The sequence below is a fragment of the Pseudomonas sp. 10-1B genome, from assembly GCF_000935045.1.
In the GTDB taxonomy this organism is placed as follows: domain Bacteria; phylum Pseudomonadota; class Gammaproteobacteria; order Pseudomonadales; family Pseudomonadaceae; genus Aquipseudomonas.
The window spans coordinates 1-112,507 of sequence record NZ_JYKS01000031.1; the positions used below are offsets into that span (position 1 = coordinate 1).

The following is a 112,507-nucleotide window of genomic DNA, read 5'->3' on the forward strand; positions in this document are numbered from 1 at the left end:
GCGGCGCTCGATTTGCGCACCACCATCAATCCCAAGACACACACACGGACCCAACCGAAATCTCAACCCTTCTCAGCCGGTGCCGAACTCAGCTCGAACGGGCTGCTGCTACGCCGCTGGTTACGGTCTTCACGTGGCGTTGCGCCAAAGAAGTTGCGGTAGGCACTGGAAAAATGCGGCCCCGACGAGAAGCCGCAGGACAGCCCGATCTGGATGATCGACTTGCTGGTCTGCATCAGCATCTGCCGCGCCTTGTTCAGCCGCAGCTCCAGGTAATACTGGCTCGGCACGCGGTTCAGGTACTGCTTGAAGATACGCTCCAGCTGCCGGCGCGACACGCACACATGCTGGGCGATTTCGTCGGTGGTCAGCGGCTCTTCGATGTTGGCCTCCATCAGCAGCACCGCCTGGGTCAGCTTGGGATGGCTCGAGCCCAGGCGGTTCTGCAGCGGAATGCGCTGGCGCTCGCCACCTTCACGAATGCGCTCGACCACCAGCTCTTCCGACACTGCCCCGGCCAGCTCAGCACCGTGGTCACGGGCCAGCACCGCCAGCAGCAGGTCGGTCACGGCCATGCCGCCGCAGGCGGTCAGGCGGTCGCGATCCCAATCGAACAGGTGGCTGGTGGCGATGACCTTGGGGAAGCGCTCGGCAAAATCATCCTGCCAGCGCCAATGCACCGCAGCGCGGTAACCGTCGAGCAGGCCCAGCATCGCCAGTGGATAAACCCCGGCAGACAGGCCGCCGATCATGCAGCCACTGCGCGCCAGCTGCTTGAGTGCCGTCGACAATGCCGCACCCACCGCAGGCGGCTGTTCATCGGCCACCAGGAACAGCTTGTGGCAACCGTCTAGGCGGCCGTTCCATGGCTCGCCCGGCAGGCGCCAACTGCCGTCTTGCGCCGGCTCTGCCTGCAGGAAGGCCAGCTCGTAGACCACGTCCGGGTGCACCCGCTGCGCCACCTGCAACACTTCCTCGGCCAATGCCAGGGTCAAGGGCCTGGTGCTGGGCCAGATGAGAAAACCGATTCGCTGGGTGGTCATAGGGCGTGGTCCGAAACCTGAGGTCGTTCGAGTCTGTGCGCCGGGTCAGGCTGCGCTCGCCGCGCAGCATGCCCTATTCTGGTGCAAAAATGCAGCTTTTACTTCAGGCTGCCGGAGAGGAACTGCTTCAGGCGCTCCGACTGCGGGTTGGCCAGCACTTCGCGCGGGCAGCCGGTTTCTTCCACCAGGCCCTTGTGCAGGAACACCAGCTGGTTGGACACCTCGCGGGCAAAGCCCATCTCGTGAGTCACCACCACCATGGTCCGGCCTTCCTGGGCCAGCGCCTGCATGACCTTGAGCACATCGCCCACCAGTTCCGGGTCCAGCGCCGAGGTCGGTTCGTCGAACAGCATCACCTCGGGCTCCATGGCCAGCGCTCGGGCAATCGCTACACGCTGCTGCTCGCCACCGGACATATGCCCCGGGAAGGCATCCTTGCGATGGGCGACACCGACCTTGGCCAGGTAGTGCTCGGCCTTTTCCAGGGCCTCCTTCTTGTTCACGCCCAGCACATGCACCGGTGCTTCGATGATGTTTTCCAGCGCAGTCATGTGCGACCACAGGTTGAAGTGCTGGAACACCATCGACAGGCGCGAACGCATGCGCTGCAGCTGGCGCGGGTCGGCAGCCTTCAGCGCACCGTCCTTGCCGGCGACCAGCTTCAGCTCTTCGTTGTTGAGCAGGATCTTGCCGGCATGCGGCTGCTCCAGCAGGTTGATGCAGCGCAGGAAGGTCGACTTGCCCGAACCGCTGGAGCCGATGATGCTGATGACGTCGCCGGCCTTGGCCGCCAGGGACACGCCCTTGAGCACTTCATGGCTGCCGTAGCGCTTGTGCAGGTCTTGGACTTCGAGTTTGTACATGCTGTCGATTCTCACAAAGCGGTCAGTGCTTGCGCGGCGCCAGGTAGCCGAGCCAGCGGCGTTCGGCCATCTTGAACAGGCGCACCAGGATGAAGGTCAGGCACAGGTAGAACACGCCCGCCGTGATGTAGGCCTCGAAAGGCAGGTAGTACTGGGCATTGACCGTGCGCGCGGCACCGGTGATGTCGATCAGGGTGACGATCGACGCCAGGCTGGTGGTCTGCAGCATCATGATCACTTCGTTGCTGTACTGCGGCAGCGCCCGGCGCAGGGCCGACGGCAGCAGGATGCGCCGGTACATCTTCATGCGCGACATGCCCATGGCCTTGGCCGCCTCGATCTCGCCATGCGGCGTGGCCTTGAGGCTGCCGGCGATGATTTCGGCGGTGTAGGCACTGGTGTTGATGCCGAACGCCAGGCAGGCACAGAAGGTGGCGCTGGACAGCAGCGGCCAGAACACGCTTTCGCGCACCGCCTCGAACTGGGCCAGGCCGTAGTAGATCAGGAACAGCTGCACCAGCATCGGCGTGCCGCGGATCACGTAGGTGTACAGCCATGCGCTCATGTTGACCAGCGGCTGCTTGGACACCCGCATCAGGCCCAGCGGAATGGCCGCCAGCAGGCCGAAGAACAGCGAAATCGCCAGCAGTTTGAGGGTGGTCAGCAGGCCGCCCAAGTACAGCGGCATGGCCTCCCAGACGACGTTGTAGTCGAAGATCATAGTTCAGCCACCTTGACGCCCACCGAGTAGCGGCGCTCGAGATACTTCAGGGCCAGCAGCGAGACGCTGGTCAGCACCAGGTACAGCGCCGCCACTGCCAGGAAGAAGGTGAACGGCTCGCGCGTGGCATCGGCCGCCTGCTTGGCCTTGAACATCATGTCCTGCAGGCCGACCACCGAGATCAGCGCAGTGGCCTTGGTCAGCACCAGCCAGTTGTTGGTGAAGCCGGGGATCGCCAGGCGAATCATTTGCGGCACCTGGATGCGGAAGAACACTTGGCGGGGGCTCATGCCATAGGCCACGCCCGCCTCGGCCTGGCCCTTGGGGATGCCCAGGAAAGCGCCGCGGAAGGTTTCCGACAGGTAGGCACCAAAGATGAAGCCCAGGGTACCGATACCCGCGGCCAGCGGGTTCAGGTCGATATAGTCGTCATAGCCGAGCAGCGGCGCCACCCGGTTGATGATGTCTTGCCCGCCGTAGAAGATCAGCAGGATCAGGACCAGGTCCGGAATGCCACGGATCACCGTGGAATACAGATCGCCCAGCCAGGCCAGCCAGCGCACTGGCGACAAGCGCAGCGCCACACCGATCAGGCCGAGCACGATGGCCAGGGCCATCGACGACAGGGCGAGCTGCAGCGTCAGCCACGCCCCGTCGAGGATGACTGCCCCGTAGCCTTTCAACATGATGAGGTCCTCGACCTAGAGAATGAAAAATGGTGCAAACCTCAGAGCCTCTGCTGTTTGCACCATTGCACAGGTGAAACCCGACGTCTTAGTTCGAGTCTGGACCGTAGATATCGAAGTTGAAGTACTTCTTCTCGATCTCTTTGTACTTGCCGTTGGCACGGATGGCATCGATGGCCGCGTTGATACGGTCGGCATTGGCCTTGTCGCCCTTGCGCACGGCAATGCCGACGCCATCACCGAAGTACTTCACGTCGGTGAACGACGGGCCGACGAAGGCGAAGCCCTTGCCAGCGTCGGTTTTCAGGAAGCCGTCTTCCAGCAGGGTGGCGTCGGCCACGGTGCCGTCGAGGCGGCCGGCAGCCACGTCGAGGTAGATTTCGTTCTGGGTGCCGTAAGGGACCACGGTGGCGCCTTTGGGGGCCAGCACTTCCTTGGCGAAGCGGTCGTGGATCGAGCCGCGCTGCACGCCGATCTTCTTGCCTTTGAGTTCATCCAGGCTGTCGCTGACAGCGGTGCCTTCCTTCATGACCAGGCGCGCCGGGGTGAGGTAGTAGCGCTTGGTAAAGTCGACCGATTTCTTGCGGTCCTCGGTGATCGACATGGACGACAGGATGGCGTCGATCTTGCGCACTTTCAGCGCCGGGATCAGGCCGTCGAATTCCTGCTCGACCCAGGTGCACTTGGCTTTCATCTCTTCGCACAGGGCATTGCCGATGTCGTAGTCGAAACCGGCGATGCTGCCGTCAGGTTGCTTGAAGGCGAAGGGTGGGTAGGCAGCCTCGATGCCGATCTTCAGCGGTTTTTCATCGGCCTGCGACACCAGGGAAAACACGGACAGCGCCAGGGCGCCAAGCAGTGCGAGCTTCTTCATCAGGTAACTCCATCGGTACGGGGCAATACAAGGCAGGTAACAGCTGCCCGATATGCGAATGGGTACAACGCGAGCCGCGCAGGGTATCGACCAAGGTCGCAGACCACGAGCGAGTGAGTGGCATTTTAACGACAGCCCGATAGTCGATATTTCTTCAAAGCGACAACTACTTACAGAAGCGCCTGAAACCGCAGCGGGCGATGTTGACAGCCGTTGCAAAATATGCAAAAGCGCAAGAAATAGAACCTATAGACCTAGCAATTCCTGGGCCTATTATTGGCAAAGCCTTGTAGCACGGCAAGTGTAGCGTGCTGTGTTGCAAAAAATGGTTAGGTTGACGCACTGAAACAGTGCCGAAATTGTTTCCGGACGCCCCGATCTTGTGCAGAAACGGTGACAGAATAGTTACCGATGAATGTCGGGTAACAGTAAAGCAAAAAACCCCGCCGGTTGCCCGGGCGGGGTTTTCTGCTGGCGTGCACCGATCGGTGTGGGAGCGGGCATGCCCGCGAAGCAGCCGACGCGGTGGATGGCACCGGCTGCGCCGATGTTCGCGGGCATGCCCGCTCCCACAGGCTTCGATATCAGGCCGAAACCAGGCTCATCGCCTTGTGGGTATCGATCAGGTGCTGCACCACACCCGGGTCGGCCAGGGTCGAGATATCGCCCAGGGCATCGTACTCACCCGTGGCAATCTTGCGCAGGATACGGCGCATGATCTTGCCCGAACGGGTCTTCGGCAGCCCCGGCGCCCACTGGATCACATCCGGCGAGGCGATCGGGCCGATTTCCTTGCGCACCCAGTTCTTCAGCTCCAGGCGCAGCTGCTCGCTGGCCTCGACGCCGGCATTGAGGGTGACATACACATAGATGCCCTGCCCCTTGATGTCGTGCGGCACGCCCACCACCGCGGCCTCGGCGACCTTGGCATGGGCCACCATGGCGCTTTCGATCTCGGCGGTACCCATGCGGTGGCCGGACACGTTGAGCACGTCATCCACGCGGCCAGTGATCCAGTAGTAGCCATCCTCGTCGCGGCGCGCGCCGTCGCCGGTGAAGTACATGCCACGGAAGGTCTTGAAGTAGGTATCGACGAAACGGTCATGGTCGCCGTACAGCGAACGCGACTGGCCCGGCCAGGAATCGAGAATCACCAGGTTGCCTTCGGCGGCGCCGTCGATCAGGTTGCCAAGGTTGTCCACCAACGCCGGCACCACGCCGAAGAACGGGCGGGTCGCCGAGCCCGGCTTGAGGCCGGTGGCGCCCGGCAACGGGCTGATCAGGATGCCGCCGGTCTCGGTCTGCCACCAGGTGTCGACGATCGGGCAACGCTCCTTGCCCACGGTCTTGTAGTACCAGTTCCAGGCCTCGGGGTTGATCGGCTCACCCACCGAGCCAAGCAGACGCAGGCTGGAGCCATCGGCACCGGCAACCGCCGCCTCGCCTTCGGCCATCATCGCGCGGATGGCGGTTGGCGCGGTGTAGAGGATGTTGACCTTGTGCTTGTCGATGATCTTCGACACACGAGTGATGTCCGGGTAGTTCGGCACGCCCTCGAACAGCAGGGTGGTGGCACCGTTGGCCAGCGGACCGTAGACGATGTAGCTGTGGCCGGTAACCCAACCCACGTCGGCGGTGCACCAGTACACCTCGCCCGGGCGATAGTCGAATACCCGCTCATGGGTCAGTGCGGCATACACCAGGTAGCCGCCGGTGGTGTGCAGCACACCCTTCGGCTTGCCGGTGGAGCCAGAGGTATAAAGGATGAACAGCGCTTCTTCGGCACCCATCTCTTTTGGCGCGCAGTGGCTGGAGGCCACTTTCATCAGGTCTTCGTACCAGATGTCGCGGTGCTGGTGCCAGGCAATGTCGCCGCCGGTGCGCTTGCACACGATGATCTTCTGCACACTGCTGGTTTCGGGGTTGGTCAGGGCCAGGTCGACGTTGGCCTTGAGCGGGGTACGACGGCCGCCGCGCACGCCTTCGTCGGCGGTGATCACCACCTTGGACTTGCAGTCGATGATACGGCCAGCCAGCGCCTCGGGGGAGAAGCCACCGAACACTACCGAGTGGATCGCACCGATACGGGCACAAGCCAGCATGGCGACCACGGCCTCGGGGATCATCGGCATATAGATGGTGACCACGTCACCCCGGTGCACGTCCTGGCCACGCAGGGCGTTGGCGAACTTGCAGACCTGCTCGTGCAGTTCGCGGTAGGTGATGTTGCGGTGTTCGGAAGGGTCGTCGCCTTCCCAGATGATGGCCAACTGGTCGCCGCGCTCTTCGAGGTGGCGGTCCAGGCAGTTGGAGGAAACGTTCAGAGTGCCGTCGGCGAACCATTTGATGTCGACGTGGTGGTCGTCGAAGGAGGTCTGCTTGACCTTGGTGAACGGCTTGATCCAGTCGATACGCTGGGCCTGCTCGCGCCAGAAGCCGTCCGGGTTGATCACCGATTGCTGGTACATGGCCTTGTAGGTGGCCTCGTCGGTCAGGGTAGTGGCCGCAACCTCGGGACGAACGGGATACAGTGGAGCCGCACTCATCTGTGTTACCTCGGTGTAATAGTTGTTTTTGTATGGAACCGTTTGTAACTGTACCAGAGCGGCAAAAGCCATTCGACGTTGGTAGTAATTTGGCACGCCCGTTCCGACAAGACGCTCTGGCATGCGCATTACAGCCCGAAGTGAAAAAAACCGAGGGGATTTACCAGAGGATTGTTACAGATTCTGTCAAAACACTTTATCAAAACACCCACTGTTTCAGCCTTGGTCAGCGCCATAAAATTCACCTCGCCAGCAACGGCAAGGCGATTAACAACTGGTAACAGCCCCCACGAAGGCAAGCGTTAATCTCCCTCTAATCCCGATAGTTAAAACTTGCTGTACTCGCGGCGCCATAAGCGCCGCGTGCCCCCTCACGACCTTAGACAGGTAAATAGAAAATGAAAGCTTTACTGGTATTGGTACTTGGCAGTCTTTGCGGCGCGGCGATGGCCGGCGAAGCCAAAGAAGCCGAGCAGATTCCGGTTGAACAGTACAGTTACTCGCAGCACCTGGACATTGCTCGCGTCATCTCCATGAGCGAAGTGCCCAATGTGTGCGAAGTCGTGCCAGCCCGCATGACCTACGAGGACTCCAAGGGCCAGAAGCACATTCTCGAATACCGCGTGATGGGGAACGGCTGCTCCAACGGCTAATCCTTGAGATTTGGGCCCCTGCGGGGCCCTTCGCGGGCTCGCCCGCTCCCACAAGTACTGTGCACAGCTTTCAAGCGCTGCGCAGTACTTGTGGGAGCGGGCAAGCCCGCGAAGAATATTGCGCAAGATTAACAGGCTATTAATTACCTGCGTTAATCTGCCGACTTGCCCAAGGAATAATCCCTCAACTTGTTGGCAATCGTGGTATGCGAAACGCCCAATCTTTTGCCTAAAGCCCGGCTACTGGGAAACTCCCCCATCAAACTTTCCAGCACCGCTTTTTCAAAGCGCCCGACAATCTGCGAAAGATCCCCATCCAGCGAAAACTCACCCAATGGTTGCCGCACGCCATAATCCGGCAAGCGAATATGCTCGCTTTTAACCACACCGCCGTCGCATAACGAAACCGCTTGGAACAACACGTTTTCCAACTGCCTTACATTGCCCGGCCAATGGTATTGCCCAAGTTTGTCCATCGCCGCCGGCGCCAGGCGCGGCATGGCGCAGCCGATCTGTCGGCTGGCCTGGTCGAGAAAGTGCTGCACCAGCCCTTCCAGGCCATCCATGCATTCGCGCAAGGGCGGAATGTGCAGCGACAATACGTTGAGCCGGTGATACAGGTCCTGGCGAAACTCGCCACGGGCACACAACTCGGACAAATCCACCTGGGTCGCGCAGATCACCCGTACATCCAGGTACACCTCTTCATCGCTGCCTACTCGGCGGAAGCAACCGTCCTGCAGAAAACGCAGCAACTTCACCTGCAGGCGCGGGCTCATTTCCCCTACCCCGTCGAGGAACAGCGTGCCGCCTGCGGTCAACTCCAACAGCCCCAGCTTGCCCTCGGCCCGCGCCCCTTCGAACGCCCCGGGGCCGTAACCGAACAACTCGGTCTCGGCCATCGATTCGGGCAACCCGGCGCAGTTGAGCGCCATCAGCGGCGACTGGCCGCGCGGGCTGGCCAGGTGGCAGGCGCGCGCCAGCAGTTCCTTGCCGGTACCGGTCTCGCCTTCGATCAGCAATGGTGCATCCAGCGGCGCCATGCGCCGCGCCTCACGCACCACCGCAGCCATTACCCGCGAGCTCTGGAAGATGCTGTCGAAACCACGCAACTCCTGCTTGCGCACGTTGTAGATGCGCTCGCCGATGCGGTCGGCACGGTGCAGGGTGAGCACTGCGCCGGCCAGCGCCTCGCTGTCATCGTGTTCGGACTGCAGCGGCGCGATATCAGCCAGGAACACATCGCCCTTGACCTTGATGCGCAGGCCGTTGATGCGCGACTTGTTGGCCCGCACCAGCTCCGGCAGGTCGAAGTCTTCCACATAACGCGCCAGCGGCATGCCCGGCACCTCGTCCACCCGCACCCCCAGCAACTGCGCCGCCGCACGGTTGGCAGCGACGATACTGCCCCCCATGTCGATCGACAGCACCGGGAAGTCCAGCGCCCCCAGCAGCGCGTTCAGCTCCATGTGCCGCCGCTCGCTAGGCATCAGCCCCACGCGCTTGACACCGAACACCCCGGCAATCGCCTCGAACTTCGGCCGCAACGCCTGGAACTGCAGGTTGATCAGGTTCGGGCAATGCAGGTAGATGGCGTTGCCATGGTCACCGCCCACCTCGCCGCGCAGCACGTTGATGCCGTACTCCACCAGCAGGTTAAGGATGTCGCGCAGGATGCCAATGCGGTTCTGGCAATGCACTTTGATACGCATGAGGGCTCTCGAAGCGCCAATGTTTTTCAACACCGCGCAGAAAAATCGTAAAGATAAGCTGACAAAAACTGCGAAAGCATCAGCCAGATGCCTCGGATTTTCCGACACCTGCGGAATTTTGTAAAATTATCGTTACGAAAACACCGAGGAAAACCAACCCCGGCACCGACCTGCCTCCGTGCAAAGCGGGCAGTGAAGGGTTATTCCTTAGGCATGTCCTGCACATAACAAGAAAAGCCCTCACCAGGAGAGCCACATGAAACAGACGCAATACGTGGCACGCGAGCCCGATGCGCATGGTTTTATCGATTACCCGCAGCAAGAGCATGCGGTATGGAACACCCTGATCACCCGCCAGTTGAAAGTGATCGAAGGCCGCGCATGCCAGGAATACCTGGACGGCATCGACCAGCTCAAGCTGCCTCATGACCGTATCCCGCAACTGGGCGAGATCAACAAGGTGCTGGGTGCCACCACCGGCTGGCAGGTTGCCCGGGTACCGGCACTGATCCCTTTCCAGACCTTCTTCGAACTGCTGGCCAGCAAGCGCTTCCCGGTCGCCACCTTCATCCGCACCCCGGAAGAGCTGGACTACCTGCAAGAGCCCGATATCTTCCACGAGATCTTCGGCCATTGCCCGCTGCTGACCAACCCCTGGTTCGCCGAATTCACCCACACTTACGGCAAGCTCGGCCTGGCTGCGACCAAGGAACAACGCGTGTACCTGGCGCGCCTGTACTGGATGACCATCGAGTTTGGCCTGATGGAAACCGCGCAGGGCCGCAAGATCTACGGCGGTGGCATCCTCTCGTCGCCGAAAGAGACCGTCTACAGTCTGTCTGGCGAGCCTGAACACCAGGCCTTCGACCCGATCGAAGCCATGCGCACACCGTACCGCATCGACATCCTGCAGCCGGTGTATTTCGTACTGCCGAACATGAAGCGCCTGTTCGACCTGGCCCACGAAGACATCATGGGCATGGTCCATGAAGCCATGCAGCTGGGCCTGCACGCACCGAAGTTTCCACCCAAGGTCGCTGCCTGAGCGACCTTGCCGATAACAACTCGAACCGGAAAACACCTCATGAATGCCTTGAACCAAGCCCATTGCGAAGCCTGCCGCGCCGACGCGCCGAAAGTCACCGACGAAGAACTGGCCGAGCTGATTCGCGAAATCCCGGACTGGAACATCGAAGTACGTGACGGCCACATGGAACTGGAGCGCGTGTTCCTGTTCAAGAACTTCAAGCACGCCCTGGCGTTCACCAATGCCGTTGGCGAGATCGCCGAGGCCGAAGGCCACCACCCGGGGCTGCTGACCGAGTGGGGCAAGGTTACCGTGACCTGGTGGAGCCACTCGATCAAAGGCCTGCACCGCAATGACTTCATCATGTGCGCGCGCACTGACAAGGTTGCGGAATCGGCTGAAGGCCGCAAATAACCGCCTGGAAAGTGGGGCCGCTGCGCGCCCCTTCGCGGGCAGGCCCGCTCCCACAGAGACCGCGTACTCCCTGATTTTCGCGGTTCATGTGGGAGCGGGCGTGCCCGCGAAGGGGCGCGCAGCGGCCCCGGTTTTTTGTAGGTAAACCGTCCGCTGTTCGCCCGCAAAACCGACAAACGACCGGTAAAAAATCCAAACTGTCATTCAGACTTGTGTATCCTGCCCCAGCTTTGCGAAGCTTCAACCGCGCCTGGCGCAGACTTTTCACTCACACTTGCGAGGAACGACGAGATGCATGAAATCCCGAATCTTCCCTTCCCAAGCCTGAACCCAGAAGAGCCATCCGTGACCGTTCACGCCGAACCGGCAGCTGCCGTCGAGCAGGATGGTGACGATCAATCCAGCGCTGACCAGGAATAACTGCGCATCCCCGACTGTGTGAAAACGGCTGACCTGCGGGCTACCCCCGTCATCACGTTTTCACACCGTCCAGAACCTCTGCCATGAAGGCCTCCATGCCCGACTCACCGCGCCCCCTTGCGGTCACCCTGCAAGTCGTCTCCATCGTCCTCTTCACCTTCATCGGCTACCTCAACATCGGCATCCCGCTGGCGGTACTGCCTGGCTATGTGCACAACGACCTGGGCTTCAGTGCCGTGGTCGCCGGCCTGGTGATCAGCGTGCAATACCTCGCCACCCTGCTCAGCCGCCCTACCGCCAGCCGCATCATCGACAACCACGGTAGCAAGAAGGCAGTCATGTATGGCCTGGCCGGCTGCGGCTTGAGTGGCGTATTCATGCTGGCCTGCGCCTTCCTCACCCAGCTGCCCTGGCTGAGCCTGGCCTGCCTGCTGGTCGGCCGCCTGGTGCTGGGCAGCGCGGAAAGCCTGGTGGGCTCGGGTGCGATCGGCTGGGGCATCGGCCGGGTGGGCGCTGCAAACACTGCCAAGGTCATCTCCTGGAACGGCATCGCCAGCTACGGCGCACTGGCCATCGGCGCCCCGCTGGGCGTGCTGATGGTCAAGGGCCTGGGGCTGTGGAGCATGGGCATCAGCATCATCCTGCTGTGCGCGCTCGGCCTGTTGCTGGCCTGGCCCAAGCAGGCCGCACCTATCGTCAGCGGGGTACGCCTGCCGTTCCTGCGGGTACTGGGCAAGGTGTTCCCGCATGGCTCGGGGCTGGCCCTGGGCTCGATCGGCTTTGGCACCATCGCCACGTTCATCACCCTGTATTACGCCAGCCATGGCTGGGCCAACGCGGCGCTGACCCTGAGCCTGTTCGGTGCCAGTTTCATCAGTGCGCGGCTGCTGTTCGGCAACCTGATCAACCGGATTGGCGGTTTTCGGGTGGCGATCGCCTGCCTGGCGATAGAGACCATGGGGCTGCTGATGCTGTGGCTGGCGCCCAACGCCGAACTGGCCTTGGCTGGTGCGGCACTTAGCGGCTTTGGTTTCTCGCTGGTGTTTCCGGCGCTGGGGGTAGAGGCAGTGAACCAGGTGTCGGCGGCCAACCGCGGGGCCGCGGTGGGGGCGTATTCGCTGTTCATCGATTTGTCGCTGGGGGTGACCGGGCCGCTGGTGGGCGCGGTGGCGGCGGGGTTCGGGTTTGCTTCGATGTTTCTGTTTGCGGCGGCTGCGGCGGCTTGTGGGTTGGTGTTGAGCCTGTATCTGTACCGGCAGGCGCGAAAACCGAGAAACAGAGTGCAAGAATCCTGAATGTGTAGCGGCTGCACTGGCCCTATCGCCGGCAAGCCAGCTCCCACAAGTACTCCACAGCTTTCAAGTGCGGTGCAATCCCTGTGAGAGCAACTGTCTTGTATTGCCTGGGCTGGCCTCATCGCCGGCAAGCCAGCTCCCACAGGTACTGCACAGGGCTTGAGATCGATGCGGTCGAGGTGGGAGCTGGCTTGCCGGCGATGGGCTGCAAAGCAGCCCCCGAGGCCCTGAAACCTAGCGCTGGGCGTACTGCAAAACTACTTCCAGCGGGTGGCGCATCTTCCGCTCGGTCATGCGCTTGACCTGGCTACGGCACGAATAACCAGTTGCCAGCGGCTCGCCCTCCTTGTCCAGCTTGGTCGCCCAGCTCTGCTCGAAGATGGTCCGCGAGGTTTCCTGGTTGCGCGCTTCGTGTCCATAGGTACCGGACATGCCGCAGCAACCGGTAGCTTCGGTCACCAGCTTCAGCCCCAGGCGGGCGAACACCTGCTCCCACTGTTTGGTGCTGGCCGGCACGTTGGTCTTCTCGGTGCAATGCGCCATCAGGCGGAAGTTGCCCGGCGCGGTCGGCGCCTGCTCCGGCAACACATCCATCAACCACTCCTGCGGCAACAGCACCTGCGGGCAACCGTCCAGGCCCGGTACCTTCTGGTACTCCTGGCGATACACCAGGGTCATTGCCGGGTCCAGGCCCACCAGCGGCACGCCGCAGTCGGCCAAGGCCTTGAGCTGGGTGGCGTTGCGGATCGCCGCTTTGCCGAACGCGCCGAGGAACCCCTGTACATGCAGCGGCTTGCCATTGGCGCTGTACGGCGCCAGGAACACCCGGTGACCCAAGCGGTGCGCCAGGTCGATGAAGGCCGACAGCAACGGCGTCTCGAAGTAACGGGTAAAGGCATCCTGCACCAGCACGATGCTGCGCTCACGCTGGGCCGGGGTCAGTTCACGCAGCGCCGGCACGCTGGCCACGCCGACACGGCAACGGGTCAGGGTGGCCTGGAAGTTGAAGCGGCTGATCAGCGGGCTGTCGACCATGCCGACCTTGTCGGCCAGCAGCTTGCTCACCCACTTCGAGCCCATTACCGCGTTGTACAGGCCCGGCGCATGCGCCAGGTACGGGATGGTGAACTCCAGCGAGCCAATCAGATAGTCACGCAGCGGGCGCTGGTAGCGGCCGTGGTACAGCTCGAGGAAGCGCGAGCGGAAGTCGGGCACGTTGACCTTGATAGGGCACTGCCCGGCGCACGACTTGCACGCCAGGCAACCGGCCATGGCGTCGTACACTTCATGGGAGAAGTCTTCCTGCCCCTGGCTGCGTGCGCGGTTGTTGCGCAGGCGCGTCGGCAGGCCCTTGAGCCACGAAACCTTGTTACGCGCTGCCGCCAGCACGTCGATGTTCGCCTCGCCTTGCAGGCGCAGCCATTCGCGCATCAGCGAGGCACGGCCCTTGGGCGAATGCTGGCGTTCACGGGTAGCCTTCCACGACGGGCACATGGCGTCATTGGGGTCGTAGTTGTAGCAGGCGCCATTGCCGTTGCAGTGCACGGCGCTGGGGAAGTCCTGCCAGACGCGCTCGTCGATGGTACGGTCGAGGTCACCGCGCAGGGTCACGCCATCCACCGGGGTCAGGCCTTCGCCGCTACCTGGTGGGGTGCAGATCTTGCCCGGGTTGAGCTGGTTGTATGGGTCGAAAGCGCCTTTCAGGCGCTGCAGCGCCGGGTACAGCTCGCCGAAGTACTCCGGCACATATTCCGAGCGCAGGCCCTTGCCGTGCTCACCCCACAGCAGGCCGCCGTAGCTTTTGGTCAGCGCCGCCACCGCATCGGAAATCGGCTTGACCAGCGCGGCCTGGGCCGGGTCCTTCATGTCCAGCGCCGGGCGCACGTGCAGCACGCCGGCGTCGACGTGGCCGAACATGCCGTAGGCCAGGCCGTAGCCATCGAGCAAGGCGCGGAAGTCGGCAATGTAGTCGGCCAGTTGCTCTGGCGGTACCGCGGTGTCTTCCACGAACGGCTGCGGGCGCACTTCGCCCTCGACGTTGCCCAGCAGGCCTACCGAGCGCTTGCGCATTACATAGACACGGGTAACGGCCTCGGCGCCTTCAGCCAAGGTATGCCCAAGGCGCTCGACGCTGGTGTCCGCCTGCAGGTGCTCGACAAAGGCCTGCACCCGAGCATTGACCTCGGCCGGCTCGTCACCGCAGAACTCCACCAGGTTGATACCCAGGGTCGGGCGCTCGGGGTCGGCCGGGAAGTACTCGGCAACGCTGTGCCAGACGATGTCCTTCATCGCCAGCATCAGCACCTTGGAATCGACCGTCTCGATCGACAGCGGTTTGTGCGCCATCAGCGCGTTGGCGTCACGCAGGGCATCCATGAAGCTGGTGTAGCGCACATTGACCAGCACCGCGTACTTGGGGATCGGCAGCACGTTGAGCTTGGCTTCGACCACGTAGCCCAGCGAGCCCTCGGCACCACACAGCACGCTGTTGAGGTTGAAGCGGCCCTGCTCGTCGCGCAGGTGCGCCAGGTCGTAGCCGGTCAGGCAACGGTTGAGCTTGGGGAAGGTGGTTTCGATCAGTTCGGCCTGGGTTTCCTGAATGTCCCGCGCCATGCGGTACACCTCGCCAACCCGGCCAGGCGCTGCGCAGGCCTGCTCCAGCGCGGCATCGTCGATCGGCAGGCTGTGCAGGCGCTCGCCACCGAGCAGCACACTGTGCAGCTCCAGCACGTGGTCGCGGGTCTTGCCGTAGGTGCAGCTGCCCTGGCCACTGGCGTCGGTGTTGATCATGCCGCCGACGGTGGCGCGGTTGGAGGTGGACAGCTCGGGGGCGAAGAACAGCCCGTGCGGCTTGAGCGCGGCGTTGAGCTGGTCCTTGACCGTACCGGCCTGCACCCGCACCCAACGCTCCTCGACGTTGATTTCGAGGATCTTGTTCATGTGCCGCGACAGGTCGACGACGATACCGTCGGTCAGCGACTGGCCGTTGGTGCCAGTGCCACCGCCACGCGGGGTCAGCTTGACCTGCTGGAAGCGCGCCTCGCCCATCAGCGTGGCGACCCGCGCCACATCGTCGGCGTCCAGCGGGAACACCGCCGCCTGCGGCAAGCGCTGGTAGATCGAGTTGTCGGTGGCCAGCACCGTGCGGGTGCCGTAGTCGGCACTGATCTGGCCACGGAAGCCACTATTGCGCAGGGCTTCGAGGAATTCGGGGTAGTTGGCGCTCGGTGCAACGGTCGGCAGCTGGGCGATCATCGAAGGATGGCCTCTTGATATTGGCTAATTCACGGGATTCCTGTCGTTCCGGCATGGGTGGTGGCATGCAAGGATGACGTATAGGCCAATGTTCCTGTAGTTTCGCTTCAGGGGCAAACGGATAATCCTGCCGCTATCGATGACTTTTATGAATGAATTACCGCCACCTGACACCGTCCATGTCGCTGCTGCTGGCATTCGAGGCCGCCGCCCGACATGAAAGCTACACCCGTGCCGCTGCCGAACTGTCGCTGACCCAGAGCGCGGTCAGCCGCCAGGTGCAGGCGCTGGAACAGCAACTGGGCCTGACCCTGTTCCGCCGCGAGGGCCGCCAGGTCCAGCTGACCGATGTCGGCCGCCTGTACCAGCGCGAACTCAGCGAGGCACTGGGGCGCATCCGCAGCGCTACCCTGCAGGCACTGGCCTACCAGTCGGGGGTGGGCACCTTGCGCCTGGCCACCCTGCCCACCTTCGGCTCGAAATGGCTGTTGCCGCGGCTGTATGCGTTCTACAACGCCCACCCGGGCATGCTGGTGCACATTCATTCCCGTATCGAAGCCATCAACTTCGACACCAGCGAGATCGATGCCGCCATCGGCGTGGCCAGCCACGACCTGCCGGGGCTGATCTGCCATCGCCTGCATGCCGAGGAGCTGGTGGTGATCCTGCCGCCGGAGGCCGGTGCGGACAGCCAGGGCTGGAGCCCGGCACGGATCAGCGAAGAAGTACTGCTGAATGTGGCCAACAACCCGCATGCCTGGGGCGAATGGTTTTCGCACCATGCCCTGCCGCACCGGGCGATGCGCCTGGGGCCGAGCTTCGAGCTGACCTCGCACCTGATCCAGGCGGTGCGCGCCGGCATCGGTATCGGCCTGGTGCCGCGCATATTGGTGGAGGAGGAGCTGGCCAAGGGTGAGTTGTACAGCCCGGGGGTGGCGTTTGCCAGCCAGCGTAGTTATTACCTGATCTACCCGCCTAGGAATGAGGCGTTGCCGTCGTTGCGGGCATTCCGGGGGTGGTTGCTGGAGCAGATCTGATCTGTTGCCTGGTCGGGCCTCTTCGCGGGCAAGCCCGCTCCTACAGGTATAGCGCTGCTCTCAGGGCCGGTGATACCCCTGTAGGAGCGGGCTTGCCCGCGAAGAGGCCCAACCAGACAACAAAAAACCCGAAGCCAGTCTCCCGGCCTCGGGTTTCCATATCACCTTCAGCGCCTTACTTGGCTACGGTTCCAGCAGCCCCACCGGCATGCATCCGGCGCCGCGACTTGACCATATAGACCACGAACATCGCGAACAGCCATACCGGGATCGCATACACCGAAACCTGGATGCCCGGGATCATCAGCATGATGCCGAGGATCAGCACCACGAACGCCAGCACCACATAGTTGCCGTACGGGTACCACAGCGCCTTGAACAGCGGCTTCTGGCCGGTGCTATCGAGGTGCTGGCGGAACTTCAGGTGCGAGTAGCTGATCATCGCCCAGTTGATCACCAGGGTCGCTACCACCAGCGACATCAGCAGCTCCAGCGCGTTGGACGGCATCAGGTAGTTGAGCAGCACCGCGATCAGGGTCACGGCCGCCGACACCAGGATCGAACGCACTGGCACGCCACGCTTGTCGACCTTGGCCAGTGCCGCCGGGGCATCACCCTGCTCGGCCATGCCCAGCAGCATGCGGGCGTTGCAGTAGGTGCCGCTGTTGTACACCGACAGTGCCGCGGTCAGGACCACGAAGTTCAACAGGTGAGCAGCCACGTCACTGCCCAGCAGCGAGAACACCTGCACGAACGGGCTGCTGCCGTAGCTGCCACCCGAGGCGTCGATGCTGGCGACCAGGTTGTCCCATGGGGTCAGCGACAGCAGCACCACCAGGGCGCCGACATAAAAGATCAGAATACGGTAGATGACCTGGTTGATCGCCTTGGGGATCACGGTCTTCGGCTTGTCGGCCTCGGCCGCGGTGAAGCCGAGCATTTCCAGGCCACCGAAGGAGAACATGATGAACGCCAGGGCCATCACCAAGCCGCTGATACCGTTGGGGAAGAAGCCGCCATGCGACCACAGGTTGGCCACGGTCGCGTCAGGGCCGCCGCTGCCGCTGGTGAGCAGGTAGGCACCCAGGCCAATCATGCTGACGATGGCCACGACCTTGATGATGGCGAACCAGAATTCGGCTTCACCGAAGAACTTCACGTTCATCAGGTTGATGGCGTTGATCAGCACGAAGAACGCTGCCGCCGTGACCCAGGTGGGGATCTCCGGCCACCAGTAGTGAACATACTTGCCGACCGCCGAAAGCTCCGACATGCCCACCAGGATGTACAGCACCCAGCAGTTCCAGCCCGACAGGAAGCCGGCGAAACCACCCCAGTAGGTGTGGGCGAAATGGCTGAACGAGCCGGCCACCGGCTCTTCGACGATCATTTCGCCCAACTGGCGCATGATCATGAAGGCGATGAAGCCGCAGATGGCGTAGCCAAGGATCATCGACGGGCCGGCGGATTTCATCACGCCTGCCGAGCCGAGGAATAGACCGGTACCAATCGCACCGCCGAGAGCGATCAACTGGATATGGCGGTTCTTCAGGCCCCGCTTGAGCTCGCCTGAATGCATGTTTTGTCCACTCATGAACGAAGTCACCTGCATTGTTTTTATCTGTGACGGAATCGGACCCACCGCGCTCGTGGCGCAGCGGAATGGGCAAGGTGGTTACCTTGGATTTCTTGACCCCAGGTGCCGCCGAAGCGGATCAACCAGGCGTGATCAAGAGTGCGCGGTACGCAAAGGAGTCACAGGTAAAACGCGGCGCACTGTATACCCCTGCGAGCGCGCAGGCGTCAACGCGTTGCATCGTTTCCTTGGGAAAAAACGCAGCGATCCTGTGGTACAGGCCTTGAAAGGCGGAGTGATCGGCGTACATGGCGCCTCCATTTGTTGTTTTGTCAGCCAGGCTCTGTGGACTGGCTTTTTGCACACGGCAATGGCGGCTATAACACCGTGGGGCGGGGGTTTGGGCAAGATAGGCAGGAGCCAGGAGGGTGGCTTTGGCACACGAGCAGCGGCAAGGTTTTTTTACAAGATCGGGTCAATTCTGAAATCAGGACTGAAATCAGCCACATTCGTACAAATTTCTTTACATGGCGGTTCAAGAACTTGCCAGTCGTCCGAAAAATTCTTTTTCTTCAATATCTTGGGGCCGCTTTGCGGCCCCAAATTCTCACACGCATAAAAAAACCAGCCCGAAGGCTGGTTCTCTTACCGCAAAGGCCAATCAGCCACGCGGCTTGCCACGACCACGGCCTGCCGGCTTGTCACCATCAGGCTTGCTCGGACGCTTGCGCATCTCGCTCGGGCGCTCGGCAACCGTGCTGCCACGGCCAGGTTTACGCGGGGCCTCTTCACGTGGCTGGCGCGCCGGACGTTCGCCGGCAGCAGCGCCTTCGTGGGCCGGGCGCAGGTTGCGTACACGCTCGCCACGGCCCAGCGGGCGGGTCGATTTGCGCTGCAGGCGCTCCATCTTGTCCTTGGCCTTGAGCTTCATGGCGGGCAGCGCGACCGGCTGCAGCCCCACTTCAGCGGCGAGGATGTCGATTTCGCCCTGGGTCATTTCACGCCAGCGCCCCATCGGCAGGTCGGAGTTGAGGAACACCGGGCCGAAACGCACACGTTTCAGGCGGCTGACCACCATACCCTGCGACTCCCACAGGCGACGCACCTCACGGTTACGGCCTTCCATCACCACGCAGTGGTACCAGTGGTTGAAGCCTTCGCCACCCGGCGCCTTCTGGATGTCGGTGAACTTGGCCGGGCCGTCTTCCAGCATCACGCCGGCCTTCAGGCGCTCGAGCATTTCGTCGTCGACTTCACCACGCACACGTACTGCGTACTCACGGTCCATCTCGTAGGACGGGTGCATCAGGCGGTTGGCCAGTTCACCGTCGGTAGTGAACAGCAGCAGGCCAGTGGTGTTGATGTCCAGGCGGCCGATGTTGATCCAGCGGCCTTCTTTGGGCCGTGGCAGGCGGTCGAACACGGTCGGGCGGCCTTCCGGGTCATCGCGGGTGCAGATTTCGCCATCGGGCTTGTTGTACATGATCACCCGGCGGGTGGCCTCGGCGGCTTCCTCGCGTTTGATCAACTTGCCATCTACGGCAATGGCGTCGTGCAGGTCGACGCGCTGGCCGAGGGTGGCCTCGACGCCGTTGACCTTGATCCGGCCCTGGCTGATCCAGGCCTCGACGTCACGGCGCGAACCCACGCCAATGCGTGCCAGCACTTTCTGCAGTTTTTCGCCGGATGGCGGGGTGATTTCGGTATCTTGCAGGTCTTGCTCACTCATCTGGGCACCTCCCGGTGTAGGAATGAAATCAGGTTTTTGGCGACGAACGCGCCAAAAGGCCGCGCATCATACGCGGTTCGGCGGGGGAACGCACTGCAGGGTAGAGGGTTTTGTGGGCTTTGGCAGAGGTTTCTGCCTAATGGTGATGTGTTGGCTGTGCCGGCCTCTTCGCGGGCAAGCCCGCTCCTACAGGGATATCACAGGCCCTGATGGCGACGCGGTCCCTTGCAGGAGCGGGTTTACCCGCGAAGAGGCCGGTACAGGCAACAGCAGAATCAGGGCGGTATCTTGCCCTCTTCTTCCACAGAGGCCTCAGGCTCCTCTCCACGCAAATCATCAAAATCAGTCTTCAGCCCTTCTTCCATGGCATCCAGTTCCACCAGCAAGCTGCGGAAGCTGGTCTCCTCCTTCGGCTCGGCGACCTCCTCCTCTTCCCCAAGGCTGGCATCAGCCAGCGCCTGCAGGTGCGCCGGCACTGGCGCATCGTCCGGGTCGAGCACAGGCTCGGGCTCCATTTCACGCAGCTCGGCCAAGGCCGGCAACTCGTCCAGGCTCTTGAGGTTGAAATGATCGAGAAATGCCTTGGTGGTGGCGAACATCGCCGGCCGCCCGGGCACTTCCCGGTAGCCGACCACGCGAATCCACTCGCGCTCCATCATGGTCTTGATGATATTGCTGTTCACCGCCACACCCCGCACGTCCTCGATCTCGCCACGGGTGATCGGCTGGCGGTAGGCGATCAATGCCAGGGTTTCGAGCAACGCACGCGAATAGCGCTGCGGGCGCTCCTCCCACAGGCGGCCGACCCAGGGGGCATAGTCCTCGCGGATCTGCAGGCGGTAGCCGCTGGCCACCTCCTTGAGCTCGAATGCACGGCCAGCGCACGACTTGCCCAGCACCTCCAGGGCCTGCTTGAACACCTTGGGCTCGGGGCGCTCGGCCTCTTCGAACAGCTCGTACAGGCGCTCCAGGGATTGCGGCTTGCCCGAAGCCAGCAAAAAGGCTTCGATCAGCGACGCCAGGTCGCGGGGTTCATTCAGGTTCATCAGGTTCTTCAACAAGCGCCGGGCGAAGCCGCACGTGGATGGCGGCGAAAGGTTCATTCTGCACCAGTTCGATCAGCGATTCCTTCACCAGCTCAAGAATCGCCATGAAGGTCACCACTACCCCCAACTTGCCTTCATCGACGCCAAACAGCTCGACGAACGGCACGAAAGCACCGCCCTTGAGGCGCTCCAGCACCTGGCTCATGCGCTCGCGGGTGGACAGGGTCTCGCGGGTGATCTGGTGGCTTTCGAACAGGTCGTTGCGGCGCATCACTTCGGCCATGGACACCAACAGCTCCTCCAGGCTGACCTGGGGCAGCAGCTTGCGCACCTTGGCCTGCGGCGCTTCCAGGCGCGGCACCAGCACCTCGCGGCCCACCCGTGGCAGTTCATCGATGCCCTCGGCGGCAGCCTTGAAGCGTTCGTACTCCTGCAAGCGGCGGATCAGCTCGGCGCGCGGGTCGCCCTCCTCTTCCTCCGCCTCGGCCGAGCGCGGCAGCAGCATGCGCGACTTGATCTCGGCGAGCATGGCGGCCATCACCAGGTATTCGGCAGCCAGCTCCAGGCGCACGCTTTTCATCAGCTCGACATAGCCCATGTACTGGCGAGTAATCTCGGCCACCGGGATGTCGAGGATGTCGATGTTCTGCTTGCGGATTAGGTACAGCAACAGGTCCAGCGGGCCTTCGAAGGCTTCGAGGATGACTTCCAGCGCGTCCGGCGGGATGTACAGGTCCAGTGGCAGCTCGGTCAGGGCTTCGCCGTAGACCAGGGCCAGTTGCAGTTGCCGAGGCGACTCGGCCTGCTCGGCCGGTGCCTCGGGCGTTTCCACCTGGCTCACGCGCTGACCAGGAACGGCGTGGGGTCGCCACAGCCTTCGCGGATCAGTTCCGGCTCGTCGCCGGACAGGTCGATGATGGTCGACGCCTTGAGGTCGCCGAAACCGCCGTCGATCACCAGGTCGACGTGATGCTCCAGGCGCTCACGGATTTCATAAGGGTCGGTCATCGGCTCGTCGTCACCGGGCAGGATCAGGCTCACGCTCATCAGCGGCTCGCCCAGCTCGGCCAACAAGGCCAGGGTGATGGCGTGGGCCGGCACGCGCAGGCCGATGGTGCGACGTTTATCGTGCAACAGCAGGCGCGGCACTTCGCGCGTGCCGTTGAGAATGAACGTGTAAGGCCCCGGCACATGCGCCTTGAGCAAACGGAACGTGCCGGTGTCGACCTTGGCGTACAGCCCCAGCTGCGACATGTCGCAGCACATCAGGGTGAAGTTGTGCGTCTTGTCCAGCCCGCGCAGGCGCCGCACCCGCTCGATCGCCGCCTTGTCGCCGATCTGGCAACCCAGCGCATAGGCCGAATCCGTCGGATACACCACCACGCCACCCTTGCGGATGATCTCGACGGCCTGTTTTATCAGGCGCGCCTGCGGGTTCTCCGGATGAATCTGGAAAAATTGGCTCACGTAGTCGTCCTGTTCATACCGCCAAAGGCTGTTCATGGCTGAATCGGCGCCACAGAGGTGGCAGGTCCTCGGGCAAAGGCCGGTAGGCACCGATCTCGCCCCAGGTGCCGGGGCCGTGGAAGTCACTGCCAGCACTTGCCAGCAGGCCGAACTCACGGGTGAGGATGGACATCGTGCCCACCTGCTCGGCCGGCATCATCCCGTTGACCACTTCAAGTGCCTGCCCGCCTGCCTGAATATAGTCGGCAATCAGCCTTCTGCGCTTGCTGCGGGTCAGGTCGTAGTGCATGGGATGCGCCAGGCTCACCCAAGCGTTGGACTGGCGCAAGGTAGCGACGGTTTCATCGAGGCTCGGCCAGTGCTGCTTGACATCGCCCAGTTTGCCGGCACCCAGCCACTTGCGAAACGCCTCGCCGCGGTCCTTGACGTGCCCGGCGCGCACCAGGTATTCGGCAAAATGCGGGCGCGCCGGGGCGTTGCCACTGTCGCCCAGCTCATGCTGCACGGCGCGGGCACCCTCGAGGGTACCGGGCATGCCCTTGGCCGCCAGCCGTTTGTCGATTTCTTCGGCCCGCAGCCAGCGGCCGCGGTGCAGCGCTTCGATCGCCGCCAGCAAGGGAGGCGCGTCAAGCGGGAAGTCATAACCCAGTACATGGATGGTCGCACCACCCCAGGTGCACGACAGCTCCACCCCGCTGACCCAGCGCATGCCCCGTTCACTGCAGGCCTGGCGCGCTTCGGGCAGGCCTTCGAGGGTGTCATGGTCAGTCAGTGCCAGCGTGCGCACCCCGTGCTCATGGGCCCGGGCGACCAGCGCCGAGGGCGACAGGGCGCCATCGGAGGCCGTGCTGTGACAGTGCAGATCAACATTCATGGAGGAGCGCTTTCGCTGGAATCGATGTTTGTTATTATGCCGTCACATCCTGATTCTGGCTGCCATTGTGAAACAATTCATCGATTTCATCCCGCTGCTGCTGTTCTTCATCGTCTACAAGCTCGACCCGCGCCCCATGGAGGTCGCCGGCCACAGTTTCGAATTCGGCGGCATCTACAGCGCCACGGCCATGCTGATCATCAGCTCGCTGGTGGTGTACGGCGCGCTGTTCCTGCGCCAGCGCAAGCTGGAAAAGGGCCAGTGGCTGACCCTGGTGGCCTGCCTGGTATTCGGCGGCCTGACCCTGGCCTTCCACAGCGAGACCTTCCTCAAGTGGAAGGCGCCGGTGGTCAACTGGCTGTTCGCCCTGGGCTTTGCCGGCAGCCACTTCATCGGTGACCGGGTACTGATCAAACGCATCATGGGCCACGCCCTGACCCTGCCCGATGCCATCTGGACCCGCCTGAACCTGGCCTGGATCGTCTTCTTCCTGTTCTGCGGCGCGGCCAACCTGTTCGTTGCCTTCACCTTCCAGGACTTCTGGGTCGACTTCAAGGTGTTCGGCAGCCTGGGCATGACCGTGATCTTCCTGGTGGCGCAAGGCGTGTACCTGTCGCGCCACCTGCACGACGACCCTTCTCCCTCCAAACCCAAGGATTGACATGCTCTACGCCATCATCGCCAGCGACGTCGCGAACTCCCTGGAAAAGCGCCTGGCTGCCCGCCCGGCGCATATCGAACGCCTGCAGCAACTGAAGGCCGAAGGCCGCGTGGTGCTGGCCGGCCCGCACCCGGCCATCGACAGCAACGACCCGGGCGCAGCGGGTTTCAGCGGTAGCCTGATCGTTGCCGAGTTCGATTCGCTGGCTGCGGCGCAGGCCTGGGCCGATGCCGACCCGTACATTGCTGCCGGCGTGTACGACAAGGTCGTGGTCAAGCCGTTCAAGCAAGTGCTGCCTTGATCTGAGACCGCGTCAGCTTCTTCGCGGGCTTGCCCGCTCCCACAGGTACCCCACAAGCCTCAAGATCTGTGGTGTACCTGTGGGAGCGGGCAAGCCCGCGAAGAAGTTGACACGGTGCTGCAGTTATACTGTTGCCATCAGTCTGCGGTATCTTTGCCACTGGCGGGCCGAATAGCCGCCGTCAATGGTTGAATTGAGTGAGTCATGAGCGAGCTGTTACTGATTGATGATGACCAAGAGCTGTGCGAGCTGCTCGGCAGCTGGCTGACCCAGGAAGGGTTTACCGTACGTGCCTGCCACGATGGCCACAGCGCACGCCAGGCCCTGGCCGAGCACGCCCCTGCCGCCGTGGTGCTCGATGTGATGCTGCCCGACGGCAGTGGCCTGGAACTGCTCAAGCAATTACGCAGCGAGCATGCCGAGCTGCCGGTGCTGATGCTCTCGGCCCGTGGCGAGCCGCTGGACCGCATCCTCGGCCTGGAGCTGGGTGCCGACGACTACCTGGCCAAGCCCTGCGACCCGCGCGAGCTCACTGCGCGCCTGCGCGCAGTACTGCGCCGCAGCCACCCCACCGCGACCACCAGCCAGGTAGAACTGGGTGACCTGGTCTACAGCCCTGCCCGTGGCGTGGCCAGCATCGATGGCCGCGAAATGACCCTGACCCTGTCCGAGAGCCGCATTCTCGAGGCCTTGCTGCGCCAGCCCGGCGAACCGCTGGACAAGCAGGAACTGGCGCAGATCGGCCTGGGCCGCAAGCTGACCCTGTACGACCGCAGCCTGGACATGCATGTCAGCAACCTGCGCAAGAAGATCGGCCCACACGCCGATGGCCGGCCACGCATCGTGGCGCTGCGTAGCCGTGGCTACTACTACTGCCTGTAAACAGCTGCAAGCTACGAGCTGCAAGCTACAAGAAAGAGCAAGATCGCGATCGGCTTCACTTGCAGCTTGAAGCTTGCAGCTGTTCTTTACCGAGCCTTTACCATCCACTGACTGCGCTTGACGGTGATCTCCCTAGACTGTGCTCATCCGGTAACCACCGGCCTATGAAAGGAGAGACACCATGCGCAAGACCCTTATCGCCCTGATGTTCGCCGCTGCCCTGCCAACTGTGGCCATGGCCATGCCTGACGGCGGCTCGCGCCACGGCGGCCCGCATCATCGCGGTGACGCGCCTTTCCAGCAACTGGACCTGAGCCGCGACCAGCGCCAGCAGATCGGCAAGCTGATGGGCGAGCAGATGAAACAACGCCGCGACATCACCGAGCGCTACCTGTCCAAGCTGCCGGCCGCCGACCAGAAAGCCATGAAGGACGAACTGCAGGCCAGCCGCGACAAAACCGACAGCGCGGTGCGCAACCTGCTCAAGCCTGAGCAGCAGAAGAAGTTCGACGAACTGCAGAAGGAACGTGCCGCGAAAAAGGCCGAGTGGCAGGAGTTCCAGGCCTGGAAAGCTGAAAAAGGCAACAAGGCCCAGTAAGCTGTCCGCCCAATGCCCGGCTCGCCTCAGTGCGGGCCGGGCTTTTATCGTTTACTGGAGGTGCACTTGCGTTCTCTGTTCTGGCGCATCCTGGCCAGTTTCTGGCTGGCCATCACCCTGGTTGCAGGCCTGTCGATCCTGCTGGGTCACATGCTCAACCAGGACACCTGGATCCTCAGCCGCCACCCGGGCCTGAATACCCTGGCCAGCAAGTGGGCCAAGCACTACGAACAGGAAGGCCTGGCTTCGGCACAGCACTTCCTGGAGCGGCGCAAAGACCGCTACAAGATCGACGTACAAGTGCTGGACGACAGTGGCGAGGCTGTGGTGCCCGGCACCTTCCCGCGCCGTGCGGCGGCCTTCGAGGCACGCCAGCACAATGACCAGCGGCGCCTGCCGTGGCGCCGGCTGACCGAGGAATACACCAGCCCCGACACCGGCGAAACCTACCTGCTGATCTACCGCATCCCCCACCCGGCGCTGGATGCCTGGCACCGCGAAAGCCTGCTGTGGCCGCTCAGCGCCCTGGGGATTGCCCTGGTAGTGCTGACCCTGTTCAGCCTGCTGGTGACCCTGTCCATCACCCGTCCGCTGAGCCGCCTGCGCGGTGCCGTACATGATTTGGGCCAGACCACCTACCAGCAGAACAGCCTGGCGCGCCTGGCAGCGCGACGCGACGAGTTCGGCGTGCTGGCCAAGGACTTCAACAAGATGGGCGCGCGCCTGCAAAGCACCATCGGCAGCCAGCGCCAGTTGCTGCGCGATGTGTCCCATGAGCTGCGCTCACCGCTGGCCAGGCTGCGTATCGCCCTGGCCCTGGCCGAACGCGCCGGGCCCGAGCAGCGGGAAACCTTGTGGCCGCGCCTGACCCGCGAATGCGACCGCCTGGAAGACCTGATCAGCGAAATCCTCGCCCTGGCCCGGGTCGATGCCGAACAGGCCCATGCCGAGCCGGTCGACCTCAACGCCCTGCTCGGCAGCGTGCGCAAGGACGCCTTGCTCAGCGCGCCGGACCAGGACGTGCGCCTGGAGGCGCAGCCGGGGTTGACCCTGCAGGGTTGGCCAACGCTGATCGAGCGGGCCGTGGACAACCTGCTGCGCAATGCCCTGCGCTTCAACCCGGTGGGCCAGCCAGTCGAAATCAGCGCCATGCGCGAGCAGCAGCGTATCGTGATCAGCGTGCGTGACCATGGGCCGGGGGCGGCAGCGGAGCACCTGGCGCAGTTGGGTGAGCCGTTCTTCCGTGCGCCGGGGCAGGAAGCGCCGGGGCATGGGCTGGGGCTGGCGATTGCGCGCAAGGCGGCGGAGCGGCATGGCGGTAGCTTGGTCTTGGACAACCACCCGCAGGGTGGGTTTGTGGCTCGGTTGGAGTTGCCCTTGGCTGAGACGACTGGCAGTTGAAGTGATGTAAAGGCATCCGGCCTCTTCGCGGGTAAACCCGCTCCTACAGGGCAGCGCAGACCTGTGTAGGAGCGGGCTTGCCCGCGAAGAGGCCAGCAGCCCTGATACCACAATCAGCCCAAGAAGGTGTTACTCGCCCCAACCGCTAACGAAATCGGCAGTCTCCAGAATGGGCGCAGTACGCGGTTCGGCCAGCGGCGTACCGACATACAGGTACCCGATCAACTCTTCGTTCTCGGCCAATCCCAAGCCCTTGTGCACATGCGCATCGAAGGCCATGTCACCGGTACGCCACACCGCGCCGATACCCTGCGCATGCGCCGCAATCAGAATGCCGTGCGCCGCACAACCCGCCGCCAGGCGTTGCTCGGACTTGGGCACCTTGAAGTGTTCCTGCAACTTGGCAATCACCACGATCAGCAACGGCGCCCGCAACGGCATGGCGCGGGCCTTGTCCAGTGCGGCTTGGCTAGCATCGCCCTTGTTCTGCACGGCTTCGGCGAACAACTCGCCCAGCCGCTCACGGCCCTGGCCTTCGATGGTAAGGAAACGCCACGGCCGCAGCTGGCCGTGGTCCGGGGCGCGCAGGGCAGCCTGGAACAACGCCTCACGCTGGGCGGCATTGGGCGCCGGGTCGGTCAGACGTGGCACGGAAACACGGTTGAGCAATGCGTCGAGAGCCTCCATCGGCTACCCTCCTGGCAGTTGAATGTGCCGCCATTCTCAAGCTGCAAGCTATAAGCTGCAAGCTTCAAGCAGAAGCAAGCCGGCGTACCTTGGCTTTTCTTGCAGCTTGTAGCTCGCGGCTTGCAGCTGACCACCCCATAGGTAGAATGGCGCCCTTCCGTTTCGAGTCAGAGCAGATCACATGGCGTTGCCGACCTTAAGGATCATTGGTTTCATCATCGGCATCTTCCTGATTACCCTCGCCGTCGGCATGGCCGTGCCGATGGCCACCCTGGTGATCTTCGAACGCACCGGTGACATGCCGTCGTTCCTCTGGTCGAGCCTGATCACCTTCATCGCCGGCCTGGCCCTGGTGGTCCAGGGCCGCCCCGAACATGTGCACCTGCGCCCGCGTGACATGTACCTGCTGACGGTCAGCAGTTGGCTGGTGGTGTGCGTGTTCGCCGCCCTGCCGTTCCTGCTGACCCAGCACATCAGCTACACCGACGCCTTCTTCGAAAGCATGTCGGGCATCACCGCCACCGGCGCCACCGTGCTCAGCGGGCTCGATAGCATGTCGCCGGGCATCCTCATGTGGCGCTCGATGCTGCACTGGCTCGGCGGCATCGGCTTCATCGCCATGGCCGTGGCGATCCTGCCGCTGCTGCGCATCGGTGGCATGCGCCTGTTCCAGACCGAGTCATCGGACCGCTCGGAAAAGGTCATGCCCCGCTCGCACATGGTCGCCAAGTCGATCGTGGCCGTGTACGTGGGCTTCTCGATACTGGGCTCACTGGCATTCTGGTGGGCCGGCATGAGCCCGTTCGATGCGATCAACCACGCCATGTCGGCGATCTCTACTGGCGGCTTCTCCACTTCGGACCAATCACTGGCCAAGTGGGACATCCCGGCCGTGCACTGGGTCGCGGTGGTGGTGATGATCATGGGCAGCCTGCCGTTCACGCTTTATGTGGCGACCCTGCGTGGCAACCACAGGGCGCTGCTGCGCGACCAGCAGGTGCAGGGCTTGCTGGGCATGCTGGTGGTCACCTGGCTGGTGCTTGGCACCTGGTACTGGGCCACCACCAAACTGCCTTGGCTTGACGCGCTGCGCCACGTCGCCCTGAACGTGACCTCGGTGGTCACCACCACCGGCTTCGCCTTGGGTGACTACAGCCTGTGGGGCAACTTCTCGCTGATGCTGTTCTTCTACCTGGGCTTCGTCGGCGGCTGCTCCGGCTCCACCGCGGGCGGTATCAAGATCTTCCGTTTCCAGGTGGCCTACATCCTGCTCAAGGCCAACCTCAACCAGCTGATCCACCCGCGCGCGGTGATCAAGCAGAAGTACAACGGCCACCGCCTCGACGAAGACATCGTGCGTTCGATCCTGACGTTCTCGTTCTTCTTCGCCATCACCATCTGCGTGATGGCCTTGCTGCTGTCATTGCTTGGCGTGGACTGGATGACCGCCTTGACCGGTGCCGCCGGCACCGTCTCGGGTGTGGGCCCGGGCCTGGGTGAAGTGATCGGGCCGTCGGGCAACTACGCCACGCTGCCGGACACGGCCAAGTGGATTCTCGCGGCCGGCATGCTGCTCGGCCGCCTGGAGATCATCACGGTGCTGGTGTTGTGCATGCCGGCGTTCTGGCGTCACTGACCCCCTCGGTTTCCGTGCCCAGGCGGGCGCGGTACTCGCTGGGGGTGGCATCGAACCAGCGACGGAACGCCCGGTAGAAGTTGCTGGGGTCGGCAAAGCCCAGCAGGTAGGCAGTTTCCAGCAGGGTCATGCCTGGCTGGGCCAGGTACTGCTCGGCTAGTTCCCGGCGGGTGTCGTCGAGCAAGGCCTGAAAACTGGTGCCCTCTTCCTGCAACCGCCGCTGCAACGTGCGCTGCGACAGGTGCAGGGCCTGGGCCAGGGTTTCGCGCTTGGGCTCGCCCTGCGGCAGGATGCGGCACAGCACCTGGCGCACGCGGTGGGTGACCCGGCTTTCGGAAAAACGTGCCAGATACTCCCCGGCAAAACGGTCATGCAGCACCGCCATGGCTTCGTTGGCGGTCGGCAGCGGTGCCTCCATGTCGGCACGCTCGAACACCAGCGCATCGTGCGGCGCACCGAACACCAGCGGCGAATGGAACGCCACCTTGTACGGTTCGACGTTCTTTGGCTGCGGCCCCTGCACCAGCACCCGCCGCGGCTGCACCGGCCGGCCGCTGAGCCATTTGCACAGCGCCAGGGCGCAGGCCAGTGACGCTTCGGCACTGTGCCGGGTCGGCGGCAGGTGGTCGCCATGCACGGTCAGGATCAGGGAATAGCCCTCGGGGCCGAGGACGAAGCTCAGGTCGGAGCTTTCGGCGATGATGCGCTGGTAACGCACCAGGCGCTGGAAGCCCTCGGCCAGGGTGCGGCTGGACATCAACGCATAACCCACCACATGGAACGACGCCGGGCGCACCACCCGCGCCATGTTCAGGCCGATGGCCTCGTTGCCCGACAGCTCCACCGCCAGCTGCCAGAGCCGGGTCATGGAGTCCTGGGGGAAACGCGCGTCGGGGTCGTCGAGGGCAGCGAAGTCCAGCCCCAACTGCTTGAACATGGCCTGGCAATCGAGCCCTTCCAGTTCGAGTGCCTTCACAATCCCTGATGCCCAGCTGGCTGACGTGGTTCTTTCGCTCATGACAGGCTTCTTATGCTGACCGCTCCTGCGGTGAACCCCAAGGATACTCAATTGGCGCCTATTGTCACTGGTAGGCTCCGCCAATCACTCTAGACTCGAATCAGGCTCCACGCCGTGCATCTTGTCCAGAAGTATTAATCCCGGAGCACTGCCATGAACCGCACAGCGCAGTTTCGCAGTTTTGCCGAGTTCTATCCTTACTACCTTGGGGAGCACAGCAACCCCACCTGCCGTCGGCTGCACTTTGTCGGCACCAGCCTGGTGATTGCCCTGCTGGCCTATACCGTCGGCAGTGGCAAATGGTTGCTATTGCTGGGCGTGCCGCTGTTCGGCTACGGCTTTGCCTGGGTCGGGCATTTCTTTTTCGAAAAGAACCGGCCAGCGACCTTTACCTATCCGCTGTACAGCCTGATGGGGGATTTCGTGATGTTCCGGGATATCCTGCTAGGCAAGCTCAAGCTGTAGATTTTTCGGGGCCGCTTTGCGGCCCATGGCCCTCAACCCCTAAGCCGGCTCGCGCACCGCCGCTGCCTGTGCTTCACGTGCCTGCGCCTCCGCCAGCCGATACAGTTCGATGCTGCCATCCCAATGCTCGATCAGCGCCGTGCATGACTCCACCCAATCCCCGCAATTGAGGTACTCCACCTCCCCTACCTGGCGGATCTCGGCATGGTGGATGTGCCCACACACCACCCCATGAAAGCCACGGCGGGTGCACTCATGGGCAATGGCATCCTCGAAATCGCTGATGAAGTTCACCGCCCCCTTGACCTTGTGCTTCAGGTAGGCCGACAGCGACCAGTAACCATAGCCATACCGCGCCCGCCAATGGTTGAGCCAGCGGTTGAGCACCAGGGTGAACTCGTAGGCGCGATCCCCCAGGAACGCCAGCCAACGGTGATAGCGGGTAATCACATCGAACTGGTCGCCATGGATCACCAGCAGGCGGCGGCCATCGGCGGTCAGGTGCTCGGCCTCGTCCACCAGCTGGATATTGCCCAGCATCAGCTTGGAGTAACGGCGCAGGAACTCGTCATGGTTGCCGGTGACGTAGATCACCTCGGTGCCGCGCTTGCTCATGGTCAGCAAGCGGCGGATCACGTTGGTGTGGGCCTGCGGCCAGTAGATCCCGCCGCGCAGCTTCCAGCCATCGATGATATCCCCCACCAGGTAGATGCGGTCGGCCTGGTAGCCCTTGAGGAACTGCGACAGGTGCTCGGCCTGGCAGTCACGGGTGCCCAGGTGCACATCGGAGATCCACAAGGTACGCACGCGTTGCTTGCGCGAGGGACGGGACAGTTCGGCATGGGTCATGGGCAGGCTCCGGCGCAGTTTGCTGGAGACTGGCAGGCGCGGATGACAGTGCGGTGGCAAAACGGTTACCAGTGATGGTCTGCAGGGAATGAGGCACAATGGGCCCCTGCCCTGCGAGGACGCTCCCATGACCGCCGGCCCGATCCTCTCGCTGCGCCATTACCGCGACAGCCTGATCGCCCATAGCCACGAACACCCGCAACTGGTGTTCGGCTTGCGCGGCCGCCTGGAGTTCGAGGTTCAGGGGCAAGGCGCCGGGATCGATCGCCAGGGGCTGATCGTGGTGCCTGCAGGTGCACATCACACCTGCGCCAGCAATACCGGCAGCGATTGCCTGGTGCTCGATGTGCCAGGGGAGCATTGGTTGCACGAGCAGTTGGGCGCGCATGCCGATGCCAGCCGCCGCCTGCTCGACCGCCCTGCCGCCCTGGGCCTGGATGACCGCCAGCAGCAGTTGGTGGACTGGCTGGCGGCCAGCCCCATGGACGACCCGCTGATTGCCCGGCAAGGTGCGACGCTGCTGCTGGCCAGCCTCAACCCCACGGCGGCCGCGAGCGTTCGCGCCAGCCAGCGCCTGCCCTATGCCGCCTTCGATGCACATATCGAGCGGCATGCGGCCTACCCACTGCAGGTTGCTGATCTGGCGCGCATCGCCGGGCTGTCCAGTGCCCGGCTGCATGCGCGGTTTACCGCTGAGTGCGGGATTACACCGATGGACTACATTCGCCAACGGCGCCTGCTCAAGGCGCGGCGGCTGGTGGTGCAGACCGCGTTGCCGATGGGGGAGATTGCCGCGCAGGTGGGGTACAGCTCGCAGAGTGCGTTTTCCGCGGCGATGTTGCGGGCGTTCGGGTGTACGCCTTTGGCACTGCGACGAGAGCCTGGCGACAACTGACAGCAGTCTTGCGACAGAATGCGTTTGCCTGAGCCTATACACTTTGCCTGTGCCGGCCTCTTCGCGGGCACGCCCGCTCCCACAGGTACTGCGCAACCTTTCAAGGCAGCGAAAATCCTGTGGGAGCGGGTTCACCCGCGAAGAGGCCGGCACTGTCAGTAGAGATCTTGAGCAAGGACCCCTCATGAACCACCGCACCGCCCTCGGCGCCCTGCACATCGGCGCGCTGTTCTTCGGCCTCACCGGCGTCTTCGGCAAGCTTGCCGCCACTGCCAGCCCGGCGATCATCGTCTTTGGCCGCGCCGCCTTCGCCGTCATCGCCCTGGCCCTGTTCGCCAGCCTGGCCGGCCCGGGCTGGCAACGCCTGAGCGGCCGGGACGCGCGCCGCCTGCTGCTCGGCGGCGTGCTGCTGGCCGGCCATTGGGTCAGCTTCTTCATCGCCGTCAAAGTCAGCGGCGTGGCCATCGCCACCCTCGGCTTCGCCAGCTTCCCGGCCTTTACCGTGATCCTCGAAGGGCTGCTGTTCCGCGAACGCATTCGCCGCAACGAGGCCGTGCTGGTATTGCTGGTCAGCATCGGCCTGGTACTGGTCACGCCGGCCTTCGACCTGGCCAGCCAAGCCACCGGCGGCCTGCTCTGGGCGCTGCTCTCGGGGCTGCTGTTCTCGCTGCTGTCACTCACCAACCGCGCTGGCTCCGGGCGCTTGCCTGCGGTACAGGCAGCGCTGTGGCAGAACCTGGTGGTGGGCTTGTGCCTGCTGCCGTTCGCAGCACCGGGCCTGGCCGGCGTAGCCGCAATGGACTGGCTGTGGATCGCCTTGCTCGGCATTTTCTGCACGGGTGTGGCGCACAGCCTGTTCGTCGCCAGCCTGGCGGTGATCAAGGCGCGCACCGCCGCCGTGGTGTTCGGCATGGAGCCGGTCTACGGCATTGCCGTGGCCTGGGCGGTGTTCGCCGAAACCCCGACCCTACGCATGCTGCTGGGCGGCGCGCTGATCATCTTCGCCATCGTGCTGTCCAGCCGCCTGGCCGCCGAGCAACCACCCAGACAGCGGCCACTGGCCGAGGGCGCCTGATCAGCGGTCGTTGTGGCCGAGGTCGCGTTGCGGGTCGATCTGGTCGCGCACCCGTTGCTTGAGCAGCTTGGCCTCGGGGAAGCCACCGTCGGCCTTGCGCTCCCAGATCTGCACGCCATTGCAGGTGATGCGGAAGATGCCGCCGGTGCCCGGCTCCAGCGCCACCCGGCCAAGGTCGTCGGCGAAGGTGCTGAGCAGTTCCTGGGCCAGCCAGGCGGCGCGCAGCAGCCATTGGCACTGGGTGCAATATGTGATGACGATTTCCGGCTTGCTGTCGGCCATGGTGAAACATCTCCAGGTGAGGGGCCGCTTATACTAGCGGGCTTTCGCCCACGGTTTGAGACTCACGATGCACCGTTCGCTGCTCTGTCTTCTGCTCACCCTCACCTGCCTCGCAGCAATCGCCGCCGAGCCCGCCAGGCCCAAGGTCGGCCTGGTGCTGTCTGGCGGCGCCGCCCGTGGCCTGGCCCACATCGGTGTGCTCAAGGCCCTGGAGGAACAGGGGGTGCGCATCGATGCCATCGCCGGCACCAGCATGGGCGCGGTGGTCGGTGGGCTGTATGCCTCGGGCTACAGTGTCGAGGAGCTGGAAAAGCTCGCCACTACCCTTGACTGGCAACAGGCACTGTCCGACGCCCCGCCACGCAAGGACGTGCCGTTCCGGCGCAAGCAGGATGACCGCGACTTCCTGGTCAAGCAGAAACTCAGCTTTCGCGACGACGGTAGCCTGGGCCTGCCGCTGGGGGTGATCCAGGGTCAGAACCTGGCGCTGCTGCTGGAAAGCAAGCTGGCGCATACCGCCGACACCCGTGACTTCGACAAACTGCCCATCCCCTTCCGCGCGGTGGCCACCGACATTGCCAGTGGTGAAAAAGTGGTATTCCGCCGCGGCCACCTGCCCCAGGTGATCCGCGCCAGCATGTCGATCCCCGCGGTGTTCGCCCCAGTCGAGCTGGATGGCCGGCTGCTGGTGGACGGCGGCATGGTCGACAACATTCCGCTCGATGTGGCCCGTGAGATGGGCGTGGACCTGGCCATCGTGGTCGACATCGGCACGCCGCTGCGCGACCGCAAGCAATTGCTGACCGTGGTCGACGTGCTGAACCAGTCGATCACCCTGATGACCCGGCGCAACTCGGAGGAACAACTGGCCAGCCTGCACCACGACGATATCCTCATCCAGCCACCGCTGGCCGCCTTCGGCGTGACCGATTTCGGCCAAGCCCAGGAAATGATCGACGCCGGCTACCGCGCCACCCGCCTGCTCGACCCGCGCCTGGCCGCCCTGCGCCAGCTCGAGGGCGACAGCAGCCTGGCCGTGGCTCGCTCGCCGCGCCAGCGCACGCCGGTGATCAGCACGATCAGGATCGAGAACGACTCCAAGGTCAGCGACGACGTCATCCGCTCGTACATCCGCCAGCCGATCGGTGCACCGCTGGAACTGGGCCGCCTGCAGACCGACATGGGCACGCTGTACGGCCTGGATTACTTCGACCGGGTGCAGTACCGCGTGGTGCACAAGGGCGACGACAACACCCTGGTGATCAATGCCCGTGGCCGACGCGGCGGCACCGACTACCTGCGCCTGGGCCTTAACCTGTCGGACGACCTGCGCGGCGATAGCGCCTTCAACCTGGGCGCCAGCTACCGCGTCAACGGCATCAACAGCCTCGGCGCCGAGTGGTTGACCCGTGGCCAGATCGGCGACCAGCAAGAGCTGTACAGCGAGTTCTACCAGCCGCTGGACGTGGGTTCGCGCTACTTCGTCGCACCATACCTGGACTTTGGCTCGCAGAACATCGAGGCCACCCTGGACAACGACCCCGTCGCCGAGTACCGCCTGGAGCGCTACGGTTTTGGCCTTAACCTGGGCCGGCAGATCGGCAACAGCGGTGAAGTGCGCCTGGGCGTGGGCAAGGCCTGGGGCGAGGCCGAGGTGCGCATCGGCGACCAGGACCTGCCCAAGGTCAGTTTCAACGAAGGCTTCTACGAGCTGAAATACTCGTTCGATACCCTCGACAACCTGTACTTCCCGCACCAGGGCGAGGACATAGGCCTGACCTTGCGCAAGTACGACAAATCGTTGGACTCCGACCAGGATTACCGGCAGTGGCTGTTCAGCCTGGACAAGGCCATCAGCAGTGGGCCGAACACCTTCGTGTTGGGTGGGCGCTACGGGCGTACGCTGGACGACACCGAAGTGGTGACCTCGAGCTTCGTTATGGGCGGGGCGCGCGAGCTGTCAGGCTTCCGCCAGGACTCGGTATCAGGGCAGAACGTGAGCCTGCTGCGCATGGTCTACTACCGCCGCCTGACGCCGCGGGCCTATGTGCCGCTGGACTTCCCGCTGTACATCGGCGGCTCGCTGGAGCGCGGGCGGGCGTGGAACAACGACAACGAGTTCGACAGTGGCTATATCAATGCGGCGAGTATCTTCCTGGGGCTGGAAACGCCGCTGGGGCCGTTGAATCTCACTTACGGGGCCAACAGTGCGCATGAGCAGGCGGTGTACCTGAACCTGGGGCATACCTTCTAGGGCCTCATCGCCGGCAAGCCAGCTCCCACAGGTACTGCATATGACTTGCGGTCGATGCGGTTGGTTTGGGAGCAACTGTCTTGTATTGCCTGGACTGGCCTCATCGCCGGCAAGCCAGCTCCCACAGGGACCGCACAGGGCCTGAGGCGAATGCGGTCGAGGTGGGAGCTGGCTTGCCGGCGAAAGGGCCGCAAAGCGGCCCCAATGGCCGTTCAGGACTTCTCGAGGTTGGCCAGGATCTTCGCATGCACCCGCATGCACACCTGCAGGTCGGCCTCGTCAACCCCGGTAAACAGCTCGATCCGCAGCTGATTGGCAATGGTTTCGATCTGCTCGATCAGCGGCTTGGCCGGCGGGCACAGCAGGATCTTTTTCGCCCGCCGGTCCTCCAGCACCGCCTGCCGACGCACCAGCCCCTGCGCCTCCAGGCTGTCGAGCAGACGCGCCAGGGTCGGGCCTTCGACGCCCACGCTCTGGGCCAGCTCACGCTGGGTAGGGGCTTCTTCGAAACGGGCCAGGTGCAGCAACACCAGCCAACGCGCCTGGGACAGGTTGAGCCCGGCCAGGCGGCGGTCCAGTTCGGCACGCCAACCCCGGGACATCTGGGCCAGCTGCATGCCGAAGCGGTGTTGGTTGTCGTTCAGGGGCATAAGCAACTCATTGAGCAGATCTAATTATTAGGCAGCTAACCATGCCCGGCCCCACGAGGCAAGGCTCGGCCACGGTGGAATGTTCGATAATCGTCAAAAATCATGACAAAGGTCAGCAGATGGCGGGTTTGCCCTCGAACTCGCTACTGGTCACAGTTCGAACTCGGCCGCCAGCGCCGCCCGCACGCAATACAGCACGCCTTCTGGCACCCGCGCCCCGAACAGCGGCGCAATCGCCGCCACCGGTGGCAGCTCGCCCTCGCCATCGAGGAAGGCATCCTGCACTTCCATCAGCAGGTCTTCCGGCAGGTCGAGGGCCTGGTCCAGGCTCAGTTCCTGGCGGCCCAACGCCTCGGCCAGCAGACTGTAGACGTTCTTCTCGCTGCAGTTGAGCTGCCCGGCGATCTGCGCCGGGGTCATGCCGGCGCGGGCCAGGCTGACCAGCTCGTGGCGCAGGTCCAGCACCACCTTCGGCGCCTCCTCGGTACCGCCACTGTTGTTCAGCACTTCGAGGAAGGCCTGGCCATAACGCTCCAGCTTGCGCGCGCCCACACCGCTGACCTGGGCCATGTCGCTGAGGCTGACCGGCTGGCTGCGCAGCATCTCCAGCAGCGTCGAGTCGGGGAAAATGACGTAGGGCGGCACGCTGTGCTCCTCGGCAAGCTTGCGTCGCAGGGTGCGCAGCGCTTCCCACAGTTCGCGCTCTTCAGCACGTACCAGTTGGCTGGCCGGGCTGCCACCGCTGGAAGACGAGGCCTTGGAGGCGGTCTGCGGCTTGAGGTCACGGCGCAGCTGCAAGGTCACCTCACCACGCAGCAGCGGCCGGCAGCTATCGGACAGGCGCAGGCCGCCGTAGCCTTCCAGGTCGATGTCGACCAGGCCGCGTGCTACCAGCTGGCGGAACAGCGAACGCCATTCGACCTCGGCCAGGCCCTTGCCGACGCCGAACACCGAAAGCTTCTCGTGACCGAAGTTGCGCACCTTCTCGGTGTCCTTGCCCAACAGCACGTCGACCAGATGGCCTACGCCATAGCGCTGGCCGGTGCGGAACACCGCCGACAGCGCCTGCCGGGCCGGCTCGGTGGCATCCCAGGTCTGCACCTTGTCGACACAGTTGTCGCAGTGCCCGCAGGGCTGTTCGAGGATTTCGTCGAAATAGGCCAGCAGCGACTGGCGGCGGCAACGGGTTTCTTCGCACAGGGCCAGCATGGCGTCGAGCTTGTGCTGTTCGATGCGCTTGTGGCGCTCGTCACCTTCGGAGTTCTGCAGCATCTGCTTGAGCATCACCATGTCCTGCAGGCCGTAGGCCATCCAGGCATCGGACGGCAGGCCGTCACGGCCGGCACGGCCGGTTTCCTGGTAGTAGGCCTCGAGCGACTTGGGCAGGTCGAGGTGGGCGACGAAGCGCACGTTGGGCTTGTCGATGCCCATGCCGAAGGCGATGGTGGCGACCATGATCAGCCCTTCCTCGTTGAGGAAGCGGTGCTGGTTGGCCGCACGCGTCTCGGCGGCCAGGCCGGCGTGATAGGGCAGCGCCGGGAAGCCCTGGTCGCAGAGGAAGGCGGCGGTTTCGTCGACCTTCTTGCGCGACAGGCAGTAGACGATGCCGGCGTTGCCGCGGCGCTCGCCAAGGAAGGCCATCAGTTGCTTGCGCGGCGCCTCCTTGGGCACGATGCGATAGAAGATGTTGGGCCGGTCGAAGCTCGACAGAAAACGCTCGGCGCCTTGCAGGTGCAGGCGCTGGACAATCTCCTCGCGGGTGCGCATGTCGGCGGTGGCGGTCAGGGCGATCCGCGGCACATGCGGGAACAGCTCGGCCAACTGGCCCAGTTGCAAGTACTCGGGGCGGAAATCGTGGCCCCATTGCGACACACAGTGGGCCTCGTCGATGGCAAACAACGAGATGTCCAGGTCACGCAGGAAGTCGAGCATGCGTGGCTGCACCAGGCGCTCCGGCGCCAGGTACAGCATCTTCACCTCGCCACGGCGCAGGCGCCCGGCCAGTTCACGCTGCTGCTCCGGCGTCAGCGTGGAGTTGAGCGCGGCAGCCGGCACGCCCAGTTCATCGAGCGTGGCGACCTGGTCGTCCATCAGCGCGATCAGCGGCGAGACCACCACCGTCAGGCCCGGGCGCAGCAGCCCCGGTACCTGGAAACACAGCGACTTGCCGCCACCGGTGGGCATCAGCACCAGGGCATCGCCGCCATTGGCCACGCATTCGATGATCGCTGCCTGGCGCCCGCGGAAACTGTCGTAGCCGAAGATGTCCTTGAGAACGCGCTGAGCCTGTTCGAGCATGTGCAACTCCACAAATCGCCGTACCATCCTGGACACAGGCTGGACGAAAAACCCGCCCCGCACACGCCGAATGCGTAAGCGGTTTTTGCCAGGCAGCTGGCAAAACCTGCCCCTGGATGAAAAATCGCGGAGTATACCGCAGCACCGCACTGCGCAGGGCACTACCACGATAGACGTTCCCTTTGCCCCGCTGCCGCTGCAAGGTGCTAGAATTCGTTATCGTTTATTCCCCCAAGGTAGCCCTGTAATGTCCTTCGCCGAGCAACTGACCCGCCTGCAAGCCTTCCTCGACGCCGATGAGCTGCACGAAGAAGCGCTGGACTATGTCGCCGCCCACGGCTACCTCACCGCCCTGTCGATCAACGCCGAGGAAGTACCCGAGCGCGAATGGATCGACGCCCTGTTCGCAGAAGAACCGCACTACGCCAGCGACGCCCAGCGTACCGAGATCGAAGCTACCTTGGTGGCCCTCAAGGCACACATCGCCCGCCAGCTGGCCAGTGACGACGAATTCGAACTGCCGTGCGACCTCGACCTGACCGACGAGCCGGACGATTCCGACCTGCGCGGCTGGTGCATCGGCTTCATGGAAGGCGTGTTCCTGCGTGAAGAGGCCTGGTTCGAGAACGCCGAGGAAGAAGTCAGCGAGATGCTGCTGCCGATCATGGTCGGCTCGGGCCTGTTCGACGAGCAACCGGAATTCGCCGACATCGCCAGCAACGCCAACCTGCAGGATGACATGATCGTACAGATCCCCGAAGCGCTGACCGCGCTGTTCCTGCTGCTGCACGCCCCTGACGAAAAACCGGCGCTGCTCAAGCCACGCCACCATTGATTCGCCTGTGCGCTACCTGCTGCTGGCCATCGGCTGGCTCAGCGTCGCACTAGGGGTGCTGGGGATCTTCCTGCCGGTATTGCCCACCACCCCGTTCCTGCTATTGGCGGCAGCCTGCTTTGCCCGCAGCTCGCCGCGCTTTCATCACTGGCTGGTCCATCACCCCAAGCTGGGGCCGTGGATCCGTGACTACCTCAGTGGTGAAGGCATCCCCCTCAAGGGCAAGGTCTACGCCATCGGCCTGATGTGGGCCAGCATTGGTCTTTCGTGTTACCTGGTCCCCCTGTTCTGGGCGCGCACCTTCATGTTGACCAGCGCCGTGCTGGTAAGCCTGTATATCCTTCGGCAGAAAACCCTGCAAAAGCCCAGGTGACAATTTATTGTCGCCAAATATCACTTTCGCCTAACTGGCATTCCCCTTATCCGAAATAATTCTGGAACTTGGCGAAAGCCTTGTGCTTATTGGCTTTATAGGTTTTTTACGCGCCTGTATCCAGCACTTTCACGCAAGCCAATTAGACAATATTGATCTATAATATCAACTTGATATGAATAAATCTTCTTATCTATCTCATTGAATGTACTTAGCTGTGTTGTTAAAAACCTGCAACACTATAAGCGATATCTTTATCGTCATTTTTTTGGCGATCAGCAGGATCATTTCAAGATCAGGGAGATGTACCATGCGCGTTTTGAACCCCATCACCAGTGCATTACTGTTGGCCCTGGCGAGTGCCAACGTACAGGCGATGTCGATCACCGAAGCGGTCCAAAGCGCCGTGGACTACCACCCGCAAGTCAGCTCCAACCGCAACAGCAAGCTGTCGGCCGATGAGGACGTGAAGTTTGCGCGTGGTGGCTACTACCCTTCCGTGGATTTGGTCGCGGGCTACGGCCGCCAGCGGTCGGACAACGTCAATACCCGGGCAGAAGGTAACCATAACAAGGAAACCCTCAACTACACCCAGTCCGAACTGCGCCTGCGGCAGATGATCTTCGATGGCTTCAACACCTCGAACGAAGTGGGCCGCACCGAGGCGGTCTCCACCTCTCGCGCCTACTACACCCAGGCAGTTGCCCAGGATGTCGCCCTGCGCGCGGTCGAGGTGTATCTGGAAGTGCTCAAGCGCCGTGAACTGGTGACCCTGGCCAAGAACAACCTGCAAGCCCACCTGCGGGTCAACGACCAGATCGGCCTGCGCAACGAGCGCGGCGTCGGCAGCACCGCCGACCTTGACCAGTCCCGCGCACGTCGCGCCCTGGCGGAAAACAACCTGGACACCGCCGAAGTCGACCTGGCCGATGCCGAGGCCAACTTCTTCAGCGTCATCGGCCGGATGCCGGACGAACTGGAAAGCCCGCAGAGCATCAAGGGCGAGGTGCCAGGCAGCCTCGACGAAGCGCGCAACGGCATGCGCCAGAACAACCCTTACATCAAGTCTGCCCAGGCTGACGTGAACGCCGCCGAGCAGCAATACGAAGTGGGCAAGTCGACCTTCTACCCACGCTTCGACGCCATTCTGGCCACTGGTGCCAACAACAACACCGGCGGCGAAAAAGGCCACAACAACAACGACTGGCAAGCTGGCGTCGAGATGAACTACAACCTGTTCCGCGGCGGCAGCGACAAGGCCCGCCTGCAGTCCGATGCGCACAAGATCAACCAGGCCCTGGACATCCGCAACAACGCCCTGCGCGAGCTGACCGAGAACCTGAGCCTGGCGTGGAACGCCATGAACAACGCGAGCAAGCAGCTGCCGACCGCGCGCGAATACGCCGAGACCACCAAGCGCGTGCGTGCTGCCTACCAGGACCAGTTCGGCCTGGGCCAGCGTACCTTGCTCGACGTGCTCGACAGTGAGAACGAGCTGTACAACGCCGACCGCCGCTACACCGAGGTGCGTTATACCGAGGAGTTCTCGCGCTACCGGGTACTGGCAACCATGGGTGAGTTGCTGAGCAAGCAGCGTATTTCGCTGCCGCCAGAAGCGCTGGCGACCACCGAAGTGCGCACCGAGGCGCGTTTGCCTGAGATGCGTTGATCGGCTTGAGATTGCCGGGGCCGCGTTGCGGCCCATCGCCGGCAAGCCAGCTCCCACAGGTTTGGCGCTGAGATTTGGAAATACGCGGTCTCTGTGGGAGCGGGCGTGCCCGCGAAGGGCTGCAAAGCAGCCCCCAGTCCTCACTCGGTACCATGGTTGCGCTGGAACGTCTCCTTCCCCATGGCCCTGATCTGCCCTTCGATCAAGGCCTCGAATGGCGCCAGCAGCGCATCGAAACAGGCAGGTCGCTCCAGCGCATTCAACGCCCCCACCACCGCCTCGATGGTCGACAACGCCCCCGCCTCCGGCGCTTTGCGCAACCGGTAGCGTGAAGGCGCGACCGCCCCCAGCGTCACCCGCGGCAACGCCTCCAGCACCGGGTTCAGGTACAGCAGCTTGCGCGCCTTGCGCCAGGTGCCGTCGGGCACGATCAGCAGCAAGGGCTTGGCATCCGCCTTGTCATAGGCGCTCAGCACCTGGGCGTCATCGCCCGGGAACAGCAGTGCCGGCCGGTAGCCGGGCGTGGCCAGCAACTGATCCAGGTCATCGAACACCTCGCCTACCCGCAGCTCGGCGTTGTTCAGGCCAAGGGCGGCCAGGCGCGCGGTGTTCAGGGCGTGGGAGGTTTCACTGGGGTGCTGCAACAGGATGACGCGGGTACGGCTGTCGAGTGCGGGGATCAGTGGGCAAAGGCAATGGTCGAGCGGGCGCTGGCAGCGCTCGCAGCGGGGTCTGGGCATCGGGTTCTCCTTGGCGAGGACATTTTGCCACAGAACCGGGGCCCGCTTTGCGGGCCCTGTAGGAGTGGGCTTGCCCGCGAACACGGGCAAAGCCCGTGCCAGCCTCCGCGTTGCCTGCTTCGCGGGCAAGCCCGCTCCTACAAGCGATTGGGCCGCAAGGCGGCCCCCGCGATTTCAGCGGTTGAACCGCTCCGCCAGGCTATGCAGGTACTCCGCCATACGCTCCAGGTCCTGGCTGATTTCCGCCCCCTGCCTGGCCTGCCCGGCACTCTGATCGCACAGATGGGCAATCCTCACGATCTGCTGGTTGATGTCCTCGGCCACATGGCTCTGTTGCTCCGACGCCGTCGCCATCTGCTGGCTCATGCCCGTGATGCGGCTGACCGCCTGGGCAATCCCGCTCAACGCCGCCTGCACTGCCTCGACACTGTGCACGCTGTCCCGCGAGATCTGCTCGCCACGGCTGGCGGTGCTCACCGCGCGCTCGGCCCCTGCACGCAACGACGCGATAATCTGGTGGATCTCCTCAGTCGAGGCGCGGGTGCGCTGGGCCAGCGAACGCACTTCGTCGGCCACCACGGCAAAGCCGCGCCCCTGCTCGCCGGCGCGCGCCGCTTCAATGGCGGCGTTGAGCGCCAGCAGGTTGGTCTGCTCGGCAATCGAGGTGATCACATCCACCACGCTGCCAATCGACTGCGTCTGCTCGGCCAGGGCATTGACCGCCTGGCCGATGTCATTGACCGCATCGTTCATGCTGCCCATGGCTTTCAGGCTCTTGAGGGCCAGCTCACTGCCTTGCTGCGCCAGCTGGTCGGCGTCGCCCGCCGCATGCGCCGTGCTCTGCACGTTGTGGGTGACCTGCTGAATGGTCGCGGCCATCTGCGCGATGGCCGTGGCGGACTGGTCGGTCTCGTTGCGCTGGCGGTCGAGCATCTGCGCCTGGGCATCGGACAGGTCGGACGACTGCGCCGCCCGCGACTTCACCCCGACCCCAGCGTCCACCAGACGAGTCAGGGCCGTTTGCAGGCGCGCCTCCTCACTAATGATGGCCAGGTCGAGCTGGCCCTGCAGGCCCGGGTTGTCGCTGTAGGTCAGCGCCACCAGCGGACTGGTGAAGGCCTTGGGGTGCTCGGCCAGCGTGCGACGAATGGCCTGGTTCTGCCGGTGTTCGACCAGATACCAGGCCAGCAGCAGGCTGGCCATCAGCACCCCGAGCGCCGCGTAAGGCGGCAGCCACAGGTAACCCGCTGCCGATAGCAGGCCTGCACCGAGCAGCGGCCAGCCGTGGCTCAGGCCATGCCCTAACCGAGCCACCCACGGTACCGGCGCGCGGCCGCCGCGCAAGCGTGCGTACAACGCCTCGGCGCGGTGGATCTGCTCGCGCGTGGGCACCGAGCGCACCGACTCATAGCCACTGATGCGGCCCTGTTCGTAGATCGCCGTGACATAGGCGCTGACCCAGTAGTAGTCACCGTTTTTCGCCCGGTTCTTGATCACGCCCATCCATGGTTTGCCTTGCTTGATGGTCTCCCACATATGGCCGAACACCGCTGGCGGCATATCCGGGTGGCGCACCAGGTTGTGGGGTTGGCCGACCAGCTCGTCGTAGGTGAACCCGCTGATCGCCACAAAGGCGTCGTTGCAGTAGGTGATGCGGCTGTTGAGGTCCGTGGTGGAAATCAGGCGTTGATCGCTGGAGAAGGTTCTTTCGTGCTCAGTGACGGGCAAATTCATGCGCATCTGGGCGATCCTTGGGGCTGGAAAGGAAGAGTAATCAACAACGCATGATTGATATGTAGCAGAACGCCATTAGGCTGGCGGCCCCACAACGACAAAAATTTAACGCCTGCCGACAGCCTGCATTTCCTTCAGCCGACATTGAGCTGGCTTTTCAACAGGTCGCGGAAGGTCTGGATCAATGGCTCGCGGCTTCGCCCACGACGAATGATCAGCGAAAACGGTGCCTGGTAGCCAAAGGTGGAAGGCGACAGTACGCGCAAGTCCCCCTTGTCGACCCAGGCCTGCGCATAGTGCTCGGGCAGGTAGCCGATATAGGCCCCGGAAAGAATCAAGATCAACTGCGCCTCCATGCTCTCCACCGTCGCCGCGCTGTGCTTGAAGCCATGCCGGGCCAGTTCGGCCTGGCTCCAGTAACCGCGCCCGACCATGCGCTGCTGGGTCACCACCTGCTCGGGGATGCGCCGCTCGCCATACAACGGGTGGCGGCTGCTGCAGTACAGCCAGTGCTGTTCTCGGTACAACGGCTGGTAGAGCAGGCCGCTCATGCGTGAGGAAAACGCGCCGATGGCCAGGTCCAGGCGGTTGTCCTGCACGCCCAGTTGCAGCTCGTACGGGCTGGACACCGACAAGTGCAGGTGTACTGCCGGGTGTTCCTGGCTGTAGGCACCGATGGCCTCGGCCAGCGGCAAGGCCCGGTCACCGACCGTGGAGTCGATCACGCCCAGGTTGAGAGTGCCGCGCAACTCGCCCTTGAGGGCCGCGGCATATTGCTCGAAGCCATCCAGTTCGGCCAGCAGGCGCAAGGTTTCCTGGTGGAACAGCTCGCCCTTGCTGGTCAGGCTGAAACCGCCCCGGCCACGGTGACACAGCACGATACCCAGGGCGCCTTCCAGCTGGCTCATATAGGTGCTGATGGCCGAGGTCGACAGGTTCAACTCGCGCTGGGCATTGGCGAAGCCCTGGTGGCGCACCACACTGACGAAGATGCGCAGCAGTTTCAGGTCGGGCAGGGTCGAGGCCATGGTGCAACGGTTCCGCAACGGTATTTGCGCGCAGTCTAACCGCTCCTTCAGCCTTTAGTTCAGAAAATCATGAACTAAGTTTTTGCCGGTAGCGATTCTTCCCCGGCACTACCTTCAGCAGACTTGGCCGAAATGTCCCTGCCCGCCGGCAGTACCACACTTGAAAGGCGCGCGGCGGCACAGGTTCGAACAAACAGAACAATCGACCGACTGATGAGGCCCACCGTGGACAAGATCCTCCACCAACCACTGGGCGGCAACGAAATGCCGCGTTTCGGCGGCATCGCCACCATGCTCCGTCTTCCCCACCTGCAAAGCGCCGAAGGCCTGGATGCTGCCTTCATCGGCGTGCCCCTGGACATCGGTACATCGCTGCGCTCCGGCACCCGCTTCGGCCCACGGCAGATCCGCGCCGAATCGGTGATGATCCGCCCGTACAACATGGCCACCGGGGCTGCACCGTTCGACTCGCTGTCGGTGGCCGACATCGGTGACGTGGCGATCAACACCTTCAACCTGCTGGACGCCGTGCGCATCATCGAAGAAGCGTATGACGAGATCCTCGAGCACAACATCATCCCGCTGACGCTGGGTGGCGACCACACCATCACCCTGCCGATCCTTCGTGCGCTGCACAAGAAGCACGGCAAGATCGGCCTGGTGCACATCGACGCCCACGCCGACGTCAACGACCACATGTTCGGCGAGAAGATCGCCCACGGCACCACCTTCCGCCGCGCCGTGGAAGAAGGCCTGCTCGATTGCGACCGCGTGGTGCAGATCGGCCTGCGCGCCCAGGGCTACACCGCCGACGACTTCAACTGGAGCCGCCGCCAGGGCTTTCGCGTGGTCCAGGCCGAAGAATGCTGGCACAAATCGCTGGCGCCATTGATGGCCGAAGTGCGGGAAAAGGTCGGCGGCGGCCCAGTTTACCTGTCGTTCGACATCGACGGCATCGACCCGGCCTGGGCGCCTGGCACTGGCACCCCGGAAATCGGCGGCTTGACCACCATCCAGGCGATGGAGATCATTCGCGGCTGCCACGGCCTGGACCTGATCGGCTGTGACCTCGTCGAAGTCTCCCCGCCTTACGACACCACCGGCAATACCTCGCTGCTTGGCGCCAACCTGCTGTTCGAGATGCTTTGCGTGCTGCCAGGTGTAGTGCGCCGCTGAGCGGCTGCAACATCTCCCCCTGTGGGAGCGGGCGAGCCCGCGAAGGGGCCAGCACTGACAACATCTGTGCATGGCAAGGGCTGCGCCCTTGTTCGCGGGCACGCCCGCTCCCACAGGGGTTAAGTGCAAGTCTCTAGAAAGTACCACGGCAGGAGCCATGCGGGAGGGCCACTGAGGCCCGCCAACACACGACAAGACCGCCGGGCGCCGTGAACCCCGCCCGCGTGGTCGATCTCGCCATAATAAAGATAATCGGGAGACCCCCAATGGCCTTGGACATCATTGTTGTAATGATCTACACCGCCGGCATGCTCGGGCTTGGCTGGTATGGCATGCGGCGCGCGAAAACCCATGAGGACTATCTGGTGGCCGGGCGCAACCTCGGCCCGGTCCTGTACATGGGTACCATGGCCACCACCGTGCTCGGTGGCGCGTCCACCGTCGGCACCGTGCGCCTGGGCTATGTCCACGGCATCTCCGGTTTCTGGCTGTGCGCGGCCCTGGGCCTGGGCATCATCGCCATCAACCTGTTCCTGGCCAAACCGTTGCTGCGCCTGCGCATCTTCACCGTGACCCAGGTGCTGGAGCAGCGCTACAACCCGACCGCACGCCAGGCCAGCGCCGTAATCATGCTGGCTTACGCGCTGATGATCGGCGTCACCTCGACCCTGGCCATGGCCACCGTATTGCAGGTGCTGCTGGACCTGCCGTTCTGGGCCTCGCTGCTGCTCGGCGGCGGTGTGGTGGTGCTGTACTCCACCATTGGCGGCATGTGGTCGCTGACCCTGACCGACATCGTCCAGTTCGTGATCAAGACCGTCGGCCTGATGTTCATCCTGCTGCCGGTGTGCCTGTACAAGGCCGGTGGCTGGGACACCCTGGTGGCCAAGCTGCCGGCGGCCAGCTTCCAGCTGACCACCATCGGCTGGGACACCATCATCACCTACTTCCTGATCTACTTCTTCGGCATCCTCATCGGCCAGGACATCTGGCAGCGGGTGTTCACTGCCCGTGACGAGAAGGTTTGCCAACGTGCCGGTACCACCGCTGGTGTGTACTGCGTGCTGTACGGCCTGGCCTGCGCTGCGATCGGCATGGCCGCACACGTGCTGATGCCCGACCTGGCCAACCCGAACAATGCCTTTGCCGAGATGATCAAGACCACCCTGCCCGATGGCATCCGTGGCCTGCTGATGGCAGCGGCCCTGGCGGCGATGATGTCCACCGCCAGTGCCGGCCTGCTGGCCGCGTCCACCACCGTGACCGAAGACCTGCTGCCCAAGCTGCGCGGTGGCAAGCAATCGAGCCTGGGTATCAGCCGTCTGTTCACCCTGCTCACCGGGCTGGTGGTGCTGGGTATCGCGCTGATGGTGAACGATGTGATCAACGCCCTGACCCTGGCCTACAACCTGCTGGTCGGCGGCATGCTGATCCCGCTGATCGGGGCGATTTTCTGGAAGCGCGCGACCACCGCCGGGGCCATCGCCAGCATGTCGCTGGGCTTTGCCACCGCGCTGCTGTTCATGTTCAAGGATGGTCTGGAGGCTAACACGCCGATCTATTACAGCCTGGCGGTTGGGCTGGTGAGCTTTGTGGTGGTAAGCCTGATGTCGCGTAAATCGGCGGCTGCGGTGAAGCTGGCCTGATAGAGCTCGGCCGCCTGTACTGGCCTCTTCGCGGGCAAGCCCGCTCCTACAATGGAATACGCCCCCTGTAGGAGCGGGCTTGCCCGCGAAGAGGCCAGTACAGGCAACAGATTTTCTTCAGACACAAAAAGGCCGCTGTATCCATCCAGATACAGCGGCCTTTGTCCTTATCAGCGACTCAGCGACGACGCGGTTGGCGTTTGCGCTGCTCTTCATCAGTCGGGATCGGCACCGGCTGCAAGGGTGGTGGAATCAGCCCCAGGGCGACAGCCAGGTCGTGGAGCCAGTTGGACAGTGGTTTATTCATAGTGCCCCCTTGACGGGTCAGCCTCACGGCGAATCAATCCTGCGATGCTTCATACAGATCATAGCCCGATGTCCTGTATTACGCATGCCTCTACTCTTACAGATAAGGGCCATTTTGACGCGGATCAAGCCGAACCGGCGCATTCCGACGATTGGTTAATCGTTTCGCTTTGTTGCAGGTCGATCCACGCCTGCAGATTCGCCCCGCGCATGCCCTGGCGCCACATCAACCAGGTGACTGCCTGATCGAACGGCGCCTGCAAGCGATGCACCCGCACCCGGTCGCGCCCGGGCAGGCTGTCGAGCATCGACTGCGCCATCATGGCCACCCCCGCACCAGCGATCACGCAGGCCAGCATGCTCTGGTACGACTCGATCTCCATCACCCGGCCCATGGGCGTATGAGCATGGGCATACCAGGCCTCCAGGCGCATGCGGTACGAGCAGCCCTGGCGGAAGGTGAATACCGCCTTGCCCGCGACATCCTTGGCGCTGTGCACTGCCGGGTGCTCGGGGCTGGTGATCAGTACCAATTGCTCATCGCACAGCGGCACGCCATCCAGGCCGGCCAGGCTCAGTGGCCCATCCACCAAGGCAGCATCCAGGCTGTGGCTGAGCAAGCCTTCGAGCAGCTCGCCACTGGGCGCTGCGCGCACCTGCAGGTTCACTGCCGGGTAAGCCTGGTGATAGCGCGCCAGCAACGCCGGCAAATGGATCGCCGCCGTGCTGTACATGGTCCCCAACACAAAATCGCCGGCCGGCTGGCCGCCCCGCACGGCCGCCAGCGCCTCGTCACGCAAGGCCGCCATGCGGTTGGCGTAGTCCAGCAGCACCTTGCCTGCTGGTGATAGCTGCAAACGCTGGCGCTCGCGCAGGAACAGCTCGACACCCAATTGCTCCTCCAGTTGGCGCAGGCGCGTCGATAGGTTCGACGGCACCCGATGCAGGCGCTCGGCGGCACGGTAATGGACCCCTCCTCGGCAACCGCCTGGAAGATACGCAGTTGGCTGAACTCCACGAGCATTCTCCAAAACAGAACAACTTGATCATCATTATTCAATTTTATTGAAAACTAAAGCGCCCTAACCTGCCAGTCATCGCTTATATCCGCGCAGGAGACCTGTCATGTCGCCACTCATTCAACTGCTGGCCAGCGCCGTGGCGCTGATGATGGCCATGGGCATCGGCCGCTTCGCCCTCACCCCGCAGTTGCCGCAACTGATCGCCGAAGGCCAGTTCGACCTGACGGTCGCCGGGCTGGTCGCAGCAGCCAACTACCTGGGCTATTTCGTCGGTGCGGTGGACGCCATGTTCGCCCGCTCAGCAGGCCAGGTGCGCCTGCGCCTGCAGGGTGGGCTGTGGCTGTGCGTGCTGCTGACCCTGGCCTCATGGGCCGCCGACGGGTTCTGGGGCCACCTGCTGCTGCGCTTTGGCACCGGCGTGGCCAGTGCCTGGGTGCTGGTGATGATCACCAGCCTCAGCCAGCAGTTGGCCACTGCCCACAACCGCCAGCGCCTGGGTGCCTTGGTGTTCGCCGGGCCTGGGCTGGGTATCGCCGTGACCGGCCTGCTGGCACTCATGGCGCACTTGCTGGGGCTGGGCTCGGCGGCGCTGTGGCTGATCTATGCCGTGGCTGCACTGGCGATGCTGCTGGCCGCCCGGCCTTGGCTGCCACAGGCACTGCAAGCGGCACCCGCCCCAGCACGGCACGGTCCCACCCGCAGTGTCGGTATCGGCCGCCTCGGGTTGGTATATGCGCTGTACGGGGTGGGCTACATCCTGCCGGCGACATTCCTGTCACAGATGGCCAACCAGCAGTTCCACGGGCAGTGGCTGGCCGACCTGTTCTGGCCGTCGTTCGGCCTGGCGGCGGCGCTGGGTGTGCTGTTGGTGAGCCTGCGGCGCGGCGGCCGCACCTCGGCCTGGCTGGCCGCTACCCTGTGGCTACAAGGGCTGGGTGTGCTGGCTTGCCTGATGGGCGGGGGTGTCGGGCTGGCGCTGGGCGTGGTGCTGTGCGGCGGGCCGTTCCTGGCCTGTATGCAATTGGTGATGCAGCGCTCGCGGGAGCTGGCGCCGCATGCTACGCAGCGCAATGCCGGGCTGCTGACGGCGTGTTTTGCCCTGGGGCAGTTGAGCGGGCCGCTGCTGGCGGCGCTCAGCAGCCATTACAGCGGTGGGTTGCAGCCGGCGCTGATGGTGGCGGCGGGCGGGTTGGGGGTGGCTGGGGGGTTGGTGCTGATTACCAGCGGAGCACAACAGGTGGGTGCCTGTCAGGCCAGGATTACACCCTGAATTTTGATTGTCTGATCCGGCCTCTTCGCGGGTTCACCCGCGAAGAGGCCGGGCCAGGCAATACATCACCCGACCAACCGCCGCAGTTGCTGCTTCACCCAAGGCTCGGCACTCACCAGGATCACCCCCAGCAGCACCATCAACGCCCCGACCACGAAGTTTACGCTCAGCGGCTCATCCAGCAACAACACACCAAAGGTCACCCCGAACAGCGGGGTGATGAACGAGAATACCGCCAGGTTCGACGCCAGGTACTTGCGCAGCAGCCAGAACCAGGTCAGGTAGCTGATGAACGACACCACAATACCCTGGAACAGCACGCTGCCCATCGCCAGCGGGGTCAGCGACACCGCACCGATCTGCCCGCTGAGCAGGGCAATCAGCAACAGCCCGGCAAAGCCGACCGCCAACTGATAGAACAAGGTCAAGGTCGCCGGCGCTTCCGAAAGCCGCGAGCAACGCACCACCACGGTGGTCGCGCCCCAAGCCAGCCCGGCGATCACGCCAAAGGCGTCGCCCAGCAAGGTACGGCCATCCATGTGCTCGAAAGACATGCCGCCGGCAAAGGCCATGGCAATGCCACCGAAGGCCAGCAGAATTCCCAACCATTGCAGCAGCCGCAAGCGCTCACTGGGCAGCCGGAAATGCAGGCCCAACGCGGTGAATACCGGGGCGGTATAGAGGAACACCGACATATGCGCCGCCGACGTCAGCTTCAGGCCCTCGGCAATGAACAGGAATTCCACGCCGAACAGCCCGCCTGCCACCAACCCGGCGCGCCAGGTGCTGCCGACCTGCTCCCAGCCCCCACGCCAGCACAGCATCAGGCCCACCAGCACGGCAGCGATGCCATTGCGCAGGGCTGCCTGCATCACCGGGGCGATGTCGACTGCAGCGGTCTTGATCAGTACCTGCTGGCAGCCCCAGATCAGGCACAGCGCCAGCATCACCTGGAAGGCGAAGGCGTCAGGGTTCTTGCGGACCGCACTCATGGGCGGGCCTGTGGGGTAGTCATTGGCATGGCAAGGGCTCGGCAGCGTTCAGGAACTACCGATTATCGGTTTTCCATGGCCGCCCTTGCCAGCCTCAAAACGACATCAAGCGATCTGGGCCTTCGCCGACACCTGCTCGAAAGTGGTCTCATCCAGCGCATCTTCCTGCTCATCCAGCACCTGGCGCGGGTGCTCGAAGCCGGGGATGCTGCTGTCGATCAGGCTCATCAGGCGCGAACCACGTTCGGTCAGCACGAAATTTTCGCCATTGCCGCCGTCTTCTTCGGCTCGGCTTTCGATGAAGCCGCGCTCGAACAGCAGCTTCTCATACTCGCAAGCACGGGTTTTCAGGTGGTCCAGGTCGCCCACCGGATCTCCCTTGGCGGCCAGTGCCGCGGCGTGCTGCTCGGCATAGGGGCGTGGCGTGAAGCTGTGACCGGCGCCGTTCTGCACCTCGTGCAACAAGCGTTCGATCAGGTCCCAGTCGTAGGCGATGCTCATGGCTACGGGCTCCTGCTGTGGACGGAAGGGGTACACAGGTTGGGACCTGCCGGCATTGCCGGGCGTTCCGAAAGATCTCAGCGCTGGCGTTGTTGCGCTTGCATGTACTGCCGCAGCAACTGGTTTATCCGGGTCTGGTAGCCGCTGCCCTGCTCTTTGAACCAGGCTAGGACATCGGAGTCCAGGCGAATGGTCACCGTCTGCTTTGCCGGAACGCGCAGTTCGGCCTGGCGAAAAAAGTCCTGGTCCAGCTCTGGGATATCCGAAGTGTCGATATCCTTGTCGTCCTGTCGAGCCAGGCGGCTCCAGTCAGTTCTCGATGATTTGGTCATAGTGTCTGGCCTCCCGTTTGGTGGCTTTTCTTGCGGAAATGATACGCACCACCTCACCCCGCCTCTCCGTATACACGACGACGCCAATCAGCGCCTTTAGCCATCCGAGGCTGACCCAACGCTCTTCAGCACATCCCACATCCTCATCACGCCGGGTCAGCATGGGATGATTGAACATGTCTGGAACGTCGGCAAAGTCGATGCCGTGCTTGCGGATATTGATCTGGTTTTTCGCTTCGTCCCACTCAAAAAACATAGGACGCCATGTATTTACAGACGTACATACAGTACTCCCTCTTTTCCACCGAGACTAGAGCGATGCAGCACGCTGCTCAATGGCATTTGAGGCAAATGGATACGCTTCAGAAACGGACTACCGTCACAGTGGAAATTATCCACCGGTCGCGAGCCCTGAACTTCCCTGCGCCCACAGCCCTCCACCGCGCATAGCCACCGCTGGAGGTAGAAAGGATGAAACCGCTGCTACCGATTGCCTGCGCCACCGCCCTGTTCTGCGCCCTGCCCGCCTGGGCCTGCACACCGGAAGAAGCGACGCAGAAACGTGAAGAGCTGGCCGGGTTGGTTACCCAGTTGACCGAGCAGAACCCGCAGAAGGCCAAGGAGATCAATGACGAACTTCAGGGGATGGACCTGGGGACGGCGAGCAAGGACTTGCCCGACAAGTGTCAGTTGATTGACAAGCGGATCAAGGAATTGAAGCAGGCGGAAAAGAAGGCTGAATGAAGTGGAGCCGTTGAAAGGCGCACTTTGTGGGAGCGGGCGTGCCCGCGAACACCGGCGCAGCCGGTGCCACCCACCGCGTTGGATTCTTCGCGGGCACGCCCGCTCCCACAGAGGCCGCGTCACGCTTACGAATTGAGTTCTCTGCGCGACAGCGCAGCCCATAGGGCTGGGTGATCTCCCACAAGAACGCGATTGCCTGCAGTATCGCCTTACTCAGCCGCAGGCTTGCGCTTTTTCAGCGGTGCCAGGCCGTCAGCGCTGGCCAGCGGCGCGTTGGCCTTCGGCTTGGCGGTAGGCTTGCGCTTGGCCGCCGTCTTCTTGTCGCCAGACTTCTTCTCGACCTTCTTCTTCTTGCTGCCGGCCGCCTTGCCCGAGGCCTTGACCTTCTTCGGCCCGCTGTAGGCGCCCTTCACTTCCTTGATCACCCGGCGCTCGAACTGCTGCTTGAGGTAGCGCTCGATGCTCGACATCAGGTTCCAGTCGTTGTGGGTGATCAGCGAGATCGCCAAGCCTTCGCCACCGGCACGGCCGGTACGGCCCACACGGTGCACGTACTCGTCGCCGCTGCGCGGCATGTCGAAGTTGATCACCAAGTCCAGGCCGTCGATGTCCAGGCCACGGGCCGCCACATCGGTGGCCACCAGCACCTTGGAGCTGCCCTGCTTGAAGCGCTCGATGGCCAGCTTGCGGTCCTTCTGGTCTTTCTCGCCATGCAGCACGAAAGCCTTCACGTCCTTGGCCACCAGGTGGCCATAGATGCGGTCGGCCAGGGCGCGGGTATTGGTGAAGATGATCGCCTTGTCGAAGGTCTCGTTGGCCAACAGCCACTGCACGATCTGCTCTTTGTGCTGGTCGTGGTCAGCGGTGATGATCTGCTGGCGGGTGCCTTCGGCCAGCTGCGAGACGCTGTTGAGCATCAGGTGCTCAGGGTCTTTGAGCACCTTGCCGATGATGTCGCGCAGGGCCGCGCCACCGGTGGTGGCGGAGAACAGCAAGGTTTGCTGGCGGTTCTCGCATTCCTTGCACAGGCGCTCCATGTCTTCGGCGAAGCCCATATCGAGCATGCGGTCGGCTTCGTCGAGGATCAGCACCTGCACGTGGGACAGGTCGAGGTTACCGGCATTGAGTTGCTCCAGCAGGCGGCCCGGGGTGCCGATCAGCACGTCCGGCACCTTGCGCAGCATGGCGGCCTGCTCCTTGAAGTCTTCGCCACCGGTGACCAGGCCCGACTTGATGTAGGTGAACTGCGAGAACAGTTGCACCTGCTTGAGGGTCTGCTGGGCCAGTTCGCGGGTTGGCAACAGGATCAGCGCACGAATCTCCACGCGGCGCTCGCGCAGGTCGACCAGGCGGTTGAGCAGCGGCAGCACGAAGGCCGCGGTCTTGCCGCTGCCGGTCTGTGCGGTCACACGCAGGTCACGCCCTTGCAGGGCCAGGGGGATGGCCGCGGCCTGCACCGGGGTTGGCTCGACAAAGTTAAGCTCGGCCACGGCTTTAAGCAGGCGTTCATGCAGGGCGAATTGGGAGAACACGGAGGTAACCTCAGGCAAGTGCGGGAAATTCAAGTTGCATAGGGTAACGTTTTCTGTCGCTGGAGCCGAATTTCTTTTGGCAACTTTGCTGCTATCCGCGTTCTAATGGCACTTCGTTTCGCAAAAAGACTGTAAGCAAGCTTATGGATATCCAAAGAATCTGGCGTGACTCCCTCGACCTGTGGGGCACCCTCGACCAACATCCGATACTGCACGCCACCATCGGCCTGGCGGTGCTGCTGCTGATTTCCCTGATCATCGGTCGCCTGGCCCGCTTCCTGGTGCTGCATGGCGCCCGCCTGCTGGCCCGCCAGTCGGCGCTGAAGTGGCTGGACGACCTGCGCCACAACAAAGTGTTCCACCGGCTGGCGCAAACCACGCCATCACTGGTGCTGCAATTTGGTCTGAAACTGGTGCCGGAGCTGTCCGACACCGCCCAGCACTTCCTTGGCAACGTCGCCCTGGCCTTTACCCTGCTGTTCATGACCATGGCGCTGTCGTGCCTGCTGGATGCCCTGCTGGATATCTATGCCCGCACCGAGCACGCCCGCACCCGCTCGATCAAGGGCTACGTGCAACTGGCCAAGATGATGCTGTGGATCTTCGCCTCCATCGTCATCATCGCCACCCTGATCGACCGTTCGCCGCTGTTGCTGCTGTCCGGCCTGGGTGCCATGTCGGCGGTACTGCTGTTGGTGTACAAGGACACCCTGCTGTCGTTCGTCGCCAGCGTGCAGCTGACCAGCAACGATATGCTGCATGTAGGTGACTGGATCGAAATGCCGCAGGTAGGTGCCGATGGCGACGTGGTGGATATCACCCTGCACACGGTCAAGGTGCAGAACTTCGACAAGACCATCGTCTCTGTCCCCACCTGGCGCCTGATGAGCGAGTCGTTCCGCAACTACCGCGGCATGCAGCAGTCCGGTGGCCGACGGATCAAGCGCAGCCTGTTCATTGATGCGGCTGGGGTACGCTTCCTCACCCGCGAAGAAGAGCAGCGCCTGAGCCAGGTGAGCCTGCTTGGCGACTACCTGGCCGGCAAGCGCCAGGAGTTGCAAAACTGGAACGAAGCCTTGGGCCCTGTGGCCGAGCTGTCGGCCAACCGCCGCAAGCTGACCAACATCGGCACCTTCCGCGCATTTGCCCTGGCGTATTTGAAGAACCACCCCAACGTGCACCCGAACATGACGTGCATGGTGCGGCAGATGCAGACCACGGCTGAAGGCGTGCCGCTGGAGATCTACTGCTTCACCACCACTACGGTGTGGGCGGAGTACGAGCGAATCCAGGGGGATATCTTCGATTACTTGCTGGCGGTGTTGCCGGAGTTCGGCTTGAGCTTGTATCAGCAGCCGAGTGGCAATGACATGCGGGCGGGGTTGAGCGGGCGTGTCGCGCAAGAGCCTGTGCCGCGTCGCCTGGAAGAGATGAGCGAGGCTTGAGATTGCCGGGGCTGCTTTGCAGCCCATCGCCGGCAAGCCAGCTCCCACAGGTACTGAGCAGATTTCAATATCTGTGGTGATCCAGTGGGAGCTGGCTTGCCGGCGATAGGGCCAGGACAGGCACCACAAGACTCAAGTCATGTGCAGTACCCGCGAAGAGGCCAGCAGCTACCCCGCATACCCCAGCAGGTACAACAACCCGGTCAAGGTCACCAGCGAAGCCACGGTCGACAACAGGATCGTCCGTGAAATCAGCCCCGCCTCGCGGTTGTAATACTCCGCCAGCATGAACGGCCCGGTGCCGGTCGGCAGTGCCGCCAGCAGCACCGCCGAAGCCGCCCACATGCTCGGCAGGCTGAATACCTTGAACGCCAGCACCCAGGTCAACGCCGGCTGCCCCACCAGTTTCAGCCCCACCAATGGCCATGGGCTGGCCTGTGTACCTGTGCGTTTTTCCGCCAGGAAAGCGCCCAGCGATATCAAGGCGCAAGGCGTGGTGGCCAACGCCAGCATGTCGAGAAAATGCATCACCGGCTCGGCCAACCCCAGGCCAGTCATGGCCCAGCCAGCCCCCGCCAGCGGCGAAATCACCAGCGGGTTCTTCGCCAGCGCCTTGCTCACCACCAGGATGGCGCGGCCGATCTGCCGTTCTTCCTGCAGCCCGACCTCGATCAAGGTCAGCGAAATGGCGAACACCAGGCACACCACGATCAACGACGAAATCAGCGCTGGCTGCAAACCCGCCTGGCCGAACAGCAGCAGGCACAGCGGGATGCCGATGTAGCCGGTATTGGCATACCCCGCACTGAGCCCATCGATGCTCGATGCCACCAGCCCATGGCCGCTGTACAGCCGCCACGCCAGCGTGATCATGAACATGGCCAGGGCACCCGCGCCAAAGGCGACGATAAACCCCGGGTGCCAGATCTCGCTCCAGGTGGCGGTAGCGGTCACCTTGAACAGCAGCGCCGGCAGGCACAGCCAGACCACCATCTTGTTGATCTCGGCGGCGGCCTTGTCACCCAGCTTGTTGGTCTTGCGGCACAGGTAGCCGACCAGGATCAAGGCGAAGATCGGCGCGACGATGACGAAAATGGTGTGCATGTCAGGCCTTGCCGGCCAACGGCGTCTGCGCGCGCCCGCCCAAACGGCTCATCCACACCGACGCCAGGATGATCGCGCCGCCGATGAACAGCCGCCCCAGCGGCTCGTGCTGGTTCCAGATCAGCAGGTTCAGTAGCAACCCTACCGGCACATGCAGGTTGTTCATCACCGCCAGCGTGGCGCCAGAGACCAGGCACGCGCCCTTGTTCCACCAGTACAGGCCCAATGCCGTCGGGCACAGGCCCAGGAACAGCAGCACCAGCCATTGCACATCGGTGCTCGGCAAATGCTGGGCATTGCCGAACAGCAGGAAGGCCGGCAGCACCACCAGCAAGGCGCCGAGGTAGAAGTAGCCGAAACGGGCGTAATGCGGCAGGTCGCTGGGGTTGCGTGCGACCAGGTGACGGTACAGCACCTGGCCGGCGGCGTAGGTGAAATTGGCCAGTTGCAGCAGCAGGAAGCCGATGAAGAACTCGCCGCTGATGCTGTCGAAGCGGATCACCGCGGCACCGGCCACGGCCACCAGGGCGGCCAGCAGCGCCCACGGGTTGAAACGCCGGTTCATGGCGTCTTCGATCAGTGTCACGTGCAGCGGTGTGAGGATGGTGAACAGCAGCACCTCCGGCACCGTGAGTACACGAAAGCTGAGGTACAGGCAGACGTAGGTGATGCCGTACTGCAGCGCACCGATCAGCAGCATCGAGCGCATGAAGCGCGGCTCGACCTGGCGCCAGCGGGTCAGCGGCAGGAACACCAGGCCCGCCAGCACCACGCGTACCAGCACGGCGAAATAACTGTCGACATGCCCGGCCAGGTACTCGCCGATCAGGTTGAAGGAAAACGCCTGGATCAGCGCGACGATTATCAGGTAGCCCATGGTTGCCTCTCGTGGATCAAGGCCGCGACCTTAGCGGGTTGCGGTAAATGAGTTCAACCATGAGGAATGTGGGGGCAGTATTGGCCCTATCGCCGGCAAGCCAGCTCCCACATGTACCCCACAGACTTCAAGGCCTGTGGTGACCCTGTGGGAGCCGGCTTGCCGGCGATAGGGCCGGTACAGGTATCCAATTGATCCCAAGCGAAAAAATGCCCGGCCATAAGGACCGGGCAGATACACCCAAAGGAGCAAAAACAGGTGTCAGGGTTGGGAATTCGTTGACCCTCAGGCCACCGCCGCCAGCTTGGCCTTGGCCTGGTTGATGCCCTTCTCGTGGAACTCGCCGCTCATGTTCAGGCCTTCGGCGTGGATGAAATCCACATCGTGAATACCGATGAAGGCCATCACCTGGCGCAGGTACGGTTCCTGGTGGTCGCTGGTGGCACCGGCATGCAGGCCGCCACGGGCAGTCAGGACGATGGCGCGCTTGCCGGTCAGCAGGCCCTGTGGGCCAGTAGGGGTGTACTTGAAGGTGATGCCGGCGCGCAGTACGTGGTCCAGCCAGGCCTTGAGGGTGCTGGGGATGGTGAAGTTGTACATCGGCGCGGCCATCACCAGCACGTCAGCTGCGAGCAATTCATCAGTCAGTTCGTTGGATCGCGTCAGGGCCTCCAGCTCGGCGGCACTACGCTGTTCTTCCGGCTTCATCCAGCCACCCAGCAGGTTGGCATCCAGGTGCGGCACCGGGTTCACGGCCAAATCGCGTACGGTGACCTGATCAGCCGGGTGGGCGGCCTGCCATTGCTGGATGAAATCACGGGTCAGCTGACGGGAAACGGAATCCTGCTGGCGGGCGCTGCTTTCGATGATCAGTACGCGGGACATGGGTGCCTCCATCGGCAAAAGGGTTGCGATTCGATGGAGGTGAGATTAAGGCTTGACCTATCGATAAAAAAGCGTAAAAAGTGGGTTCAATCAATCGATTTATCAGGTCATTCCGCGCTGCAGTTCAAGGCGATTCGCAGCTTGATGATCTGCCGGTTGAACTTCGCGGTGACATCGACGCTTTTACCTGCAGGCACGTTCACCCGGCGCACCCGCGGTGCCTCCGGGCCGTTGCGGAAGGTCACCTTGCACGCTGCCGGCACTTGCCCATAGTTGTTGAGGGTGATGGCGCCAATGTCGTACGCCGTGTCATAGGCGGTGTAATCGAGCTTGACCCCGGTCAGCTCCTTCTCCACATCGATGGGATAGGCCATGGCCCCGAGGGGCAGGCACATCAGTATTGCCGCACAACATTTCTTCATGGGCGTTCTCCTTGAAAGAGCGCAGCTTAGGACAACAGGAGCGAAAGATGAAAGCGCCGCGCGTAACCCTTGACCAGTGGCGAACCCTGCAAGCAGTGGTCGATCACGGCGGGTTTGCCCAGGCCGCCGAGGCACTGCACCGCTCGCAGTCATCGGTCAGTTACACCGTGGCCCGCATGCAGGAACAACTGGGCGTGCCCCTGCTGCGTATCGACGGCCGCAAGGCAGTGCTGACCGAGGCCGGCAACGTCCTGCTGCGGCGCTCACGTCACCTGGTCAAGCAGGCCAGCCAGCTCGAAGACCTCGCCCACCACATGGAACAGGGCTGGGAGGCCGAAGTGCGCCTGGTGGTCGATGCCGCCTATCCCAGCGCCCGCCTGGTGCGCGCCCTGGCCGCGTTCATGCCGCAAAGCCGCGGTTGCCGGGTGCGCCTGCGCGAAGAGGTGCTGTCTGGGGTCGAAGAAGTGATGCATGAAGGCATCGCCGACCTTGCCATCAGCAGCTACAACATTGGCGGCTACCTGGGCGCCGAACTGAGTGCGGTGGAGTTCGTCGCCGTCGCCCACCCCGAGCACAGCCTGCACCGCCTGGGCCGGGAACTCACCTTCCAGGACCTGGAAAGCCAGTTGCAGGTGGTGATCCGCGACTCCGGCCGCGCCCAGCCGCGCGATGTCGGCTGGCTGGGCGCCGAACAGCGCTGGACCGTCGGCAGCCTGGGCACCGCCGCCACCTTCGTCAGCAGCGGCCTGGGCTTTGCCTGGCTGCCCCGGCACATGATCGAGCGCGAGCTGCGCGAAGGTGTGCTCAAGCCATTGCCGCTGGATCAGGGTGGCAGCCGCCATCCACTGTTCTACCTTTATTCGAGCAAAGAGAAGACCCTGGGCCCGGCCACGCAGATTCTCATCGACCTGCTGCGCAACTTCGACACCGCGCCACTGGACGTGCCCTTCGCAGCCCCCCCACAAGCCTGAGAGGACCGCGCCCATGGCCTATTTCGAACACGAAGGATGCACACTGCATTACGAGGAATATGGCCAGGGCGCCCCGCTGGTGTTGCTGCATGGCCTGGGCTCCAGTTGCCAGGACTGGGAGTTGCAGGTACCGGTGCTCAGCCGCGATTACCGGGTGATCCTCATGGACATCCGCGGCCACGGCCGCTCCGACAAGCCCCGCGACGGTTACCAGATCGCCACCTTCAGTGCCGACCTGCTGGCTTTGCTCGAACGCCTGCACACCGGCCCGGTGCACATCGTCGGCCTGTCCATGGGCGGCATGGTCGGTTTCCAGTTCGCCGTCGACCACCCGCAGTGGCTGCGCAGCCTGTGCATCGTCAACAGCGCCCCCGAGGTCAAGCGCCGCACCCGCAGTGACTGGGTCTGGTGGCTAAAGCGTTGGGGCCTGGCGCGCCTGCTCAGTGTCGAAACCGTCGGCAAGGGCTTGGCCGAACGCCTGTTCCCCAAACCTCAACAAGCCGAGCTGCGGCAGAAGATGGCCCAGCGCTGGGCACGCAACGACAAGCGTGCCTACCTGAAAAGCTTCGACGCCATCGTCGACTGGGGCGTGCAGGAACGCATCGGACAGATCCGCTGTCCTACCCTGGTGATCGCCGCCGACCACGATTACACCCCGATACAACTGAAAGAGCGCTACGTCGCCCTGATACCCCAGGCAAGGCTGGTAGTCATCGACGATTCCCGGCACGCTACGCCCCTCGATCAACCCGAGGTCTTCAACCAGACCCTGTTGCAGTTCCTCGCAGCCGCCTCCACCTCTCAAGGATCTTTGAGCCCATGCTGAAAAAACTCCTGCTCACCGCCTGCTCGGTCGCCTTCGCCACCAGCGTCATGGCTTCCGACAAGACCCCGCACGTAGTGCTGGACACCAGCTTCGGCCAGGTCGAAATCGAGCTGAATGCCGAGAAGGCGCCGCTCAGTACCAAGAACTTCCTCGAGTACGTCGACAGCGGCTTCTACAACAACACCATCTTCCACCGGGTGATCCCGGGCTTCATGGTCCAGGGCGGTGGTTTCACTGACCAGATGGTGCAGAAGAACACCAACGACCCGATCAAGAACGAAGCCAGCAACGGCCTGCTGAACACCCGCGGCACCCTGTCGATGGCGCGTACCTCGGACCCGAACTCGGCCACCAGCCAGTTCTTCATCAACGTGGCCGACAACGACTTCCTAAACCCGGGGCGTGACCGTGGCTACGCCGTGTTCGGCAAGGTGACCAAGGGCATGGAAGTGGTCGACCAGATCGTCAATTCGCCGACCACCATCAAGAAAGGCATGCGCGATGTACCGGCCGACCCGGTCTATATCAAGTCGGCCAAACGCATCGACTGACCCCAGCGTCACAAGGATGTGAACCACCTGCGGGTCGGATGGAACAGGAGTGTCGTCACCCATGCTGTACCGTCGTTTCGAGCAACTGATCGATATCTTTCGCGAGGCACCGAGCGAGGCGCCACCCAACCAGGTGTGGCCGTTCTACCTGTATTACCTGCGCCAGGTATGGCCAAGCTTTTTGGCCCTGCTGGTGGTCGGCCTGGTCGCCTCGCTGATCGAGGTGGCGATGTTCAGCTACCTCAGCCGCATCATCGACCTGGCTCAGGGCACGCCCAATGCCAACTTCTTCAGCGACCACAGTGGTGAACTGATCTGGATGCTGGTGGTGATCCTGCTGCTGCGGCCGTTGTTCTTCGGCCTGCACGACCTGCTGGTGCACCAGACCATCAACCCCGGTATGACCAGCTTGATCCGCTGGCAAAACCACACCTACGTGCTCAAGCAGAGCCTGAACTTCTTCCAGAGCGACTTCGCCGGGCGCATCGCCCAGCGCATCATGCAGACCGGCAACTCGTTGCGCGACTCTGCGGTGCAGGCGGTGGATGCGCTGTGGCACGTGCTGATCTACGCCATCACCTCGCTGGTGCTGTTCGCCGAGGCCGACTGGCGCCTGATGCTGCCACTGCTGACGTGGATCGCCAGCTACATCGCTGCGCTGTTCTACTTCGTGCCACGGGTCAAGGAGCGCTCGGTGATCTCCTCCGACGCCCGCTCCAAGCTGATGGGGCGCATCGTCGACGGCTACACCAACATCGCCACCCTCAAGCTGTTCGCCCACACCGACTACGAGCAACAGTACGCCCGCGAGGCGATCCGCGAGCAAACCGAAAAAACCCAGCTGGCTTCGCGGGTGATCACCAGCATGGACGTGGTCATCACCACCCTCAACGGCCTGCTGGTGGTCGTCACCACGGGCCTGGCGCTGTGGCTGTGGAGCCAGTCGCTGATCACCGTTGGCGCCATTGCCCTGGCCACCGGCCTGGTGATCCGTATCGTCAACATGTCGGGCTGGATCATGTGGGTGGTCAACGGCATCTTCGAGAATATCGGCATGGTCCAGGACGGCTTACAGACCATCGCCCAGCCGGTCACCGTCACCGACCAGCCCAATGCCCCGGCACTGAAAGTCAGCCGTGGCGCGGTGCGTTTCGACGATGTCGACTTCCATTACGGCAAGGCTGCCAACGTCATCGAAGGGCTGAACCTGGACATCCGCCCAGGCGAGAAAATCGGCTTGATCGGCCCGTCCGGGGCCGGTAAGTCGACCCTGGTCAACCTGCTGCTGCGGCTGTACGACGTGCAGGGCGGGCGCATCCTCATCGACGGCCAGGACATTGCCGAGGTGAGCCAGGCCAGCCTGCGCGCGCAGATCGGCATGATCACCCAGGACACCTCGCTGCTGCACCGCTCGATCCGCGACAACCTGCTGTATGGCCGCCCCACTGCCAGCGAGGCGGAATTGCACGAAGCAGTACGCCGCGCCCGCGCCGACGAGTTCATCCCGCAGCTGTCGGACGCCCAGGGCCGCAGCGGTTTCGATGCCCATGTGGGTGAGCGCGGGGTGAAGCTGTCGGGTGGCCAGCGCCAGCGCATCGCCATTGCCCGGGTGTTGCTGAAGAATGCGCCGATCCTGATCATGGACGAGGCCACCTCGGCGCTGGACTCGGAGGTCGAGGCGGCGATCCAGGAAAGCCTTGAGACCCTGATGCAGGGCAAGACGGTGATCGCCATTGCCCACCGGCTTTCCACCATTGCACGGATGGACCGGCTGGTGGTGCTGGACAAGGGGCGGATTGTGGAAATTGGCAGCCACAGTGAACTGCTGCAGCAGCAAGGGCTGTATGCCCGGTTGTGGCATCACCAGACCGGGGGGTTTGTGGGGGTTGACTGAATACTGTGCCGGCCTCTTCGCGGGTAAACCCGCTCCTACAACGATCGCGATACCGATGTAGGAGCGGGTTTACCCGCGAATAGGCCGGCACAGGTGATGCAAATGGGTCAGTCCCGCCGGTAAGGCAACATCCCCCGCGCCTCCTCGGCATACCCCCTTACCCCTTCCCGCTCCTGCTGCAGAAAATCCTCCACCGCCCGCCGCAAGCCGGGGTGCAGCAGGTAGTGCCACGACCGTGTCAACACCGGCTCGAACCCGCGAATCAGCTTGTGCTCGCCCTGCGCCCCGGCATCGAAACGCTGCAAGCCCTCGGCAATGGCAAAGTCCATGCCCTGGTAGAAACACGTCTCGAAATGCAACCGGTCGAATTCGTCCAGGCAGCCCCAGTAACGCCCAAACAGGCTGTCGCCCCCCACCAGGCTCAGGGCCATGGCCACATCACGCCCGCCCTGGCGGGCCATCACCACGCGCAGTGCCTCGGGCATGCGCTCGGCCAGCAAGCTGAAAAAATCGCGCGTCAGGTAAGGCGCGCGGCGGCGCACCGCGTAGGTGTTGGCGTAGCAGCGATAGACGAAATCCCACTGCACCTCCGTCAGCTCGCTACCGAGATACCAAGCGAATTCGATGCCCTGTCCGGCCACCTGTTCACGCTCCTTGCGCATCTGCTTGCGCTTGCGCGAACTCAGGTTGTCGAGAAAGTCCTGGAAGTCGCGGTAACCCCGGTTTTGCCAGTGAAACTGGCAACCCAGGCGTTCCATCCAGCCCGGCAGGCCAAGCAGTTGCTCGTCCAGTGCCGGGTCGGTGAAGTTGATGTGCACGCCAGACAGCCCGCCCTTGCCCAGGTACTCCGGCAGGGCCTGCAGCACCAGCAGGCCATCTGTGGGGTCGGCGGCGAGCAGGCGCGGACCGCTGACCGGGTTGAACGGTACGGCACCTAGCAGCTTTGGGTAGTAGGCGATGCCGGCCCGCTCACAGGCATCGGCCCAGCCATGATCGAACACATATTCGCCAAACGAGTGCCACTTGCGATACGCCGGCAGCAACGCCCGCACCTGCCCGTCACGCTCCAGCACCAGGTGCTCGGCGGCCCAGCCGGTGTTGCGCGCAACGCTGCCGCTATCCTCCATCGCGCTGAGGAAGGCATGGCGCAGGAATGGTTGCCCGGCCGGCACCAGGGCATCCCAGGTGGCCGCCGGAAGATCACGCAAATGGGCAAGGCTGTACAGGCTGGTCACGATTTCGGCTCGCTGTCTGAAGGCCCTCAGTATCCCCAAGGAAGGCCCGCCACTCAAATGACGAACACCGGGCCGGCTCCTTTCATGCTCAATCACTTAACAACAGTGCCACTAATTAGACATTAATCTGTCACTCCCCCTCGCAATACTTGCGCCTGTTTTTCGGAACCTCAGAACCTGTCTATTCAGGCCCTTTCCGAAGACATGCCAATGCAGGGGCAGGCGCTCGAGCCTCCCCCATCTTATTCAGTAGGGAGAACCTTATGCGTCTTGTTTCTACACTTACCGGAGTGAGCCTCACCGGCATGATGCTGGCTCTGAGTACTCCGGCCAGTGCGGCTGTCGACGCCAAGCTGCTCGAAATGCTCCGCGCCAACGGCTCGATCAACCAGGCGCAGTACAACGAACTGCAGGCTGACCTGGCTCAAGAAACCAAGGAAAAGGCCGCTCAGAAAGCTCAGTCGGAACGCATGAGCTCCTTCGAACAGAAAGTGGCATGGGCCGCCAAGACCCAGATCAAGGGTGACGTGCGCCTGCGTTACGAAGACGTCAACGTCGACGACCCGAACAGCAGCAGCGGCAACCAGGACCGACAGCGTGTACGTGCCCGCGTGGGCTTCTACAGCGAGATCAACCCGCAGGTCGACGCAGGCGTGCGTGTGGCCACCGGCAGCAGTGCCGACCGCCGCTCGACCAACCAGAGCCTCGATAATTACTTCGACAAGAAATCGCTGTGGGTCGACCTGGCCTACCTCGACTGGCACCCGACTGCCGTGCCCAACTTGCACCTGATCGGCGGCAAGATGCCTCAGCCATGGGTCAGCATGGGCGACATCATCTGGGATAGCGACATCAACCCGGAAGGCGTGGCGGCCACCTACAAAGCCGACTTGGGCGGTGCCGAGGTATTCGCCAGCGCCGGTCAGTACACCCTCAAGGACAACGTGGATGGCGATGGCGTGCAGTACAAGCATGACGCCCAGGTGTACCACGGCCAGCTGGGGGCCAAATTCGCACCGGCAGACGTGCTGAAACTGACGGTAGGTGCCAGCATCTACGGGTACGACAACGACAAGGAAGCCGCCATTCTGCAGTCGTTCGGCAACACCACCAACGAGTTCAACCTGGTGGAAGGCTTTGGCCAGCTGGACTTCACTGGCTTTGCCATTCCGTTGTCGGCCTATGGCCAATACGTCAAGAACACCGATAGCACCGATGGTGAGGACCAGGCCTGGTTGGCTGGCCTGAAGACCAAGGTCGGCGCCTGGAGCCTGGACTACAACTACCGCGACGTGCAGCGTAACGCAGTGGTCAGCCTGTTCACCGATTCCGATTTCGGCAACGGCTTCACCGGTTCGCGCGGTCACAAGTTCAAGGTCGGTTACGAAATCGACAAGAACTTCTCGCTGGGGGCTGCCTACCTGATGGCCAAGACCGACCTGTCGCAATTGCCCAATAGCAATGCTGATGTAGACACGCTGCAGGTAGACCTGGAAGCCAAGTTCTAAGCTGCAATTTCCTCTGCTTCACCCTGAAGCGGGAAATGCCGACCCCATCCGGCGTTTCCCGCTTTTTTTTTGCCTGGCAGAAATGCATCCGGCCCAATCGCCGGCAAGCCAGCTCCCACAGGTACCCCACAGTTTCAAGACCTGTGGGGTACCTGTGGGAGCTGGCTTGCCGGCGATTGGGCCAGTACAGGTACTACAAAAATCAGCGCTTGCGCAGAATCACGCTACCAATCGAATATCCCGCACCAAACGAGCTCAATACCCCCAGCGAGCCCTTGGCCAGGTCATCCTGGTACAGGTGGAAGGCAATCACCGACCCCGCCGAACTGGTGTTGGCATAGCGGTCCAGAATCACCGGTGCATCTTCCTCGGCCACTTCACGCCCCAGCAGCTTCTTGACGATCAGGTGGTTCATGCTGAGGTTGGCCTGGTGCAGCCAGAAGCGCTTCACATCGTTCGGTTGCAGGCCATTTTCCTGCAGGTGCTCACCGATCAATTCGGCCACCTTCGGGCACACCTCGCGGAACACCTTGCGGCCTTCCTGGATGAACAACTTGTCCGCCGCGCCTTCGCCCTCTTCCGCCGCGCGGTTGAGGAAGCCGAAGTTGTTGCGGATGTTGTTGGAGAACTCGGTCCACAGCTTGCTGCTGACGATGTCGAACTGGTGCGCCGAGGTGGCCTGGTCGGCACGCTCGAGCAACACCGCGGTGGCGGCATCGCCAAAAATGAAGTGGCTATCGCGGTCACGGAAGTTCAGGTGCCCGGTGCATACCTCCGGGTTGACCATCAGCACCGCACGCGCCTGGCCCAGGGCCACGCTGTTGGCGGCGGTCTGGATGCCGAAGGTGGCCGACGAGCAGGCCACGTTCATGTCGAAGGCAAAGCCCTGGATGCCCAGCGCCTGCTGCACTTCGATGGCGATGGCCGGGTACGGGCGCTGCAGGTTGGAGCAGGCGACGATCACCCCGTCGACATCGGCCGCCGTGCGGCCGGCGCGCTCCAGGGCCTGGCGGGCGGCGGCCACGGCCATTTCGCAGAGTACCGACGGCTCGTCGTTGGAGCGCTCCGGCAGGCGCGGCTTCATGCGCTGCGGATCGAGAATGCCGGCCTTGTCCATGACGAAGCGGCTCTTGATGCCCGAGGCCTTTTCGATGAACGCAGCGTCCGACAGCGGTGCCGCTTCGACTTCTCCGCGCTCGATGGCGGCGGCGTTGTCCTGGTTGAACTGCTGCGACCAGGTGTTGAAGGAGGCCACCAGTTCTTCGTTGGAAATGCTCTGGGCCGGGGTGTACAGGCCGGTGCCGCTGATCACGACGTTATGCACGGTCGTTCCTCTGGTCAAAGGCCATCGCCACGGGGCGCTGGCTGGAAATATGACAGGTTAATGGCACTTTAGTACCAATTTGGAGGCGAGGGCTGCGCCCTCGTTCGCGGGTGAACCCGCTCCTACAAGGGACCGCACCGCCCCGAAGACATTGCATACCTGTGTAGGAGCGGGTTCACTCGCGAAGGGCCGCAAAGCGGCCCCAAACTCCCTGAAGTGTGCCACAAATCAAGGAAGTTAGCCCTCCACCTGACTCCACTGCTTGCTCAATCTTTTGTCGGAAATCGGTACCTTGGTCCCCAGCTGCTGGGCAAACAGCGACACCCGGTACTCCTCCAACCACCAGCGGTACAAGGTCAGTTGCTCATCGCGTTTGCCCTCCTGGGCATGCTTGTCGGCACGAGCCTTGTATTGCGCCCACAGGTTGGCCAGCTCGCCGCTCCACACGCGGTCCTTCTGCACTTGCGAACCGAGCTTCTCCAGGCGCAGTTCCACCGCCTTCAGGTAACGCGGCAGCTCCTTGAACCAAGCCCCCGGCGTTTCGCGCACAAAGCCCGGGTACACCAGGTTGCCCAGCTGTTGCTTGATATCGTTCAGCGCAACTGCCTGGCTCAGATCGATCTTGCCCTTGAAGCGCTTCTGCAACCCATGCCACAGCTTCAGCACTTCCAGGGCTTGGCGTGCCAGGCGTTCGGCATGCTCGGCCCAGCTGCCGCGCTTGCGTTCGGCCAGCCCGGCCAAGGCCGCGCCGTCACGTGGCAGCGGTTGCTCGCCTTCGAGGATGCAACTGTCCAGGCTGGCCAGCAGAATGTCCTCCACCAATGCCTCGACCCGGCCCATCTCACGGTACAGCAGGCCCAACTCGGTCAGCCCCGGCAGCTTGCCGCGCAGGTATTTGGCCGGCTCGGCTAGTTGCTGCAGCAACAGCCGTTGCAAGGCACGACGGTGCTGGAACTCGGCTTCGGCCTGGGTCGAGAAACGCCCTTCGCGCACAGTGCCGTTGTCTTCCACCAGCGCCGGGTACACGGTCATCGACAGGCCGGCGATCTTCTGCTGGGCAGTCTGTTTCACTTCACTGAAGGCCTTGGCCTGTACTGGCTGTTCGCTCTTGGCGTCACGCGGCACGGCCAGCGCTGCCTGGCTGGCGGCAGCAAAGCGCGCGGTCAGCTCGGCCAGGTCGCGGCCCTCACCGAGGAACTTGCCCTGGCCATCGACCACTTCGATATTCATGCGCAGATGGCCTTCGACCAGGTTGACCGACTCGTCCCAAGCCTCGTCGGACACACGCGCACCGGTCATGCGCAGCAGCTCCTGGCCCAAGGCCTGCGGCAACGCCCCTTGGCCGAAGACCATGCGCGCCAGCGAGGCCTTGACGAAGTCTGGCACCGGCACGAAGTTCTTGCGCAGGGCCTTGGGCAAGTTGCGCACCAAGGCTACGCACTTGGCTTCCAGCAGGCCCGGCACCAGCCATTCCAGGCGCTCGCCCGGCAGGCTCGGCAGCAGCGGCGCCGGCACCCGCACGGTCACGCCATCGCGGGGGTGACCGGGCTCGAAGTGGTAGCTCAGCGGCAGGCGCAGCTCGCCTACCTGCAGGCTGTCGGGGTACTGCGCGGCGGTGACTTCGCTGGCCTCGCGGGCCAGCACGTCTTCCTCGCGCATGATCAGCAGGTTGGCGTCCTTCTGGCTGCCCATGCGGTACCAGCTGTCGAAGGTCGCGGTCTGGTGGATTTCCGCCGGCAGGCGCGCCTCGTAGAAGGCGTACAGGGTTTCCTCATCGGCGAGAATGTCGCGGCGGCGGGCCTTGGCCTCCAGTTCGTCGAGTTCTTCCAGCAGGCGCTTGTTGGCCGCCAGGCACTTGGCCCGCGACTGGATTTCGCCACCGACCAGGCCTTCGCGGATGAACAACTCGCGCGAGGTGACCGGGTCGATCGGGCCGAAATGCACCGGGCGGCGGCCGACCAGGATCAGGCCGTACAGGGTGATCTGTTCATAGGCCACCACCTGCCCGCGCTTCTTCTCCCAGTGCGGTTCGAAGTGGTTCTTCTTGACCAGGTGCCCGGCCAGCGGCTCGATCCAGTCCGGCTCGATCTTGGCCACCATGCGCGCATACAGCTTGGTGGTCTCGACCAGTTCAGCAGCCATTACCCACTGCGGGCGCTTGCGCCCCAGGCCCGAAGACGGGTGCACCCAGAAGCGCCGCTGGCGGGCCCCCTGGTAGTCGCCCTCTTCGGTCTTGTGGCCGATCTGGCTGAGCAGGCCGCTGAGGATGGCCTTGTGCATCTTCTGGTAATCGGACGGTTCCTTGTTCACCGTCAACTGCAGGTCACGGCAGATCAGCGCCAACTGACGATGGGCATCGCGCCACTCGCGCAGGCGCAAGTAGTTCAGGAAGTTCTTGCGGCACCAGTTGCGCAGCGGGTTGGCGGTCAGTGCCTGGCGCTGCTCTTCAAAGCCACGCCACAGGTTGACCAGCGCGGCGAAGTCGGAATCCACGTCCTTCCATTGCGCATGTGCCTGGTCGGCGGCCTGCTGGCGCTCTGGCGGGCGCTCGCGCGGGTCCTGCACCGACAACGCACTGGTCACGATCAGCACTTCCTGCAGGCTGCCCAGGCGCGCGCCTTCGAGCAGCATGCGACCCAGGCGCGGGTCGATCGGCAGGCGCGCCAGCTGGCGGCCGATCGGGGTCAACTGGTTTTCGCGGTTGACCGCCGACAGCTCCTGCAACAGGTTGAAACCGTCGCTGATGGCCTTGCCATCCGGCGGTTCGATGAACGGGAAGGCATCGATCGCGCCCAGGCGCAGGTGCAGCATCTGCAGGATCACCGCCGCCAGGTTGGTACGCAGGATCTCCGGGTCGGTGAACGCTGGCCGGCTGTTGAAGTCTTCTTCGCTGTACAGGCGCACACAGATGCCCGGCTCGACCCGCCCACAGCGGCCTTTGCGCTGGTTGGCACTGGCCTGCGACACCGCCTCGATGGGCAGGCGCTGGACCTTGGCGCGGTAGCTGTAGCGGCTGATGCGCGCGGTACCGGTATCGATCACGTAGCGGATGCCAGGCACGGTCAGCGAGGTTTCGGCGACGTTGGTGGCCAGCACCACGCGGCGCCCGGTGTGCGGCTGGAAGATGCGCTGCTGCTCTGCCGGTGACAGGCGCGCGTACAGTGGCAAAATCTCGGTGTGGCGCAGTTGCGCCTTGCGCAGGATCTCGGCAGCATCGCGGATTTCCCGCTCGCCCGGCAGGAAGATCAGCACATCGCCCGGGCCCTTGCCCTCACTGCGTTCGTGCTGCGCCAGCTCGTCCAGGGTGGCGAGGATGGCCTGGTCGACGGTGAGGTCGTCCTCGATCTGGTTCCCCTCTTCGTCCTGCTCGCTGGTCAGCGGGCGGTACCAGGTTTCCACCGGGAAGGTGCGGCCCGACACCTCGATGATCGGGGCGCCATCGAAGTGCTTGGAGAAGCGCTCCAGGTCGATGGTCGCCGAGGTGATGATCAGCTTCAGCTCCGGGCGCCGGTGCAGCAGGGTCTTCAGGTAACCGAGCAGGAAGTCGATGTTCAGGCTGCGCTCGTGGGCTTCGTCGACGATGATCGTATCGTAGCGTTCGAGGAAGCGGTCGTGCTGGGTTTCGGCCAGCAGGATACCGTCGGTCATCAGCTTGACCAGGGTGTTGGCGTCGCTCTGGTCTTCGAAGCGCACCTGGTAACCGACCAGCCCGCCCAGCGGCGTGCCCAGTTCTTCGGCGACCCGCGCGGCAACGCTGCGCGCGGCGATCCGGCGTGGCTGGGTGTGGGCGATAAGGCCATGGCTGCCACGCCCCAGCTCGAGGCAGATCTTCGGCAGCTGGGTGGTCTTGCCCGAGCCGGTTTCACCGGCGATCACCAACACCTGGTGTTCGGCCAGGGCCTTCTTGATTTCGTCACGCTTGGCGGCGATCGGCAGGTTGTCGTCGTAGCGCACGGTCGGCACGCTGTGCTGGCGTGCAGTGACCTGGGCGCAGGAGGCCTGGACCCTCTCCACCCACTGCGCCAGCTTCGCCTCATCGGGGCGCTTGCGCAGTTCATGCAGTTGCCGACGCAGGCGATGGCGGTCGGCAATCATGGCGTGGTCGAGGTTTTGCAGCAGTTTGTCGATGGCGTGGTCAGTCATGGGGCTTTTTAGTGATGCAGGTGAGCCTGCTTTTTCATGATCGGCATTCGAAGGATGCGCGATTGTCGCAGATTTGCCGGTTCTCTGCTGCCTGTGCCGGCCTCTTCGCGGGCTTGCCCGCTCCCACAGGATCACCACCAACCTGAAGATTGTGGGGGACCTGTGGGAGCGGGCAAGCCCGCGAAGAGGCCAGCACAGGCAACCAAATGTTTAGCCAGGCACGATGTAAAGGTTGCCATTCACTGCTTTAATCAACCTTACGCCGCATGTGAGTATCAAAGGCATGACTCCCGCCCAGCCCATCGCCCCACCGTCGTCCCGCCCTTCGCTAGCGAAGGCCAGGCGCCGTGCCGGGGAAAATCCGCTGGTGCACATCATCCTCGCCTTCTGGGCCCTGTGGCACTGCCGCCACGCGCGCCCACCGGACACTTCGCTCACGCCATTGTGACCAAACCCGGCCACCTTCTGGCCGTTTGACTCAGTTGGGCCGCCTGCTTGCGCGGTGGCCCTGTGCGCCCGTGAGCGAATCCACCATGCACTTTGCCCCTGTAGAGCAGGCCAGCCGTTTCCTGGCCGACAACCCCGATATCGAGCTGTTCGAACTGTTCATCCTCGACGCCAACGGCGTACCGCGCGGCAAGCTGCTGCACCGCGAGGAACTGCTAGCTGTGTACCAGAGCGGCCGGCCGCTGCCCAGCACCATCCTCGGCCTGACCCTGAACGGCGACGACGTGGAAAACTCCGGCCTGGTCTGGGACGTTGGCGACATCGACTGCCGCGCCTACCCGCTGGAAGGCAGCCTGGTACGCCTGCCCTGGCGGCGGGTGCCGACCGCCGCTGTGCAGGTGAGCATGCACCCGAGCGAGGGCCTGCCGGCCAGCATCGCCGACCCGCGCCACGTGCTGCTGCGCACCATTGAGGCGCTGAAGGCCGACGGCTACCACCCGGTGATGGCCTGCGAGCTGGAGTTCTACCTGCTCGACCAGCAGCGCGATGCCCAGGGCCGCCCGCAACCGGCGCTGGACAATGACGGCGGCCGCCCACGCAGCACCCAGGTGTATGGCCTGCGCGAACTGGAGCAGATCGAGCCGTTCCTCGCCGACCTGTACGCTGCCTGCAAGGCCCAGGGCATCCCGGCGCGCACGGCAATTTCCGAGTACGCCCCCGGCCAGGTGGAAATCACCCTCGAACATGGCGACGCGCTGCAGGCGATGGACCAGGCGGTGCGCTACAAGCGCCTGGTAAAAGGCGTGGCCCATGCCCACGGCATGCAGGCCTGCTTCATGGCCAAGCCATTCGCGCAACTGGCCGGCACCGGCATGCACATGCACCTGAGCCTGGCCGACAGCGCCGGCAACAACCTGTTCGCCAGCGACGACAAGGCCGGCACGCCGCTGCTGCGCCAGGCCGTGGCCGGCATGCTGCGCCACCTGCGCGACTCGCTGTTGCTGTTCTGCCCCAACGCCAACTCGTTCCGCCGCTTCCAGGCCAACAGCTATGCACCGCTGGCACCGACCTGGGGCGTCGACAACCGCACCGTGAGCCTGCGCGTGCCGGGTGGCCCGGCCAACAGCCGGCATGTGGAACACCGCATTTGCGGTGCCGACGCCAACCCTTACCTGGCTGCTGCGGCAATCCTCGCCGCCAGCCACCGCGGCATCCGCGAACAGCTGGACCCGGGCGCACCGGTGGAAGGCAACGGCTATGCCCAGGCCACCGAACACCTGCCCACCGACTGGCTGACGGCGCTCGACGCCCTGCAACATTCCCATTGGGCTCGCGAAGCACTAGGCGAGGACTTCCTTGGCGTGTACCTGAAGGTCAAGCGCGCCGAGTACCGCCAGTTCATGGCCGAAGTCAGCGAACAGGACTGGCGCTGGTACCTGCACCAGGCCTGAGCCCCTACATAACAAGGAACACCATGAACGCAGCATTGAACCAAGGCCCGGCGCAGCGCGCACCGTCCTACTACAGCGCCACCCTCAACGACCACAGCGAGTACCCGCAACTCAAGGGCACGGTGCAGGTGGACGTCGCCATCATCGGCGGCGGCTTCACCGGCGTGGCCACGGCGGTGGAGCTGGCCGAGCGTGGCCTGAAGGTGGCCATCATCGAAACCAACCGCATCGGCTGGGGCGCCAGCGGGCGCAATGGCGGCCAGGTCACCGGTAGCCTGTCAGGCGACGAGGCCATGCGCACACAGATGCGCAACCGCCTGGGTAGCGATGTCGACGATTTCATCTGGCACCTGCGCTGGCGCGGGCACCAGGTGATCGAGCAGCGGGTGGCGCGCTATGGCATCGACTGCGACCTCAAGCGTGGCCACCTGCATGCGGCGATGAAGCCCTCGCACATGAACGAACTGCGCGCATTCGAGGCCGAGGCCCGGCGCCGGGGCATGGGCGAGCAGGTGCAGTTGCTGGACCGCGATGGCGTGGCTGAGCACCTGCAGAGCCCACTGTACCTCGGCGCCCTGAAGAACCTGCGCAACCTGCACCTGCACCCGCTGAACCTGTGCCTGGGCGAAGCCCGTGCCGCGCATAGCCTGGGTGCACTGATTTTCGAGAACTCCGAAGTGCTGGACATCGTCCACGGTCCACGCCCGGCGGTGGTCACCGCCCACGGCCGGGTCGAGGCGCGTCAGGTGATGCTGGCCGGCGATGTCTATCACAAACTGGAAAAGCGCCAGCTCAAGGGCAAGATCTTCCCGGCCATGGGCGGCATCGTCACCACCGCGCCGCTGGGTGAACTGGCCGAGCAGATCAACCCACAGGACCTGGCGGTGTACGACTGCCGCTTCGTGCTCGACTACTACCGGCTGACCGCCGACAAGCGCCTGCTGTTCGGCGGTGGCGCCAACTATTCCGGCCGTGACTCACGGGACATCGAAGGCGAACTGCGCCCGTGCATCGAACGCACCTTCCCGGCGCTGAAGGGGGTGCCGATCGAGTTCCAGTGGAGCTGCGCCATGGGCATCGTGGTCAACCGCATCCCACAACTGGGCAAGCTGTCGGACAACGTGTGGTATTGCCAGGGTTACTCGGGGCACGGCATTGCCACCAGCCACATCATGGGCGAAATCATGGCCGAGGCGTTGACCGGGACGCTGGAGAAGTTCGACACCTTCGCCCAGTGCAAGCATGTGCGAGTGCCGATGGGGGATTTGCTGGGGAATCCGCTGCTGGCGGCGGGGATGTGGTACTACCAGATGCTGGAAAAACTGCGTTGAATTCACCGGCCTCATCGCCGGCAAGCCAGCTCCCACAGGTACCCCACAGTTCTTGAAGCCTGTGGAGTTCCTGTGGGAGCTGGCTTGCCGGCGATGAGGCCAGTAAAGCCAACCGAGATCAAGAAAGTCAGGCGATCTTCTTCAAGCCCTGCTTCTTCAGCTCTTCATCGCGCAGTTCACGGCGCAGGATCTTGCCCACGTTGGTGGTCGGCAGCGCATCGCGGAACTCGATCTGGCGCGGCACCTTGTAGCCGGTAACGTTGGCACGCATGTGCTCCATCACTTGCTCCTTGGTCACGGTCATGCCCGGCTTGACCACGATGAACACCTTGATCACTTCACCAGATTTCTCGTCCGGCACGCCGATGGCCGCGCACTGCAGCACGCCCGGCAAGGCTGCCAGCACGTCTTCCAGCTCGTTGGGGTACACGTTGAAACCCGAGACCAGGATCATGTCCTTCTTGCGGTCGACGATGCGCATGTAGCCGTCCGCCTGGATCAGGGCGATGTCACCGGTCTTCAGCCAGCCTTCGCTGTCGAGGATCTCGGCAGTGGCGTCCTCGCGCTGCCAGTAGCCCTTCATCACCTGCGGGCCCTTGACGCACAGCTCGCCTACCTCGCCCAGCGGCAACTCGTTGCCGGCGTCGTCGACGATCTTGCATAAGGTCGACGGTACCGGAATACCGATGGTGCCAACCTGGTTGGCCTCTGCCGGGTTCACCGCAGCCACCGGGCTGGTCTCGGTCATGCCGTAGCCTTCACAGATGGCGCAACCGGTCACGGCCTTCCAGCGTTCGGCCACGCTCAACTGCAGGGCCATGCCGCCGGACAGGGTGATCTTCAGCGCCGAGAAGTCCAGGGCGCGGAAGGCCTCGTTGTTGCACAGGGCAACGAACAGGGTGTTGAGGCCGACGAAGCCGCTGAACTTCCACTTGCCCAGTTCCTTGACCATGGCCGGCAGGTCACGCGGGTTGCTGATCAGCACGTTGTGGTTGCCGATCAGCATCATCGCCATGCAATGGAAGGTAAAGGCGTAGATGTGGTACAGCGGCAGCGGGGTGATGAGGATTTCGCAGCCTTCGTGCAGGTTCGAGCCCATCAGCGCCCGGCACTGCAGCATGTTGGCCACCAGGTTGCGGTGGGTCAGCATCGCGCCCTTGGCCACGCCGGTGGTGCCGCCGGTGTACTGCAGCACCGCCACGTCGTTGGCCTGCGGGTTGGCCTCGGTCACCGGCTGGCCCTTGCCCAGCGCCAGAGTGTCGTTGAAGCGTACGGCACGCGGCAGGTTGTAGGCCGGCACCATCTTCTTCACGTACTTGATCACACTGTTGATCAGCAGGCGCTTGAGCGGCGGCAGCAGGTCGGCCACTTCGGTGACGATGACGTGCTTGACCTGGGTCTTGGGTACCACCTTCTCGGCCAGGTGAGCCATGTTGGCCAGGCACACCAGGGCCTTGGCGCCGGAGTCGTTGAACTGGTGCTCCATCTCTCGCGCGGTGTACAGCGGGTTGGTGTTGACCACGATCAGCCCGGCGCGCATGGCACCGAAGACCGCGACCGGGTATTGCAGGACATTGGGCAGTTGCACGGCAATGCGATCACCCGGCTTGAGGTCGGTATGCTGCTGCAGCCAGGCGGCAAACGCCCCCGACAGCGCATACAACTCGCCATAAGTGATAGTCTTGCCCAGGTTGCTAAAGGCCGGTTTGTCGGCAAAGCGTTGGCAGGATTGCTTGAGTACCGCCTGGATATTGGGGAATTCGTCAGGATTGATTTCCGCCGTAATCCCGGCTGGGTACTTATCCTTCCAAAAATTTTCGATCATGGAAGCCCACTCCTTCAGCAACAGCGAAGTTCGATTCACGCGTCGATGCGCTTATTATTGATATGAGATGACGGCTCGTTGCAAACCGAATCATCTGAAAGCGGGCCGAGAGTAACAGCTTTGCCTGGGGTCGCCTAGAGGCCAAAACAGGCCTTATGGTCACAAAAATGACTCAATGAACAATACAGGTCATTTTTAGAGTAATTATCCAAAATGTCGCAGATCGAGCTGTAATTGGCATTTTAGAGCGGTTTAAAGGCATTCGCGGGTGAACCCGCTCCCACACAGGTACTGCACAGGCCTTGAGAACTGTGAGGTCCCTGTGGGAGCGGGTTCACCCGCGAAGAAGCCAGCGCCGAACTCAAGCGATGTCACGCAACTCCCGCCGCAGAATCTTGCCCACCGGCGTCATCGGCAGCGACTCGCGCAGCACGATGTGCTTGGGCACCTTGTAGCCGGTGAAGTTGGCCTTGCAGTAGGCCTTGAGCTCATCCACGCTCAACCCACCCTCACGCGGCACCACGAACAGCTTCACCGCCTCGCCGGAGCGCTCGTCCGGCACGCCGATGGCCGCGCAGTTGGCGACCTTGGGGTGGCCCATCACCACGTCCTCGATCTCGTTGGGGTACACGTTGAAGCCCGAGACGATGATCATGTCCTTCTTGCGGTCGACGATGCGGGTGAAGCCGTCCGGGTCGATCACCGCGATATCGCCAGTCTTGAACCAGCCCTGCGCGTCCAGGGCCTGGGCCGTGGCCTCGGGCTGCTGCCAATACCCCTTCATCACCTGCGGGCCCTTGATGCACAACTCGCCGCGCTCGCCCAACGGCAGCTCGTTGCCGTCGTCGTCGATCACCTTGAACGCAGTGCCCGCCACCGGGATGCCCACCGTGCCCAGGCGTGCCAGCTGGCCATAGGGGTTGGTGCTGGCCACCGGCGAGGTCTCGGTCAGGCCGTAACCTTCGACGATGCGGCACCCGGTAAGCGCTTCCCAGCGCTCGGCGGTGGCCTTGACCAACGCCGTGCCGCCGGAGTTGGTGACCTTCAACGCCGAGAAGTCCAGCTGGCGGAAGCCCGGGTGGTCCATCAACGCGACGAACAGGGTATTCAAGCCCAGCAAGGCAGAGAAACGCCACTTGCCCAGCTCCTTGATGAAGCCAGGAATATCCCGCGGGTTGGTGATCAGCACGTTGTGGTTGCCGGTGACCATCATGCACATGCAGTTCGCGGTAAAAGCATAGATGTGATACAGCGGCAACGGGGCGATCATCACCTCCTGGCCGTCCTTGAGCAGCTTCTGCCCGTCCGGCCCGTGCTGAGAGAAACAGGCCAGCACCTGCAGCATGTTGGCCACCAGGTTGCCGTGGGTGAGCATGGCGCCCTTGGCCAGGCCGGTGGTACCGCCGGTGTATTGCAGCACGGCGATATCGTCCAGGCTCAGCGGCACCGGCTTGTGCGACAGTTCGCGGCCCTGGCGCAGCACCTGCTTGAACGGCACCGCCTGCGGCAGTTGGTAGGCTGGCACCATCTTCTTCAGCTTGTCGACCACGGTGTTGACCAGCCAACCCTTGGCGGTGGGCAGCAGATCGCCCATCTTCGCCTCGATCAGGTACTCGATACCGGTGTCGGGCAGCACTTCCTGCACGCGCTTGCCGAACATGTTCAGGTACACCAGCGCACGTGCGCCGCTGTCCTTGAACTGGTGGCGCATCTCGCGCTCGGTGTACAGCGGGTTGGTGTTGACCACGATCAAACCGGCGCGCATGGCGCCAAATACAGCGATCGGATATTGCAGCACGTTGGGCATCTGCACCGCGATACGGTCGCCAGGGACCAGGTCGGTGTGCTGCTGCAACCAGGCGGCGAAGGCCGCCGAATGGCGCTCCAGCTCCGCGTAGGTCAAGGTCACCCCCAGGTTGCTGAATGCCGGGCGATCGGCAAAGCGCTTGCAAGAGCGCTCGAATACCTCGACGACCGAGGCGTAGGCATTGATGTCGATGGTGGAAGGCACGCCCGCCGGGCGCTTGTCATTCCAGAAGTCGGCTTGCATTTATTATTGTTCCTCTGCCTGGACCAGCACTGCGTCCTTTAGTCCTTTACCTGATCGCCCGAAGGCAAAAAGGCGTTGATCCGACGTTAACAGGTAAGCCCAAGGTGGCATATACGCCAAGTGCCGCCATTAACATTGTGAATCTTATTTGTGCCCTTCCTGCAATCCGGCCGGTTGTGCATACACTGTTCGGGTAACCGTGCGCACAAGGACCCGCCATGCCCCACGACGCCTTCTGGCTGCCCGCCAGCGAGCACTGCAGCCTGTACGTGCACCAATGGCTGCCGGCCACGCCGGTAAAAGCCGTGGTGCTGCTGGCCCATGGCATGGCCGAGCATGCCGGGCGCTACCAGCGCCTGGGGCATGCCCTGAGCGAGGCAGGCTTTGCCCTGTTCGCCGCCGACCAGCGCGGCCACGGGCGCACCGCCGAGCTGGGCAGCCTCGGCCTGTTCGCCCGCCATCATGGCTGGAATGCCGTGGTCAACGACCTCGGGCTGCTGGCCCAGCACATCGGCCAGCAGTACCCGTGCACACCGCTGTTCCTGTTTGGCCACAGCATGGGCAGCTACATTGCCCAGGCCTACCTGCTGCACCACAGCGCCAGCCTGCACGGGGCGATCCTCAGCGGCTCCAACTACCAGCCGGCGACACTGTACCGGGTGGCGCGGCTGGTTGCCCGGCTGGAGGCCTGGCGCCAGGGGCCGCTGGGCAAGAGTGCGCTGATCGAGTGGTTGTCGTTCGGCTCGTTCAACAAGGCCTTCAAGCCCAACCGCACGGCGTTCGACTGGCTCAGCCGCGATCCGGCCGAGGTCGACCTGTACGTCAACGACCCGCTGTGCGGCTTTCGCTGCAGCAACCAGTTGTGGCTCGACCTGCTGCAAGGCTTGGCGCAGATCAGCCAGCCGAGTAACCTCGCGCAGATCGATCCGAACCTGCCCATGCTGGTGATCGGGGGTGAATGTGATCCGGTCAGCGCCGGCAAGCGTCTCACCCATCTGGCCGACGCCCTGCGCGCGACCGGCAATCGACATGTACAGCTGCGCGTCTACCCCGAGGCGCGGCATGAAGTACTCAACGAAACCAACCGTGACGAGGTCACCGCCGACATTCTCGGCTGGCTTGAACAGGCGCTGGCCCTTGGCCGCCCTGTGCGCAGTGAATGATAGCCGCCCTCGCCTACTGCTTAAGGAAGCCCCGATGTCCCAGGTCACCAATACGCCTTACGAAGCCCTCGAAGTAGGTCAGAAGGCGGAATACAAGAAGTCCGTCGAAGAACGCGACATCCAGCTGTTCGCCGCGATGTCCGGTGACCACAACCCGGTGCACCTGGATGCCGAGTTCGCCGCCAAGAGCATGTTCCGCGAGCGCATCGCCCACGGCATGTTCAGTGGCGCGCTGATCAGTGCCGCGGTGGCCTGCACCCTGCCCGGCCCTGGCACCATCTACCTGGGCCAGAAAATGAGCTTCCAGAAGCCGGTGAAAATTGGCGATACCCTGACCGTACGCCTGGAAATCCTCGAAAAGCTGCCCAAGTTCAAGGTGCGCATCGCCACCAACGTATACAACCAGAACGACGAGCTGGTGGTAGAAGGTGAGGCCGAGATCCTGGCGCCGCGCAAGCAGCAGACCGTAGAGCTGGTGTCGCCGCCGAATTTTGTGGCTAGCTGAAGTTTGCTGTAGCCAGTACCGGCCCTATCGCCGGCAAGCCACACACAGGATCACCATAATGTCTGATTCTGTGGTGATCCTGTGGGAGCTGGCTTGCCGGCGATAGGGCCGGTACTGCCAACATCATTCAAGAGCCTGTAGCCGCCGCTCGATATGCCGCCGCTCCGGCGCTTGCCGGGTCAGCGCCAATGCCTGCCGCCAGGCCGCCCGTGCCTGCTCCAGCTGCCCCAACTGGTAATGCAATTCACCCCGCGCCGCATGCGCCAGGTGATAATCCAGCAGTTCACCGCGTTGCAGAATCCCTTCGATTTCCCGCAGGCCAACCTCCGGCCCATCGCGTTTCGCCAGCGCCACGGCCCGGTTCAGTGCCACCACGGCTGACGGCCAATGCCGCTGCAGCACGTCATACAGCCCGACAATCTCCGCCCAGTCCGTCGCCTCGGCCGTCGCCGCTTCGGCATGCACCGCAGCAATCGCCGCCTGCACGGTATAGGCACCGAACGCCCGGCTTTGCAGGGCTTGGCGCACCAGTTCACAGCCTTCGGCGATGCGTTGCCGATCCCACAGACGACGGTCCTGCTGTTCCAACACCACCAGGTTGCCCTGGGCATCGGTGCGCGCTCGCTGCCGGGACGCCTGCAGCAACATCAGCGCCAGCAGGCCGACCGCCTCCGGGTCTGGCAACAACTGCACCAGCAGTCGCGCCAGGCGAATGGCTTCATCGCTCAGTTCCTGCTGCAACAGTACCTCGCCCGAGGACGCCGAATAACCCTCGTTGAACACCAGGTAGATCACCCGCAGCACGCTCTCCAGGCGCTCGGGCAGCTCGTTCAGTTCCGGTACCTGATAAGGGATACCGGCATCGCGGATCTTGGCCTTGGCGCGGACGATGCGTTGGGCAATGGTGGCTGGGCTTTGCAGGAAAGCGCGGGCGATCTGCTCGGTGGTCAGGTCGCAGACCTCGCGCAGGGTCAGCGGCACCTGGGCATCGGCAGACAGTGCCGGGTGGCAGCAGGTGAAGATCAGCCGCAGGCGATCGTCCGCCAGCAGCTCTTCATCGCTGGGGTCTTGCGCCTGGCCTTCGAGCAGCATGCTCAGGTCCGCCTGGGAACGGTCGAAGCGGGCGCGCCGGCGCAGGGCATCGATGGCCTTGAAGCGCCCGGTGGAAACCAGCCACGCCCGCGGGTTATCGGGAATGCCGTCACGCTGCCAGCGCTCGACGGCGATGAAGAAGGCATCGTGCATGGCCTCCTCGGCCAGGTCGAAATCACCCAGCAAGCGGATCAGCGTGGCCAGGATACGCCGCGACTCCCGCCGGTACACCGCCTCGACTTCGGTACGCACTTGCGCCAGTGCCGCCATCAGTCGGGCATCCGCTGGGTCACCACCTCCACCAGGCGGTCCAGGCTTTCTCCCCAGCCCTGGTGGAAGCCCATTTCTTCATGGGCAAGGCTGTCGGCGGCACTCCAATGCCAGGCGCGGGCGGTGTAGCGGGTCTTGCCCTGCTCCTCGTCAAAGCTGATCACGGCGGTCATGAAAGCCTTGTCCGAAGGCACCCAACCGGGGCCAAAGGCATCGGTGAACACCAGCCGGCGCGGTGCGGCAATTTCCAGGAACACGCCCTGGGTCGGGTACTCACTGCCATCCGAAGCACGCATCAGGGTGCGGAACAGGCCACCGACCCACAACTGCATCTCGCACTCTGGGGTGGTCATGCCGTGTGGACCCCACCACTGCATCAGCCACTGAGGTTCGGTCCAGGCACGGAACACCTTGGCCGGCGGCGCGTCGATCAGGCGGCTGATGGACAACTCGTGTTGCGCTTGCGCAGGTTGGGCAAGGCTCATGCTGGTCGTTCTCCGTTGCTGTCAGGGTTGCAGTTCGCGCACCGGTCGCACCTCGACACTGCCGACCCGTGCGGCGGGGATGCCCTTGGCGATGTTCAGCGCTTCGTTCAAGTCGCGGGCCTCCACCAGGTAAAAGCCGGCCAACTGCTCCTTGGTTTCGGCGAACGGGCCGTCGGTCAGGCTCATGTGCCCGTTGCGCATGCGCACCGTGGTGGCGGTCTGCACCGGCTTCAGCGCCTCGGCCGCCAACATTCGCCCGGAGCCTTGGATGGCTTCGGCGTACGCCATGCATTCGGCGTCTTCCGGGCTGTCGGGCAGGCTGTGCAGCAGCCCCTCGTCACAATAGACCAGACACAGGTATTTCATGGTCGCCTCCAGGGCATTGGCAAGGTGCGTTTGGCGATAACGGCTCAGGGCTTGAGATCGAACAGGGCTTTCTGGGTTTGCATGTCGAACGGCGCCGACCAGTGTTCGTGGATCACCTGCCACTGGCCACCTTGACGACGATAGCCCACGGTGGCGCGCATGAAGCCGCACTGGCTCTCGTCGTCTGCCGGGCCACAGCGGTTCAGCCAGTGGGCCAGGGCCAGATCGCCGTCGGCATGCACGGTCAGTTGGGCGAGCTCGAAGACCATGGCACCGGGGCACATGCCCATGCACATTTCCCAGTGCGCCGTATAGGCGGCCTTGCCTTTGAATTGCAGGGCCTGGATGGCATCGAAGGCGACGATGTCATCGGCGTAGGGGGCGGTGATGTTGGGGATGTCACGATCGCGCACGGCCTGCATCCAGCGCTCGATCAGTTGGCGGATCTCGGTTTCGGCTGCGGTGCTCATCGGGGGTTCCTCCGACAGGTCATAGATGGTTGGGCACGCGAAGCAGCGTGCCTTCACCTATGGTCGAACATGAGGCGGAGAAATCGACAGAGCTTGAAGATTATTCTGAATGCTGATGGCCTCATCGCCGGCAAGCCAGCCCCCACAAGGGCCGCGCAGTATTCAAATGCTGCGAAGATCCTGTGGGAGCTGGCTTGCCGGCGATGAGGCCATCAGCAACTACATCAATAACCGGTCGATCACCCCTGCTGGCAGCCCTCACCCATGGCACGGTACTGGATGGTGTGCACCTGGCCCTGGTGGTCTTCGTAGGTCATGGTCGCAGGTACCACTTCGCAGACATTGGGGATGGTCGACAGGTTGATCACCCGCTTGATGTCCAGGTTCATGGAGTAGTCGTACTGCTGGACCACAGGCTCGCTGGAGACTGGTTTGGCCTCATCGGCGAGGGCGAACGAGGACATACCGACCAATGCAAGAATCAGTAATGGTTTCATGTGGGTTTGCCTTTTGAGCATTCAAGCTGATCGATTGACTTCTATTGCGGAGAAGTTGCCATCTACGCTGAAGATGGCACGAAGTACCGATCCCGCTTCGTACTGCCAGGGGGGATGTATGAAAGTCTACTCCCGGCCTGGAATAGTTGAACCCCGAAGTCGGATATTCACCCTTGCCGGTTTTGCAACAATCTGCGACAAAATGGCTGCAGATCATCGGGCCAGAGCCTTTGGCCACCTTTCAGGGTAGGACTCGCCATTTCTGAAAATTTGTCATGTTCGACACTTTCGGACACTGAACGCCGGCTGCTGGACCACTTTTACCGCCAGCATGGCTCGCGCATGCGTGCGGCGGGCGATGCTGAACTGTGGGTGGCGCGGGCACCAGGCATCATCGCAGGGTTGAGCCTGAGCGCGGTGGGTGACGGCTTCTGGCTGACCGGGTTGTTCGTCGCCCCGCAGCGGCGCAGCCAAGGGGTGGCTGGGCGTTTGCTGGAGGCAGCGCTGGCACACGCCGGCGGGCCCACCTGGCTGTTCTGCCACCCGGACCTGGCGCCCTTCTACCAGCGCCTGGGCTTCGACATGGCCGGGCAACTGCCCGAATCCCTGGCCAGCCGCCTGCAACGCTACCAGCGCAGCAAACGCCTGGTAGCGCTGGTGCGGGGTCAGTCGTCGCTGGCGTCGAGCCCGGGGAACAGCACCTCGGTATAGCCGAACTTGGCGAAGTCCTGAATGCGCGACGGGTACAGCCGGCCGATCAGGTGGTCGCATTCGTGCTGCACCACCCGCGCATGGAAACCGTCGGCAAAGCGGTTGATCGGCTGGCCCTGGGGGTCGATGCCTTGGTAGCAGATGTGCTTGAAACGCGGCACCACGCCACGCAGGCCGGGCACCGACAAACAGCCCTCCCAGCCGTCCTCGACCTCGGTGGAGGTCGGCGTGATCACCGGGTTGAGCAGAATGGTCTGCGGTACCGCTTCGGCATCCGGGTAGCGCTCGCTGCGCTCGAAGCCGAAGATCACCAGTTGCAGGTCGACGCCGATCTGTGGCGCAGCCAGGCCCACACCGCCCACATGGCGCATGGTTTCGAACATGTCGTCGATCAGCTGCTGCAGTTCGGCGCTGCCGAGCATGTGTTCGGGCACTGGCGGGGCGATGCGCAGCAAGCGTTCGTCGCCCATCTTGAGAATGTCACGGATCATCGGGGGTTCGGCTCGGCGGTATGGGGTTCGCTCGGTTTCGGGTGCTCGTGGCCCAGTACCGTCAAGGTTTCCTTGGGCTTGTCGCCGTCGAAGTCCTTCTCGCCAGGGTTCTTGCCCTCGGCTGACATGTGTTCGATCACCGCGTTCATTTCGGCGCCGAGCAGGAGCACGGCGGCCGAGATATAGAAATACAGCAACAACACGATGATTGCACCAATGCTGCCGTACATGGCGTTGTAGTCGGCAAAGGTTTTCACGTAATAGGCAAAGCCCAGCGAGGCCACGATCCACACCACCACTGCCAACACCGAGCCGGGTGTGATGAAGCGAAACTTCTGTTTCACATCAGGCATCACGTAGTAGATCAGCGCCACGGCGACCATCAACAGGATCACGATGACCGGCCAGCGCAAAACGGTCCACAAGGTGACGATGAACTCCTGCATGCCGACCTGGGAGGCGATCCATTCCATTACCTGCGGGCCCAGCACCATCAGCGCCGCCGCCGCCAGCAGCATGCCGGCCAGGCCGACGGTATAGAAGATGGAAAGCGGGATGCGCTTCCACACCGGGCGGCCTTCGGGCACGTCGTAGGCGGCGTTCATCGCGCTCATCATCAGGCGCACGCCGGCCGAGGCGGTCCACAAGGCAATCACGATACCCACCGATAGCAGCCCACCCTTGGACTGCTGCAACTGGTCGATCACCGGGTTTACCTGCTCCAGCGCCTGGGGCGGCAATACCAGTTCCGATTGCAGGCGCAACCACGAGAAGAAGTCGGGCAGATGCAGGAAGCCGATCAGGGCTATCAGGAACAGCAGGAAGGGGAACAGCGAGAACAGCGCCTGGTAAGCCAGGGCCGAGGCATAGGTAGACATCTCATCGTCGAGGAATTCCTTGACGGTGCGTACCAGCACGCGGTGCAGAGGCAGGCCCTGCAGGGCGGGAAAAATCATAGCGTCTCCTTTCGCCGCTCGATCGATTCACCAGACAAGTCTAATAGACCATGCCGCTGCTGTGCTGCTCCCGGCGTTTCAAGAAAAAACCAAGGTGCCTGCAGCGGCCTCTTCGCGGGTGAACCCGCTCCCACAGCAATGATGCATCCGTGGGAGCGGGTTTACCCGCGAAAAGGCCAGTGCAGGCTCGGATCAAGGCTTTTTCACCGCGTCCTTGATATCACCCTTGATCTGCTGACCTTCACCTTTGATTTCCTGCGCCTTGCCCTCGGCCCGCAGCTTGTCGTTGTCGGTCACCTTGCCAACACCCTGCTTGATGTTGCCGATCGCTTCGTTGGCCAAGCCTTTCGCTTTGTCTTTGGTACCGCTCATGGCAAAACTCCTGCAATGGGGGACACGTGGACCGTGTCGACAGTCGGTGGACCGAACACCTTCGCCAGGAGTTTCAACGGATTTTCCATCGATAAGCCGAGCGGCGACTGGCCTCTTCGCGGTGGCTGTGGTGAATCCTGTGGGAGCGGGCTTGCCCGCGAAGAGGCCAGCACAGGCACAGCAAGTTACAAACCTTGCCCCGCCCCGTGCCACCCCTCACAATGCAGGCCTTCATAGCGTCAACCCGCAGGAACCTGCATGAAACTCGACAAACCCGCCGCCATCGCCCGGCGCAACGAAGCACTGGCCCGGCCGGTACTGAACAGCAGCAACACCCTGTTCGCCATCCTGGACAACAAACGCAACCTGTGGTGGTTCGAAGTGCCGGTGGCGCTGCTGGGCAAGGGCCAGGCCGACTGGGTCAACCTGCTGCTGCACACGCCAGAAAGCGACGAACTGCAGCACCTGAAGGTGCCCACCAACTTCCTCAAGGCTCACCTGGAGCAGATGGAAGTGCGCAAGCCCGGCAAGCGCCGCTCGACCATCAGCCTGGCCCTCAGCGCCGACCGCGACTCGCTGCTGCGCGACACCCGCCCGGGTGGCGAGCAGCTGGACTTCCGTACCTTCGTGCAGGCCTGATCAGGCCTTCTCGATACGATCGTCATGGATGACGATACGGCCCTGCTTGAACAACCCGCCAATGGCCTTCTTGAAGTTGCCCTTGCTGACGTTGAACAGCTTGCTGATCAGCGCCGGGTCGCTCTTGTCGCACACGCCCAACACCCCGCCTTCGGCCTCCAGGCGCGCCATGATCTGCTCTTGCAGGCTATCGGCCAGGGCCGCGCCGACCGGTTGCAGGCTCAGGGCGATCTTGCCGTCGTGGCGCACTTCCTTGATGAAGCCCTTCTCGTGCATGCCCGAACGCAGGAACTTGAACACCTCGTTCTTGTGGATCAGGCCCCAGTGGCGGTTATTGATGATGGCCTTGAAGCCCATCGGCGTTTCGCCGGCCACCAGCAGCTCCACCGGCTGCCCGACGTTGTAGTCGGCCGGGGTGACGTCGAGATAGCGGTCCAGCCGTGAAGTGGCGGTGATGCGGCGGGTGCGCTTGTCGAGGTAGACGTGTACCACGCAGTAATCGCCGATCTTCAACGGCCGCGCCTCTTCCGAGTACGGCATCAGCAGGTCCTTGGACAGGCCCCAGTCGAGGAAAATGCCGGCACCGTTGATGTCCTTGACCTTGAGGCTGGCGAACTCGCCGACCTGCACCTTGGGCTTTTCGGTGGTGGCGATCAGCTGGTCTTCGCTGTCCAGGTAGATGAACACGTTCAGCCAGTCATCGACTTCGGTCTCGGCGTTTTTCGGGATGTAGCGCCCAGGCAGCAGGATCTCGCCATCGGCGCCACCGTCCAGGTACAGACCGAAGTCCACGTGTTTCACGATTTGCAAACTGTTGTAACGCCCAAGCAGAGCCATTTCCGATGATCCTCAAGACAAGGGGGCTATTCTACACCTGAAGCCAGCGTATCGCCCGACCGCTGATGCGCTGGAGCCGCCAGCCTCCCCTTACGCTACCGACTGGCCGCCATTGCAAGGATCAGCACATGCCCCCACGCCTGTCCAAAGCCCTGCTGCTAACCATCGGTTTCGCCCTGGCCCTGGCGGCCTGCAGCCGCATCGACCTGGCCTACCGCAACCTCGACCGCCTGGTGCCGTGGTCGCTGGGCGACTACCTGGACATGAACCGTGAGCAAAAGGCCTTGCTCGACGCTCGGCTCAAACAGCACCTGGCCTGGCATTGCAAGACCCAGCTGCCCGGCTACCTCGACTGGCTCGACCGGGTACGCGGCATGGTCGCCAATGACCAGGTGACTGACCAGGCCCTGCAGCAACGCACCCGCGAAGTCCGCCAGGCGATTGGCCGGGTTGCCGCGCAGGTCACCCCTTCGGCCACCGAGTTGTTGCGCGGCATGAGCGATGCCCAGGTAGCGGAAATGCGTGAAGCCTTCCGCGATGACATCAGCGAACGGCAGAAGCGCTATGTGGATACCCCACTGCCCAAGCAGATCGCCCGCCGTACCGAACGCATGGAAAAACGCCTGACACCCTGGTTTGGCGAACTGACCCCGGTGCAGAAGCAACGGGTGCAGGCCTGGTCGCAGGCGCTGGGTGACCAGAACCGCGAATGGATCGCCAACCGCGCTCACTGGCAGCAGCAATTGTTGCTGGCGATGAACCAGCGCAATGACGCCAGCTTCGAGCCGCGCCTGGCGACATTGTTGCAGCGCAAGGAGAGTTTATGGACGCCGGAGTACCGGGCGGCGTTTCAGAATACCGAGCAACAGGCGCGCAGTTTGCTGGTGGACCTGGTGCAGCAGAGCACGCCGCAGCAGCGGCGCTTCTTGCAGGAGCGGTTGGGCAAGGTGCGCACCGATTTCAGTGAACTGAAGTGTTTGAAGGAATGAATGTGAAAAGCAGGCCTGGCCTCTTCGCGGGCAAGCCCGCTCCTACAGGGATTGCGTAACCTGTGTAGGAGCGGGTTTACCCGCGAATGGGCCAGGCCTGCAACAGCAAAATCACCGCCCCTTGCGCCGATACGGAAACACATCGATCACCTTCCCCTCCCGTATCGCCGCCTGCAGCCCCTTCCAGTAATCCGCGTCATACAACTCCCCATGCAAACGGCTGAACAAGCGCCGCTGGCCGATATCGGCGAACAGGAACGGTGGAAACTCCTCGGGAAACACGTCATGCGGGCCGATCGAGTACCACGGCTCGCCCGACATCTCGTCTTCCGGGTAACGCGGCGGCGGGATATGGCGGAAGTTCACCTCGGTCAGGAAGCTGATCTCGTCGTAGTCGTAGAACACCACCCGGCCATGGCGGGTAACGCCGAAGTTCTTCAGCAGCATGTCGCCGGGGAAGATGTTCGCCGCCGCCAGTTGCTTGATGGCCAGGCCGTAATCTTCCAGCGCTTCCAGCACCTGGCCTTCACTGGCGTTCTCCAGGTAAAGGTTCAGCGGCGTCATGCGCCGTTCGGTCCAGCAATGGCGGATCAGCACCGTATCGCCCTCCAGCGCCACCGTGGAAGGCGCCACCTCCAGCAGTTCGGCCAGGCACTCCGGGTCGAACTTGCCACGCGGAAAGCGGAAATCGGCGAACTCCTGGGTATCGGCCATGCGCCCCACGCGGTCGACGCTTTTCACCAGCCGGTACTTGTCGATCACCGTGGCGCGGTCGACAGTCTTGGACGGCGAAAAGCGGTCCTTGATGATCTTGAACACGGTGTTGAAGCCCGGCAGGGTGAATACGCTCATGACCATGCCACGCACCCCGGGCGCCATGATGAAACGATCATCGCTGGCGGCCAGATGGTTGATCAACGCCCGGTAGAACTCTGACTTGCCGTGCTTGTAGAAACCGATCGAGGTGTACAGCTCGGCGATGTGCTTGCCCGGCAAGATACGCTTGAGGAAGTTGACGAACTCTGCCGGCACCGGCACATCGACCATGAAGTACGAGCGGGTGAAGGAAAAGATGATCGACACCTCGGCCTCGTCGGTGATCAGCGCATCGGCCTCGATGCCATGGCCTTCACGGTGCAGCAGCGGGATCACCAGCGGCCATTGCTCGTCGCTGTTGTACAGGCGGCCGACCAGGTAGGCGCCCTTGTTGCGATAAAGCACCGGCACGAACAACTCCACGGCCAGCGCCGGGTCCTTGCACACCCAGTCGGGCAGGCATTCGCGCAGTTGTTCTTCCAGGCGCGTCAGGTCACCTTCCAGGTCGCCATAAGGCACATCGAACGGGTAATCGGCGAACAGCGCACGCAACAAGCTCTTCAGGCTGCCTTCAAGCCGATAGGTGCGGGTTTGCGCGGCGCGCTCGCGGCCGCGCATGGATGGCCGGGTGGTGTGGATGAACATGCAGCCGTCGCTGATCTGGTCGTGGCTGAACAGGCTGCAGAACAGCGAGTTGTACCAGGTCTCGGACAGCTCATCGTCCAGCCTGGGGTCGATCAGGTGGATATAGGCGTTTTTCACCAGCGGCCACTGTTCCACGTCCAGCAGCACTTGTGCGGCAAAGGCCTGGCGCAGCCAGCCGTTGACCTCGGCGACTTTCTCTTCATAGAGGTTGATGCGGGCAGCAGCGGCCTGCTGGATGTCCTGCCAGCGCGCCTGCTCGAAGCGCTGGCGGGCACCGAGGGTGATGCGCTGGAAATGGTCGCGGTAGTCGTCGAAGCCAGCGAGGATCATCCGAGCGATTTCGACGGCGGGCCAGGGTTGGGACATGCGGGGGAAGCCTCGGTGCAATGTTGAGATACAGAGCTTAGCCCCCTGCGCCATTCTAGGCTGTTTCTTCCGGCCTCTTCGCGGGCACGCCCGCTCCCACAGGTACACCACAGATCTCAAGGGCTGTGATTTACCTGTGGGAGCGGGCGTGCCGGCGATTAGGCCAAGCCAGGTTTACACCGCAAGAAAGCACAAGAATCCGCCCTCCCCCTGGCGTACACTCGCGCCCCTGCCCTGCCTCCGGAGACCGTTGTGAGCCCCATCGCCCTAGCCCGCCTGCTGACCCTTGCCGCCGTCTGGGGGGCGAGTTTCCTGTTCATGCGCATCATCGCCCCCGAGCTGGGCACGCTGCCGACCGCGTTTTTCCGCGTGTCCATCGCCTGTCTGGGCCTGGTCGCCATCGTGGCGGCCGCCCGCGTGCGCTGGGACTTCCAGGGCAAGCTCGGCGCCTGCCTGGTGCTGGGCATGATCAACTCCGGCATCCCTGCCACCTTCTATTCCGTGGCCGCCCAGGTATTGCCAGCAGGCTATTCGGCGATCTTCAACGCCACCACACCGCTGATGGGCGTGCTGGTGGGCGTGCTGTTCTTCCGCGAACCGATGACCCTGGCCAAGCTCTGCGGCATCTTCCTTGGCTTGTTCGGGGTCGGCATCCTCAGCGGCGCCGGGCCGGTGGCACTGGACATGGCCCTGCTGCAAGGCGCCCTGGCCTGCCTGGCAGCGACCACCTGCTACGGTTTTGCCGGCTTTCTCGCACGCCGCTGGATCAGTGGCCTGGACAGTCGTCTGTCGGCGCTGGGCAGCATGCTCGGCGCCACGCTGATGCTGAGCCCGTTGTTCGCCTGGAGCGCGCTGAGCCAGCCGCCCGCCAGGTGGGGCGGCTGGCAAGTGTGGTTGTCACTACTGGGCCTGGGTCTGCTGTGCACTGCCTTCGCCTATATCCTGTACTTCCGCCTGCTGGAGGAAATCGGCCCGGTCAAGGCCAGTACCGTGACCTTCCTGATTCCGGTATTCGGCGTGTTGTGGGGGGCGTGGCTGCTGGACGAGCCGCTGTCGATGGCACACCTGTACGGCGGGCTGTTGATTGGCGTGGCACTGTGGCTGGTGCTGCGCCCGGCGCGGGCTTGATAGTGCTTGCCACAACATCTTGGGCGCCTATGAGATCGAGCGCCGCCCGCGCGGCGCATCGCGAGCTGGCGCTCGCTCCTACGTTTGTTTCGGGCCAGTAACGCCTGTGACAAGCGCGCGCGCCCGCCTTGTCCGTACGACGCAATATCGAGCCATGCACCAAGGCGTTCGCGCGCAAATCCCCCAGGCATAATTGGCCCGAAACAAACGTAGGAGCGAGCGCCAGCTCGCGATGCGCCGCGCGGGCGGCGCTCGATCGCACAGGCGCCGAAAATGTTGTGGCAAACACTTGGTGGCCTTCCCCCTATCTCCCGGCAAGCGCCCACACCCGCCCTCTGTTTCACCCCTGAAACAATTACGTAACGTTGTTTCCTACGCCGTTACCAGAAACGCCCTACTTCTTCGCACCTTCATTTTGAAGTGCCCTCGCGCTGTGCAATTTCGTGCCATATAAAAAACCATGTTTCATATATAAAACGTGACGTTTTTTGCCGAGTTCTTTCAACCCATTAATAAACAAGCACTTTTCCAATTGAATGGGCGTATTCACCCACCTGGCATTGTTCATGCACTAAACGGCGTACCACCTATAAAACAGACCAGAGAGCACTCCAATGGCTGTGAAAGAGATGTACGCAATTGCCCAGCGCTGGGATACCCCATCTCCCCAAGGCGCCCCGGCACCGACGGAAATCGAGTTTCACAACGTCGGCAAATGCTTCAAGAGCAAAGGCCAGGTCGAAGCGCCCTTCGCCATCCGTGACGTGAATTTCAAGATCCGCCGTGGCGAAGTGGTGTCGATCATCGGCCCATCCGGCTGCGGCAAGAGCACCATCCTCAACATGGGCTCTGGCCTGTACCGCCCAAGCGAGGGCGAGGTGCGAGTCGGTGGCGAGGTGGTGAACGGCCCGGTATCCAGGGTCGCCTTCATGCTGCAGAAAGACCTCCTGATGCCCTGGCGCAGCATCCGCCGCAATGTCGAACTGGGCCTGGAGATCCAGGGCATGCCGGCCGCCAAGCGCCAGCCGATCTCCGAGGATCTGCTCAAACGCTGCCACCTTCAAGGCTTTGCCGACCACTACCCGTTCCAGTTGTCAGGTGGCATGCGCCAGCGCGCCGCCCTGGCCCGCACCCTGGCCATCGACCCGCAGGTGCTGTTCCTCGACGAGCCGTTCTCGGCCCTCGACGCCCAGACCAAGATGATCCTGCAGCAGGACCTGGCGCGGATGCTGTTCGAAGAAAAGAAGACCGCGCTGTTCATCACCCATGACCTGGTCGAGGCGATCGCCCTGTCCGACCGCCTGCTGGTGATGAGCGCGCGTCCCGGCACCATCATCGAAGAAATCGAAATCGACCTGCCGTTTCGCGATAACCCGCTGGAGCGCCGCAAGCTGCCCGAGATCGGCCCCCTGGCCGGGCGCCTGATGGAGCTGCTGAAAGTCGGCGAAGACACCGAGCTGCATTGAGCAACGCCCCAACGGTCCATCCATCGACTCAGGAGTAAGCATGTTCACGTCATTCTTCAAACGCCTGGCACCTGGCGCCCTGCTGGCCCTGGGCCTGAGCCTGCAGGCCCAGGCCGAGCCGACCAAGGTCACCTACCTGCTGCCGGCACCGCCCAGCTCGCCGGCCTTCGCCCCCTGGATCATCGCCAAGGAAAAGGGCTACTACAGCGACCGCGAGCTGGACGTCACCTTCATCGCCGCCAAGGGCGGCGTCGATGTGGCCAAGCAGATCGGTGCCGGCAATGCCATGGTCGGCGGCGCCATCGGCGATACCCCGATCATCGTCCGCGCCAATGGCATCCCGGTGCGCGCCGTGGCCGTGCTCGGGGCGGGTGGGGTCACCATGATCGCCACCAACGCCGACGAGCACATCCGCTCGGTGAGCCAGCTCAAGGGCAAGACCCTGACCGTGATGTCCTATTCCGACACCACCTACTACGCCCTGCTCGCCTCGCTGCGCAAGGCAGGCCTGGGCAAGAACGACGTGGACATCCAGGCCGCCGGGCCATCCGGTGTCTGGCAACTGTTCTCGGCGAACAAATCCCAAGCCATGGCCGCCGTGCCGGACTGGGTGGTCAACGCCGAAGAGGCCGGGCTCAAGCTCGAACTGATCCCCCGCGAACAGATCTTCGAAAGCATGGCCCAGGCCATCCTCGCCTCCGACGACGCCATCGCCCAGCACCCCGAAGTGGTCCGCGGCGTGGTCCAGGCCACCCTGCAAGGCATGCGCGACATCATCCAGGATCCGAAGGCCGCCGCCGCCACCTTCGCCCGCGCCGTACCGGCCTACGCCGGCAAGGAAGCCTCGCTGGAGAAGACCCTGCGCCTCTACGTGCAGCACGTCTATGCCGGCCAGCCGGTGCTCGGCCGCATCGACCCGGCACGCCTGGACACCGTGCGCAAGTTCTATGTCAGCGAAGGCATCGTGAGCAAAGAGCCAGCGCTCGACGAGCTCTACAGCAACCAGTTCATCGAAACCAATACCGCGGCCAAATGACGGCCAACGCAACCAAGGTAATCGCCCGATGAGAAACCTCAACACCTCCGTGCTCGGCAGTGTCGCCCTGCTGGTCCTCTTCCTCGTACTCTGGCAGTGGGGGCCGGGACTGCTCGGCATGCCCGAGTTCGTCATGCCGCAGCTCAGCCGCGTCGCCCAGGAAAGCCAACTGATGTGGCAGACCGGCGACCTGCTGCAGCACACCCTGATCACCGCCTTCGAGATCATCGTCGGCTTCGCCCTGGGCGCCCTGCTGGGCGTGATGATCGGGGTATCGCTGGGCCTTTCGCCCTCGGCCGAAGCCATGCTCTCGCCGTACATCCTGGCCCTGCAGATCGCCCCCAAGGTGGCCTTCGCCCCGCTGTTCGTGATGTGGCTGGGCTACACCATCTACCCGAAGATCCTGATCGCCATCCTGATCGTGTTCTTCCCGGTGATGATCAACGTGCTCTCGGCCATCCGCACGGTCGACCCCGACATGATCAACCTGGTGCGCACCATGAACGCCAGCCGCTGGCAGATCTTCCGCCTGGTGGAATTCCCTTCGGCGATGGCCGCGCTGTTCTCCGGCCTGCGCATCGCCTCGACCCTGGCCGTGATCGGGGTGACCGTCGGCGAACTGGTCGGCGGCAACCAGGGCCTGGGCTTCCTGCTGGTGGACGCCGAAGGCCAGGGCAACACCGCCGGGGTATTCGTCGCCATCGTCATGCTCACCCTGATCGGCGTGCTCGCCTACGGCGCGGTGGTCTGGGCCGAGAAGCGCGTCCTGCATTACCTCCCCAAAGCCATGCTGAGTACCCAATGATGACTTCCTTCAAAAACCTGCTCGAAGGCCGTCGCGTACTGGTCACCGGCGGCGCCAGGGGCCTGGGTTATGCCTTCGCCCAAGCCATCGCCCAGGCCGGTGCGCGCGTGGTGATCGCCGACATCCTCGCCGGCCGTGTGCAGCAGGCCGCGTGCGACCTGACCGCCCAAGGCCTGGATGTCAGCGGCGTGACCCTGGACCTGGCCAGCCCCGCGTCCATCGACGCCTGCGTCGAGCGCACGGTCAAGCGCCTGGGTGGCCTCGACGGCCTGGTCAACAACGCCTCGATCACCAACTCCGGCGGCAAAAGCTGCGAGGAGCTGGACATCGAGACCTGGGACCAGGTCATGCAAGTCAACGTCCGTGGTACCTGGCTGATGACCCGTGCCTGCCTGCCGGCCTTGCGTGCCAGTGGTCATGGGGCGGTGATCAACCTGGCCTCCGACACCCCGCTGTGGGGTGCGCCGAACCTGCTGGCCTATGTCGCCAGCAAGGGCGCGGTCATCGCCATGACCCGCAGCCTGGCCCGCGAGCTGGGCAACGACAACATCACCGTCAATGCCATCGCCCCCGGCCTGGTGCTGGTCGAGGCCACCGCCTACGTGCCCGAGGCCCGCCACCGCCTGTACACCGAACAACGGGCCATCCAGCGCCCGCAACTGCCCGACGACGTCAGTGGTGCAGTGCTGTTCGCCCTGTCCGACCTGTCGCGTTTCATCACTGGACAAACCCTGCCGGTCAACGGCGGGTTCGTCATGCCCTGAGCAAAGGAGAAGACCATGACCGACCTTTCTGCCCAACACGACACCCCCAAGTCCTGGGAACAACCTGCCGGCACCGACCTGGCCGGCTGGATGCAGACGCGCATCGCCCGCTACGAGACCCGCCGCTACGACTGGGATGCGCTGAAGTTCCAAGCCGACTACGACCCCAAGTTCCGCCGCGCGCAGATGCGCTACGTGGGCACCGGCGGCACCGGTGTCGGCAGCGACATGAACACCATCCCCTCCGAACACTTCACCTTCTCCACCATGGTCATCCCGGCCGGCCATGAAGGCCCGCCCCACCTGCACACCGACGTCGAAGAAGTGTTCTTCGTGCTGCGCGGCAAGCTCAAGGTGATCATCGAGAAGGACGGCGAGCGCTACGAGACCGTGCTCACCGACCGCGACCTGATTTCGGTGCCGCCAGGGGTCTACCGCGAGGAGATCAACATTGGCGACGAAGACGCCCTGATGTGCGTGATGCTCGGCGCCAAGAAGCCGGTGACCCCAACCTATCCGCCAGCCCACCCGCTGGCCTCGATCAAGCGCGGCTGAACCATGGACCCGGTCATCGACAATCCCGTCGCGCCGTTGCTGCGGCAACTGCAGCACGGCTTCGCCGAGCGCGTGCTGGGCCTGGGCGGCGGCCAGCAGGCCGTGCGCGAGGCAGGCAGCGGTGCGGCCATCGTGTTGCTGCACGGCATCGGCTCGGGCGCTGCGTCGTGGCTACAGGTAGCCCTGGCGCTCGGCCAGCGGGCGCGGGTCATCGCCTGGGACGCCCCCGGCTATGGCCAGTCCGCGCCCTTGCCGATGGCCGCACCCAAGGCCTGCGACTACGCCGGGCGCCTGGCGCAACTGCTCGACGCCATGGACATCGAGCGTTGCGTGCTGGTCGGGCATTCCCTGGGCGCGCTGAGCGCAGCGGCGTTCGCCCAGGCCCAGCCCGAGCGGGTCAGCCGCCTGGTGCTGCTCAGCCCGGCTCGTGGCTACGGCGCGCCCGAACTGGCTGAGCAAGGCCGAACGGTACGTGCCAAGCGGCTGGACAACCTGCAGCGCCTGGGCATCGCAGGCATGGCCCAGGCACGCAGCACGCACATGCTCTCGGCTACCGCCAGCGCCACGGCCCAGGCCTGGGTGCAGTGGAACATGGCGCGCCTGCAAGCGCATGGCTACCGCCAGGCGGTAGAGCTGCTGTGCGGCGACGACCTGCTGCGCTACAGCCGCCAGGCCGCGCCCTGCGAAGTGCACTGCGGCAGCGCCGACGGCATCACCCGGCCCGAAGACTGCCAGGCCGTGGCCGATGCCTTCGCTGCGCCCTTCACCCTGATTGCCGGTGCCGGCCATGCCTGCGCCATCGAACAACCCGATGCGGTGACCGGGCGCCTGGCCCTGGCACTGGCCGCTTCCCCTACAGGTACTGTGCTATGAACGATACGGATTCGTTGAAAGACAACCAGGACAAGTACATCGTCCCCGGCCTCGAGCGCGGCCTGCTGCTGTTGTGCGAATTCAGCCGGCAGAACCGTACCCTGACCGCCCCGGAGCTGGCCCGGCGCCTGGCACTGCCGCGCTCGACCATCTTCCGCCTGCTGACCACCCTGGAAACCATGGGCTTCGTCACCCGCAGCGGCAACGAGTACCGCCTGGGCATGTCGGTACTGCGCCTGGGCTTCGAATACCTGGCGTCGCTGGAACTGACCGAACTGGGCCAGCCGCTGCTGGCCCACCTGTGCGACCGCCTGAACTACCCGAGCAACCTGGTGGTGCGCGACGGCCGCTCGATCGTCTACGTGGCCAAGGTCTCGCCGCCTTCGGTGTTCTCCACCGCGGTCACCGTCGGCACCCGCCTGCCCGCCCATGCCACGGTGCTCGGGCGCATCCTCCTGGCCGACCTGAGCCTGGCCGAGCTGCGCGAGCTGTACCCGGAAGAACACCTGGAACAGCACTCGCCCTGCACGCCGAAAACCGTGCTGGAGCTGTTCGACCTGGTCCAGGCCGACCGCCTGCGCGGTTATGTCAGCGGCGAGGGCTTCTTCGAGTCGACCATCTCCACCGTCGCCGCCCCGGTGCGCGATGCCAGTGGCCGGGTGGCCGCCGCCCTGGGGGTGACCATCCCCACCGTGCAGATCAGCCACGTCAATTTCGACAACCTGCTCGGCCAGGTGCGTGGCAGCGCCGACGAGCTGTCCAGGCTGCTCAACTACACGCCCCAGAGCGGCCAAGGCCGTGTCACTGCGCTGATGAGGGACTGAGATGAGCCTCTACCAACTGCATGAGCGAACCGCCATCGTCACTGGCGGCTCTTCCGGCATCGGCCTGGCCTGCGTCGAGCTGCTGCTCGAAGCCGGCGCCCGCGTGGCCTTCTGCGGGCGTGACGCCGAGCGGCTGCGCCGCACCGAGGCAGATCTGCGCGAACGCTTCCCCGAAGCGCGCCTGCTCGCCCAGGTATGCGATGTGCTCGACCCCGCCGCGGTGCAGGCCTTCGCCGCCGCCAGCCTGGCCGCGCTCGGCCCGGCCCAGGTGCTGGTCAACAACGCCGGGCAAGGCCGGGTCTCGACCTTCGCCGACACCAGCGACGCAGCCTGGAGCGACGAGCTGCACCTGAAGTTCTTCTCGGTGATCCACCCGGTGCGTGCCTTCATGGCCCAGTTGCAGAGCCAGGCCGGCGCTTCCATCGTCTGCGTCAACTCGCTGCTGGCCAGCCAGCCGGAGCCGCACATGGTCGCCACCTCGGCCGCCCGGGCGGGGCTGAAGAACCTGGTGCGCTCGATGGCTTTCGAATTCGCCGAACACGATATCCGCGTCAACGGCATTCTCATCGGCCTGGTCGAGTCGGGGCAATGGCGCCGACGCTTCGAGGCCCGCGAAGAACGCGAGCTGGACTGGGCGCAATGGACCGCCCGCCTGGCCCAACGCAAACACATTCCCCTGGGTCGCCTGGGCCTGCCCAAAGAGGCAGCCCAAGCCATCCTGTTCCTGGCTTCGCCCCTGTCGGCCTACACCACTGGCAGCCATATCGATGTATCCGGAGGCCTGTCCCGCCATGCGTAATGAAAACACTGTCACCGTCGGCGCCGTCATCACCGCCTTTCTCGAACAATGCGAGGTCAAGGCCGCGTTCGGCGTGATTTCGATCCACAACATGCCGATCCTCGATGCCTTCGCCGTGCGCGGCAACATCCGCTTCGTCATGGCCCGCGGCGAAGCCGGCGCCACCAACATGGCCGATGCCTATGCTCGCACCAGCGGCGGCCTGGGCGTGTGCCTGACCTCCACCGGCACTGCCGCCGGCAACGCCGCCGGGGCCATGGTCGAGGCGCTGACCGCCGGCACCCCACTGCTGCACATCACCGGGCAGATCGAAACCCCCTACCTGGACCAGGAGCTGGCCTACATCCACGAGGCCCGCGACCAACTCACCATGCTCAAGGCCGTGTCCAAGGCTGCCTTCCGCGTGCGCAGCGTGGAGACCGCGCTGAGCACCCTGAAACTGGCGGTGCAGACCGCCCTGACCGCGCCCACCGGCCCGGTCAGCGTGGAAATCCCGATCGACATCCAGTCCACCTTCATCCCCATGCCCAGCGACCTGTCGCCGCTGCCGGTACCGGTCGCGGTACCCGCCGCCGACGCCCTGGACCTGGTCGCCGAACGCCTGGCCAGCGCCACCCGCCCGCTGCTCTGGCTCGGTGGCGGTGCCCGCCACGCCGGGCCACAGGTCAAGCGCCTGCTGGACATGGGCGTGGGGGTGATCACCTCGACCCAGGGCCGCGGCGTGGTCAACGAAGACGACGAACGCTGCCTGGGCGCCTTCTCGCAGAACAAACTGGTCGAAGGCTTCATGCAAACCTGCGACGCCCTGGTGGTGGCCGGCTCGCGCCTGCGCAGCAACGAGACCTTCAAATACGCCTTGAAGCTGCCGCGCACCACCCTGCGCATCGACGCCAACCCAGCCATCGAAGGCCGCAGCTACCCCAGTGACCTGTTCATCTGCGGCGATTCGGCGCTGGCCCTCGACGGCCTGGCCGACCGCCTGCAAGGTCGGCTGCGCATCGACCCGAACTTCCTGCCCGAGCTCAAGGCCGTGCGCGAACAGGCGCGGGCGCAACTGGTCGCCGACCTCGGCCCTTATTCGGCCATGGTCGAACAGTTGCAGGCCCTGACCGGGCGCAACTTCTCCTGGGTGCGCGACGTGACCCTTTCCAACAGCATCTGGGGCAACCGCCTGCTCAACCTCTACCACCCGCTGGCCGGCGTGCATGCCCTGGGCGGCGGTATCGGCCAGGGCCTGGCGATGGGCATCGGCGCGGCGGTGGCGGCGGCGGAAACGGCGCCAGGGCGCAAGGTATTCGCCCTGGCCGGCGACGGCGGCTTCATCCTCAACCTGGGCGAACTGGCAACCCTGGTGCAGGAAAACGCCAACGTGGTGATCCTGCTGATGAACGACCAACGCTACGGGGTGATCCGCAACATCCAGGACGCCATCTATGGTGCCCGCCATGCCTATGTCGAGCTGCACACCCCGGACTACGCCAAGCTCGCCGAGTCCATCGGCCTGCGCCATGGTCTGGTCCGCGACCTGACGGACTTCGGCCCGCTGCTGGAAAGTGCCTTGGGCGAAAGCGGCCCGTTCCTGCTGGAGGTGGACATGCTCAGCGTCGGCGGCTTCGCCACTCAGTTCGCCGGCCCGCCCAACAGCGAAACCAAGGCCCAGAAGGCCACGGCCTGAGGAACCTGCCATGTTGCATATCACCATGATCGGTTGCGGCGCCATCGGCGTCGGCGTGCTCGAACTGCTGGAGCAGGACCCGCAGCTGTGCGTCGACGCGGTCATCGCCTCGGCCGGCTCCGAAGACCTGGTGCGCCAGCGCCTGGGCAGCTTCCGCCAGCCGCCCGAAGTACTCACCGCCCTACCCGCCGAGGCACGCCCCGACTTGCTGGTCGAGTGCGCCGGGCACCGGGCCATCGAGGACCATGTGCTGCCAGCCCTGGAGCGCGGCATCGCCTGCCTGATCGTCTCGGTCGGCGCATTGTCGCAAGTCGGCCTGGTCGAACGCCTGGAAGCGGCAGCGGCGCGCGGCAACACGCGGATCGAACTGTTGCCCGGCGCCATCGGCGGCATCGATGCCCTGTCGGCGGCCAAGGTCGGCGGCCTGGACTCGGTGGACTACACCGGACGCAAGCCGGCGCAAGCCTGGAAGAACACCCCGGCCGAACAGGTCTGCGACCTGGACAGCCTGCGCGAGGCCACGGTGATCTTCGAAGGCAGCGCGCGCGAAGCCGCGCGCCTGTACCCGAAGAACGCCAACGTCGCCGCCACCCTGTCGCTGGCCGGCCTGGGCCTGGACCGCACCCGGGTGACCCTGGTCGCCGACCCGCACAGCGAGGACAACGTCCATCACTTCGAAGCCCGTGGTGCCTTCGGCGGCTTCGAGATGAGCCTGCGTGGCAAGCCGCTGCAGGCCAACCCGAAAACCTCGGCCCTGACCGTCTACAGCGTGGTCCGGGCCCTGGGCAACCACGCCCACGCCATTTCCATCTAGGGGACTGCCAATGACTCTGGAACAGACCTTACCCATCTGCATCGCCGGTACCTGGCGCCTGGGCGGTGGCGAGCGCTATGCCACCTGCTACCCGGCCACCGGCGAGCCGGTGGCCTGGCTCAACGCCGCCAGCCTCGACGATGTCGAGCAAGCCGTGCAAGGCGCGCATAAAGCCTTCCTCGACAGTGGCTGGGCCCAGCGCAAGCCCCACGAGCGTGCCGCGGTGCTGTATCGCATCGCCGAACTGATCCGCCAGCGCAGCGAGGAACTGGCACAGCTGCAACGCCAGGACAACGGCAAGCCGATCAATGAAACCCGGGCCCTGGTGGCCAGCGCGGCCGGCACCTTCCAGTTTTTCGCCGCTGCCTGCGAAACCCTGGAAGAAACCATCACCCCGTCACGCGGCGATTTCGTCAGCATGAGCGTGTACGAACCGATGGGCGTGGTGGCGGCGATCACCCCGTGGAACTCGCCGATAGCCAGCGAAGCGCAGAAAGTCGCCCCGGCCCTGGCCGCCGGCAATGCGGTGGTGATCAAACCGGCCGAGATCACCCCGCTGCTGGCCCTGCAGCTGGCGCGCATCTGCGAGGATGCCGGCCTGCCCAAAGGCCTGGTCAGCGTGCTGCCAGGCAAGGGCTCGCTGCTCGGCGATGCGCTGACTCGGCACCCACTGGTAAAGCGCGTGTCGTTCACCGGCGGTACCCGCACTGGCAAGCACATCGCCCATATCGCCGCGGACAAAATGATGCCGGTGTCCCTGGAGCTGGGCGGCAAGTCGCCGACCATCGTCCTCGACGACGCCGACCTGGAGCATGCCGTGGCCGGTGTGCTGTACGGCATCTTCAGCTCATCGGGCGAAGCCTGCATCGCCGGTTCGCGGCTGTTCGTGGCGCGTGCGCTGTACGAGCCGTTCATGGCCCGCCTGAGCGCAGCCGCCGCGCAATTGCGCCTCGGCGACCCTGCCGACGAAAGCACGCAGATGGGGCCGTTGATCAGTGCCGCGCACCGTGAATCCGTAGAGCGCTACGTCGCCCTGGGCCTGGCCGAAGGCGGTCGCTTGCGCCTGGGCGGCGAACGCCCCAGCGGTGGCCTGTTCGACCACGGCTACTTCTACCCGCCGACCATCCTCGAAGGCCTGGGCAACCACCAGCAGGTGTGCCAGGAAGAAATCTTCGGCCCGGTGCTGGTAGCCATGCCCTTCGACAACGAAGCCGAACTGCTCGAACAGGCCAACGACAGCCTGTACGCCCTTGCTGCCGGGATCTGGAGCCGCGACTACAAGCGCGCCTGGGCCCTGGGCCGCAAGCTCCAGGCCGGCACGGTGTGGATCAACACCTACAAGCAGTTCTCCATCTCGACCCCGTTCGGCGGCTGGCGCGACAGCGGCCTGGGCCGGGAAAAGGGCCGGCTCGGCATCCTGCAGTACATGGAACAGAAAAGCCTCTACTGGGGCATGAACCAACAACCACTGGCCTGGGCCGGTGTGGAGGCAAGGCCATGAGCGTACTGGGCATCGACGAAGTCACCTATGGTGTGGAAGACCTGGACACCTGCGTGCGCTTCTTCGCCGACTGGGGCCTGACCCAGGTCAGCGAACAAGCTGACGAGGTGATCTTCGAAACCCTCAACGGTTGCCGGGTGGTGCTCGCCCACCTGGACAAACCCGGCCTGCCGCCGGCCATCGAGCCAGGCTCGACCGTGCGCGAGGTGGTCTGGGGTGTGCAGAGCGAAGCCGACCTGGCGCTGTACAGCCAGCGCATCGCCAACGACCCAGGCTTCGTCGAAGGCGACGGCCGCATCGGCTGCACCGACCCCAATGGCCTGGCGATTCGCCTGCAGGTCACCCGCAAACGCCCGCTGGACCTCGAATGCAGCGGCCACAACACCTGGCAGGTCAAGGGCCGAATCAACAAGCCCGCGCCGGTCTATGAGCGCGCCACGCCCATCGAAGTCGGCCACGTGGTGTTCTTCGTCAAGGACATCAATGCCTGCGAGGCCTTCTACCACGAGCGCTTCGGCTTCCAGGCCTCGGACCGCTACCCCAACCGCGGCGCCTTCCTGCGCACCGCCGAGGAAGGCGGCCACCACGACCTGTTCATGCTGCAGCTGCCAGCACCGCGCGCAGGCCTCAACCACGTGGCCTTCACCGTGCGCGACCTGCACGAGGTGTTCGGCGGCGGCATGCACATCTCCCGCTGCGGCTGGAGCACCGAGATCGGCCCAGGCCGCCACCCGGTGTCGTCGGCGTTCTTCTGGTACTTCAAGAACCCCGCCGGTGCACTGGTCGAGTACTACGCCGATGAAGACCAACTGACCGGCGACTGGCAGCCCCGCGAATTCGAGCCGGGGCCGACGGTGTTCGCCGAATGGGCGATCGCCGGCGGCATCGATGGCCACACCCGGCGCCAGCAGCATGCCGAGGCGCCGCAAGGCAAGTTTCTCACCGACAAGCCCAAGGAGCAGGGTAAGCCATGAGCGAATCGATGCTGTTGACGGTGCTGCTCCGGCACGACCAGTCGAAGAACCTGGAGCAGATCCAGGGCCATATGAAGCAGGTGGGTTGGTGGGACAGCTTTCCGCCCGAGGGCGTGGAGGTGGTGTCCTGGACCGTGGCCATGGGCCTGGGTCAGATCGTCACCCTGCGCCTGCCGCCGAGCCTGCTGAGCAAGGTCAATGTGGAACTGGAGCGCGCCGCCTGGGGCGTGTTCCGCACCGAATGCTACCCGACGTACGACTTTGTCCCAGTTCGCGAAACGATCCGCGAACGGGTCCGCAATGGAGGCCAATGACATGACTGACACCGAACGCTACCTGCAACCCCATCAGGCCCGCAAACGGCCCAACACCCCGTTCGAAGACCTGCTCGGCGACTCTATCGAGCGCGCCTACGGCGGTGGCGTGAGCGAGTTGAGCGAGCTGCTGGCACACCTGAACCTGGCTGGCCCGCCTTGCCCGCTGACCACCGGAGAGTGGACCGAGGATGCCTATAAAACCCTGATGGCTCGGCTGGGCGAATGACCCACCGGAGGTAGAACAAGATGAACATGCACGTAACCGTCGACCCTGTTGAGCAACACCTGGCCAATGGCCTGAAAGACCTCTGGTTCCCGGTCCTGCCGTCGGAACTGGTAGGCGACAAGCCCGTCTCGATCCGCCGCCTGGGCTACAAGATCGCCCTGTGGCGTGACAACGACGGCAGTGTCCATGCCCTCGAGGACCACTGCCCGCACCGTGGCGCGCCGCTGTCTCAGGGGCCGGTGCTGGGCGACCGCCTGCAATGCCCGTATCACGGCGTCGAAGTGCGCTGCGACGGCACCGTCGTCAAGGTCCCCGGCAGCCCCGGCTGCAAGCTCGAAGGCAGCCGCCCGACGCGGATGTTCCATACCCGCGAGGCAGCGGGGGCGATCTTCCTGTTCAACGCAACCGACCCGCACCTGGAGACTCCACCAGAGCTGGTGCTGCCCGAGCAGCTGACCTCCCCCGAGTGGAGCAGCTTCCTCTGCTACACCGAATGGAAAGGCGACTACCGCTACGTGCTGGACAATGTCATGGACCCGATGCACGGGACCTACCTGCACAAGATGTCCCACTCCATGAGCGAAGGCGAAGCCACCGCCAAGTTCGTCACCCGCGATACCGAGCAGGGCTTCTTCTTCGAAAAGGAAGGCCAGCGCGGGGTCAACTTCGACTGGACCGAATTCCTCGACAACGGCTGCCACTGGCTGCGCCTGGAGATCCCCTACCCCAAGACCGGCGGCCCGGGCGGCAACTTCACCATCATCGGCAGCTATACCCCCAGCAGCCGCGCCTTGTCCGCCGTGTTCCACTGGCGCGCGCGACCACTGACCGGCTGGCAGCGCGACACCTGGCGCTTCCTCTACAAGAACCGCCTGGAGGCCCGTCACTGGGCGGTGCTGGAGCAGGACCGGGTGTTGCTGGAGTTCATGGAGCCAGACGCCAACCAGCGCGAGAACCTCTACCAGCATGACCTGGGCGTGGTGCGCCTGCGCCGCTACCTCAAGGGCAAGGCCAAGGAGCAACTGGCCCTGATCGAAGCGAAACAGCTATGAGCCAGGCCGTACAGCGAATCCAGGCCCCGGGCCTGGACGAGCTGGCCACGGCCAGCTGGTCCAACGCCCTGTTGATCGGCAACGAGCTGGTGATGTCCGGCATGACCGCCCATCCGGCAACGCGCCAGGCCGCCGAAACCGGCGCGCCGCTGGATGCCTACACCCAGACCCTGCAGGTCCTGGGCAAGGCCAAGGCGCTGGTCGAGGCCGCTGGCGGGCATGTCGGCAACCTGTACCGGTTGACGGTGTACGTCACCCGGATCGCCGACAAGGACGCCGTCGGCCGCGCGCGTCGCGACTTCTTCGAGGGGTTCGCCTGCTACCCCACCTCCACCCTCGTCGAAGTCAGCGCCTTGGTGTTCCCTGAACTGCTGGTGGAAATCGAAGCCAGCGCCCGGCTCGACATTGACTTGCGCACTGCGCCATCGAGGTGACCGATGTCCAACTCCCCCACCCTCACCGCGCTGGTCCATACCCTGCGCCATGAAGCCGAAGGCATCCTCAGCGTCGAACTGCGCCCCTGGGGCGATACTGTGTTCCCACCGTTCGAAGCAGGCTCGCACATCGACCTGCACCTGCCCAATGGCCTGGTGCGCAGCTACTCGCTGCTCAACTCGCCAAGCGACCAGGGCCGCTATGTCGTCGGTATCCTGCGCGACCGCAACAGCCGCGGTGGCTCGAAGTTCGTCCACGAACAACTGCGGGTCGGCACCCAGCTGAACATCTCGCCACCGCGCAATAACTTCCCCCTCGACCCACAGGCCAGCCACAGCGTGCTGGTGGCCGGCGGCATCGGCATCACGCCGATCTACTGCATGTTCCGCCAGCTGCTGGCCCTGGGCAAATCCGCCGAGCTGATCTACTGCGCCCGCTCGCGCAAGGAAGCGGCGCTGCTGGAAGAACTCAGCGGCCTCGGCGCCAAGGTGGTCTACCACTTCAACGACGAGAAGAACGCCATGCCGAACCTGGCCAGCTACCTGGCCGGCCGCCCGAGCGACACGCACTTCTACTGCTGCGGCCCGACGCCGATGCTCGACGCCTTCGAAAGCACCTGCGAAAGCCTCGGCTACCCGCATGCACACATCGAACGCTTCACCGCCGCCGAACTGCCGCCATCGGAAGATGCCCAGGACAGCTATAGCGTCGAGTTGAAGAAGTCTGGCAAGACGCTCGCTGTCGAACCGGGGCTGAACCTGCTCGATCTGCTGCTCGAAGCGGGGTGCGATGTCGAGTACAGCTGCCGCGAAGGCGTCTGTGGCTCCTGCGAGACCCGGGTACTGGAGGGTGACATCGACCATCGCGACGGAGTGCTGACCAAGGCCGAACGGGCTGCGAATACCTCGATGATGGTGTGCGTTTCCGGCTGCAAGAGCCGACGCCTGGTGCTCGATCTTTAAACGGACTGCCTGCGCGCTATTGGCCGACCATAAAGAGTCGGCCTTTTTTTTAGTTCGCCACAGCATTTTTAGCGTCGGTGAGATCGAGCGCCACCTCAGAACCCAAACCAAGCACCTGGTAGCCCTCACCCTATCTCCCCGCCCCCCCTGCTATTTATTCGCCGGCAAAACAAAACAGCCTCATTAACGTTCATTGTGCACTTTGGACGCACCACAACAGCACCGCCTTGTTACGTTCTTTCCAACCGTTCCAAATACGGTACAAATCAACACGTTTCAAATATAAATAATTGATTCAACTGATTTTTTTAAAAATACCAACACACCCCTGCACTGGCACAGTTCCTGCTCTTTCTTCCCCGTATTCATAGCTCAAACAGCATCTCATATATAAAACAATAAAAACCCAACCTTCCAGTTATCCGCGTGCCACATCAACTTCCCAAGGTTTGCCTGTTTCAAGGCCGGGACCAGTGTTGCCAGCGGAAACTGCTCAACCTTGTGGGGCATCGATATGAACAAATATGTGATAAGCCTGGGCCTGATCATCGGCAGTTGCGCCGCTTTCGCCTCCGAGCCTGGCCCTGCGGCACCGGACCAGCCACCTGCGGTGAAAAAACCGTTCCCGCACATCGCCTGGCGTAGCGACGATGGCGAGAGTTCGCTGGATATCGGTGGCGCCCTGCGGGTGAACTACCGGGACGAACATTGGGACACCACCGAGAACAACGGGCGCTTTCTCTTCGATACCTTCCGCGTGGATGTCCAGGCCAGCCACAAGCGCCTGTTCAGCGATGTCGGCTACTGGTTCCAGGACGACGGCAAACACTCGATCGACCGGGGCTTCGTCGGCTACCGCTTCAGCCCCCAGGCCAACCTGCAATTAGGCGCACCGTTCAAGCCCTTCGGCCTGGAGCCCTACCCACAGTTCGGCTGGAGCTATCACATCCCGTTCTTCATGGGCTACGGTGTCAGCGCTGGCACGGGCCTCAAGTACAGTTACAAAGACGCGCAATGGGACCTGCAACTCGGTTATTTCCCACGCATGCTGCCGTCGGGCATCCGTTACTCGCCGGAAGTCGGCCGCTACAGCGATCTGGACGACAATGCCGTGCCCTTCACCCAGTCGCGCCAGGACAACGAAAAACGCAACCAGCTCAACGCTCGCGTTGCCCGCACCTTCAGCGGCGATGGCTGGAAAACCGAGCTCGGTGCGTCGCTGGCCACCGCCGAGCTGTACAACGCCACCACCCATGACGACGGTGACTACTGGGCTGCCGGCGTACATGCCCTGTTCAACCACGGGCCCTGGACCGTGACCGGCCAGGCGATCCGCTATGAGTACGACCCGAAGAACCCCGCCGGTGTCAGTGACGATGCCGTGCTGATGGGCGGCAACGGCCTGACCCCGGCCTACCTGATCGCCTCGAAGGCGACCATCGCCGCGCTCAACGTCGGCTATGACGTGTTCACGCCGAAGCTGGGCCAGTTGAAGAAGATCAAGTTCTACACCGACTACAGCCGCATGATGAAAGATGAAAGTGGCTGGGACGATTCGCAGATGTTCACCGTCGGCGCGCAGTTTCTGGCGATGCCGATCATGGCCTGGGTCGACCTGACCTGGGCGCGCAATGCCAACCCATTTGGCGGGGCAGAAAACGGCACGGGATGGACCAGTACCAGCTCGGTAGGCAGCAATGACTGGTATTACCGGACCAATATCAATATCGGCTACTACTTCTGAGTGTTGTATTGAGCGCACCAGCCCTATCGCCGGCAAGCCAGCTCCCACAGGCTCCCTACTGTACCTGTGGGAGCCGGCTTGCCGGCGATAGGGCCAGTGAAGACAACACACAAAAAGGGCATTACCATAAGCCGCCCTCCTGTAGCTGACCCCCGAACATGTCCTGCGACTACAAGATCGTGCTCTGGCGCCTGCAACAGGATGCCCACGGCTACCCACCTGCCTCGGTCGAAGGCCTCTGGGCAAGGCGTACCGCCAACGGTTACCAGGTCGACAGCATCCCCTTCCATGTTTACGGCATCGCCCCCGGCGACATCATCAGCACCACCGAAGAAGGGGAACAATCCTGGTTCCAAGCCCTGCAACATAGCGCAGGTTCATCGGTATTTCGCATCCGGGTGAAGGCCGCCGCTGATCTTGAGCAGGTTCGCACGGCAGTCGAGGAATTCGGCTGCCAGTGCCAAATCGAACCCGCAGTCAGGATGCTGGCCGTCGAACTACCGCCAACTCGTACCCTCGACACCCTGCTCTACTACTTGCTGACCCAGCGCGATGCCGGCACCCTGGACTTCGAGGAAGGCGTGCTGCGCCACCCCATCCCCGAAGAGTTCCGCTAGGGTTTAGGCCTCGGCCAAGCGCGCGGCGGGCTTGCGGAACACGAACAGCAGGCCCACCACGATCAGCCCCATGCCCAGCAAGCTGAGCGGTGCCAGGCGGTTACCAAAGATCAGCAAGTCCATCACTGCGGTAACCGCCGGCACCAGGTAGAACAGGCTGGTGACATTGACCAGGTTGCCCTTGGCGATCAGCCGGTACAGCAGCAAGGTGGCCAGCAGCGAAACCACCAACCCCATCCACAGCAACGCCCCGACGAAGCCACCGGTCCATTGCACATGCAACGGCTGCAACGGCGCGAACAGCGCGCACATGGCAAAGCCGGCCAGATACTGCAGCGGCAGTGTACCCATGGGGTTATCGGTGATGCGCTTTTGCAGGATCGAGCCAAAGGTCATGCTGGCCAGCGCCAGCAGGGCGAACAACATCCCCGCCAGCGATACCCCACCCAGGTTGATGCCTTGGTAGACCACCATGATCAAGCCGCCCAGCCCCAACGCCAGGCCGAACAAACGGCTCCAGGAGCGCTGACGCTCCATCAGCACCACGGTAAGGATAGGTTGTACCCCCATGACCGTGGCCATGACGCCGGGTGTGACGTGGGTGTTGAGCGCCAACAGATAGAAGATCTGGTAAGCGCCGAGTAGCACACACCCGGTGCCCAGGGCACGCAGGATGGCCCCGCGACTGCGCGGCCAGCGCAGCCCCAGCAGCGGGCCGATCAGCAGCAGGCCGGCCAGGGCCAGCGCCGAGCGCAACAGCAGGAAGGCGAACGGGCTGGCATGCGCCAGGCCCAGCTTGGAGACGATCGCCCCACTGCTCCACAGCAGGACGAACAGGCTGGTAGTGGCCGCCGAGGCCACGGATGCTTTGGTAAAGACAGACATGTATTGCCACCTGATATTAGGCGAATAAGCCAAACGGACGGCGTGCGCTTCAGCGTGGGAAGTAGCCGACCGTGTTCAGTAGGTTGCGTGTGCGAAAGGGTACGGCCAGAAGCCGATCAGCCCAGCACGACCACGCAAGGAGGCGGAGCTACGCCGCCTACGACGCCACTGACAGGTGGTGGGTAGTGACTGATCATGGCCGGCTGCTGGCTGCCACGCACGACCATGCCCGCGACTGGCGCGATGGCAAAGCTGGTGGTGGAAGGGTTGGCTGGCATGAGCAGGTCTTCAGGGAAGATAAGTGTTTCGGAATATAGCGGTGAATTAGGGGATGGGCAATAGCTGACTTTATATGTTGCCTGGGCTGGCCTCTTCGCGGGTGAACCCGCTCCCACATGGTGCATCACCCCTTTCAAGGGATGTGGAAATCCTATGGGAGCGGGTTCACCCGCGAAGAGGCCGGGCCTGCTATCAGAACAACCAGCGGTAAAGCAGATACGCCACCACCACCGCCAGCACCGGCCGCAGCACACGGTAGGCCTTGGGGTTGGCGCGTTTGAACTGCTTCACATGGCCACTGATCTTGTTGCTGAAGCGCTTGCTCCAGGCATAGGCCTGGTTGATCCCGCCCACGCGTTCGTCATCGGTGTTCTGCGGCGCGGTGGCGCGGCCGAGGAAGGCGCTGACCTGGCGGTTGATGCGGGTCATCAGCGGGCTGCTCAGCGGGCGTTCGATGTCGCAGAACAGGATCACCCGGGTAACGTCGGTCTCGTTCTTGACCCAGTGCACGTAGGTTTCATCGAACATCACATCCTCGCCGTCACGCCAGGCGTAGGGCTGGCCGTCGACGTAGATGCGGCAGGCATCCGAGTTGGGCGTGGCCAGGCCCAGGTGATAGCGCAGGGAACCGGCGAACGGGTCGCGGTGCGGGTTCAGGTGGCTGCCGCCGGGCAACAGAGCGAACATCGCGCCCTTGACGTTAGGGATGCTGCTGACCAGCTCGACGGTGCGCGGGCACAGGGCTTCGGCCGATGGCAGCGGTTTGTCGTACCACTTCAGGTAGAAGCGCTTCCAGCCTTTCTTGAAGAACGAACCGAAGCCGGCATCGTTGTCCTTCTCGGCGGCACGGATGTAGCCCTCGTCGAACAGGCGCATGGCCTCTTCGCGGATTTCCTGCCAGTTGTCCTTCAGCACGTCCAGCTCGGGGAAGCGCTGGCGGTCCAGGTACGGCTTGGATGGCACGCCGGAAAACAGGTACATCAGGCTGTTATAAGGGGCGAACAGCGCCGAATGGTTGACGAACTGGCGCAACACCGGCAGGCGGGCCTTGCCGCGCAGGTGAACGAACAGCACACTGCCGAAAAACACCAGCAAGACACCCGCCTTGGCTGCAAAGGAAAAGGTCATGCTTTCACTCCTTGGGGAAGAGACAGGGCTGCGCGGCCTGCTCTCCTGAAAATCATCCGGCCATCATAAACCGATCCCGCCGAGGTAAAAACAACCTGGGCGGGATCTCACTGATGAAGATTTTGCAATGAACCAAGCCGCCGAACGTTGCGCCGGATCAGCGGCAGGGCCGATTACTGCTGGTTTTCCTGCTCGCTGAACATGTCGCTGAACAGCATGCTCGACAGGTAACGCTCACCCGAATCCGGCAGGATTACGACGATGGTCTTACCTTGCATTTCCGGTTTTTCTGCCAGGCGCACGGCCGCCGCCATCGCCGCGCCACAGGAAATACCGCAGAGAATGCCCTCTTCCCGCATCAGGCGGATGGCCATGGCCTTGGACTCTTCATCGGTCACCGTCTCTACCTGGTCGACGATCGACAGGTCGAGGTTCTTTGGCACGAAGCCGGCACCGATACCCTGGATCTTGTGCGGGCTGGGCTTGAGCTCTTCGCCGGCCAGGGTCTGGCTGATCAGCGGCGAAGCCACGGGTTCCACGGCCACCGACAGGATCGCCTTGCCTTGGGTATGCTTGATGTAGCGCGACACGCCGGTGAT

At 63.5% G+C, this 112,507-nt stretch carries 110 protein-coding genes and 1 pseudogene (1 of these 111 cut by a window edge); 58 read left to right on the top strand and 53 right to left on the bottom strand.

Features of this window, described 5'->3' with window-relative positions:
• Positions 1–62 precede the first annotated feature (62 nt).
• The 6 genes from argR to acs all read right to left on the bottom strand — a co-directional run bounded on the left by argR (position 63) and on the right by acs (position 6,733).
• Complete coding sequence (gene argR / locus TZ03_RS17050) at positions 63–1,043, bottom strand: transcriptional regulator ArgR (RefSeq protein ID WP_051099348.1); 981 nt, start codon at positions 1,041–1,043, stop codon at positions 63–65.
• A 98-nt stretch (positions 1,044–1,141) separates the two neighbouring features.
• Complete coding sequence (locus TZ03_RS17055) at positions 1,142–1,906, bottom strand: ABC transporter ATP-binding protein (RefSeq protein WP_016711851.1); 765 nt, start codon at positions 1,904–1,906, stop codon at positions 1,142–1,144.
• A gap of 22 nt (positions 1,907–1,928) precedes the next feature.
• The gene (locus tag TZ03_RS17060; RefSeq protein WP_051099351.1) at positions 1,929–2,627 is read right to left on the bottom strand and encodes an ABC transporter permease; all 699 of its coding nucleotides are present in this window, start codon (positions 2,625–2,627) and stop codon (positions 1,929–1,931) included.
• Positions 2,624–3,313, bottom strand: coding sequence for an ABC transporter permease (locus TZ03_RS17065; RefSeq protein WP_051099353.1), 690 nt, complete (start codon positions 3,311–3,313; stop codon positions 2,624–2,626). The genes TZ03_RS17060 and TZ03_RS17065 overlap by 4 nt, the downstream gene beginning before the upstream one ends.
• Before the next feature lie 88 nt (positions 3,314–3,401).
• Entirely contained in the window at positions 3,402–4,187 is a 786-nt protein-coding gene (locus TZ03_RS17070; protein ID WP_051099355.1) for an ABC transporter substrate-binding protein, read from the bottom strand.
• A gap of 584 nt (positions 4,188–4,771) precedes the next feature.
• Positions 4,772–6,733 (bottom strand): acetate--CoA ligase, encoded by a 1,962-nt coding sequence (acs, locus tag TZ03_RS17075; protein WP_051099357.1) that lies wholly within the window; start codon positions 6,731–6,733, stop codon positions 4,772–4,774.
• Positions 6,734–6,765: 32 nt separating this feature from the next.
• Here acs and TZ03_RS30435 point away from each other — a divergent pair, with 32 nt between their 5' ends.
• On the top strand, positions 6,766–7,014 hold the full coding sequence (locus TZ03_RS30435) for a hypothetical protein (protein WP_152645480.1): 249 nt from the start codon (positions 6,766–6,768) through the stop codon (positions 7,012–7,014).
• 117 nt (positions 7,015–7,131) lie between these two features.
• Entirely contained in the window at positions 7,132–7,386 is a 255-nt protein-coding gene (locus TZ03_RS17080) for a DUF2790 domain-containing protein (protein WP_051099359.1), read from the top strand.
• A gap of 152 nt (positions 7,387–7,538) precedes the next feature.
• Here the strand turns inward: TZ03_RS17080 and TZ03_RS17085 are convergent, their stop codons facing one another.
• Positions 7,539–9,098, bottom strand: coding sequence for a sigma-54-dependent transcriptional regulator (locus tag TZ03_RS17085; protein ID WP_051099362.1), 1,560 nt, complete (start codon positions 9,096–9,098; stop codon positions 7,539–7,541).
• 256 nt (positions 9,099–9,354) lie between these two features.
• On the opposite strand from TZ03_RS17085, the gene phhA reads away from it, so the two are divergent.
• From phhA to TZ03_RS17100, 4 genes are all read left to right on the top strand, one after another.
• On the top strand, positions 9,355–10,143 hold the full coding sequence (gene phhA, locus TZ03_RS17090; protein ID WP_051099364.1) for a phenylalanine 4-monooxygenase: 789 nt from the start codon (positions 9,355–9,357) through the stop codon (positions 10,141–10,143).
• Between the two features lie 39 nt (positions 10,144–10,182).
• Complete coding sequence (locus TZ03_RS17095) at positions 10,183–10,539, top strand: 4a-hydroxytetrahydrobiopterin dehydratase (RefSeq protein ID WP_009681493.1); 357 nt, start codon at positions 10,183–10,185, stop codon at positions 10,537–10,539.
• A 291-nt stretch (positions 10,540–10,830) separates the two neighbouring features.
• On the top strand, positions 10,831–10,959 hold the full coding sequence (locus TZ03_RS31750) for a hypothetical protein (protein ID WP_016488505.1): 129 nt from the start codon (positions 10,831–10,833) through the stop codon (positions 10,957–10,959).
• Between the two features lie 95 nt (positions 10,960–11,054).
• Positions 11,055–12,254, top strand: a complete 1,200-nt coding sequence (locus TZ03_RS17100; RefSeq protein WP_051099366.1) for an MFS transporter — start codon at positions 11,055–11,057, stop codon at positions 12,252–12,254.
• A gap of 234 nt (positions 12,255–12,488) precedes the next feature.
• Here TZ03_RS17100 and TZ03_RS17105 read toward each other — a convergent pair whose 3' ends face one another.
• Positions 12,489–15,509, bottom strand: coding sequence for an FAD-binding and (Fe-S)-binding domain-containing protein (locus TZ03_RS17105; RefSeq protein WP_051099369.1), 3,021 nt, complete (start codon positions 15,507–15,509; stop codon positions 12,489–12,491).
• Between the two features lie 152 nt (positions 15,510–15,661).
• On the opposite strand from TZ03_RS17105, the gene TZ03_RS17110 reads away from it, so the two are divergent.
• Positions 15,662–16,546 (top strand): LysR substrate-binding domain-containing protein, encoded by an 885-nt coding sequence (locus tag TZ03_RS17110; RefSeq protein ID WP_051099372.1) that lies wholly within the window; start codon positions 15,662–15,664, stop codon positions 16,544–16,546.
• A gap of 175 nt (positions 16,547–16,721) precedes the next feature.
• Here TZ03_RS17110 and TZ03_RS17115 read toward each other — a convergent pair whose 3' ends face one another.
• Positions 16,722–18,140 carry an amino acid permease gene (locus TZ03_RS17115; RefSeq protein WP_177328478.1) on the bottom strand — a complete coding sequence of 473 codons (1,419 nt, stop codon included), beginning with the start codon at positions 18,138–18,140 and terminating at the stop codon, positions 16,722–16,724.
• On the opposite strand from TZ03_RS17115, the gene TZ03_RS31120 reads away from it, so the two are divergent.
• Positions 18,139–18,741: a hypothetical protein gene (locus tag TZ03_RS31120; protein WP_160297747.1), complete on the top strand. Its 603-nt coding sequence runs from the start codon at positions 18,139–18,141 to the stop codon at positions 18,739–18,741. The two genes, TZ03_RS17115 and TZ03_RS31120, sit on opposite strands and share 2 nt — an antisense overlap.
• A gap of 42 nt (positions 18,742–18,783) precedes the next feature.
• Here the strand turns inward: TZ03_RS31120 and rluB are convergent, their stop codons facing one another.
• The 5 genes from rluB to TZ03_RS17140 all read right to left on the bottom strand — a co-directional run bounded on the left by rluB (position 18,784) and on the right by TZ03_RS17140 (position 23,238).
• Positions 18,784–19,851, bottom strand: a complete 1,068-nt coding sequence (gene rluB, locus TZ03_RS17120; RefSeq protein WP_051099377.1) for a 23S rRNA pseudouridine(2605) synthase RluB — start codon at positions 19,849–19,851, stop codon at positions 18,784–18,786.
• Positions 19,852–20,126: 275 nt separating this feature from the next.
• Complete coding sequence (gene scpB / locus TZ03_RS17125) at positions 20,127–20,897, bottom strand: SMC-Scp complex subunit ScpB (protein WP_051099380.1); 771 nt, start codon at positions 20,895–20,897, stop codon at positions 20,127–20,129.
• Positions 20,884–21,609, bottom strand: coding sequence for a segregation and condensation protein A (locus TZ03_RS17130; protein ID WP_177328480.1), 726 nt, complete (start codon positions 21,607–21,609; stop codon positions 20,884–20,886). The genes scpB and TZ03_RS17130 overlap by 14 nt, the downstream gene beginning before the upstream one ends.
• A 125-nt stretch (positions 21,610–21,734) precedes the next feature.
• Complete coding sequence (locus TZ03_RS17135) at positions 21,735–22,364, bottom strand: L-threonylcarbamoyladenylate synthase (protein WP_051099524.1); 630 nt, start codon at positions 22,362–22,364, stop codon at positions 21,735–21,737.
• Between the two features lie 13 nt (positions 22,365–22,377).
• On the bottom strand, positions 22,378–23,238 hold the full coding sequence (locus tag TZ03_RS17140) for a PHP domain-containing protein (RefSeq protein WP_051099387.1): 861 nt from the start codon (positions 23,236–23,238) through the stop codon (positions 22,378–22,380).
• A 67-nt stretch (positions 23,239–23,305) separates the two neighbouring features.
• On the opposite strand from TZ03_RS17140, the gene TZ03_RS17145 reads away from it, so the two are divergent.
• The 5 genes from TZ03_RS17145 to TZ03_RS17165 all read left to right on the top strand — a co-directional run bounded on the left by TZ03_RS17145 (position 23,306) and on the right by TZ03_RS17165 (position 27,081).
• Positions 23,306–23,899, top strand: a complete 594-nt coding sequence (locus TZ03_RS17145) for a septation protein A (protein WP_082056650.1) — start codon at positions 23,306–23,308, stop codon at positions 23,897–23,899.
• Position 23,900: 1 nt separating this feature from the next.
• The gene (locus TZ03_RS17150) at positions 23,901–24,200 is read left to right on the top strand and encodes a YciI family protein (RefSeq protein ID WP_051099393.1); all 300 of its coding nucleotides are present in this window, start codon (positions 23,901–23,903) and stop codon (positions 24,198–24,200) included.
• Positions 24,201–24,404: 204 nt separating this feature from the next.
• On the top strand, positions 24,405–25,082 hold the full coding sequence (locus TZ03_RS17155) for a response regulator transcription factor (RefSeq protein WP_051099396.1): 678 nt from the start codon (positions 24,405–24,407) through the stop codon (positions 25,080–25,082).
• A 181-nt stretch (positions 25,083–25,263) separates the two neighbouring features.
• Complete coding sequence (locus TZ03_RS17160) at positions 25,264–25,680, top strand: Spy/CpxP family protein refolding chaperone (RefSeq protein WP_051099398.1); 417 nt, start codon at positions 25,264–25,266, stop codon at positions 25,678–25,680.
• A 60-nt stretch (positions 25,681–25,740) separates the two neighbouring features.
• Complete coding sequence (locus TZ03_RS17165) at positions 25,741–27,081, top strand: sensor histidine kinase (protein WP_051099400.1); 1,341 nt, start codon at positions 25,741–25,743, stop codon at positions 27,079–27,081.
• A 129-nt stretch (positions 27,082–27,210) separates the two neighbouring features.
• On the opposite strand, the gene TZ03_RS17170 is transcribed toward TZ03_RS17165, so the two are convergent.
• A complete protein-coding gene (locus TZ03_RS17170) occupies positions 27,211–27,768 on the bottom strand; it encodes an NAD(P)H nitroreductase (protein ID WP_051099402.1) in 558 nt (185 codons plus the stop codon).
• 181 nt (positions 27,769–27,949) lie between these two features.
• Here TZ03_RS17170 and TZ03_RS17175 point away from each other — a divergent pair, with 181 nt between their 5' ends.
• Positions 27,950–29,404 (top strand): TrkH family potassium uptake protein, encoded by a 1,455-nt coding sequence (locus TZ03_RS17175; protein WP_051099405.1) that lies wholly within the window; start codon positions 27,950–27,952, stop codon positions 29,402–29,404.
• Here the strand turns inward: TZ03_RS17175 and TZ03_RS17180 are convergent.
• Positions 29,361–30,422, bottom strand: a complete 1,062-nt coding sequence (locus tag TZ03_RS17180; protein ID WP_051099406.1) for an AraC family transcriptional regulator — start codon at positions 30,420–30,422, stop codon at positions 29,361–29,363. The two genes, TZ03_RS17175 and TZ03_RS17180, sit on opposite strands and share 44 nt — an antisense overlap.
• A 153-nt stretch (positions 30,423–30,575) precedes the next feature.
• On the opposite strand from TZ03_RS17180, the gene TZ03_RS17185 reads away from it, so the two are divergent.
• Positions 30,576–30,887 carry a DUF962 domain-containing protein gene (locus TZ03_RS17185; RefSeq protein ID WP_051099407.1) on the top strand — a complete coding sequence of 104 codons (312 nt, stop codon included), beginning with the start codon at positions 30,576–30,578 and terminating at the stop codon, positions 30,885–30,887.
• Positions 30,888–30,926: 39 nt separating this feature from the next.
• Here TZ03_RS17185 and TZ03_RS17190 read toward each other — a convergent pair whose 3' ends face one another.
• Positions 30,927–31,736: a UDP-2,3-diacylglucosamine diphosphatase gene (locus TZ03_RS17190; RefSeq protein WP_051099408.1), complete on the bottom strand. Its 810-nt coding sequence runs from the start codon at positions 31,734–31,736 to the stop codon at positions 30,927–30,929.
• Positions 31,737–31,863: 127 nt separating this feature from the next.
• Here TZ03_RS17190 and TZ03_RS17195 point away from each other — a divergent pair, with 127 nt between their 5' ends.
• Both TZ03_RS17195 and TZ03_RS17200 read left to right on the top strand, forming a co-directional pair.
• Positions 31,864–32,631 (top strand): helix-turn-helix transcriptional regulator, encoded by a 768-nt coding sequence (locus tag TZ03_RS17195; RefSeq protein ID WP_051099409.1) that lies wholly within the window; start codon positions 31,864–31,866, stop codon positions 32,629–32,631.
• Between the two features lie 184 nt (positions 32,632–32,815).
• The gene (locus TZ03_RS17200; RefSeq protein ID WP_051099410.1) at positions 32,816–33,706 is read left to right on the top strand and encodes a DMT family transporter; all 891 of its coding nucleotides are present in this window, start codon (positions 32,816–32,818) and stop codon (positions 33,704–33,706) included.
• Here the strand turns inward: TZ03_RS17200 and TZ03_RS17205 are convergent, their stop codons facing one another.
• Positions 33,707–33,988: a SelT/SelW/SelH family protein gene (locus tag TZ03_RS17205; RefSeq protein ID WP_051099411.1), complete on the bottom strand. Its 282-nt coding sequence runs from the start codon at positions 33,986–33,988 to the stop codon at positions 33,707–33,709.
• Between the two features lie 67 nt (positions 33,989–34,055).
• On the opposite strand from TZ03_RS17205, the gene TZ03_RS17210 reads away from it, so the two are divergent.
• The gene (locus tag TZ03_RS17210; protein ID WP_051099412.1) at positions 34,056–36,242 is read left to right on the top strand and encodes a patatin-like phospholipase family protein; all 2,187 of its coding nucleotides are present in this window, start codon (positions 34,056–34,058) and stop codon (positions 36,240–36,242) included.
• A 212-nt stretch (positions 36,243–36,454) separates the two neighbouring features.
• Here TZ03_RS17210 and TZ03_RS17215 read toward each other — a convergent pair whose 3' ends face one another.
• Positions 36,455–36,892, bottom strand: a complete 438-nt coding sequence (locus tag TZ03_RS17215; protein ID WP_051099413.1) for a MarR family transcriptional regulator — start codon at positions 36,890–36,892, stop codon at positions 36,455–36,457.
• 150 nt (positions 36,893–37,042) lie between these two features.
• A complete protein-coding gene (recQ, locus tag TZ03_RS17220; RefSeq protein ID WP_051099414.1) occupies positions 37,043–39,190 on the bottom strand; it encodes a DNA helicase RecQ in 2,148 nt (715 codons plus the stop codon).
• Between the two features lie 247 nt (positions 39,191–39,437).
• Here recQ and TZ03_RS17225 point away from each other — a divergent pair, with 247 nt between their 5' ends.
• From TZ03_RS17225 to TZ03_RS17235, 3 genes are all read left to right on the top strand, one after another.
• Positions 39,438–40,025, top strand: coding sequence for a YecA family protein (locus tag TZ03_RS17225; protein WP_025340148.1), 588 nt, complete (start codon positions 39,438–39,440; stop codon positions 40,023–40,025).
• Positions 40,026–40,032: 7 nt separating this feature from the next.
• Positions 40,033–40,398, top strand: coding sequence for a YbaN family protein (locus TZ03_RS17230; RefSeq protein ID WP_051099415.1), 366 nt, complete (start codon positions 40,033–40,035; stop codon positions 40,396–40,398).
• 310 nt (positions 40,399–40,708) lie between these two features.
• Positions 40,709–42,067: a TolC family outer membrane protein gene (locus tag TZ03_RS17235; protein WP_051099416.1), complete on the top strand. Its 1,359-nt coding sequence runs from the start codon at positions 40,709–40,711 to the stop codon at positions 42,065–42,067.
• A 140-nt stretch (positions 42,068–42,207) separates the two neighbouring features.
• On the opposite strand, the gene TZ03_RS17240 is transcribed toward TZ03_RS17235, so the two are convergent.
• From TZ03_RS17240 to TZ03_RS17250, 3 genes are all read right to left on the bottom strand, one after another.
• Positions 42,208–42,807, bottom strand: coding sequence for a tRNA-uridine aminocarboxypropyltransferase (locus TZ03_RS17240; RefSeq protein WP_051099417.1), 600 nt, complete (start codon positions 42,805–42,807; stop codon positions 42,208–42,210).
• 174 nt (positions 42,808–42,981) lie between these two features.
• A complete protein-coding gene (locus tag TZ03_RS17245) occupies positions 42,982–44,547 on the bottom strand; it encodes a methyl-accepting chemotaxis protein (RefSeq protein ID WP_051099418.1) in 1,566 nt (521 codons plus the stop codon).
• 128 nt (positions 44,548–44,675) lie between these two features.
• Positions 44,676–45,569: a LysR family transcriptional regulator gene (locus TZ03_RS17250; protein WP_051099419.1), complete on the bottom strand. Its 894-nt coding sequence runs from the start codon at positions 45,567–45,569 to the stop codon at positions 44,676–44,678.
• A gap of 225 nt (positions 45,570–45,794) precedes the next feature.
• Here TZ03_RS17250 and speB point away from each other — a divergent pair, with 225 nt between their 5' ends.
• Together speB and TZ03_RS17260 are read left to right on the top strand one after the other, a co-directional pair.
• On the top strand, positions 45,795–46,745 hold the full coding sequence (gene speB / locus TZ03_RS17255) for an agmatinase (protein ID WP_051099420.1): 951 nt from the start codon (positions 45,795–45,797) through the stop codon (positions 46,743–46,745).
• A 266-nt stretch (positions 46,746–47,011) separates the two neighbouring features.
• Positions 47,012–48,391: a sodium:solute symporter gene (locus tag TZ03_RS17260; protein WP_051099421.1), complete on the top strand. Its 1,380-nt coding sequence runs from the start codon at positions 47,012–47,014 to the stop codon at positions 48,389–48,391.
• 178 nt (positions 48,392–48,569) lie between these two features.
• Here TZ03_RS17260 and TZ03_RS31755 read toward each other — a convergent pair whose 3' ends face one another.
• Together TZ03_RS31755 and ptrR are read right to left on the bottom strand one after the other, a co-directional pair.
• Complete coding sequence (locus tag TZ03_RS31755) at positions 48,570–48,698, bottom strand: PA1414 family protein (protein ID WP_009683677.1); 129 nt, start codon at positions 48,696–48,698, stop codon at positions 48,570–48,572.
• Between the two features lie 124 nt (positions 48,699–48,822).
• Positions 48,823–49,715 (bottom strand): annotated as a pseudogene (gene ptrR, locus TZ03_RS17265) (putrescine utilization regulator PtrR).
• 107 nt (positions 49,716–49,822) lie between these two features.
• On the opposite strand from ptrR, the gene TZ03_RS17270 reads away from it, so the two are divergent.
• Positions 49,823–50,989, top strand: coding sequence for an MFS transporter (locus tag TZ03_RS17270; protein WP_051099422.1), 1,167 nt, complete (start codon positions 49,823–49,825; stop codon positions 50,987–50,989).
• Between the two features lie 65 nt (positions 50,990–51,054).
• Here TZ03_RS17270 and TZ03_RS17275 read toward each other — a convergent pair whose 3' ends face one another.
• The 4 genes from TZ03_RS17275 to TZ03_RS17290 all read right to left on the bottom strand — a co-directional run bounded on the left by TZ03_RS17275 (position 51,055) and on the right by TZ03_RS17290 (position 53,070).
• Positions 51,055–51,981 carry a DMT family transporter gene (locus tag TZ03_RS17275; protein ID WP_051099423.1) on the bottom strand — a complete coding sequence of 309 codons (927 nt, stop codon included), beginning with the start codon at positions 51,979–51,981 and terminating at the stop codon, positions 51,055–51,057.
• Between the two features lie 105 nt (positions 51,982–52,086).
• Positions 52,087–52,482: a hypothetical protein gene (locus TZ03_RS17280; RefSeq protein WP_051099424.1), complete on the bottom strand. Its 396-nt coding sequence runs from the start codon at positions 52,480–52,482 to the stop codon at positions 52,087–52,089.
• 77 nt (positions 52,483–52,559) lie between these two features.
• Complete coding sequence (locus tag TZ03_RS17285; RefSeq protein ID WP_004576871.1) at positions 52,560–52,814, bottom strand: BrnA antitoxin family protein; 255 nt, start codon at positions 52,812–52,814, stop codon at positions 52,560–52,562.
• Entirely contained in the window at positions 52,792–53,070 is a 279-nt protein-coding gene (locus TZ03_RS17290; RefSeq protein WP_051099425.1) for a BrnT family toxin, read from the bottom strand. Before TZ03_RS17290 ends, TZ03_RS17285 begins: the two co-directional genes overlap by 23 nt.
• Before the next feature lie 215 nt (positions 53,071–53,285).
• On the opposite strand from TZ03_RS17290, the gene TZ03_RS17295 reads away from it, so the two are divergent.
• Positions 53,286–53,558: a hypothetical protein gene (locus TZ03_RS17295; protein ID WP_051099426.1), complete on the top strand. Its 273-nt coding sequence runs from the start codon at positions 53,286–53,288 to the stop codon at positions 53,556–53,558.
• A gap of 209 nt (positions 53,559–53,767) precedes the next feature.
• On the opposite strand, the gene TZ03_RS17300 is transcribed toward TZ03_RS17295, so the two are convergent.
• A complete protein-coding gene (locus TZ03_RS17300; protein WP_051099427.1) occupies positions 53,768–55,090 on the bottom strand; it encodes a DEAD/DEAH box helicase in 1,323 nt (440 codons plus the stop codon).
• A 143-nt stretch (positions 55,091–55,233) separates the two neighbouring features.
• On the opposite strand from TZ03_RS17300, the gene TZ03_RS17305 reads away from it, so the two are divergent.
• Positions 55,234–56,535 carry a mechanosensitive ion channel family protein gene (locus TZ03_RS17305; protein WP_051099428.1) on the top strand — a complete coding sequence of 434 codons (1,302 nt, stop codon included), beginning with the start codon at positions 55,234–55,236 and terminating at the stop codon, positions 56,533–56,535.
• Positions 56,536–56,703: 168 nt separating this feature from the next.
• Here TZ03_RS17305 and TZ03_RS17310 read toward each other — a convergent pair whose 3' ends face one another.
• The 4 genes from TZ03_RS17310 to TZ03_RS17325 form a co-directional block, all read right to left on the bottom strand.
• Positions 56,704–57,639: an AEC family transporter gene (locus TZ03_RS17310; protein ID WP_051099429.1), complete on the bottom strand. Its 936-nt coding sequence runs from the start codon at positions 57,637–57,639 to the stop codon at positions 56,704–56,706.
• Between the two features lies 1 nt (position 57,640).
• Positions 57,641–58,516: a carboxylate/amino acid/amine transporter gene (locus TZ03_RS17315; RefSeq protein WP_051099430.1), complete on the bottom strand. Its 876-nt coding sequence runs from the start codon at positions 58,514–58,516 to the stop codon at positions 57,641–57,643.
• A gap of 285 nt (positions 58,517–58,801) precedes the next feature.
• Entirely contained in the window at positions 58,802–59,401 is a 600-nt protein-coding gene (locus TZ03_RS17320) for an FMN-dependent NADH-azoreductase (RefSeq protein ID WP_051099431.1), read from the bottom strand.
• Between the two features lie 107 nt (positions 59,402–59,508).
• Positions 59,509–59,823 carry a hypothetical protein gene (locus TZ03_RS17325; RefSeq protein ID WP_012051530.1) on the bottom strand — a complete coding sequence of 105 codons (315 nt, stop codon included), beginning with the start codon at positions 59,821–59,823 and terminating at the stop codon, positions 59,509–59,511.
• A gap of 47 nt (positions 59,824–59,870) precedes the next feature.
• On the opposite strand from TZ03_RS17325, the gene TZ03_RS17330 reads away from it, so the two are divergent.
• The 4 genes from TZ03_RS17330 (at position 59,871) to TZ03_RS17345 (ending at position 64,065) form a co-directional block, all read left to right on the top strand.
• On the top strand, positions 59,871–60,794 hold the full coding sequence (locus tag TZ03_RS17330; RefSeq protein WP_051099432.1) for a LysR family transcriptional regulator: 924 nt from the start codon (positions 59,871–59,873) through the stop codon (positions 60,792–60,794).
• Positions 60,795–60,807: 13 nt separating this feature from the next.
• Entirely contained in the window at positions 60,808–61,620 is an 813-nt protein-coding gene (locus tag TZ03_RS17335) for an alpha/beta fold hydrolase (RefSeq protein ID WP_051099433.1), read from the top strand.
• Complete coding sequence (locus TZ03_RS17340) at positions 61,614–62,171, top strand: peptidylprolyl isomerase (RefSeq protein WP_051099434.1); 558 nt, start codon at positions 61,614–61,616, stop codon at positions 62,169–62,171. Before TZ03_RS17335 ends, TZ03_RS17340 begins: the two co-directional genes overlap by 7 nt.
• A 61-nt stretch (positions 62,172–62,232) precedes the next feature.
• Positions 62,233–64,065, top strand: coding sequence for an ABC transporter ATP-binding protein (locus tag TZ03_RS17345; protein ID WP_051099435.1), 1,833 nt, complete (start codon positions 62,233–62,235; stop codon positions 64,063–64,065).
• Positions 64,066–64,172: 107 nt separating this feature from the next.
• Here TZ03_RS17345 and TZ03_RS17350 read toward each other — a convergent pair whose 3' ends face one another.
• Positions 64,173–65,300, bottom strand: a complete 1,128-nt coding sequence (locus tag TZ03_RS17350; RefSeq protein ID WP_051099436.1) for a GNAT family N-acetyltransferase — start codon at positions 65,298–65,300, stop codon at positions 64,173–64,175.
• Positions 65,301–65,563: 263 nt separating this feature from the next.
• Here TZ03_RS17350 and TZ03_RS17355 point away from each other — a divergent pair, with 263 nt between their 5' ends.
• Positions 65,564–66,808 (top strand): putative porin, encoded by a 1,245-nt coding sequence (locus TZ03_RS17355; RefSeq protein ID WP_051099437.1) that lies wholly within the window; start codon positions 65,564–65,566, stop codon positions 66,806–66,808.
• Between the two features lie 202 nt (positions 66,809–67,010).
• Here TZ03_RS17355 and TZ03_RS17360 read toward each other — a convergent pair whose 3' ends face one another.
• Positions 67,011–68,132: a beta-ketoacyl-ACP synthase III gene (locus TZ03_RS17360; RefSeq protein WP_051099438.1), complete on the bottom strand. Its 1,122-nt coding sequence runs from the start codon at positions 68,130–68,132 to the stop codon at positions 67,011–67,013.
• A 237-nt stretch (positions 68,133–68,369) separates the two neighbouring features.
• A complete protein-coding gene (gene hrpA, locus TZ03_RS17365) occupies positions 68,370–72,275 on the bottom strand; it encodes an ATP-dependent RNA helicase HrpA (protein WP_051099439.1) in 3,906 nt (1,301 codons plus the stop codon).
• Between the two features lie 533 nt (positions 72,276–72,808).
• On the opposite strand from hrpA, the gene TZ03_RS17370 reads away from it, so the two are divergent.
• Both TZ03_RS17370 and TZ03_RS17375 read left to right on the top strand, forming a co-directional pair.
• Positions 72,809–74,173 (top strand): glutamine synthetase family protein, encoded by a 1,365-nt coding sequence (locus TZ03_RS17370; protein ID WP_051099440.1) that lies wholly within the window; start codon positions 72,809–72,811, stop codon positions 74,171–74,173.
• Positions 74,174–74,196: 23 nt separating this feature from the next.
• Complete coding sequence (locus TZ03_RS17375; RefSeq protein WP_051099441.1) at positions 74,197–75,504, top strand: NAD(P)/FAD-dependent oxidoreductase; 1,308 nt, start codon at positions 74,197–74,199, stop codon at positions 75,502–75,504.
• 127 nt (positions 75,505–75,631) lie between these two features.
• On the opposite strand, the gene fadD1 is transcribed toward TZ03_RS17375, so the two are convergent.
• Together fadD1 and fadD2 are read right to left on the bottom strand one after the other, a co-directional pair.
• Positions 75,632–77,329, bottom strand: a complete 1,698-nt coding sequence (fadD1, locus tag TZ03_RS17380) for a long-chain-fatty-acid--CoA ligase FadD1 (protein WP_051099442.1) — start codon at positions 77,327–77,329, stop codon at positions 75,632–75,634.
• Positions 77,330–77,690: 361 nt separating this feature from the next.
• A complete protein-coding gene (gene fadD2 / locus TZ03_RS17385; RefSeq protein WP_051099443.1) occupies positions 77,691–79,379 on the bottom strand; it encodes a long-chain-fatty-acid--CoA ligase FadD2 in 1,689 nt (562 codons plus the stop codon).
• Between the two features lie 218 nt (positions 79,380–79,597).
• Here fadD2 and TZ03_RS17390 point away from each other — a divergent pair, with 218 nt between their 5' ends.
• Positions 79,598–80,542: an alpha/beta hydrolase gene (locus TZ03_RS17390; protein WP_051099444.1), complete on the top strand. Its 945-nt coding sequence runs from the start codon at positions 79,598–79,600 to the stop codon at positions 80,540–80,542.
• 34 nt (positions 80,543–80,576) lie between these two features.
• Positions 80,577–81,047, top strand: a complete 471-nt coding sequence (locus TZ03_RS17395; RefSeq protein ID WP_051099445.1) for a MaoC family dehydratase — start codon at positions 80,577–80,579, stop codon at positions 81,045–81,047.
• 123 nt (positions 81,048–81,170) lie between these two features.
• On the opposite strand, the gene TZ03_RS17400 is transcribed toward TZ03_RS17395, so the two are convergent.
• The 5 genes from TZ03_RS17400 to TZ03_RS17420 all read right to left on the bottom strand — a co-directional run bounded on the left by TZ03_RS17400 (position 81,171) and on the right by TZ03_RS17420 (position 84,227).
• Positions 81,171–82,409 carry an RNA polymerase sigma factor gene (locus TZ03_RS17400; protein WP_051099446.1) on the bottom strand — a complete coding sequence of 413 codons (1,239 nt, stop codon included), beginning with the start codon at positions 82,407–82,409 and terminating at the stop codon, positions 81,171–81,173.
• Positions 82,409–82,894 carry an SRPBCC family protein gene (locus tag TZ03_RS17405; protein ID WP_051099447.1) on the bottom strand — a complete coding sequence of 162 codons (486 nt, stop codon included), beginning with the start codon at positions 82,892–82,894 and terminating at the stop codon, positions 82,409–82,411. Before TZ03_RS17405 ends, TZ03_RS17400 begins: the two co-directional genes overlap by 1 nt.
• 21 nt (positions 82,895–82,915) lie before the next feature.
• Entirely contained in the window at positions 82,916–83,260 is a 345-nt protein-coding gene (locus TZ03_RS17410; RefSeq protein ID WP_051099448.1) for a YciI family protein, read from the bottom strand.
• A gap of 44 nt (positions 83,261–83,304) precedes the next feature.
• The gene (locus tag TZ03_RS17415; protein WP_051099449.1) at positions 83,305–83,730 is read right to left on the bottom strand and encodes a YybH family protein; all 426 of its coding nucleotides are present in this window, start codon (positions 83,728–83,730) and stop codon (positions 83,305–83,307) included.
• A gap of 239 nt (positions 83,731–83,969) precedes the next feature.
• Positions 83,970–84,227: a DUF2790 domain-containing protein gene (locus TZ03_RS17420; RefSeq protein ID WP_051099450.1), complete on the bottom strand. Its 258-nt coding sequence runs from the start codon at positions 84,225–84,227 to the stop codon at positions 83,970–83,972.
• A gap of 342 nt (positions 84,228–84,569) precedes the next feature.
• Between TZ03_RS17420 and TZ03_RS17425 the strand changes: the two genes are divergently transcribed.
• On the top strand, positions 84,570–84,938 hold the full coding sequence (locus TZ03_RS17425) for a GNAT family N-acetyltransferase (RefSeq protein ID WP_051099451.1): 369 nt from the start codon (positions 84,570–84,572) through the stop codon (positions 84,936–84,938).
• Here TZ03_RS17425 and def read toward each other — a convergent pair.
• The 3 genes from def to TZ03_RS17440 form a co-directional block, all read right to left on the bottom strand.
• Positions 84,893–85,429 carry a peptide deformylase gene (gene def / locus TZ03_RS17430; RefSeq protein WP_051099452.1) on the bottom strand — a complete coding sequence of 179 codons (537 nt, stop codon included), beginning with the start codon at positions 85,427–85,429 and terminating at the stop codon, positions 84,893–84,895. The genes TZ03_RS17425 and def overlap by 46 nt on opposite strands.
• Complete coding sequence (locus TZ03_RS17435) at positions 85,426–86,385, bottom strand: YihY/virulence factor BrkB family protein (protein WP_051099453.1); 960 nt, start codon at positions 86,383–86,385, stop codon at positions 85,426–85,428. Before TZ03_RS17435 ends, def begins: the two co-directional genes overlap by 4 nt.
• Before the next feature lie 192 nt (positions 86,386–86,577).
• Complete coding sequence (locus TZ03_RS17440; protein ID WP_051099454.1) at positions 86,578–86,757, bottom strand: CsbD family protein; 180 nt, start codon at positions 86,755–86,757, stop codon at positions 86,578–86,580.
• 258 nt (positions 86,758–87,015) lie between these two features.
• Here TZ03_RS17440 and TZ03_RS17445 point away from each other — a divergent pair, with 258 nt between their 5' ends.
• Positions 87,016–87,396: a hypothetical protein gene (locus TZ03_RS17445; protein WP_051099455.1), complete on the top strand. Its 381-nt coding sequence runs from the start codon at positions 87,016–87,018 to the stop codon at positions 87,394–87,396.
• Here the strand turns inward: TZ03_RS17445 and TZ03_RS17450 are convergent, their stop codons facing one another.
• The gene (locus tag TZ03_RS17450; RefSeq protein ID WP_051099456.1) at positions 87,397–88,233 is read right to left on the bottom strand and encodes a S1 RNA-binding domain-containing protein; all 837 of its coding nucleotides are present in this window, start codon (positions 88,231–88,233) and stop codon (positions 87,397–87,399) included.
• Between the two features lie 128 nt (positions 88,234–88,361).
• On the opposite strand from TZ03_RS17450, the gene TZ03_RS17455 reads away from it, so the two are divergent.
• Positions 88,362–89,222 carry a DUF6279 family lipoprotein gene (locus TZ03_RS17455; RefSeq protein ID WP_051099457.1) on the top strand — a complete coding sequence of 287 codons (861 nt, stop codon included), beginning with the start codon at positions 88,362–88,364 and terminating at the stop codon, positions 89,220–89,222.
• A 111-nt stretch (positions 89,223–89,333) separates the two neighbouring features.
• Here TZ03_RS17455 and aceK read toward each other — a convergent pair whose 3' ends face one another.
• Positions 89,334–91,049, bottom strand: a complete 1,716-nt coding sequence (gene aceK / locus TZ03_RS17460; protein ID WP_051099458.1) for a bifunctional isocitrate dehydrogenase kinase/phosphatase — start codon at positions 91,047–91,049, stop codon at positions 89,334–89,336.
• Positions 91,050–91,301: 252 nt separating this feature from the next.
• On the opposite strand from aceK, the gene TZ03_RS17465 reads away from it, so the two are divergent.
• From TZ03_RS17465 to TZ03_RS17560, 20 genes are all read left to right on the top strand, one after another.
• Positions 91,302–92,177 (top strand): DMT family transporter, encoded by an 876-nt coding sequence (locus TZ03_RS17465; RefSeq protein WP_051099459.1) that lies wholly within the window; start codon positions 91,302–91,304, stop codon positions 92,175–92,177.
• A 629-nt stretch (positions 92,178–92,806) separates the two neighbouring features.
• The gene (locus tag TZ03_RS17470) at positions 92,807–93,643 is read left to right on the top strand and encodes an ABC transporter ATP-binding protein (RefSeq protein ID WP_051099525.1); all 837 of its coding nucleotides are present in this window, start codon (positions 92,807–92,809) and stop codon (positions 93,641–93,643) included.
• Between the two features lie 40 nt (positions 93,644–93,683).
• Positions 93,684–94,679 carry an ABC transporter substrate-binding protein gene (locus tag TZ03_RS17475; protein WP_051099460.1) on the top strand — a complete coding sequence of 332 codons (996 nt, stop codon included), beginning with the start codon at positions 93,684–93,686 and terminating at the stop codon, positions 94,677–94,679.
• A 28-nt stretch (positions 94,680–94,707) separates the two neighbouring features.
• Positions 94,708–95,484 (top strand): ABC transporter permease, encoded by a 777-nt coding sequence (locus TZ03_RS17480; protein ID WP_051099461.1) that lies wholly within the window; start codon positions 94,708–94,710, stop codon positions 95,482–95,484.
• Entirely contained in the window at positions 95,481–96,248 is a 768-nt protein-coding gene (locus TZ03_RS17485; RefSeq protein WP_051099462.1) for an SDR family oxidoreductase, read from the top strand. Before TZ03_RS17480 ends, TZ03_RS17485 begins: the two co-directional genes overlap by 4 nt.
• Positions 96,249–96,263: 15 nt before the next feature.
• The gene (locus tag TZ03_RS17490) at positions 96,264–96,803 is read left to right on the top strand and encodes a cupin domain-containing protein (protein WP_051099463.1); all 540 of its coding nucleotides are present in this window, start codon (positions 96,264–96,266) and stop codon (positions 96,801–96,803) included.
• A 3-nt stretch (positions 96,804–96,806) separates the two neighbouring features.
• Positions 96,807–97,676, top strand: a complete 870-nt coding sequence (locus tag TZ03_RS17495) for an alpha/beta fold hydrolase (RefSeq protein WP_051099464.1) — start codon at positions 96,807–96,809, stop codon at positions 97,674–97,676.
• Complete coding sequence (locus TZ03_RS17500; RefSeq protein WP_051099465.1) at positions 97,673–98,500, top strand: IclR family transcriptional regulator; 828 nt, start codon at positions 97,673–97,675, stop codon at positions 98,498–98,500. Before TZ03_RS17495 ends, TZ03_RS17500 begins: the two co-directional genes overlap by 4 nt.
• Position 98,501: 1 nt before the next feature.
• A complete protein-coding gene (locus tag TZ03_RS17505) occupies positions 98,502–99,299 on the top strand; it encodes an SDR family oxidoreductase (RefSeq protein WP_051099466.1) in 798 nt (265 codons plus the stop codon).
• Positions 99,292–100,974 carry a thiamine pyrophosphate-binding protein gene (locus TZ03_RS17510; RefSeq protein WP_051099467.1) on the top strand — a complete coding sequence of 561 codons (1,683 nt, stop codon included), beginning with the start codon at positions 99,292–99,294 and terminating at the stop codon, positions 100,972–100,974. Before TZ03_RS17505 ends, TZ03_RS17510 begins: the two co-directional genes overlap by 8 nt.
• A gap of 10 nt (positions 100,975–100,984) precedes the next feature.
• Positions 100,985–101,788, top strand: coding sequence for an aspartate dehydrogenase (locus TZ03_RS17515; protein ID WP_051099468.1), 804 nt, complete (start codon positions 100,985–100,987; stop codon positions 101,786–101,788).
• A 10-nt stretch (positions 101,789–101,798) separates the two neighbouring features.
• Positions 101,799–103,289, top strand: a complete 1,491-nt coding sequence (locus TZ03_RS17520; protein WP_051099469.1) for an aldehyde dehydrogenase — start codon at positions 101,799–101,801, stop codon at positions 103,287–103,289.
• Complete coding sequence (locus TZ03_RS17525) at positions 103,286–104,263, top strand: VOC family protein (RefSeq protein ID WP_051099470.1); 978 nt, start codon at positions 103,286–103,288, stop codon at positions 104,261–104,263. Before TZ03_RS17520 ends, TZ03_RS17525 begins: the two co-directional genes overlap by 4 nt.
• Positions 104,260–104,577: a hypothetical protein gene (locus TZ03_RS17530; RefSeq protein ID WP_051099471.1), complete on the top strand. Its 318-nt coding sequence runs from the start codon at positions 104,260–104,262 to the stop codon at positions 104,575–104,577. The genes TZ03_RS17525 and TZ03_RS17530 overlap by 4 nt, the downstream gene beginning before the upstream one ends.
• Position 104,578: 1 nt before the next feature.
• Entirely contained in the window at positions 104,579–104,806 is a 228-nt protein-coding gene (locus tag TZ03_RS17535; protein WP_051099472.1) for a recombinase-like helix-turn-helix domain-containing protein, read from the top strand.
• Positions 104,807–104,826: 20 nt separating this feature from the next.
• Positions 104,827–105,858, top strand: coding sequence for an aromatic ring-hydroxylating oxygenase subunit alpha (locus TZ03_RS17540; RefSeq protein WP_051099473.1), 1,032 nt, complete (start codon positions 104,827–104,829; stop codon positions 105,856–105,858).
• On the top strand, positions 105,855–106,292 hold the full coding sequence (locus TZ03_RS17545) for a RidA family protein (RefSeq protein WP_051099474.1): 438 nt from the start codon (positions 105,855–105,857) through the stop codon (positions 106,290–106,292). Before TZ03_RS17540 ends, TZ03_RS17545 begins: the two co-directional genes overlap by 4 nt.
• Before the next feature lie 3 nt (positions 106,293–106,295).
• Positions 106,296–107,255: a PDR/VanB family oxidoreductase gene (locus TZ03_RS17550; RefSeq protein WP_051099475.1), complete on the top strand. Its 960-nt coding sequence runs from the start codon at positions 106,296–106,298 to the stop codon at positions 107,253–107,255.
• 514 nt (positions 107,256–107,769) lie between these two features.
• Positions 107,770–108,999: a hypothetical protein gene (locus tag TZ03_RS17555; protein WP_051099476.1), complete on the top strand. Its 1,230-nt coding sequence runs from the start codon at positions 107,770–107,772 to the stop codon at positions 108,997–108,999.
• Between the two features lie 158 nt (positions 109,000–109,157).
• Positions 109,158–109,616, top strand: a complete 459-nt coding sequence (locus tag TZ03_RS17560) for a DUF4265 domain-containing protein (RefSeq protein WP_051099477.1) — start codon at positions 109,158–109,160, stop codon at positions 109,614–109,616.
• Between the two features lie 3 nt (positions 109,617–109,619).
• Here the strand turns inward: TZ03_RS17560 and TZ03_RS17565 are convergent, their stop codons facing one another.
• The 4 genes from TZ03_RS17565 to cysK all read right to left on the bottom strand — a co-directional run.
• Positions 109,620–110,501, bottom strand: coding sequence for a DMT family transporter (locus tag TZ03_RS17565; protein ID WP_051099478.1), 882 nt, complete (start codon positions 110,499–110,501; stop codon positions 109,620–109,622).
• A gap of 116 nt (positions 110,502–110,617) precedes the next feature.
• Entirely contained in the window at positions 110,618–110,779 is a 162-nt protein-coding gene (locus TZ03_RS31260) for a hypothetical protein (RefSeq protein ID WP_177328479.1), read from the bottom strand.
• Positions 110,780–110,972: 193 nt separating this feature from the next.
• Positions 110,973–111,908, bottom strand: a complete 936-nt coding sequence (locus tag TZ03_RS17570) for an aspartyl/asparaginyl beta-hydroxylase domain-containing protein (RefSeq protein ID WP_051099479.1) — start codon at positions 111,906–111,908, stop codon at positions 110,973–110,975.
• Between the two features lie 173 nt (positions 111,909–112,081).
• Positions 112,082–112,507: the final stretch of a cysteine synthase A gene (gene cysK / locus TZ03_RS17575; protein ID WP_051099480.1), read on the bottom strand. The gene runs 549 nt beyond the window's last position; the window shows 426 of its 975 coding nt (coding positions 550–975); the start codon falls outside the window, past its right edge; the stop codon is at positions 112,082–112,084.

Coding starts and splice junctions, on each gene's coding strand:
- TZ03_RS17455 (WP_051099457.1), top strand. CDS start 88,362: ATGCCCCCACGCCTGTCCAAAGCCCTGCTGCTAACCATCGGTTTCGCC.
- TZ03_RS17540 (WP_051099473.1), top strand. CDS start 104,827: ATGAACATGCACGTAACCGTCGACCCTGTTGAGCAACACCTGGCCAAT.
- recQ (WP_051099414.1), bottom strand. CDS start 39,190: ATGCTCGAACAGGCTCAGCGCGTTCTCAAGGACATCTTCGGCTACGAC.
- TZ03_RS17445 (WP_051099455.1), top strand. CDS start 87,016: ATGAAACTCGACAAACCCGCCGCCATCGCCCGGCGCAACGAAGCACTG.
- TZ03_RS17535 (WP_051099472.1), top strand. CDS start 104,579: ATGACTGACACCGAACGCTACCTGCAACCCCATCAGGCCCGCAAACGG.
- TZ03_RS17390 (WP_051099444.1), top strand. CDS start 79,598: ATGCCCCACGACGCCTTCTGGCTGCCCGCCAGCGAGCACTGCAGCCTG.
- TZ03_RS17080 (WP_051099359.1), top strand. CDS start 7,132: ATGAAAGCTTTACTGGTATTGGTACTTGGCAGTCTTTGCGGCGCGGCG.
- TZ03_RS17470 (WP_051099525.1), top strand. CDS start 92,807: ATGTACGCAATTGCCCAGCGCTGGGATACCCCATCTCCCCAAGGCGCC.
- TZ03_RS17410 (WP_051099448.1), bottom strand. CDS start 83,260: ATGAAATACCTGTGTCTGGTCTATTGTGACGAGGGGCTGCTGCACAGC.
- TZ03_RS17560 (WP_051099477.1), top strand. CDS start 109,158: ATGTCCTGCGACTACAAGATCGTGCTCTGGCGCCTGCAACAGGATGCC.
- TZ03_RS17320 (WP_051099431.1), bottom strand. CDS start 59,401: ATGTCCCGCGTACTGATCATCGAAAGCAGCGCCCGCCAGCAGGATTCC.
- TZ03_RS17195 (WP_051099409.1), top strand. CDS start 31,864: ATGACCGCCGGCCCGATCCTCTCGCTGCGCCATTACCGCGACAGCCTG.
- TZ03_RS17235 (WP_051099416.1), top strand. CDS start 40,709: ATGCGCGTTTTGAACCCCATCACCAGTGCATTACTGTTGGCCCTGGCG.
- TZ03_RS17525 (WP_051099470.1), top strand. CDS start 103,286: ATGAGCGTACTGGGCATCGACGAAGTCACCTATGGTGTGGAAGACCTG.
- TZ03_RS17500 (WP_051099465.1), top strand. CDS start 97,673: ATGAACGATACGGATTCGTTGAAAGACAACCAGGACAAGTACATCGTC.
- TZ03_RS17440 (WP_051099454.1), bottom strand. CDS start 86,757: ATGAGCGGTACCAAAGACAAAGCGAAAGGCTTGGCCAACGAAGCGATC.
- TZ03_RS17480 (WP_051099461.1), top strand. CDS start 94,708: ATGAGAAACCTCAACACCTCCGTGCTCGGCAGTGTCGCCCTGCTGGTC.
- TZ03_RS17280 (WP_051099424.1), bottom strand. CDS start 52,482: ATGAGCATCGCCTACGACTGGGACCTGATCGAACGCTTGTTGCACGAG.
- TZ03_RS17420 (WP_051099450.1), bottom strand. CDS start 84,227: ATGAAACCATTACTGATTCTTGCATTGGTCGGTATGTCCTCGTTCGCC.
- TZ03_RS17490 (WP_051099463.1), top strand. CDS start 96,264: ATGACCGACCTTTCTGCCCAACACGACACCCCCAAGTCCTGGGAACAA.
- TZ03_RS17110 (WP_051099372.1), top strand. CDS start 15,662: ATGAATTACCGCCACCTGACACCGTCCATGTCGCTGCTGCTGGCATTC.
- phhA (WP_051099364.1), top strand. CDS start 9,355: ATGAAACAGACGCAATACGTGGCACGCGAGCCCGATGCGCATGGTTTT.
- argR (WP_051099348.1), bottom strand. CDS start 1,043: ATGACCACCCAGCGAATCGGTTTTCTCATCTGGCCCAGCACCAGGCCC.
- TZ03_RS17315 (WP_051099430.1), bottom strand. CDS start 58,516: ATGGGCTACCTGATAATCGTCGCGCTGATCCAGGCGTTTTCCTTCAAC.
- TZ03_RS17055 (WP_016711851.1), bottom strand. CDS start 1,906: ATGTACAAACTCGAAGTCCAAGACCTGCACAAGCGCTACGGCAGCCAT.
- TZ03_RS17085 (WP_051099362.1), bottom strand. CDS start 9,098: ATGCGTATCAAAGTGCATTGCCAGAACCGCATTGGCATCCTGCGCGAC.
- TZ03_RS17450 (WP_051099456.1), bottom strand. CDS start 88,233: ATGGCTCTGCTTGGGCGTTACAACAGTTTGCAAATCGTGAAACACGTG.
- TZ03_RS17200 (WP_051099410.1), top strand. CDS start 32,816: ATGAACCACCGCACCGCCCTCGGCGCCCTGCACATCGGCGCGCTGTTC.
- TZ03_RS17155 (WP_051099396.1), top strand. CDS start 24,405: ATGAGCGAGCTGTTACTGATTGATGATGACCAAGAGCTGTGCGAGCTG.
- TZ03_RS17245 (WP_051099418.1), bottom strand. CDS start 44,547: ATGCGCATGAATTTGCCCGTCACTGAGCACGAAAGAACCTTCTCCAGC.
- TZ03_RS17520 (WP_051099469.1), top strand. CDS start 101,799: ATGACTCTGGAACAGACCTTACCCATCTGCATCGCCGGTACCTGGCGC.
- TZ03_RS17475 (WP_051099460.1), top strand. CDS start 93,684: ATGTTCACGTCATTCTTCAAACGCCTGGCACCTGGCGCCCTGCTGGCC.
- TZ03_RS17510 (WP_051099467.1), top strand. CDS start 99,292: ATGCGTAATGAAAACACTGTCACCGTCGGCGCCGTCATCACCGCCTTT.
- TZ03_RS17515 (WP_051099468.1), top strand. CDS start 100,985: ATGTTGCATATCACCATGATCGGTTGCGGCGCCATCGGCGTCGGCGTG.
- rluB (WP_051099377.1), bottom strand. CDS start 19,851: ATGAGTGAGCAAGACCTGCAAGATACCGAAATCACCCCGCCATCCGGC.
- TZ03_RS17060 (WP_051099351.1), bottom strand. CDS start 2,627: ATGATCTTCGACTACAACGTCGTCTGGGAGGCCATGCCGCTGTACTTG.
- scpB (WP_051099380.1), bottom strand. CDS start 20,897: ATGAACCTGAATGAACCCCGCGACCTGGCGTCGCTGATCGAAGCCTTT.
- acs (WP_051099357.1), bottom strand. CDS start 6,733: ATGAGTGCGGCTCCACTGTATCCCGTTCGTCCCGAGGTTGCGGCCACT.
- TZ03_RS17555 (WP_051099476.1), top strand. CDS start 107,770: ATGAACAAATATGTGATAAGCCTGGGCCTGATCATCGGCAGTTGCGCC.
- TZ03_RS17325 (WP_012051530.1), bottom strand. CDS start 59,823: ATGAAGAAATGTTGTGCGGCAATACTGATGTGCCTGCCCCTCGGGGCC.
- TZ03_RS17340 (WP_051099434.1), top strand. CDS start 61,614: ATGCTGAAAAAACTCCTGCTCACCGCCTGCTCGGTCGCCTTCGCCACC.
- TZ03_RS17275 (WP_051099423.1), bottom strand. CDS start 51,981: ATGAGTGCGGTCCGCAAGAACCCTGACGCCTTCGCCTTCCAGGTGATG.
- def (WP_051099452.1), bottom strand. CDS start 85,429: ATGATCCGTGACATTCTCAAGATGGGCGACGAACGCTTGCTGCGCATC.
- TZ03_RS17185 (WP_051099407.1), top strand. CDS start 30,576: ATGAACCGCACAGCGCAGTTTCGCAGTTTTGCCGAGTTCTATCCTTAC.
- TZ03_RS17065 (WP_051099353.1), bottom strand. CDS start 3,313: ATGTTGAAAGGCTACGGGGCAGTCATCCTCGACGGGGCGTGGCTGACG.
- TZ03_RS17150 (WP_051099393.1), top strand. CDS start 23,901: ATGCTCTACGCCATCATCGCCAGCGACGTCGCGAACTCCCTGGAAAAG.
- TZ03_RS17270 (WP_051099422.1), top strand. CDS start 49,823: ATGTCGCCACTCATTCAACTGCTGGCCAGCGCCGTGGCGCTGATGATG.
- TZ03_RS17505 (WP_051099466.1), top strand. CDS start 98,502: ATGAGCCTCTACCAACTGCATGAGCGAACCGCCATCGTCACTGGCGGC.
- TZ03_RS17485 (WP_051099462.1), top strand. CDS start 95,481: ATGATGACTTCCTTCAAAAACCTGCTCGAAGGCCGTCGCGTACTGGTC.
- TZ03_RS17435 (WP_051099453.1), bottom strand. CDS start 86,385: ATGATTTTTCCCGCCCTGCAGGGCCTGCCTCTGCACCGCGTGCTGGTA.
- TZ03_RS30435 (WP_152645480.1), top strand. CDS start 6,766: ATGGAACCGTTTGTAACTGTACCAGAGCGGCAAAAGCCATTCGACGTT.
- aceK (WP_051099458.1), bottom strand. CDS start 91,049: ATGTCCCAACCCTGGCCCGCCGTCGAAATCGCTCGGATGATCCTCGCT.
- TZ03_RS17175 (WP_051099405.1), top strand. CDS start 27,950: ATGGCGTTGCCGACCTTAAGGATCATTGGTTTCATCATCGGCATCTTC.
- TZ03_RS17295 (WP_051099426.1), top strand. CDS start 53,286: ATGAAACCGCTGCTACCGATTGCCTGCGCCACCGCCCTGTTCTGCGCC.
- TZ03_RS17205 (WP_051099411.1), bottom strand. CDS start 33,988: ATGGCCGACAGCAAGCCGGAAATCGTCATCACATATTGCACCCAGTGC.
- TZ03_RS31755 (WP_009683677.1), bottom strand. CDS start 48,698: ATGAATAAACCACTGTCCAACTGGCTCCACGACCTGGCTGTCGCCCTG.
- TZ03_RS17345 (WP_051099435.1), top strand. CDS start 62,233: ATGCTGTACCGTCGTTTCGAGCAACTGATCGATATCTTTCGCGAGGCA.
- TZ03_RS17550 (WP_051099475.1), top strand. CDS start 106,296: ATGTCCAACTCCCCCACCCTCACCGCGCTGGTCCATACCCTGCGCCAT.
- TZ03_RS17330 (WP_051099432.1), top strand. CDS start 59,871: ATGAAAGCGCCGCGCGTAACCCTTGACCAGTGGCGAACCCTGCAAGCA.
- TZ03_RS31260 (WP_177328479.1), bottom strand. CDS start 110,779: ATGCCAGCCAACCCTTCCACCACCAGCTTTGCCATCGCGCCAGTCGCG.
- TZ03_RS17225 (WP_025340148.1), top strand. CDS start 39,438: ATGTCCTTCGCCGAGCAACTGACCCGCCTGCAAGCCTTCCTCGACGCC.
- TZ03_RS17335 (WP_051099433.1), top strand. CDS start 60,808: ATGGCCTATTTCGAACACGAAGGATGCACACTGCATTACGAGGAATAT.
- TZ03_RS17495 (WP_051099464.1), top strand. CDS start 96,807: ATGGACCCGGTCATCGACAATCCCGTCGCGCCGTTGCTGCGGCAACTG.
- TZ03_RS17565 (WP_051099478.1), bottom strand. CDS start 110,501: ATGTCTGTCTTTACCAAAGCATCCGTGGCCTCGGCGGCCACTACCAGC.
- TZ03_RS17355 (WP_051099437.1), top strand. CDS start 65,564: ATGCGTCTTGTTTCTACACTTACCGGAGTGAGCCTCACCGGCATGATG.
- TZ03_RS17530 (WP_051099471.1), top strand. CDS start 104,260: ATGAGCGAATCGATGCTGTTGACGGTGCTGCTCCGGCACGACCAGTCG.
- TZ03_RS17310 (WP_051099429.1), bottom strand. CDS start 57,639: ATGCACACCATTTTCGTCATCGTCGCGCCGATCTTCGCCTTGATCCTG.
- TZ03_RS17215 (WP_051099413.1), bottom strand. CDS start 36,892: ATGCCCCTGAACGACAACCAACACCGCTTCGGCATGCAGCTGGCCCAG.
- TZ03_RS17170 (WP_051099402.1), bottom strand. CDS start 27,768: ATGGAGGCTCTCGACGCATTGCTCAACCGTGTTTCCGTGCCACGTCTG.
- TZ03_RS17160 (WP_051099398.1), top strand. CDS start 25,264: ATGCGCAAGACCCTTATCGCCCTGATGTTCGCCGCTGCCCTGCCAACT.
- TZ03_RS17370 (WP_051099440.1), top strand. CDS start 72,809: ATGCACTTTGCCCCTGTAGAGCAGGCCAGCCGTTTCCTGGCCGACAAC.
- TZ03_RS17115 (WP_177328478.1), bottom strand. CDS start 18,140: ATGAGTGGACAAAACATGCATTCAGGCGAGCTCAAGCGGGGCCTGAAG.
- TZ03_RS17290 (WP_051099425.1), bottom strand. CDS start 53,070: ATGTTTTTTGAGTGGGACGAAGCGAAAAACCAGATCAATATCCGCAAG.
- hrpA (WP_051099439.1), bottom strand. CDS start 72,275: ATGACTGACCACGCCATCGACAAACTGCTGCAAAACCTCGACCACGCC.
- TZ03_RS17190 (WP_051099408.1), bottom strand. CDS start 31,736: ATGACCCATGCCGAACTGTCCCGTCCCTCGCGCAAGCAACGCGTGCGT.
- TZ03_RS17545 (WP_051099474.1), top strand. CDS start 105,855: ATGAGCCAGGCCGTACAGCGAATCCAGGCCCCGGGCCTGGACGAGCTG.
- TZ03_RS17285 (WP_004576871.1), bottom strand. CDS start 52,814: ATGACCAAATCATCGAGAACTGACTGGAGCCGCCTGGCTCGACAGGAC.
- TZ03_RS17375 (WP_051099441.1), top strand. CDS start 74,197: ATGAACGCAGCATTGAACCAAGGCCCGGCGCAGCGCGCACCGTCCTAC.
- TZ03_RS17070 (WP_051099355.1), bottom strand. CDS start 4,187: ATGAAGAAGCTCGCACTGCTTGGCGCCCTGGCGCTGTCCGTGTTTTCC.
- TZ03_RS17415 (WP_051099449.1), bottom strand. CDS start 83,730: ATGAGCACCGCAGCCGAAACCGAGATCCGCCAACTGATCGAGCGCTGG.
- TZ03_RS17180 (WP_051099406.1), bottom strand. CDS start 30,422: ATGAGCGAAAGAACCACGTCAGCCAGCTGGGCATCAGGGATTGTGAAG.
- TZ03_RS17570 (WP_051099479.1), bottom strand. CDS start 111,908: ATGACCTTTTCCTTTGCAGCCAAGGCGGGTGTCTTGCTGGTGTTTTTC.
- TZ03_RS17140 (WP_051099387.1), bottom strand. CDS start 23,238: ATGAATGTTGATCTGCACTGTCACAGCACGGCCTCCGATGGCGCCCTG.
- TZ03_RS17405 (WP_051099447.1), bottom strand. CDS start 82,894: ATGAGCCTTGCCCAACCTGCGCAAGCGCAACACGAGTTGTCCATCAGC.
- TZ03_RS31750 (WP_016488505.1), top strand. CDS start 10,831: ATGCATGAAATCCCGAATCTTCCCTTCCCAAGCCTGAACCCAGAAGAG.
- TZ03_RS17395 (WP_051099445.1), top strand. CDS start 80,577: ATGTCCCAGGTCACCAATACGCCTTACGAAGCCCTCGAAGTAGGTCAG.
- fadD2 (WP_051099443.1), bottom strand. CDS start 79,379: ATGCAAGCCGACTTCTGGAATGACAAGCGCCCGGCGGGCGTGCCTTCC.
- TZ03_RS17210 (WP_051099412.1), top strand. CDS start 34,056: ATGCACCGTTCGCTGCTCTGTCTTCTGCTCACCCTCACCTGCCTCGCA.
- TZ03_RS17425 (WP_051099451.1), top strand. CDS start 84,570: ATGCGTGCGGCGGGCGATGCTGAACTGTGGGTGGCGCGGGCACCAGGC.
- TZ03_RS17400 (WP_051099446.1), bottom strand. CDS start 82,409: ATGGCGGCACTGGCGCAAGTGCGTACCGAAGTCGAGGCGGTGTACCGG.
- TZ03_RS17095 (WP_009681493.1), top strand. CDS start 10,183: ATGAATGCCTTGAACCAAGCCCATTGCGAAGCCTGCCGCGCCGACGCG.
- TZ03_RS17240 (WP_051099417.1), bottom strand. CDS start 42,807: ATGCCCAGACCCCGCTGCGAGCGCTGCCAGCGCCCGCTCGACCATTGC.
- TZ03_RS17305 (WP_051099428.1), top strand. CDS start 55,234: ATGGATATCCAAAGAATCTGGCGTGACTCCCTCGACCTGTGGGGCACC.
- TZ03_RS17100 (WP_051099366.1), top strand. CDS start 11,055: ATGCCCGACTCACCGCGCCCCCTTGCGGTCACCCTGCAAGTCGTCTCC.
- TZ03_RS31120 (WP_160297747.1), top strand. CDS start 18,139: ATGAACGAAGTCACCTGCATTGTTTTTATCTGTGACGGAATCGGACCC.
- fadD1 (WP_051099442.1), bottom strand. CDS start 77,329: ATGATCGAAAATTTTTGGAAGGATAAGTACCCAGCCGGGATTACGGCG.
- TZ03_RS17105 (WP_051099369.1), bottom strand. CDS start 15,509: ATGATCGCCCAGCTGCCGACCGTTGCACCGAGCGCCAACTACCCCGAA.
- TZ03_RS17260 (WP_051099421.1), top strand. CDS start 47,012: ATGGCCTTGGACATCATTGTTGTAATGATCTACACCGCCGGCATGCTC.
- TZ03_RS17250 (WP_051099419.1), bottom strand. CDS start 45,569: ATGGCCTCGACCCTGCCCGACCTGAAACTGCTGCGCATCTTCGTCAGT.